This window comes from Rhizobium leguminosarum, assembly GCF_019798305.1.
Taxonomy (GTDB): domain Bacteria; phylum Pseudomonadota; class Alphaproteobacteria; order Rhizobiales; family Rhizobiaceae; genus Rhizobium; species Rhizobium leguminosarum_U.
On sequence record NZ_JAAXDD010000008.1, the window covers coordinates 224,235 to 310,331 of the forward strand.

Consider the following 86,097-nt stretch of genomic DNA (forward strand, 5'->3'; position numbering starts at 1 on the left):
CCAGGAGCCCGGCACCGACGCCGAGATCCTCGATTTCTGCACCAGCACCTACGACGTCAGCTTCCCGATCTTCTCGAAGATCTCGGTCAAGGGCGAGGCTCAGCATCCGCTTTACCGGCAACTGACCAAGTCGGGCGTGAAGACGACCGGCGACGGCCCGATGCGCGAGCGTCTGAAATCCCATGGGCTGACAGGTGGCGATGAGGACGACATCCTCTGGAACTTCGAAAAATTCCTGATCGGCCGCGACGGCAAAGTCGCCGCCCGCTTCGCGCCGGATGTGACGGCAGATGATTCGCGGCTGATTTCCGCTGTGGATAAAGAACTGGCGAAGGCATGAAAGGGCAGACGATAGGCGTCCTCCAAACGTCGAGGGATGCCCATCACCCCAATCACACGGTCACATCTGCGTGAGAGAAAATGAGAAGGCGCATCGGGCGCCGCTCATAAATGAAACGCGGTTTTGGAAAAATGAAAACGTATATTTGTCGCCACTTTGACCGCTGTCTCTGAAAGACGCGGGGAATCGGCTGATTGTGCTTAAGACGCCGCGCTGGCTGGCTTTGCTGATTTCCAGGCTGCAGGCTGAATTGTCGGCATCGACCGAAAAATTAATCGGCAGATCTGACGGCATTCTCAGGAGATAGGTCCTGGCTTCGCGGGCCGGGGTTTCTCCCGAGGTCTTGATCGTCTGGTCCCCGGCAGACAGGAAAACCTCTTGGGCCGGCTCTTTGGCAATACACGGGGGCGCAGCCACGCTGGCGATAAGCAGCGCAGAGATTTTTATAGCGATTTTCATGAAGTGTCTCCTGACGAAACACCTTGCGCAGATCGTGACCGGATTAGCGAACTAATTCGGAAGCCCAATCTGATCAACAAGCTCCAGGAAACTTCAGAAATGGTGGGCGATGACGGACTCGAACCGCCGACATCCTCGGTGTAAACGAGGCGCTCTACCAACTGAGCTAATCGCCCATCGCAAACGAAACCGGATCGGCCTGCCGCGTTGGTGGCCGTGATCTATGCGGATCGCGGCAAAACCGCAAGAGTGTTTGTGAAGATTTTTGATTTTTTTGGTGGTGGTCCCGTGTCTTGCAATGACCCTTAGGCTGGGCTGCGCTGTTGAAAAGTGAGGGGAGGGCGGCGAGCATCCCCGTTTCGAAGGCGTTGCGTCTGCGGCTGAGCATCGCTGCGGAAGACGGAAGTGCCGGCTTTTGTTCGTCTGGCGCCCAACCTGCCGAAACAATTCACCGACTGTCATTGTTTTGTCTGCAAACCTCCTTGACACTAAAAGGCGAACCCCGTAGTTAGCCGCTCATCGAAACGGGCAGCCGTTTTGGAGAGGGTGCGAAGGCATCCGGACTGCTTGAAATGAATTGCGGGTGTAGCTCAGTTGGTTAGAGTGCCGGCCTGTCACGCCGGAGGTCGCGGGTTCGAGCCCCGTCACTCGCGCCATTTCAAGTCTTGTAAAACGCAAATGCGATTTGTCGTTTGTCCGGTTCTCTTCATCCTCGCGGCCGCAAAATGGCCGATCAATGCGCGGGTGTAGCTCAGTCGGTTAGAGTGCCGGCCTGTCACGCCGGAGGTCGCGGGTTCGAGCCCCGTCACTCGCGCCATTTCTTCCGAAAGCCATGCAGTTTCCAGTGGTCAGCCATGCGCGCTGAAGCGGCTTGCACGGATTTGTCGCGACATCGTTGCACCTGCTTGATAATGTCCGCGCGACACGCGTCGAATTGCCTCTGTAAAAGTCTTGCGCCGGGGCGTCGGCTGCGCTAACCACGGCTTGTTGCAACGCACATTCGCTTGCCGGGCATTTGCCCAAATGCGCCGCCTGGCGTCACCGGCAAGCAGGGATGAACATGATGACTGAACTGCTCAGTTCTTATATTCCGATCGCTATCTTCATTGCTATTGCGCTCGTCATCGGCCTGGCGCTGCTCATCGCGCCGTTCGCCGTGGCTTTCAAAGCGCCCGATTCGGAAAAGCTCTCGGCTTACGAATGCGGCTTCAACGCTTTCGACGACGCCCGCATGAAGTTCGACATCCGTTTCTACCTCGTGTCGATCCTCTTCATCATCTTCGACCTCGAAGTCGCCTTCCTCTTCCCCTGGGCCGTGTCTTTCGGCGCCATCGGCTGGTTCGGCTTCTGGTCCATGATGGTCTTCCTCCTCGTGCTGACCATCGGCTTTATCTATGAATGGAAGAAGGGAGCCCTGGAATGGGAGTAGCCCCTGTGAGCAATCAGCCGCTTGTGGCAGAGCAGCCGAAGGGGATCATCGATCCCTCGACCGGCAAGCCGATCGGCAGCAACGACCCATTTTTTGGCGAGATCACCAACGAGCTTGCCGATAAAGGTTTCCTCGTTACCTCGACCGACGAACTGATCAACTGGGCCCGCACCGGCTCGCTGATGTGGATGACCTTTGGTCTTGCCTGCTGCGCCGTCGAAATGATGCAGCTGTCGATGCCGCGTTATGACGTCGAGCGCTTCGGTTTTGCGCCGCGCGCCTCGCCGCGCCAGTCCGACGTGATGATCGTCGCCGGCACGCTGACCAACAAGATGGCGCCGGCGCTGCGCAAGGTCTACGACCAGATGCCCGAGCCGCGTTATGTCATCTCGATGGGCTCCTGCGCCAATGGCGGTGGCTATTATCACTATTCCTATTCGGTGGTGCGCGGCTGCGACCGCATCGTGCCGATCGACATCTACGTGCCGGGCTGTCCCCCCACCGCAGAGGCGCTGCTTTATGGCGTGCTTCTGCTGCAGAAGAAGATCCGGCGTACCGGCACGATCGAACGCTAAGGGTTAAGGACAAGGCATATGAGTGAAGCCCTGACTGAGCTTGCGTCTTACCTTGGCGAAGCGCGCGGTAATCTGATCGCCGCATCGCAGATGAAGTATGGCGAACTGACGGTGACGACGACGGGTGAGAACCTGATCGCGCTGCTGACCTTCCTGCGCGACGACGCCAAATGCGGTTTCGTCAACCTGATCGATATTTGCGGGGTCGACTGGCCGCAGCGCGAGCTGCGTTTCGACGTCGTCTATCACCTGCTGTCGCCGAAGAAGAACCTGCGCATCCGCGTCAAGGCCGCGACCGACGAGGATACGCCGGTTCCGTCGGCCTGCCCCGTCTATCCGGGCGCCGACTGGTTCGAGCGCGAGACCTGGGACATGTATGGTGTGCTCTTCACCGGCCATCCGGACCTGCGTCGCATCCTGACCGACTACGGCTTCGAAGGCCATCCGCTGCGCAAGGACTTCCCGACCACCGGTTTTGTCGAAGTGCGTTACGACGACGCGGCAAAGCGAGTCGTCTACGAGCCGGTCGAGCTGAAGCAGGAATTCCGCAACTTCGACTTTATGTCGCCCTGGGAAGGCACGGAGTATGTGCTGCCCGGCGATGAGAAGGCGAAGCAGTAGGATCTAAAAACTACACTATTGCCTATTGCCCACTGGCTAATGCCTGCAATAGCGGAGCGCTTGCAAATGACCGAACATAACGTCCGCAACTTCAACATCAACTTCGGACCGCAGCATCCGGCGGCGCACGGCGTTCTTCGTCTTGTCCTGGAGCTTGACGGCGAAATTGTGGAGCGTGTCGATCCGCATATCGGCCTTTTGCATCGCGGCACCGAGAAGCTGATCGAGACCAAGACTTATCTTCAGGCCGTGCCCTATTTTGATCGGCTCGATTACGTCGCGCCGATGAACCAGGAACATGCCTATGCGATGGCTGTCGAAAAGCTGCTCGGCATCGAGATCCCGATTCGCGGCCAGCTGATCCGCGTTCTCTATTCGGAAATCGGCCGCATCCTCTCGCACCTTCTGAACGTCACGACGCAGGCCATGGACGTCGGCGCGCTGACACCGCCGCTTTGGGGCTTCGAAGAGCGCGAAAAGCTGATGGTGTTCTACGAGCGCGCCAGCGGCTCACGCATGCACGCTGCCTATTTTCGTCCGGGCGGAGTCCACCAGGATCTGCCCGAACAGCTCGTGCAGGACATCGGTAACTGGTGCGACCCGTTCCTGAAGGCGCTCGACGACATCGACAACCTGTTGACCGGCAACCGCATCTTCAAGCAGCGCAACGTCGATATCGGCGTCGTCTCGCTGGAGGAATGCTGGGCCTGGGGCTTCTCCGGCGTCATGGTGCGTGGTTCGGGTGCGGCCTGGGATCTGCGTCGCGCCCAGCCTTATGAATGTTATTCCGATCTCGAATTCGACATCCCGATCGGCAAGAATGGCGACAACTACGACCGTTATCTGATCCGCATGATCGAGATGCGCGAATCGGTCCGAATCATGAAGCAGTGCGTCAACCGCCTGCTCTCGGATGCCAGGACCGGTCCCTTCTCGTCGATCGACGGCAAGGTCGTACCGCCGAAGCGCGGCGAGATGAAGCGCTCGATGGAAGCGCTGATCCACCACTTCAAGCTCTATACCGAAGGCTACCATGTGCCGGCCGGCGAGGTTTATGCCGCCGTCGAGGCGCCGAAAGGTGAGTTCGGCGTCTATCTCGTCTCCGACGGCACCAACAAGCCCTATCGCTGCAAGATCCGCGCGCCGGGTTACGCCCATTTGCAGGCGATGGACTTCATGTGCCGCGGTCACCAGCTTGCCGACGTCGCGGCCGTGCTCGGCTCGCTCGACATCGTCTTCGGCGAGGTGGACCGCTAATGCAGCTTCTGCCGCTGGCCGTCGCAATTCTTCTTTCGGCATCCGGGGTTTCGGCTCAGGACTCCGATAGTCTCGGCACGCCGCTGGGCCGTAAGGAAGAGACGCCGCCGGCGCAGCAATCGTCCATGGGCGAGCTCTTGTCCAAGGGCTATCAGATCAAGGCTGCCATTCCGAACGGCAGCAAATTCGTAGTGTTTATGCAAAAAGACCAGTCGGCCTATGCCTGCGAAATGCAGTCTTTGACCGCTTCGCGGTGTGGAACCCTAAACTGACAAGGCGTGAGGAAGAATGTCCGTTCGTCGATTAGCCGAAGATCAATTCCAGCCTGCCGCATTCGCCTTCAGCGATGACAATGCGGTCTGGGCGGACAAGACGATCCAGAAATACCCCGCTGGCCGCCAGCAATCTGCGGTCATTCCGCTGTTGATGCGGGCGCAGGAGCAGGACGGCTGGGTCACGCGCGCGGCGATTGAAAAGATCGCTGACATGCTCGACATGGCCTATATAAGAGTGCTCGAGGTCGCGACCTTCTATACGCAGTTCCAGTTGCATCCTGTGGGCACCCGCGCCCACGTCCAGGTCTGCGGCACGACGCCCTGCATGCTGCGCGGCTCCGAAGCGCTGATGTCGGTCTGCAAGAGCAAGATCCATGCCCATGCCTTCGAGCGCAATGCCGAAGGCACGTTGTCCTGGGAAGAGGTCGAATGTCTCGGGGCCTGCGTCAACGCCCCGATGGTGATGATCGGCAAGGACACCTATGAGGATCTGACGCCCGAGCGTCTCGAAGAGATCATCGACGTCTTTGCCGCCGGCAATGGCGCCAGCATCAAGCCCGGCACCCAGATCGATCGGGTGTTTTCGGCGCCTGAAGGCGGCCTGACCTCGCTGACGACCGAAGACGCGAAGGCACGGACGCGCGCCAAGAAGGCCGACGCCGAGACCGTGTCGGCTCCGGTCGACCGCGCTCCGGTGCCGCCTTCCGAAGCGGCCCGCCTGAAGAGCACCGATGCCGAGACCAATGCTGCCCTGAAGACGCCGGCAACGGCGCCGAAGGCGGCTGCGAAAAACGCAAAGGCAGCCGAGCAGCAGCCGGTTTCCGGCACTGCGGCTGCCGAACCGGCGCCAAAAGCTGCCGTCAAGGCTGAAGCCGCCCCGGCGGCCAAGCCTGCCCTGACCGACAAGAATCGGCCGGCCGGCATCGAAAAACCCGCCGCACCGGATGATTTGAAGATGATCTCGGGTGTCGGCCCGAAGATCGAGGCGACGTTGAACGAAATCGGCATCTTCACATTCGCGCAGGTCGCAGGCTGGAAGAAGGCCGAACGCGAATGGGTCGACGGCTATCTGAATTTCCGCGGCCGCATCGAGCGCGATGACTGGGTCAAGCAGGCCAAGGCGCTCGCCAAGGGCGGGGAAGCGGAATATATCAGGGTCTTCGGCAAGAAGCCGCGGTAAGAGGTGAAGCATGTTACAAGATAAAGACCGCATCTTTACCAACATCTACGGCCTCAAGGACAAATCCCTGAAGGGCGCGATGAGCCGCGGCCACTGGGACGGCACCAAGCAGATCCTCGAAAAGGGCCGCGACTGGATCATCAACGAGATGAAGGCGTCTGGTCTTCGTGGTCGTGGCGGCGCGGGTTTCCCCACGGGCCTCAAATGGTCCTTCATGCCGAAGGAAAGCGACGGTCGTCCGCACTACCTCGTCGTCAATGCCGACGAGTCCGAGCCCGGCACCTGCAAAGACCGCGATATCATGCGCCACGATCCGCATACGCTGATCGAAGGCTGCGTCGTCGCCAGCTTCGCGATGGGCGCCAATGCGGCCTATATCTATGTGCGCGGCGAATATATCCGCGAGCGTGAAGCGCTGCAGGCGGCGATCGACGAATGCTATGATTACGGCCTGCTCGGCAAGAACAACAAGCTCGGCTGGGACATGGAAATTTTCGTCCATCACGGCGCCGGCGCCTATATCTGCGGCGAAGAAACCGCGCTGCTCGAAAGCCTCGAAGGCAAGAAGGGTCAGCCACGTCTGAAGCCGCCGTTCCCGGCCAATATGGGTCTCTACGGCTGCCCGACGACGGTCAACAATGTCGAATCGATCGCTGTCGCGCCGACGATCCTGCGCCGCGGCGCCGGTTGGTTCTCGGCCATCGGCCGTCCGAACAATGTCGGCACCAAGCTGTTCATGCTCTCCGGCCACGTCAACAAGCCGTGCACGGTCGAAGAGGAAATGGGCATCACCTTCCGCGAACTGGTCGACCGCCATGCCGGCGGCATTCGCGGCGGCTGGGACAACCTGCTTGCGGTCATTCCGGGCGGCGCATCCTGCCCGATCGTTCCGGCCAAGGACATCATCGATTGCCCGATGGATTTCGACGGCCTGCGCGGCGTCGGTTCTTCCTTCGGCACGGCCGCCGCGATCGTCATGGACAAGTCCACCGACGTCATCAAGGCGATCGCCCGTATCTCCGCCTTCTTCAAGCATGAGAGCTGCGGCCAGTGCACGCCCTGCCGCGAAGGCACGGGCTGGATGTGGCGCGTGATGGAGCGCATGGCCAAGGGCAATGCCCAGAAGCGCGAAATCGACATGCTGTTCCAGGTGACGAAGCAGATCGAAGGCCACACCATTTGCGCGCTCGGCGATGCCGCCGCATGGCCGGTGCAGGGTCTGATCCGTAACTTCCGTCCCGAGATCGAAAAGCGTATCGACCAGTATACGGCAAGCGCGCTTGATCACGGTGCGGTTCTGGAGGCGGCTGAATAATCATGGCGGACAACGCATCCAAGGGCGAGAAGAAGGAAGAAGTCGCCGATTTCGCGGCCGGTTTCGGCCGTCTAGCCGCCGAGATGCTGGAAAATGCACGGGCGATGCCGGTGCATCCGCTGATGGCGCAGCCCGCGGCAGCCTTTGCCGCCGCAACGGCGATCGGATTCGGTTTTTCGACCCAGATGGCCGGCGCTTTCTTCGGTGCCTGGCACAGCGCCCTGGAAACCACCGGCAAGGTCGCGGCCGCCCTCGATGACACGCCGCCGGACGAGCCGATGGCCGATGTCGATATCCGGCCGGAGAATATTCGCTCGGAGGTCAAGGCTTTCACCAAGCCGCCGGCCGAGAAGAAGGCAAAGCCGAGACTGACAGTTGTCAAGTCGATCAGCGCGCCGATATCCGTCAGCCAGCCAAAGCCGGCCGTGAAGGTAAAACCGGTTGCGCGGGGGAAGGCCGACGATCTCAAGCTGATTGCCGGCATCGGCCCGAAGCTAGAGCAGGTGCTGAACGCCAAGGGCATTCGCAGCTTCGCCGAGATTGCCGCCTGGACCGACGAGGAAATCGCCCGGCTCGACGCTGAACTCGGCTTCAACGGCCGCATCGGCCGTGACGACTGGACCGGTCAGGCGAAAGTTCTGACAGGGCGGGGCCGCAGGAAGAAATGAACTGTCCGGCCGCATCGAGCGGCCGGAAAAGATGGGCAGATCGGCGGACGGGCGGGGCCCCAAGATGCCGGTGCGGGTTCCGGATCTGGAACGCGCGACAGAGAATTTGAGCGACATCAGCTGCCCGCAGGACGGAAGGTCCGGCTTGGCAATGAGAGTGCTGCAAAAATAGGTTTGTTTGCCGTCATCAGGCAAACGGGAAACAGGACTGAGCGACGATGGCAAAACTGAAGATTGACGGCAACGAGATCGAAGTTCCGGATCATTACACGCTATTGCAGGCGTGCGAGGATGCCGGCGCCGAAGTTCCGCGCTTCTGCTTCCATGAGCGCCTGTCGGTTGCCGGCAACTGCCGCATGTGCCTTGTCGAGGTGAAGGGCGGCCCGCCGAAGCCACAGGCTTCCTGCGCCATGAGCGTGCGCGATATCCGCGGCGGCCCGAACGGCGAACTGCCCGAGGTCTTCACCAACACCCCGATGGTCAAGAAGGCCCGCGAAGGCGTGATGGAATTCCTGCTGATCAACCATCCGCTCGATTGCCCGATCTGCGACCAGGGCGGCGAATGCGACTTGCAGGACCAAGCGATGGCCTTCGGCATCGACACCTCGCGCTATCAGGAAGACAAGCGCGCCGTCGAGGACAAGTATATCGGTCCGCTCGTCAAGACGGTGATGAACCGCTGCATCCACTGCACGCGCTGCGTCCGCTTCACCACCGAGGTCGCCGGCATTTCCGAACTCGGCCTGATCGGCCGCGGCGAGGATGCAGAGATCACCACCTATCTCGAGCAGGCGATGACCTCCGAGCTGCAGGGCAACGTCGTCGATCTTTGCCCGGTCGGCGCGCTCACCTCGAAGCCCTTCGCCTTCACCGCGCGTCCGTGGGAATTGAACAAGACCGAATCGATCGACGTCATGGATGCCGTCGGTTCGGCGATCCGAGTTGATACCCGCGGCCGTGAAGTCATGCGCATCCTGCCGCGCGTCAACGAGGCGATCAACGAGGAGTGGATCTCCGACAAGAGCCGCTTCATCTGGGACGGCCTGAAGACCCAGCGCCTCGACCGGCCCTATGTTCGCCGCGACGGCCGCCTGCAGCCCGCCACCTGGGCCGAAGCCTTCGGCGCCATCAAGGCCGCCGTCGGCGCCACGTCGGGCGACAAGATCGGCGCGATATCAGGCGACCTCGCTTCCGTCGAGGAAATGTATGCGCTTTCCGAACTGGTGAAGTCGCTGGGGTCGGTCAATCTCGACTGTCGCCAGGATGGGGCGGCACTCGATCCGTCGCTCGGCCGTGCAAGCTACCTCTTCAACCCGACCATATCCGGCATCGACCAGGCTGATGCGCTGTTGATCATCGGCGCCAATCCGCGCTTCGAGGCGGCCATCCTCAACGCCCGCATCCGCAAGCGCTGGCGCCGCGGCAAGTTCCCGATCGGCGTGATCGGCGAGCGTGCTGAACTGCGTTACAGCTATGATTATCTCGGCGGCGGTCCCGACACGCTGAAGGATCTGGTCGACGGCACCCACGCCTTCGCGGACGTGCTGAAGAATGCCGCCAAGCCGATGATCATCATCGGCCAGGGCGCATTGTCGCGCACCGACGGCGCCGGCGTTCTCGCCAGTGCTGCAAAGCTCGCCGGTTCTGTCGGCGCGGTCGTCGAAGGCTGGAACGGCTTTGCCGTCCTCCATACCGCTGCCGCGCGTGTCGGCGGCCTCGATCTCGGCTTCGTACCGGGCGCCAAGGGTGTCAATGCCGCCGAGATGTTGACGGCGATGGACGTGCTCTTCCTGCTCGGTGCAGACGAACTCGACTTCACCGCCAAGAAGGCCAAGCTCACCGTCTATGTCGGCTCGCATGGCGATAATGGCGCGCATCATGCCGACGTCATCCTGCCGGCGGCAGCCTATACCGAAAAGTCCGGCACCTGGGTCAACACCGAAGGCCGCGTCCAGATGGGCAATCGCGCAGGCTTTGCGCCGGGTGATGCACGCGAGGACTGGGCGATCATCCGTGCCCTTTCCGATGTGCTCGGCAAGAAGCTTCCCTTCGATTCGCTCAGCGAATTGCGTGTCCGGCTCTATGCCGCTTTCCCGCATTTCGCCGCCATCGACGAGATCGCCGAAACCAATAGCGCTCAAATTGCCGCAGTTGCGAAAAAAGCCGGCAAGATGAACAAATCCGGGTTTGCGTCGCCGGTGAAAGACTTCTATTTGACGAACCCGATAGCGCGTGCCTCGGCTGTCATGGCGGAGTGCTCGGCATTGGCCCGCAACAACTTCAAAGTCGCGGCAGAGTAAGGGCAGGGGACTATGGATTCTTTCTTTTCGACCTATGTCTTGCCGGCGATCATCATGGTCGGCCAGTCGCTGCTGCTGCTCGTCTGCCTGCTCGTCTTCATCGCCTATGTGCTGCTCGCCGACCGTAAGATCTGGGCAGCCGTGCAGTTGCGCCGTGGCCCGAACGTCGTCGGTCCCTTCGGCCTGTTCCAGTCCTTCGCCGATCTTTTGAAGTTCGTCTTCAAAGAGCCGATCATTCCGGCCGGCGCCAACAAGGCGGTGTTCCTGCTTGCCCCACTGGTGACGGTGCTTCTGGCGCTGTCCACCTGGGCGGTTGTGCCGCTGGCCGACGGATGGGTGATCGCCAACATCAATGTCGGCATCCTCTATATTTTCGCGATCTCCTCGCTCGAGGTTTACGGCATCATCATGGGCGGCTGGGCTTCGAACTCGAAGTATCCGTTCCTCGGCGCGCTGCGCTCGGCCGCACAGATGGTGTCCTATGAAGTCTCGATCGGCTTCGTCATCGTCACCGTGCTTCTCTGTGTGGGTTCGCTGAACCTGACCGATATCGTCAATGCGCAGCATACCGGCCTCGGCACCATGCTCGGCCTGCCGGCGTCGTTCCTCGACTGGCACTGGCTGTCGCTCTTCCCGATGTTCATCATCTTCTTCATTTCGGCGCTCGCCGAAACGAACCGCCCGCCCTTCGACCTTCCGGAAGCCGAATCGGAACTCGTCGCCGGCTTCATGGTCGAATACGGCTCCTCGCCATATATGATGTTCATGCTCGGCGAATATGCGGCCGTCTGCCTGATGTGCGCGCTGACGACGATCCTCTTCCTCGGCGGCTGGCTGCCCCCGGTCGATATTTGGATCCTCAACTGGGTCCCAGGCATCATCTGGTTCACGCTGAAGGCCTGCTTGGTGTTCTTCATGTTCGCGATGGTCAAGGCCTTCGTTCCGCGCTACCGCTACGACCAGCTCATGCGCCTCGGCTGGAAGGTCTTCCTGCCGCTGTCGCTCGCCATGGTCGTCATCGTTGCATTCGTGCTGAAACTGATGGGTTGGGCATGATGGTGCCCGCTCTCGTTTTCGGCAAAATTGGAGGTTGAAGATGGCAAGCTTGTCCGGCTCCATCAGCTCGCTGTTTCTCAAGGAATTCGTCGGCGCGTTCTTTCTGTCGATGCGCTATTTCTTCCGCCAGAAGGCGACGATCAACTATCCCTTCGAAAAGGGTCCGGTCTCCCCGCGCTTCCGCGGCGAGCATGCGCTGCGCCGTTATCCGAACGGCGAGGAACGCTGCATCGCCTGCAAGCTTTGCGAGGCGATCTGTCCTGCCCAGGCGATCACCATCGAAGCGGGTCCGCGCCGCAATGACGGCACGCGCCGCACGGTCCGTTACGACATCGACATGGTGAAGTGCATCTATTGCGGCTTCTGCCAGGAAGCCTGCCCGGTCGATGCGATCGTCGAAGGCCCGAATTTCGAATTTGCGACGGAAACCCGCGAAGAGCTCTATTTCGACAAGGCGCGGCTTCTGGACAACGGAGACCGGTGGGAGCGCGAAATCGCCCGCAACATCGCGATCGACTCGCCGTACCGCTGATTGAGATTTTGAAATGCCGCGATGGAGCTTAAGCGCTGCTGTCGTGGTCAATATGCACAGAAGCTTTGCCGGTTAGCGCCAGGGAAAGCTCCATCGGGCAGGGAAACTCCCGGCTGCCCGGGGGAAGATGAAAAAGGCACCAACATGGGTCTGCAGGCTCTATTTTTCTATCTTTTCGCCTTTGTCGCGGTGGCGTCGGCGTTCATGGTCATCTGGGCGAAGAACCCGGTTCACTCGGTTCTGTTCCTGATCCTAGTGTTCTTCAATGCGGCTGGCCTCTTCCTGCTGCTTGGTGCCGAATTCCTGGCGATGATCCTGCTTGTCGTCTATGTCGGCGCCGTCGCCGTCCTCTTCCTCTTCGTGGTGATGATGCTCGATATCGACTTCACCGAACTGAGGGCCGGCGTTCTGGAATATGCGCCGATCGGCGGGCTGATCGGGGTGATCCTGGCGGCCGAACTGATCGTCGTCATCGGCGGCAGCGTCATCTCGCCTGAGATCGCCAAATCAGTCGCCATGCCGATCCCGGCGCTGACGGATCGCACCAATACCGCCGCTCTCGGCGACGTGCTCTACACCAACTACGTCTATTTCTTCCAGATCGCCGGTCTGGTGCTCCTGGTCGCGATGATCGGCGCGATCGTGCTGACGTTGAGACACCGCACCAACATCAAGCGGCAGAATATTCCCAGGCAGGTTGCCCGCACGCCCGCCACCGCCGTCGAGGTGGTTTCGGTCAAGCCCGGGCAGGGCGTCTAAAGGCAGGTCAAGGAACAAAGAACATGGTCATCGGACTTTCCCACTACCTGACGGTCAGCGCCATCCTCTTCACGCTTGGCGTCTTCGGCATCTTCCTGAACCGGAAGAACGTCATCGTCATCTTGATGTCGATCGAACTTATCCTGCTTGCCGTCAACATCAACATGGTCGCCTTCTCCCATTTCCTGAACGACATCGTCGGCCAGGTCTTCGCGCTGTTCATCCTGACGGTCGCGGCTGCCGAAGCGGCGATCGGTCTTGCAATTCTCGTTGTCTTCTACCGCAACCGCGGCTCGATCGCGGTCGAAGACGTCAATATGATGAAGGGCTGAGTGGCTCATGTTCCTCTATAAGGCTATCGTCTTTCTTCCCTTGATCGGTGCGATCGTCGCCGGCCTTTTCGGCCGAGCGATCGGCGCCAAGGCTTCGGAATATGTCACCAGCGGCCTGATGATCGTCGCCGCCATCCTGTCCTGGGTCGTCTTCTTCACCGTCGGCATGGGCCATGCCGAAGGCGGTCCGATCAAGGTCGAGGTGCTGCGCTGGATCCAGTCCGGAGGCATCGACGTTTCCTGGTCGCTGCGCGTGGATACGCTGACCTCAGTCATGCTGATCGTCGTCAACACGGTCTCGACGCTGGTGCACGTCTATTCGATCGGCTACATGCATACCGATCCGCATCGCCCGCGCTTCTTCGCCTATCTCTCGCTCTTCACCTTCGCCATGCTGATGCTGGTGACCGCTGACAACCTTGCCCAGATGTTCTTCGGCTGGGAAGGTGTCGGTCTCGCCTCCTATCTGCTGATCGGCTTCTGGTTCAAGAAGCCCTCGGCGACGGCCGCGGCGATGAAGGCCTTCATCGTCAACCGCGTCGGCGACTTCGGCTTCGTCCTCGGCATTGCCGGCGTCTTCGTGCTGTTCGGCTCGATCAACCTCGACACGATCTTCGCCAATGCCTCGAACTTCGCGCCGCAAGAAGGCGGCGGCGAAGCGGGCGAGGTGATCCTCAATCTCTTCGGCATGCAGCTCGACAAGGCGCATGCACTGACCGGCATCTGCCTGCTGCTGTTCATGGGCGCGATGGGCAAGTCGGCGCAGTTTCTGCTGCACACCTGGCTGCCGGACGCCATGGAAGGCCCGACTCCGGTCTCGGCCCTCATCCATGCCGCCACCATGGTCACCGCCGGCGTCTTTCTCGTCGCCCGCATGTCGCCGCTTTTCGAACTGTCGCCGGATGCGCTGGTTGTCGTTACCGTGATCGGCGCGATCACCGCCTTCTTCGCAGCAACCGTCGGCCTCGTGCAGAACGATATCAAGCGCGTCATCGCCTATTCCACCTGTTCGCAGCTCGGCTACATGTTCGTGGCGCTTGGGGTAGGGGCCTATGGCGCGGCGATCTTCCATCTCTTCACGCACGCCTTCTTCAAGGCGCTGCTCTTCCTCTGCGCCGGCTCGGTCATCCATGCCGTCGATGGCGAGCAGGACATGCGCTACATGGGCGGCCTGCGGCCGCATATTAAGTGGACGTTTCGTATGATGATTGTCGGCACGCTGGCAATCACCGGCGTCGGCATTCCCTTCACGCCGTTCGGTCTTGCCGGCTTCTTCTCCAAGGACGTGATCATCGAGGCGACCTATGCTTCGCATTCGCCGGTCTCCGGCTTTGCCTTCACTCTCCTGGTTATCGCGGCTCTGTTCACCAGCTTCTATTCCTGGCGCCTGATCTTCATGACCTTCTTCGGCAAGCCGCGAGCTTCGCACGAGGTGATGCACCACGTCCACGAGTCGCCGCAGGTCATGCTGGTGCCACTTTATCTCCTCGCGCTTGGTGCAGTTTTCGCCGGCTACTTCTTCGAAGGCCGGTTCTACGGCGAGGAATATGCCGAGTTCTGGAAGGGTGCGCTCTTTACCGGCGCCGAGAACGAACTCGTCGAAGAGTTCCACCATGTGCCGGCGCTCGTGGCTTTGAGCCCCTTCATCGCCATGGTTCTCGGCTTCGTCACTGCCTGGTACATGTATATCCGCTCGCCGCAGACGCCGCGCATCCTCGCGCAGCAGCACCGCGTGCTCTACCAGTTCCTATTGAACAAGTGGTACTTCGACGAACTCTACGACTTCCTCTTCGTCCGCTCCGCCAAGGCGCTCGGTCGCTTCCTGTGGAAGAAGGGGGATGTCGGCGTCATCGACACCTACGGCCCGAACGGCGTCGCCGCTCGTGTCGTCGCCGTCACCGATCGCGTGGTCCGCCTGCAGACCGGTTACCTCTATCACTACGCCTTCGCCATGCTGATCGGCATTGCGGCGCTCGTTACCTGGATGATGCTCGGGAGTTCCTTCTGATGACCGATTGGCCTATTCTTTCAACGGTCACCTTCCTGCCGCTCGTCGGCGTGGTGCTCCTGCTATTGATGAACGGCGAGAGCGAAACCGGCCGGAAGAACGTGCTGTGGATCTCGCTGATCACCACCGTCTTCACCTTCGTCGTTTCGCTCTTCATCTGGACCGGCTTCGACAATGCCAATCCGGGCTTCCAAATGCTCGAAAAGCATGACTGGCTCGGCACCGGCATCGGCTACCACGTCGGCGTCGACGGCATCTCGATGCTGTTCGTCATCCTGTCGACCTTCCTCATGCCCTTCTGTGTGCTGGCGAGCTGGCTCTCGATCGAGAAGCGCCTGAAGGAATACATGATTGCCTTCCTCATCCTCGAAACGATGATGATCGGCGTCTTCGTCTCGCTCGATATCGTGCTGTTCTACGTCTTCTTCGAGGCGGGCCTCATTCCGATGTTCCTGATCATCGGCGTCTGGGGCGGCAAGGACCGCGTCTATGCGAGCTACAAGTTCTTCCTCTATACGCTGCTCGGCTCGGTGCTGATGCTGCTCGCCATCATGGCGATGTACTGGCAGGCCGGCACGACGGATATCACCGCGCTGCTCGCCTACAAGTTCCCGCCAGCGCTTCAGACCTGGTTATGGCTTGCCTTCTTCGCCTCCTTCGCGGTCAAGATGCCGATGTGGCCGGTCCATACCTGGCTTCCCGATGCCCACGTTCAGGCGCCGACGGCAGGCTCGGTGATCCTGGCCGGCGTGCTGCTGAAGCTCGGCGGCTACGGTCTCATCCGCTTCTCGCTCGGCATGTTCCCGGTGGCGTCCGATTATTTCGCGCCGCTCGTCTTCGCCATGTCTGTCATCGCCATCATCTACACCTCCCTGGTGGCGATGATGCAGGACGATATCAAGAAGCTGATCGCCTATTCCTCCGTGGCCCACATGGGCTATGTGACCATGGGCATCTTTGCCGCCAACATGCAGGGCGTTCAGGGTTCGATCTTCCAGATGCTCTCGCACGGCATCGTCTCCGGCGCGCTCTTCCTCTGCGTCGGCGTCGTCTATGACCGTACCCATACCCGCGAGATCAACGCCTATGGCGGCCTCGTCAACAATATGCCGAAATATGCCGTGGCGATGATGGTCTTCACCATGGCCAATGTCGGGCTTCCCGGCACGTCGGGCTTCATCGGCGAATTCCTGACGCTGATCGGTGTCTTCCGCGTCAACACCTGGGTAGCGCTCTTTGCCGCCACCGGCGTCATCCTCTCGGCCGCCTACGCGCTCTGGCTTTATCGCCGGGTGATCTTCGGCGCGCTGGAGAAGGAAAAGCTGAAGGCGCTGCTCGATCTTTCCAGACGCGAACAGCTGATCCTCTACCCGCTGGTTGCGCTGACCATCTTCTTCGGCATTTATCCGGCTCCGGTCTTCGATGCGACGGCCGCCTCGGTGGATCTGCTGGTCAACAATTACACGGCCGCCGTGCACGCAGCGCAGAATGTTGCGCTGTCTATGAAATGATGACGGGACTTATTGGACATGACCGCTGAAACAATTCTCCTCAGTCTGCATCTTTCCGCGCCGGAGCTCATCCTCGCGGTCGGCGCCCTTGTCCTGTTGATGGTCGGCGTCTTCTCAGGCGAGCGGTCGGGCCTTGTCGTCACCGGCTTGGCCATCGTCCTGCTCCTGGCCTCCGGCCTGTGGCTGCTCTTCGTGCCCGCAGAAGGGCTTGCCTATGGCGGGGTCTACATGGCCGACGGCTTCTCGCGCTTCATGAAGCTGGTGGCGTTGATCGGTTCGCTGGTCGCCATGTTCATGTCGATCGGCCACGCCCGTGAAAATCAGCTCGACAAGTTCGAGTTCCCGGTTCTCCTGGTGCTTGCGACCCTCGGCATCCTGCTGATGATCTCGGCCAACGACCTGATCTCGCTCTATCTCGCGCTGGAACTGCAGTCGCTGGCGCTCTACGTCGTCGCCGCAATCAACCGCGACAGTCTGAAGTCGACCGAAGCCGGCCTGAAATATTTCGTCCTCGGCGCGCTTTCCTCCGGCATGCTGCTCTACGGCATGTCGCTGGTCTATGGTTTCACCGGCCACACCCATTTCTCCGAGATCGCCCAGGCGCTGTCCGTCGAAGGCGCGCGTTCGCTCGGCCTGATCTTCGGCCTGGTCTTCATCCTTGCCGGCATCGCCTTCAAGATCTCTGCCGTTCCCTTCCACATGTGGACGCCGGATGTTTATGAAGGCGCGCCGACGCCGGTCACCGCCTTCCTTGCCGCAGCCCCCAAGGTCGCCGCCATGGCGATGATGACCCGCATCGTCATTACCGCCTTCCAGCCGGTTCTGGCGGACTGGCAGCAGGTCGTCGTCTTCATCTCGATCGCCTCGATGCTGCTCGGCTCGTTTGCCGCGATCGGCCAGAAGAACATCAAGCGGCTGATGGCCTATTCCTCGATCGGCCACATGGGTTATGCGCTGGTCGGCCTTGCCGCCGGTAACCAGACCGGCGTCACCGGCGTCATGCTTTACATGGTCATCTATATGGTCATGACGCTCGGCAGCTTTGCGATCATCATGTCGATGCGCCGCAAGGACGGCACCGTCGTCGAAAATGTCGACGATCTCGCCGGCCTCTCCACAACGAACCCGTTTATGGCCGTGGTGTTGACGGCGCTGATGTTCTCGCTTGCCGGCATCCCGCCGCTCGCCGGCTTCTTCGCGAAGTACTTCGTCTTCGTTGCCGCCATCGAAGCCAAGCTCTATGCGCTCGCCATCATCGGCGTTCTCGCCTCGGTCGTCGGCGCCTACTATTATCTGCGTGTCATCAAGCTGATGTGGTTCGATGAAGCCACAGGCGAATTCGCCCGTGTCTCCGGAGCGCTGCGTCTGGTCTTCGGTCTCTCCGGTCTCTTCGTCACCGCCTATGTCCTCATCGGCGGCCCTATCGGCGGTGCGGCAGAGCTTGCCGCTGCGACGCTCTTTTGATGGCTTCCGACGGGCGGCGCCGGATATCGCTCGGCGATTTCAGGCACGAGGCTCTGTCGGAAACATCGTCTACCAACAGCGAATGCCTCGCCCGGGCTCGGGCGGGCGATGGCGGCAATCTCTGGGTGACCGCCGAAAAGCAGACAGGTGGCCGCGGCCGCCGCGGCAGGCTCTGGGTTTCCGAGCGCGGCAATCTCTACGCTTCTCTTCTTCTGATCGACCCGGCGCCGATGGAGCGCCTTGGATCCCTGCCGCTGGCGATCGCCGTTGCCGTGCACCAGGCGATCCGCAGGGTGCTGCCACTGGGCGCCGAGCCGCTCGAGGTCAAATGGCCGAACGATATTCTCATCGGTCGAAAGAAGACCTGCGGTATTCTCGTCGAAGGCGAGGGGCTGCCGGACGGACGTTACGCGCTGATCGTCGGCATTGGCATCAATATCTCTGTGATGCCGAACAATCCGCTCTACCCCGTCACCTGCCTGCGCCAGCAGGGAAGTGCAGCTTCGCCGGAGGAACTCTTCGCGCATCTCTTCGCCGCCACGGCGGAAGTGCTTGAAATATGGGACCAGGGCCGCGGCATCGCCGAGATCACGGCGCTCTGGCGCGCCATCGCCTGCGGCATCGGCGAAAAGATTACGGTGAATTTGCCGGACCGATCGATTTCCGGACAATTCGCCGGAATTGATGATAATGGCTTGTTGATGCTCGATACCGGCACTGGCAGGATAATGCCCATTGCTGCCGGTGATGTGTTTTTTGGATAGCGGAAAAAACGAAAATTATGGCGAAACAGGACGAACTGGTATTCCTGCCTCTGGGCGGTGTCGGTGAAATCGGCATGAATCTCGCTCTCTACGGCTACGGACCGCCCGAGCATCGCCAGTGGATCATGGTCGATTGTGGCGTCACTTTTCCCGGGCCCGATCTGCCGGGTGTCGACCTCGTGCTGCCCGATATCCGCTTCCTCGCCAGCGAACGAAAGAACCTCAAGGCGATCATCATCACCCATGCGCATGAAGACCATTATGGTGCGCTCGCCGACCTTTGGCCCGGCCTCAACGTGCCAGTTTATGCCTCTGGTTTTACATCAGGTCTGCTCGAAGCTAAGCGCAATTTCGAGAAGGCTAAGATCGGCGAAGTGCCGGTGACGCCGTTCAACGCCGGCGATACGATCAATGTCGGCCCCTTCAGCATCGAAGGCGTCGCCGTCAACCATTCGATCCCCGAGCCGATGTCGTTGATGATCCGCACGCCGGTCGGCAATGTCATCCATACCGGTGACTGGAAGATCGACCACGAGCCTTCGCTTGGACCCCTGACCGACGAGACACGTTTCCGCCAGCTCGGCGACGAGGGCGTTCTGGCGCTGATGTGCGATTCCACCAATGCGCTGCGCGACGGTGTCTCGCCCTCCGAAAAGGATGTGTCCGAAAGCCTGCGCAAGATCATCGAGGATGCCGAGGGCAGGGTGGCGATCACCACCTTCTCGTCGAATGTCGGGCGTATCCGCACCGTAGCCGAGGCGGCCGAGGCGGCAGGCCGCGAAGTGCTGCTGCTCGGCAGTTCGCTGAAGCGCGTCGTCGACGTCGCCCAGGATGTCGGCCTGATGGAAGGTTTGAAGCCCTTCATCTCCGAGGAGGAATACGGCTATATCCCGCGCGACAAGGTCGTAGTCATCCTGACCGGCAGCCAGGGCGAGGCGCGGGCAGCTCTTGCCAAGCTCTCCCGCGACGAGATGCGCAATGTGGCCTTTGCGGCGGGCGATATCGTCGTCTTTTCCTCCCGCGCCATTCCCGGCAACGAGAAGGCGATCCAGGACATCAAGAACGGCCTCGTCGAGCAAGGCGTTCACATCATCACGGATACCGAGGCGCTGGTCCACGTTTCCGGCCATCCGCGCCGCAACGAGCTGCAGCGGATGTATGAGTGGACGCGGCCGAAGATCGTCGTGCCGGTGCATGGCGAGGCGATACATCTGACGGCCCACAAGGAACTTGCCGAGCAATCCGGCATCGCGCTGGTGCCGCGGGTGCGCAACGGCGACATCCTGCGGCTGGCGCCCGGTCCCGTCGAGGTGATCGGCGAGGCGCCGCATGGCCGCATCTACAAGGACGGCACGCTGATCGGTGATTTCGACGAGATGGGTATCGGCGAGCGCAAGAAGCTCTCCTATGTCGGCCATGTCGCTGTTAACGTCGTGCTCGATGCCCGCTATGACATCGTCGGCGAACCCGACCTCATTTCGATCGGCCTGCCGACCTACGATGACGAGGGCGAGGATATGGAGGATACGCTCTTCGACGCGGCGGTCAGCGCCATCGAGAGCATTCCACGCGCCCGCCGCAAGGATATCGACATGCTGCAGGAGGCCGTGCGCCGGGCCATCCGCTCGGCCGCGAACAACACCTGGGGCAAGAAACCCCTTGTCACCGCCTTCGTCACCAAGGTCTGACCATGCTCGGCCGGGTCAACCATATCGCCATCGCCGTGCCCGATCTGGCCGCGGCGACGGCGGCCTATCGCGATACGCTGGGTGCTGCCGTATCGCAGCCGCAGACCCTGCCGGAGCATGGCGTCATCGTTGTTTTCGTCGAATTGCCGAACACCAAGGTCGAGTTGCTGCAGCCGCTCGGGGCTACCTCGCCGATCGCAGCCTTCCTCGAAAAGAACCCGTCCGGCGGCATGCACCATATCTGCTACGAGGTGGACGATATCCTTCTCGCCCGTGATCGACTGGTCGCGGCGGGCGCAAGGGTGCTCGGCGACGGCCAGCCGAAGACCGGTGCCCATGGCAAGCTGGTCCTCTTTCTGCACCCCAGGGATTTCTTCGGCACGCTGATCGAACTCGAACAGGCCTGAGCCCTGCTGCGGCAGAGTGACCTGAAGACGGCTAAACCTTTCGTCCGCTTTGAGTTGGTCGCCATTCCGTCGTATAAGGACGCGATATTACAGCGCCGCGTGTCTTTTAAGACGCGCAAAGGACGCTGTAACAATTTAAATTGCCGCATTCCTTAAATCGATTCCGATTTAAGGAATGCGGCAGCGCGACACCAACGGAACCATAATGCTCCAGATCTTTCTTCAGGGATTTGCCGTCTACTTCATCATCTGGTGGATGACGCTTTTCGCCGTCCTGCCGATCGGCCTGCGCACCCAGGCGGACGACAATGATGTCGTGCTCGGCACCGTTCCGAGCGCGCCCGCCCGGTTTCGCGCCGCTTTCGTGTTTTCGCTGACGACGCTGATTTCGGCCCTGGTCTACGGCCTCTGGTATGTCTGCGACACTTATTTCGGCTGGGGCTTCGACGCGCTGCCGCAACTCGGCCCCAGCTTCTATTGAGTGCGGCTTTTGCTCAAACTTTGAGCAGATGTAAGCCTATCGAAGGCGAGTTTCGTCATACCAGCGTCATGCTGTTGCGGCAAAGAGCTCGCGTAACGGAATGAGGGCTATTCCCTTACGGAAGTCGGCCGGATTTTTGGATGGGATGGAGGCGGAAAAGCCAAAAAAAAACAAGGCTAAAAGCCTTGTTTTAAGTATCGCGTGATCTGTAACCGTTGCCGGGGCTGCGACGAGCGCGCCTAAGATCTGATCCTCCCAAGACTTGACCGCGAATTCGGCAAGAATTTAACTTCCTGCCTGTTTTGTGAGCTAAAACTAGCTCAAACATTGGGCTTTGTCATCAGCTTTTTTTGCATTTTTGCTACACTCTAGCAAAATTTTTCTGTTGACAAGATTTCCGTTCAAGTCCTTATAAACACGCGCTTTTTTATGCCCTTTCATTTTGCGGGTGCGAACATGCGCTTCCGAGAGGTTGCCGGCATCCGTTGCGGGTTTCTTTCCTGCCGCGAAGCGGCTATGAACGCTCCCGACATTAACAATGGTCTTTCGATTCCGCCCGCTGCGGGATCACAACTGCTCCGGAATCCGCCATGCGTCTGTCCCGCTATTTCATGCCCATCCTCAAGGAAAACCCCAAGGAGGCGGAAATCGTCTCGCACCGGCTGATGCTGCGCGCCGGCATGATCCGTCAGCAGTCGCAGGGAATCTATTCCTGGCTGCCGCTCGGCAAGCGCGTGCTCGACAAGGTGAATGCCATTATCCGCGACGAGCAGAACCGCGCCGGCGCCATCGAGCTGTCGATGCCGACCCTGCAATCGGCCGAACTCTGGCAGGAAAGCGGTCGCTACGACGCCTACGGCAAGGAGATGCTGCGCATCAAGGACCGCCAGGATCGGCCGATGCTCTATGGTCCCACCAATGAGGAGATGGTGACGGATATTTTCCGCTCTTCCGTCAAGTCCTACAAGGACCTGCCGCTCAATCTCTATCATATCCAGCTGAAGTTCCGTGATGAGATCCGTCCGCGCTTCGGCACCATGCGCTCGCGCGAATTCATGATGAAGGATGCCTATTCCTTCGATCTGACGCGCGAGGCGGCGGAGCATTCCTATAACAAGATGTTCGCCGCCTATCTCAGAACCTTCGACCGGCTCGGCCTGCGCGCCATTCCGATGCGCGCCGACACCGGCCCGATCGGCGGCGAGCTCAGCCATGAGTTCATCATCCTCGCCGATACCGGCGAATCCGAAGTCTTCTGTCACAAGGATTTCGTCGACTTCGATATTCCTGGCGAACACACCGATTTCGACAGTGTTGAGGGGCTGCAGGCGATCTTCGACAAATGGACCTCGCTCTATGCGGCGACCTCGGAAATGCACGACGAGGCGGCCTTCAACGCCGTTCCCGAAGGTGACCGCCTGTCGGCGCGCGGTATCGAGGTCGGCCACATCTTCTATTTCGGCACGAGATATTCCGAGCCGATGGGCGCGAAAGTGCAGGGACCTGACGGCAAGGAACACTTCGTTCATATGGGTTCCTACGGCATCGGCCCGACACGCCTTGTTCCCGCCATCATCGAAGCATCGCATGATGATAACGGAATCATCTGGCCGGCATCGGTCGCGCCCTTCGATATCGTTGTGATCAACATGAAGGCGGGCGATCAGGCCTGCGACGATACCTGCGAGCTGATCTATGCCGCGCTGAGCAAGGCCGGCAAAGATGTGCTCTACGACGATACCGACGACCGGGCCGGCACGAAATTCGCGACCGCCGACCTGATCGGTGTACCCGTCCAGATCATCGCCGGCCCGCGCGCGGTCGCCAACGGCGAAGTTGAAGTGAAGGACCGCAAGACCGGCGCCCGCGAAACGATGACCATCGAAGCGGCGATCAACCGGTTCGTGGCTTAAGGAAACGGAGGCGAAATGGCAGAGGCAGCAGTGGACCGGAGTTCAAAATCCGGCTTGGGTCCGGCTGGCAAGCCATTTTCCACCTTCGAACGCCTCGTGGCGTGGCGTTATCTGCGCGCCCGCCGCAAGGAGGCCTTCATCTCGGTCATCGCCGGCTTCTCCTTCGTCGGCATCATGCTGGGCGTTGCGACACTGATCATCGTCATGGCTGTGATGAACGGCTTCCGCACCGAACTCGTCTCGCGTATCCTCGGCATCAACGGCCACATGATCGTCCAGCCGGTCGACGGCCCCTTCACCGATTATCCCGCTCTCAGCGGCAAGCTCGCCGCCGTACCCGGCGTCAAGATGGCGCTGCCCCTGGTGGAAGGCCAAGTGCTTGCCTCCGCCCAGGCCGGCGGCAGCACCGGTGCCCTGGTGCGCGGCGCCCGCGCCGAGGACCTGACCAAGCTCAAGACGATCTCCGACAACATCAAATCCGGCGATATGGTGGGCTATGCCTCCGGCGATGGCGTGCTGATCGGCACCCGCATGGCCGACCAACTCGGTCTGCGTGTCGGCGACCTCATTACCCTGACGTCGCCAGATGGTGACATTACGCCAATGGGCGTCAGCCCGCGCATCAAGTCCTACAAGATTTCCGGCCTCTTCGAGATCGGCATGTCGGAATATGATTCCTCGATCATCTTCATGCCGCTTGAGGAAGCGCAGCTCTACTTCAATGCCGAGGGGCTGGTGCAGTCGATTGAGCTCTTCGTCGACCACCCCGACGATATCGACAATCTGCGGCCTAAGGTGGAGGAAGCGGCAGGCCGCCAGATCGCCGTCACCGACTGGCGCCAGCGCAACCAGACCTTCTTCTCGGCGCTGCAGGTCGAGCGCAACGTCATGTTCATGATCCTGACGCTGATCGTGCTCGTCGCGGCGCTGAACATCATCTCCGGCCTCATCATGCTGGTGAAGGACAAGGGCAGCGATATCGCCATCCTGCGCACCATGGGCGCCAGCGCCGGCGCGATCATGCGCATCTTCTTCATGACCGGGGCTGCGATCGGCATCGTCGGCACCATTGCCGGCGTGCTGCTCGGCGTTCTCGTCTGCGTCAACATCGAATCCGTCCGCCAGTTCTTCTCCTGGCTTTCAGGCACCGTGCTCTTCAATCCGCAGGTCTATTTCCTCAGCCAGCTGCCGGCTGAGATGGATCTCAGCGAAACGATTTCGATCGTCGTCATGGCGCTGACGCTCTCCTTCATCGCGACCATCTTCCCGGCCTGGCGTGCCTCCAGGCTCGATCCGGTGCAGGCCCTGCGCTACGAATAAGGAATGCCGCCTTCATGAAACGCAACGTCGTTCTCCAGCTTACCGGCGTCGAGCGCCATTACGGGCAGGGCGGTACGCTGCTCTCGATCCTGAAGGGCGCGGATTTTTCGATATCGAAGGGGGAGATTGTCGCTCTCGTCGCCCCTTCCGGCACCGGCAAGTCGACACTGCTGCATATCGCCGGCCTGCTGGAGCATCCGGACGGCGGTGAGGTCAACATCAACGGCCATGCCTGTGACGGCCTGAGCGACGAGAAACGCACCGCCATCCGCCGCGGCGAAATCGGCTTCGTCTATCAGTTCCACCATTTGCTGCCGGAATTCTCGGCGCTCGAAAATATCATGATGCCGCAGCTGATCGCCGGGCTTTCCTGGAAGGAAGCCGGAGAGCGGGCCGGCCAGCTTCTCGATTATATGCGCATCGGCCATCGTGGCTCGCATCGCCCCGGCGAGCTTTCCGGCGGCGAGCAGCAGCGCGTTGCGATTGCCCGCGCCGTCGCCAATGCGCCGACCCTGCTTCTTGCCGACGAGCCGACCGGCAATCTCGACCCTGAGACGGCAAGCTATGTCTTCGACGCGCTGGAAGCGCTGGTGCGCCAGTCCGGCCTTGCCGCTCTCATCGCCACCCATAATCACGAGCTCGCCCGCCGCATGGATCGGCGCGTGACGATCTCCGACGGCAAGATCGTCGATTTCTGACGCATGTCGCCCAAAAGTGTGCAGCGGGTTTGGGATAAAGCGCATCGCGTGAATCCAGACTGATACGATGCGCTTTAAGGCAGCGATCAGGGGATGACCAGCCCGCCGCGGTAGTCGAGCACATAGGCCTTCTGGCCATCGACCATGATGCATTCACTGCCGCTGAACCGCTCGCAGCTGCCTTCGCTGCGGTCGATATAGCGGCCGAACGGATGGTCGAATTCCATTCCGCCAAGAAACCGCCCCTCTCGATACATCGCCGAAAGTGCTGTCTTGATCACCGTCCCGGCTGCTGCGCCGTCGATGAGATCAGGCGCAATGACGCAGCCAAAATAATTCATCGCCCAGACGGGCTCGTCGGCAAGCCACACCACTTCCTGTCCGGCGAAATCGGTCCCGCCGAAATAGCTGTCGAGATAGCGCCACTCGCCGCGTTCGTAACCGATATCGTGGGAGCTCGGTCGGCAGGGCGCGCGCGCCACGCCGCCGCCGACATAGGTCGCAGCCTTCGCCTCCACGACGAATTCGTTCAGCATCGCAATATCCAACATGTCATTCTCCCCTCAGCCCGATGCTGGCAAATATGCTGCGATGTGTAAAGAACAAAAACGGAACATTGACCCGAAATAAACGGGTCGCCTCGAGGAGGCTGATCGTCTAGGCGCGATGACCGATCTGTGGCAGGCCAGAAGGCAAAGCTGCTGCCCATCTCATCGACTGCTGGCTCCCAGCGATTCGCAGGTGGGCATCCCGGCATTCTTCAAACACAAGAAAGAAGGAAAAGATTCCTGTTGACAACAGAACATACATAGAACAAATTGAAAACATAACGAGTAAAGGAGAGCCCGATGACTGACATGATCCGTGATATCGCAGCATTCACCTCCATCGCAATGTTCGTTGCCAGCTTCTCGCTCATCGTCATGGCGTTCTAAAGTTTTCAGGGGATCGCATGGCAATCATGCGGTCCGGATGCGGGACTTCTTCTGGACATCATCGCCCTCTATGCCCGACAATGCGTCCGATTCATTCGGGTGATTGGGAAGGCATGTCATGGCGGATACGGCAAAGGGTTCTACGGGTGAGGCGACCGGCACGCCGGGTTTCATCCACCTGAGGGTCCATTCCGCCTATTCGCTTCTCGAGGGCGCGCTGCCGCTGAAGAAGATCCTCTACAAGGCGACCGGTGACAGCCAGCCGGCGATTGCGATTACCGACACCAACAATCTGTTCGTCGCCCTCGAATTCTCCCAGAAGGCGATGGAGGAAGGCCTGCAGCCGATCATCGGCTGCCAGGTCTCGATCGACATGGAAGACGGGCTGGAAACCGAAAAGCGCGGCGGTCAGCAGGCCCTGGTCAAGCTGCCGGCGATCGTTCTTCTCGCTGCGACGGATGCCGGTTACGAACGGCTGGTCGATCTCGTCAGCCGGGCTTATCTCGGCGGCGAGAGCAACCAGGCCGTTCATATCAGCACCTCCTGGTTGGAGGAGGCAGGCACGGGAGGGCTGATCGCATTGAGCGGCGCCCTGACCGGGCCGGTCGACGTGGCGATCAAGGAAGGCCATCCCGCCCAGGCGGAAGCCCGGCTGCTCACGCTGAAGCGTCTCTTCGGCGACCGGCTCTATGTCGAGATGCAGCGGCACGGCACCTACGACAAGCGGCACGAGCAGAAAATTATCGGGCTCGCCTATGCCCACGACCTGCCGCTGGTTGCGACCAACGAGGCCTTCTTCCCGACACGCGACGATTACGACGCCCATGATGCGCTGATGGCGGTCGCACACAACGCCATCGTCTCCGACGACAGCCGCTTTCGCCTGACGCCGGATCACTATTTGAAGAGCCGGGCCGAGATGGCCAAGCTCTTCGCCGACCTGCCGGAAGCGCTGGAAAATACGATCGAGATCGCCAGGCGCTGCTCCTTCGTGCTGAAGACGCGAAAGCCGATCCTGCCGCGCTTCACCGGTGCGACCGACGATGCCGAGGAGGCCGAACGCGCCGAGGCGAGCGAGCTGCGCCGCCAGGCGGTCGAAGGGCTGGACGTGCGGCTTTCGACGCTCGGAATGTCGCCGGGCTACGAGGAAAAGGATTATCGTGAACGGCTGGATTTCGAGCTCAGCGTCATCGAGCGCATGCGTTTTCCCGGCTACTTCCTGATCGTTGCCGACTTTATCAAATGGGCCAAGCAGCATGACATTCCGGTCGGTCCCGGCCGTGGTTCGGGCGCCGGCTCGCTGGTCGCCTATGCCTTGACGATCACCGACGTCGATCCCTTGCGTTTTTCGCTGCTCTTCGAGCGCTTCCTCAATCCGGAACGCGTCTCGATGCCGGACTTCGACATCGACTTCTGCCAGGACCGCCGCGAAGAGGTGATCCGCTACGTCCAGGCCAAATATGGCCGCGAGCAGGTGGCGCAGATCATCACCTTCGGTTCGCTGCAGGCACGCGCCGCCCTTCGCGACGTCGGCCGCGTGCTTGAGATGCCCTACGGCCAGGTCGACAAGATCTGCAAACTCGTGCCGAACAACCCGGCCAATCCGACGCCGCTCTCCAAAGCGATCGAGGAGGAGCCGAAGCTGCAGGAGGAGGCGGCGAAGGAACCTGTTGTCGCGCGCCTGCTCGACATCGCCCAGAAGATCGAGGGGCTTTACCGCCACGCCTCGACCCATGCCGCTGGCATCGTCATCGGCGACCGGCCGCTTTCCAAGCTGGTGCCGATGTATCGCGATCCGCGCTCCGATATGCCGGTTACTCAGTTCAACATGAAATGGGTCGAGCAGGCGGGCTTGGTCAAATTCGACTTCCTCGGCCTGAAGACACTGACAGTGCTGAAGGTCGCGGTCGATTTCGTCGCCAAGCTCGGCGTCAAGGTCGATCTCGCGGCCATTCCTCTCGACGACAAGAAGACCTACGAGATGCTGTCGCGCGGCGAGACGGTCGGCGTGTTCCAGGTGGAAAGTGCCGGCATGCGCAAGGCGCTGATCGGCATGAAGCCGGACTGCATCGAGGACATCATCGCGCTGGTGGCGCTCTATCGTCCAGGCCCGATGGAGAACATCCCGACCTACAACGCCCGCAAGCACGGCGACGAAGAGCTGGAATCGATCCATCCGATGATCGACCACCTGCTCAAGGAAACGCAAGGCGTCATCGTTTATCAGGAACAGGTGATGCAGATCGCCCAGGTGCTGTCCGGCTATTCGCTGGGCGAAGCCGACCTTCTGCGTCGCGCCATGGGTAAGAAGATCAAGGCCGAGATGGACCAGCAGCGCGAACGCTTCGTCGTCGGCGCTGTCAAGAATGGCGTATCGAAGCCGCAGGCCGACAATATCTTCGAGCTGCTGGCGAAGTTCGCCAATTACGGCTTCAACAAGTCGCATGCCGCCGCCTATGCCATCGTCTCCTACCAGACGGCCTACATGAAAGCGCATTATCCGGTCGAATTCCTCGCCGCTTCGATGACGCTCGACATGTCCAACACGGAAAAGGTCAATGATTTCCGTCAGGATGCCAAGCGCCTCGGGATCGAGGTGATCGCACCCTCGGTACAGAGCTCTTTCCGCCATTTCGAGACCGGCAACAACCGCATCTATTACGCACTCGCCGCCCTCAAGGGCGTCGGCGAATCCGCCGTCGACCATATCGTCGAGGTGCGCGGCGACAAGCCCTTTGCCAGCATCGAGGATTTCTGCCTGCGCATCGATCCGCGTCAGGTCAATCGTCGCGTGCTCGAAAGCCTGATCTATGCCGGCGCCTTCGATTGTTTCGACATGGACCGCGCCCAGCTAGCAGCCGGCCTCGACCGCATTCTCGGTTATGCCCAGCGCGCCCAGGAGAACAAGCTGAGCGGCCAGTCGGACATTTTCGGCAGTACGTTGACGTCGGGGCCTGAGAAGATCTCCCTGCCGCCGTTCTCGCCCTGGCTTCCCTCCGAGCGGCTGCTCAAGGAGTTCCAGGTGCTGGGCTTCTATCTGACGGCCCACCCGCTCGATTCCTACAACAATATCCTGCAGAAGATGCGGGTGCAGACCTTTGCCGAGTTTTCCGCCGCCATCAAGCAGGGCGCGGCCAATGCGCGCCTTGCCGGTACCGTGATCTCGAAGCAGGAGCGCAAGACTCGCACCGGCAACAAGATGGGCATCATCGTCTTCTCCGATTCTTCGGGCCAGTTCGAAGCGGTGCTGTTTTCGGAAATGCTCAACCAGTATCGCGACGTGTTGGAGTCAGGAAAATCCTTCGTGCTGACCGCGACGGGCGAGGAGCGGCCGGAGGGCATCGGTCTGCGCATCCAGACGATCCAGTCGCTGGAGGAAAAGTCGCTGCAGATGCAGAAGGCGCTACGCGTCTATGTCCGCGATTCCGGACCGCTGAGAATGGTTGCCGGCCATTTGAACGCCAAGGGCGACGGCCTCGTCTCCTTCATCGTCATCAAGGAGGAGGGCAAACGCGAGGTGGAAGTGGCGCTGCCGGAGAAATACCGCATCACGCCGGAGATCGCCGCCGCCCTTCGCGCCGCCCCCGGCGTCGTCGACGTCGAGCTTGTATGATCACCCCCGCGTGATCGTGATGAAATCCGTGCCTTCGCCGGTCTCTCGGCCGAGGCCGGTATCGGAGATCGTCAGCGTCGAGCCGGGCGCGATGAGGGCGTCGATCTTGCGGCGGGTCTCGTCGGGGATGCTAATTCTGCTGAGCGAACGAGTGATCGGCTTGCCTGTAATGATCGAGCTTTCCTGATTGGTAATGCCGAGCCGCTTCATCGTCTCGCGGGAGAGATTGTTCTCGAGCGTGATGCCGAGCCAGTCGGCCGTGCCGGCCTTTTCATCGACTGCATGCAGCGTGAAGAAATGTGTGCCGAGCGCCAGTCCCGGATCGGCGATCGTCACCGGCGCTTCGAAAATCGGCTTGAAGGCCTGCCGCACCATGATGACGCCGTTCGGCGGCTCGCCCTTGCCAGCCGCGGCATAGACTTCTCTGAGAAGCGTGTCGGAGACCACGCTCCTGTCGGCGGCAAATTCCGCCGGCCGCAGCGTCTTGAAGGTCTTGATCGCCTGCACGGTCGACGGACCGAGCAAGCCATCCGGATTGCCGGCGGAAAAACCGAGCTGGTTGAGCAGGGTCTGGATGTCGATCACCGTCTCGCGCAGCGTCCGGCGCGTAATCAGCATGCTGATCGGCTCGGACGGCGGCTCGGGTTCGGGCATTGCAATCGGCTGCGCTGCCGGCATGGGCATCGCAGCGGTATCGTTCATCGCCACCTGCAGCGGCTTCTCGGGGCTGTCGGGCATGGAGGGCCGCAGTTCGACATCCGAAAGCAGCGGCATCGCCGCCGGTGCATCCGGATGGAAAAGGGTCGGATGATCGATCGGCTGCGGCACCAGTTCACCGTCGCTGATAATGACGGGGACACCGCGGTCGGTCATCCCATAGAGCATTTTTGCGAAGGCGCTGGGCATGCGCACGCAGCCATGCGAGGCCGGATACCGCGGCACCGAATTGGATTCGTGCAGCGCGATGCCGGACCAGGTCAGCCTTTGCATGAACGGCATCGGCGCCGCCGAATAGAGATTGGATTCGTGGTATTTCTGCTTTTCCAGCACCGAGAAGATGCCGCTCGGCGTCGTGTGGCCGTCCTTGCCGGTCGAGACCTTCGAGGTCGCGACGACCTCGGTGCCGTCATAGACCGCAAGCGACTGCTTGTCCTTCGAGACGATGATCTGCAGCGTGCGCGCATCCGCGGCAAGAGCGGGGTGCACGAGTGCGGTGGCCGACAGCAAGCCGAGGCCGAAGACGAGACGCGAGAACATGAGACCCAACCATACGCAATACTTGCCCGGCACATTATGAGACGAAGTTTAAGGAAGATTTTATAGGCCGCCTGGCTGGCTGGCCTCACGCGTTAGAGCGCCGCGCGTCTTTTCAGACGCGCTAAGGACGCTCTATCACTTTGAATCTGCGCATAATCCTTTCCGAAAATCGATTCCGATTTTCGGGGTTATGCGCTACTGATCGCGCTTGCCGCTGCCGAAGGTGTAGCCGGTCTCGACCGTTTTCTTGCCGAACTTGTCACGCAGCTTGTCCATCGCCGCTTCGGCTGCCGCCCGCCGGCCCGATTGCCGGTCGATGAGATCGGGCGGATCGGCGCGGGCGGCATCGCCGAGATCGGTGACGCCGATGCCGATCAGGCGGAACTTCGTACCGTCTGTCTCTTTTTCGAGAAGCTCGAGCCCGGTGCGGAAGATCTTGTCGGCAAGCTGAGTCGGGTCTTCAAGCTTGCGGTTGCGGGTGCGCGATTTGAAATCGGCGCTCTTCATCTTCAGAACCACGGTCTGGCCGGCAATGCCGCTTTTCTTCAGCCGCCAGGAGACCTTTTCGGAGAGATTGCGCAGGATCGGCACCAGATCGTCATAACACGAGATGTCATCGAAGAAGGTGGTCTCGGACGACACGCTCTTGGCGGCATCGTTGAGATGCACTTCGCGGTCATCGAGGCCACGCGACAGCCGGGCGAGCCGCTGGCCGATACTGCCGTAGCGGCGCATCAGGTCGTTTTCCTCCATCTGCTGCAATTGGCTGATGGTGCGGATGCCGTCCGCCTCCAGCGTCGCCGCAAAGGCCTTGCCGACGCCCCAGATCGTGGTGACGGGACGCGGCGCCAGGAACTCGACCGCTTCCTCGCGGCCGATGACCGAAAAGCCGCGCGGCTTCTGCAGGTCGGAGGCGACCTTGGCGAGAAATTTGCAATAGGAAAGCCCGACCGAAACGCTGATGCCGATCTCCCTTTCGATGCGACGGGCGAATTTGGCCAGCGTACGCGCCGGCGGATCGTGATGCAGCCTCTCCGTGCCGCCGAGCTCCAGGAAGGCCTCGTCGATCGATAGCGGCTGCACCAGCGGCGTCAGGTCTTGCATCATGGCGCGCACCTGCCGCCCGACCCGGACATATTTCTCCATGTCGGGGCGGATGACGATCGCCTGAGGGCATGCCTCCAGCGCCTTGAACATCGGCATGGCCGAACGTACGCCGTGGATACGGGCGATATAGCAGGCGGTGGAAACCACACCGCGTTTGCCGCCGCCGATGATAACGGGCTTGTCGGCAAGATCAGGATTGTCGCGTTTTTCCACCGCTGCGTAGAAGGCGTCGCAATCGATATGCGCAAGCGTCAAGGCATAGAGTTCGCGATGGCGCACGAGGCGGGGACTGCCGCAGGAAACGCACCGGCGCGCCTCGCCCTTCTGCTCGGCAAGGCAGTCGCGACAGAAGCCGGGTGTCTTGTCAGGCGCGGGCGTCATGATGAGAACAAAGATTGAACGGTCGGACATTACGCCTTAAGCTTCCGAGTCTCAAGAGAAGGTGGGAGCTTTGCCTTTGGATAACGATCTTCGTTTCGAGCCGGTAACGCCAGGACGCTGGAACGACTTCGAAATGGTGTTCGGGCCGCAGGGTGCCTTCTATAACTGCTGGTGCGTCGCATTGCGCCTGCCGCATGCGATAAGGACTGAGATGGCGGCCGATGAACGCAAGGCGCATATGCGGGAGCGGATCGAGGCGGGTCCGCCGCCTGGCATCCTCGGTTATGCCGACGGCGTGCCGGTCGCCTGGGTGCAGGTCGGACCGCGCCACGACGTGCCGCAGTTCAATTCGCCGCGCACCGTCTCGCGGCCGCTAAAGGAGGGCGATGCGCATGATCCATCCATCTGGGCCGTCAGTTGCTTCTTCCTGCTGCCCAAACTGCGTGGCAAGGGAATGAGCCACCGTCTGCTCGCCGGCGCGATCGACCATGCGCGGCGCCAGGGAGCGCGGCTACTCGAAGCCTGCCCGATCGATCATGTCAAGCAGTCGAAATCCGTGACGCTCTGCATCGGCTCGACGGCAATCTTCGATGCCGCCGGCTTCGAGACGGTGGCACGGCGCAAGGACGGCCGTCCGCTCATGCGGCTGGAACTGCGTGCGTGACAATGCCGGAAACAAAATGCGCCTCGATGAGCTCGGCCGCATGCGTCCAGTCGCTGGCGCGGGTGATGTCGGCGGAGGCGGCCGGCGCAAAACGATGGACGGGCGAGTTCGGCATCAGGTGAATCAGCAGGCAATCGGCGACATGATCCCTGACGGAATGCAGATTGCGCGCCATATCATCGATGAAGACGACGGGAAGGGAGCGGCTGGCATGCAATGCGTGAACGATCGGCCCCTTGGGTTGTTCGGTGGCAAGCAGCGGAAAGAGCAGGCCCATCCTGTCGAGCAGGCGACGGCGCTGGTCCTGGAACCGCGGCTGCATGGCTGTCAGGAAAAGGATATCGGCCTCTTCCGAAAGCCGGTCGAGCGTTTCGACGACGCGGTCGAGCGGCGTCTGCCACAGCTCTTGGGCCTCGAAGAATTCCTCGATCAGCCGGCTGACCTCTGGATCCGCGATCTCCAGGCCGTCGACTTGCGAGACGATATTGCCGTGCAGCCGGAACGATCGCGGCAGAAACGCATGCCCCTGGCTCTGAAGGAAAAGCTGGAAGGGACCGATGAACTGCAGCACGACGTCGTCGACGTCACAGACGATCAACGGCCGTTCGCCGAGGCGGATATGCGAGATGTCGAATTCTCCGGAGGCCACGGTCAGTATTCTCCGGAATCGAGGCCCGGTGAAGAGAAATGCTGCCAGGCCGCCGTCACCGTCTCCGGGCTGATGCCGCTCGCGGCGCAGAAGGCCATCGCCGTCGGTTCATGGTTCATCAGGAAATCCATCATGCCGGCGAGGAATCCCGGATCGTTGACGGCGTTGCGCACCTGGCCGGGTGCCACACCGGTCAGGGCGAGAAAGCGGCCGAACATGTCGGGATCGCCGGCAAGCCAGCCGAGCACGGCGATCGCCGTCTCGTGCGGGTCGGCAGCCTGTTGTTTCGAAGTCTTGAAGTTGCTTTGCATTTCGCGGGGTAAGTTACCTTTTCTTCAACCAAATACCGGTAGCGTGCGCTATCGGTTTCACGCAGCTTTTGTCCGCATGTGCCTTTCTCATGGAACGAACCGCTGCGCGAACGGACGTAGGGACAGCTTGTCATGCCCAAACAGGTGATGATTGTAGAAGATAACGAGCTCAACATGAAGCTCTTTCGCGACCTCATCGAGGCGTCCGGCTATACGACGATCCAGACCAGAAACGGTATGGAGGCGCTCGATCTGGCGCGCAAGCATCGCCCCGACCTTATCCTGATGGATATTCAGCTTCCCGAGGTCTCCGGCCTCGAAGTCACCAAATGGCTGAAGGAAGACGACGAGTTGCACGTGATTCCCGTCATCGCCGTTACGGCTTTCGCGATGAAGGGCGACGAGGAGCGGATCCGCCAGGGCGGCTGCGAGGCCTATGTTTCCAAGCCGATCTCGGTTCCGAAATTCATCGAGACGATCAAGACCTATCTGGGCGATGCCTGACGCATCGGAAAGACGCTTATGACTGCGCGAATACTGGTGGTTGACGATATTCCGGCCAACGTGAAGCTGCTCGAAGCGCGGCTGCTTGCGGAGTACTTCGACGTGATGACCGCAGCGGACGGCTACACGGCACTGGCGATCTGCGAGCGCAACCAGGTCGATCTCATCCTGCTCGACATCATGATGCCCGGCATAGACGGTTTTGAGGTCTGCGAACGGCTGAAGGCCAGCCAAAAGACCGCCCATATTCCGGTCGTCATGGTCACCGCGCTCGACCAGCCGACCGATCGCGTACGCGGCCTGAAGGCCGGCGCCGACGATTTTCTCACCAAGCCAGTCAACGATCTGCAACTGATCTCCCGGGTGAAGAGCCTGCTGCGGCTGAAGACGTTGAGCGATGAGCTGCGCATCCGCGCCGACACCGCTCATACGATGGGTATCGACGACCTGACGCGGGCAGGCGAGGGCCGCGCCGACGAGACCGCTCAGGTCCTGCTCGTCGACGGCCGCGCCAATTCGCAGGAACGCATCGTGAAGGCGCTGAAGCCCGTCGCAGACGTGCTTGCTCTCTCCGATCCACAGGCCGCCCTCTTCGAAGCGGCCGAAAGCGCGTTCGACCTCGTTATCGTCAACGCCAACTTCGACGATTACGATCCGCTTCGCCTCTGCTCACAGCTGCGCTCGCTGGAGCGCACACGCTTCCTGCCGATCCTGATCATCACAGAGCAGGGCGCTGACGACATGGTCGTGCGCGCGCTCGATCTCGGCGTCAACGACTACATCATCCGCCCGGTCGATCCCAACGAACTGGTTGCCCGCAGCCTGACGCAGATCCGCCGCAAGCGCTACAACGACCGGCTGCGCGCCAGCGTCAAGCAGACGATCGAGCTTGCCGTGACCGATCCGCTGACCGGCCTTTATAACCGGCGCTACCTCGACAATCACCTGAACGTGCTCTTCAACCGTTCGATGGCGCGTGGCCGGCCGCTTTCGGTGTTGATCACCGATATCGACCGCTTCAAGCATGTGAACGACACCTACGGCCATGACGGCGGCGACGAGGTGTTGCGGGAATTTTCAAATCGCGTCCGTTCGACCATCCGCGGTGCCGATCTCGCCTGCCGCTACGGTGGCGAGGAATTCGTCGTCGTGATGCCCGACACCTCGCCGGAAATTGCCGCCGCCATCGCCGAGCGCCTGCGCGCGGCGATCGAAAGCGCTCCCTTCATGCTGAAACACTCCGGGGAAGCGCTGAATGTCACTGCTTCCTTCGGCATCGCCTCGCGCATCGCGTCGGTGCTGACCCCGGGCCAGTTGATGAAACAGGCGGATCTGGCCCTTTACGAGGCCAAGAATACCGGTCGCAACCGTGTGGTCGCCGCAGCCGCGTGACGAATCACTTGCCGCCATATGTGCCATTTGCGAGTTTTCCACCGCGGTAAGCGAATTGTTACCGATTTTTAATCTTCGCCTCGGCAGTGCGGGGCGAAAAATTTGCAATTCAATAGCCCAAAAATGGACTCGCCGCGTTGCTGCGGATATGTTGCGACGCGATAGTCCTGCGAGCATCAGGCCGTAGCTCAAAGTGAAATGGAGACTATAAAAAATGCCTGCCGCCGAGAGTGTCAAATAGATTGCGGCGACGTCACCTCACGTAAGGGGAGGGGAGACGTAAGTTGTTAAGCTATATTGTCGAATTTCTTCGAAGGGTCAGGCGCTACGCTTCGAGTTCAAGCAGAGCCGATAAATCTTTGTATGTCCCAAATCTGGACTTTTAACCATAGAATCAAGGTAAGAAAATTCATCATTAAGAATTTGTTGATTTTCTTTCATTTTTGCGCAAATTATCGGCTCATAAGAGAAGCGCTCCCGTTGAGGAGTTGTCGATACCCCATGATGCTCAGGTCCGCCGCATCTCCTGGGTCGTGGGGTCGGTCGGCTAGTAGGCAAGTTATAGCGGTTCCTCGTGCCGTTTTGCATGCTGGCCGACCCCCTTTCAAGAAAACGCCGCCACTTCCCGAAGATGGAAGGGCGGCGTTTTGTCTGTTTGCGCTATCATTTTTCAAAGACCGCAAACCGGCAATAAAAAACGCGCACCGAAGGCGCGCGCTTTTTTGAAATCCGTCAGACCAAGTGATTACTTGATCTTGGTTTCCTTGAACTCGACATGCTTCTTTGCAACCGGGTCGTACTTCGTCTTCGTCATCTTGTCCGTCATCGTACGGCTGTTCTTCGTCGTGACGTAGAAGAAACCGGTGTCGGCTGTCGACAGCAGCTTGATCTTGATTGTTGTAGCCTTGGCCATGGTCGTCCTGCCTTTAAGAAAATGAAAGCCGTGGAAGCCGGAGGGCTCCACGGCAAATTCTGGCGCGAAACTACGAATCCCGCCCGAAAAGTCAAGCCCGTTTTCGAATGAACATCAGTCTGATGCCGGAAAGTAGGGCGTAGAGACCGAAGAAAGCGGCAATCGCCCAGGCAAAACCGTTATTTCCAGCGACATCGATCGCCGCGCCGATCGCTTGCGGCCCGGCCACGGTTCCCATCGCATAACAGAAAACGAAGGCAGCATTGGCCGCTGCAAGATCGGAGCCCGTCAGCCGCGAGCCGAGATGGCTGAGGCCGACCGTATAGAGGCCTGAGACGCAGCCGCCCCAGAAAAGCAGGAGTCCGGCCATTAGCAGCCAGTTGTTGAGCAGTAGCGGCAACATCATCGAGCCGATGAAGCCCATCAGCGCCATGCCGGCCAGAAGCGGCCGCTTGTCGGCGATGCGGTCGGAAAGCAGACCGAGCGGGATCTGAAAGATGACGTTGCCGACGCCCATCATGGTGAGCAGAAGTGCCGCCTGCGATTCGGTGAAATGGGCGCGCACGGCAAAGATCGGGAAGAGCGATAGTCCGCCCGCTTCGACCGCGCCGAAGATGAACACCGCCGCCGTCGCCGTCGGCACCAGGAAGACGTAGCGCATGAAGTGCAGCTCCGGTTTTTCCTCGAGCACCGGGCTTTCGTCGCGGGCGATGAAGATCGGGATGGCCGCCAGCAGGATGGCGGCGGCGCCGATCAGGAAGGGAAAGATGCCGTCGCTGCCGAGGATGGAAAAGAGCAATGGTCCGGCCGCGAAGCCAAGGGAAAGCACCGTCGCATAGATGCCGAGCACGAAACCGCGTTTGGAAGGCGGCGAAGCGGCGTTGATCCAGAATTCGGAGAGGATGAATAGCGTCGTCGTCGCGCCATGGAAGGCGAAACGCAGCGGAAACCACATCCAGAAATCCTCGGCGTAATAGAAACCGAGCGCGCTCAGCGCCGAAATCAGCACGGCCCAGAGCATTGTCGGTGCAACGCCATATTTATGGGCAAGACGGGTGGTGATCGGTGCGGCGGCCATCGCCGCGACGCCGGCCATCGCGGTGTTGAGCCCGATCAGGGTGGAGGAGATGCCGCGTTTTTCGAGGATGATGCTGAGGAGGGGCAGACCGAGGCCGATTGCTATGCCAACGGCTGATATGGACGAGATGGCTGCCACCAGAGAAGGCCAATGGATTTCTTCGACATCGCCCGGTGTGCCGTTTCTCGGCTGAGACATTTATGCATCCTTAGAAATCTGTGCGAGCGAATCGGCCGGTCACCTCGCATAGAAAGACACAGGCGTGCCAAATCCAGGTGACGGACAGCGTTTCGCAGTATTTCCGATGTGAGTGACCACCTGCGGAATGTAAAGCCTGTTCAGACAAGAAAAGCTTACCATGTCAAGTCGTTGAGGATCGTCGGCTACCGCGGCGGATCGGTGGAGGGCTGGCACTACACGTTAAATATGTCTGGAAGGTGAAGGCGCTCAATCAGGCCGTTCTGGAATGTCATAATCGTCCGGACCGTCACTCTCGCCACCGAAGCCGTGCATGCGCAGCGCCCATTGCAGACCGATGACCCCGCCCTTGATCGGCTGAATCGAGGCAAGCGCTGTTATGACGGTGATCGGCGCCCAGATGGCAAGATGGACCCAGACCGGCAGCACGAAGGTCATGTCGGTCAGCATATAGCCGCCGACCACGACGTGTCCGAGGACGAGGATGACGATATATGGCGGCAGGTCATCCGCGCGCTGGTGATGCATCGCCTCGCCGCAGGCCGCGCAATGATCGACCGGCTTCAGGAAGGCGCGAAAGAGTTTGCCGCTGCCGCAGGCCGGGCAACGGTTCATCAGCCCGCGCATGATTGAGCGCCCAAGCGGACGCTCGACCTCGGGTGTGTCCCCGTAGCGGAGGGCCGGATCGGTCGGTGTGCTCATCGCATGTTCCTCTTTCAGACCGAAAGCATCGGATTCGTTTTGTGAACCAGATCCAACACCGACGATCTCGTTGTTGCAGCGTGTTTGCCGAAAACCAGCGCCCGCTTTCGGCGCGATGCTCTAAAGCGCGTCGCGATCTTTAAGATTCGCTCCTCGCGCTTTAGGTCCTTGTTTTTACGCATGTCGTTATCGCAAAACCGCTACACACTTTTGCGCGACATGCATTAGTGGCGTCCGCGTGGCGGCCTTGTTCCAGGCTTCTTGCGGATCTGGCCCCTGTCGCGGCGACCTGCCTTGTGGAAGGAGCGGACCGCCGCCGGCATTTCGCGGCCCTCGCTGACCATTTCGAAGCGCAGCGCGCCGGCAAGCGGGATCGCTTCGGCAAGTTTCACGGTGACGCTGTCGCCCAGGCGATAGCCGAGCCCTGTTCGTTCACCCGAGAGCGCTTGATGTGCCTCGTCGTAAATGAAGTAATCGGTGCCGAGCGTAGATATAGGGACGAAACCGTCGGCACCATAGTCCGGCAGGGCGACAAAAAGTCCCGATTTTGTCACGCCCGAGACCCGCCCGGCAAATTCCTCGCCGACCCGGCCGCTGAGGTGATGGGCGATCAGCCGGTCGACCGTCTCGCGCTCGGCTGCCATGGCTCGGCGCTCGAAGGTCGAGATTTCGGCGGCGATATCGTCGAGCGCCGCCTCTTCGTCGGGCGTGATGCCGCCTTCGCCGAAGCCGAGCGAGCCGACGAGCGCGCGATGCACGATGAGATCGGCATAACGGCGGATCGGCGAGGTGAAGTGGGCATATTTCATCAGGTTGAGGCCGAAATGGCCGATATTCTCCGGACCGTAGATCGCCTGGCTCTGCGAACGCAGCACCATCTCGCTCACCATAGTCTGATGCGGCGTGCCATCCGCCTTCGCCAGGATACCGTTGAAGTTGTTGGCGCGCATGTTGCCGCCCTTGGCAAGCGAGATTCCCAGCGTGGCCAGGAACTCCCGCAGAATCTCCTGCTTGGCAAGCGTCGGGCCGTCATGAATGCGGTAGATCAGCGGCTGGCGTTTCTTTTCCAGCGTCTCGGCGGCGCAGACGTTCGCCTGGATCATCATCTCTTCGATCAGCTTATGCGCATCGAGCCGTGGCGGCACGACGACCCGGTCGACCGTGCCGTCGGACTTCAGCAGGATCTTGCGCTCCGGCATATCGAGTTCCAGCGGCTGGCGCCGGTCGCGTCCGCGCTTCATCACCTCATAGGCATGCCAGAGCGGCTTCAGGATCGGCTCGAGCATCGGGCCGGTCTGATCGTCCGGGTTTCCGTCGATCGCCGCCTGCGCCTGCTGGTAGGAGAGCTTGGCGGCGCTCTTCATCATGATGCGATGAAAGATGTGGCCGATCTTGCGGCCTTCCCCGGAAAAGCTCATGCGCACGGCGAGCGCCGGGCGGTCGACGCCTTCTTTCAGCGAGCAGAGATCGTTGGAGATGCGCTCGGGCAGCATCGGCACGACACGATCGGGGAAATAGACGGAGTTGCCGCGCTTCAGCGCCTCGCGGTCGAGCGGCGAATTGGGGCGGACGTACCAGGAGACGTCGGCAATCGCGACGGTGACGATGACGCCGCCGGGATTGTCGGGCGAGGGATCGAGTTCGGCATAGACGGCGTCGTCATGGTCCTTGGCATCGGCCGGGTCGATGGTGATCAGCGGCACGTCGCGCCAATCCTCGCGATGCGACATGCTGGCCGGTTTGGCGGCTTCCGCCTCGGCGACGACAGCCGGCGGGAAGACATGCGGGATGCCGTGCGCATGGATGGCGATCATCGAGATCGCCTTTTCCGAACCGAGGGAACCGACGACGGAAAGCACCTTGGCACGCGGCAGGCCGAAACGGCCGAGACGGGCGATTTCGACTTCGACCAGATCGCCGTCCGTGGCGCCGCCGGTGAACTCGGGATCGATCACCATCTCCTCGCCGCGCCGTTCGATCGGCAGCAGCCGGCCGCCGCCACCCGGCGCAGTGCGGAAGACGCCCATCGAGGCGCCGCGGCGCCTGTCGATCACCTTGATGATCCGAGCCGTATAGGCCGGCCCGCCGCGATCGACAGCCGGGAAGATTTTTGCCAGGATGCGGTCGCCGAGCCCGGCGACCGGCGCCTTGCCCTTACCCTGGCGGCCTGCCGGCGATTGCTGGCGGATGGCGACGGCGGGTGCCACGCCCTGATCCTCCGGCCATTCCGCCGGCCGACCGATCAGATCGCCGTCCTTGTCGCGTGTGGTGATATCGAGAACGGTGACAGGCGGCAGTGCACCGGGCCGGATCAGCGACTTGCGGTTCTTCTGCAGCATGCCTTCCTGCTCGAGCTCCTGCAGCATCTGCTTGAGCTCGACACGGCTGTCGCCTTTCAGGCCGAAAGCCCTGGCGAGTTCACGCTTGGACGCTTTCTGCGGATGATCGGCGATGAAGCGCAGGATCACCTCGCGCGACGGCAGCGTGCCATGGACGATGTTCAGCGGCTCGACGGCGGGAGCATCCTTGCCGGCGCGGCCGGTCTTGCCCGGGCGCTTGCCCGCAGGGTTCATTCTCTCGCGCGGTATCCTGCTCACGTCAGCCCTTTTTCGATTTCGCGGGCGCTTTCGCCTTCGTTGTCTTCGGCTTGGCAGCCGTCTTGGTGCTCTTGGCTTCGGCGGCCGCCGCCTTCGGCTTGGCTTTCGCCTTGGCCGCCTTGCCCGCAGGCGCCTTGCCGGCCTTTTCGGCGATCAGCGCAAGCGCCTCTTCGACGGTGATCGCCTGGGGATCCTTGCCCTTCGGCAGTGTCGCATTGACCTTGCCCCAATTGACATAGGGGCCGTACTTGCCGTCGCGAACGGTGATGGCGCCGCCATCAGGATGATCGCCGAGCGTCTTCAGCGCCGCCGGCGTGCCGCGCGCGCCCCGGCCCGGCGCCTGTTTTGCTTTTTCGGCGATGACAGTTACAGCACGGTTGAGCCCGACCGAGAACACATCCTCGATGGTTTCCAGATTGGCATAGGAGCCGTCATGCAGGAGGAACGGCCCATAACGGCCGATGCCGGACGAGATCATCTTGCCCGATTCGGGATGTTTGCCGATATCGCGCGGCAGCGAGATCAGCGCCATCGCCTTTTCATAATCGATGTCCTCGGGCTTCCAGCCCTTCGGCAGCGAAGCGCGTTTGGCTTCCTTGCCGTCGCCGCGCTGGATATAGGGGCCGAAGCGGCCGGAACGCAGCGTCAGTTCCTCGCCGGTCGTTGGATCGGTGCCGAGGTTCTTCGGCTCGTTGAGGGCAGCACCGTCCGCTTCTCCGCCGTTTTCGGAGGAGAGTTGGCGGGTGTAATTGCAGTCCGGATAGTTCGAGCAGCCGACGAAGGCGCCGTATTTGCCGAGCTTCAGCGACAGGTTGCCGGTGCCGCAGACCTGGCAGATGCGCGGATCGCTGCCGTCCTCCCGTTTCGGGAAGACGAGCGGTGCCAGCGCCTCGTTCAGAGAATCGAGCACGTTGGTGACGCGCAGTTCCTTGGTGTCCTCGATCTGGGCGAAGAAATCCTTCCAGAAATCGCGCAGCACCTGCTTCCAGTTCAGCTCGCCGGCGGAAATCCGGTCGAGCTTCTCTTCGAGATCGGCGGTGAAGTCGTATTCGACATATTTGGTGAAGAAGCTCTCGAGGAATGCCGTCACCAGCCGGCCCTTGGCCTGCGGGATCAGCTTGCGTTTGTCGATCGTTACATAGTCGCGGTCGCGCAGCGTCGCCAGCGTCGCGGCATAGGTGGAGGGGCGGCCGATGCCGAGCTCTTCCATCTTCTTGATCAGCGAAGCTTCCGAATAGCGCGGCGGCGGTTCGGTGAAATGCTGCGTCGAATTGATCTTCTGCTTGGCGAGCGCCTCGCGCGCATTGATTTCCGGCAGGCGGCCATCCTCGTCGCCGTCATCGCTCTGCTCGCCATCTTCCTTCTGGTCGGTATAGGCGGCGATGAAGCCGTCGAAGCGGATCACGGAACCGACGGCGCGAAGCCCGGCCTTCTCGCCCTTGTTGTCGGCGGTGATTTCAGCCGTCGTGCGCTCGATCTCGGCCGATGCCATCTGGCTGGCGATGCCGCGCTTCCAGATCAGCTCGTAGAGCCGGATCTGGTCGGCATCGAGGAATTTGCGCACACGGTCGGGCGAACGATAGAAATCGGTCGGACGGATCGCCTCGTGCGCCTCCTGGGCGTTCTTCGCCTTGGTCGAGTAGAGGCGCGGCTTGTCAGGCATATAGCGTTCGCCGAACTGGTCGACGATGGCGCTACGCGCCGCGTCGATCGCCTCGGGCGCCATCTGCACGCCGTCGGTTCGCATATAGGTGATGAGACCGACCGTCTCGCCGCCGATATCGACGCCCTCATAGAGCCGCTGCGCGATCTGCATGGTGCGCGAGGCGGAGTAGCCGAGATTGGAGGAGGCGGCCTGCTGCAGCGTCGAGGTCGTAAACGGCGGTCCCGGGTTGCGCTTGACCGGTTTCGCCTCGACCGTATCGACGACATAGGTCGCACCTTCGAGCAAGGCTTTGAGCCGGCCGGCATCTTCGCCGTTGCCGATCGCGCGCGGCTGCAGCCGTTTGCCGTTCGCCGAAACCAGTCGTGCCTCGAACTCGTCGCCGCGCGGCGTCTTCAGAAGCGCAGAGATGTTCCAGTATTCTTCGGAAATGAAGCGCTCGATCTCGGATTCACGGTCGCAGACGAGGCGAAGTGCCACCGACTGAACGCGGCCGGCCGAACGTGCGCCGGGCAGCTTGCGCCACAGCACCGGCGAAAGATTGAAGCCGACGAGATAGTCGAGCGCGCGGCGCGCGAGATAGGCGTCGACCAGCGGCACGTCAATGTCGCGCGGATCGGCCATTGCGTCGAGCACCGCCTTCTTGGTGATCGCATTGAAGACGACGCGCTTGACCGGTTTGCCATTCAGCACCCGCTTCTTGTTCAGCATGTCGAGAACGTGCCAGGAAATCGCTTCGCCTTCGCGATCCGGGTCGGTCGCGAGAAACAGGCCATCGGCGGACTTCACAGCGTCGGCAATGTCCTTCATCCGCTTGGCGGAGGCGCTATCGACCTCCCAAAGCATTTCGAAATCCTGATCAGGAAGAACTGAGCCGTCCTTGGCAGGCAGATCGCGCACATGGCCGAAGGAGGCGAGCACTTTGTATCCCGGACCCAGATACTTATTGATCGTCTTGGCCTTGGCAGGCGATTCCACCACTACAACATTCATGATGATTCTCTAAAAAGGAAACGACGCCAGCGTTGAAGCCAGCGCGACACACACCGCAACATGGATATCGGCCCTCCGACATGGACAGGGAAATCGCCGCGGTCAAGGGGTTTGCTACAATTTTACCTCTTGTGTCTTCTGCAGCCGAAGGGAGAGTATCGGTATAATACAACTTTAGATATGCTATAGAAGGTTTTCGACTCAGAGTTCGGCAATTCGCAAAGCCGCCGCCCGACGTCGTGCCCAGGTTCAATCGGAAAGCGAGACGAGGCCGCCCTGATGCCGGTGCAGCCTGCCGGCTATATCAAGCTCCAGAAGGGTGAGATAGACCGCGGATGCCGATAGCCCGGTATGGCGGATGACGTCGTCTATCTCGACCGGCGTCGGCCCGAGCGCATCGATGATGTGGTTTCGATCGGAATCGCCGGGTGGCACCGACATTGCCTTGCGGTCAGGTGCCGGTTCCTCCGCCATCGATGATGGAAACAGGTCGAATTGCGCAAGCGGCGCCAGGGACTCGATGACATCGGCGGGTGCGGTGACGATCGAAGCACCGTCCTTCAGCAGGCCGTTGGTGCCATGGCAGCGCGGATCGAGCGGTGAGCCGGGCACGGCAAACACCAGGCGGCCGAACTCGCCGGCAAGCCGCGCCGTGATCAGCGAGCCCGAACGCGCTGCCGCTTCAATGACGACGAGGCCGAGCCCGATGCCGGCGATCAGCCGGTTGCGGCGTGGGAAGTCGCGGGCACGGGGCTCCCAGCCGAAGGGCATCTCGCTCACCGCCAAGCCATTGCCGCCGGTTATCTCTTCGAGCAGGCCGATATTCTCCGGCGGGTAGGGCTGGTCAAGGCCGCCGGCGAGTGCTGCGATCGTGCCCGTGTCGAGGCTTGCCCGGTGGGCGGCTGTGTCGATGCCGCGTGCCAGGCCGGAGACGACGGTGTAACCCGCCCGGCCGCAGTCACGCGCCACCATCGCTGCGAATTTCGTGCCTGCGATCGAGGCGTTGCGCGAGCCGACGATGCCGACGGCCGGTCGTTTGACAGCGGCAAGCGCGCCCTTGACGGCCAGAAGCGGCGGCGCGCCGTCGATCTGCTTCAGCGCTTGCGGATAGTCTGGCTCACCGATGCCGACGAAACGGGCGCCGAAGCGATGCGCCGCCTCCAATTCCCGATGCGCCTCGGCCTCGCTGGCGATGCGGATTGCCCGCGTGGCGCCGCCGCGCGCCGAAAGCTCCGGCAGTGCGGCAAGTGCTGCCGCGGCCGAACCGAAGTGATTGATGAGGTCGCGAAAGGTGGCAGGGCCGATATTGTCGGAACGGATGAGACGCAGCCAGGCAATTCTCTGCCGTTCGGTCAGCACGACGCCTTTTGGTCCGGCGCTCAGCGCATCCATTATCCCTTTGCCCCGATCTTGCTTTCCGTCCCGCCCATCAGCCGCGAAATATTCGCCTTGTGCTTCCAGTAGGAGATGAGGGTCATGATCGCCATGACAGCAGCAACCTTTTCGTTGCCCAATATCCACAGCGCAACCGGAGTGACAAGCATGGCAACCAGCGCCGACAGTGAGGAGTAGCGGGTGGTGAAGGCGACCGCCAGCCAGACGGCGGCGAAGAGCACGACCATGATCGGCGCGACGCCGAGCAGGGTACCGATATAGGTGGCGACACCTTTGCCGCCCTTGAAGCCGATCCACACAGGGAAGAGATGGCCGATAAAGGCGAAGAAGCCGGCGATGATCGCGGCCTCCTCACCGAGGAAATAGCCGACGACCCAGGCCGCGGCCGACGCCTTCAGCGCATCGAGCAGCAGCGTCGCCGCGGCGAGCGTTCGGTTTCCAGTTCTCAGCACATTGGTCGCGCCGATATTGCCGGAGCCGATGCTGCGCACGTCACCGAGGCCGGCGGCGCGCGTGAGGATCAGGCCGAACGGGATCGAGCCGAAGAGATAACCGATAACGGCGGCGGCAAACGCGATCGGCAGGGTGATCTGCCATGACATGAGATTGGATAACATATGCCCCCTCAGCCTCTCCGTGGCCTATCCTCGAGTCAGCCTTCTCCCGCTGGGGGATGGACGGCGATCGTGTCGGTTCTAAATTGCGTGGACAAGCTTTCCCGAGACGTATGTCGCGACCGCCCGCCCACTGAAGCGCGCATCCTCGAACGGCGTATTCTTCGAGCGGGAGAGAAGCATGTCTTTGGCGACAAGCCAAGGCTCATCGAGATCGATCAGCGCGATATCGGCCGCAGCGCCCGGCTTCAGCGTGCCGGCATTCAGGCCGAAAATCTGAGCGGGGCGGGTCGACATGGCGTCGATCAGGCGCATCAGGCTCACCTGGCCGCCATGATGAAGCCTGAGCGCTGCCGCCAGCATGGTTTCGAGGCCGATCGCGCCGTCCTCCGCCTCGCCGAAGGGGAGGCGCTTCGTATCGACGTCCTGCGGGTCGTGCGAGGAGACGATGATATCGATCGCGCCGCTCGCAACGGCATCGGCCATCGCCACCCGGTCGTCTTCCGGGCGCAGCGGCGGATAGAGCTTGAAGAAGGTGCGGTATTCGCCGATGTCGTTTTCGTTGAGCGCCAGATTGTTGATCGAGATGCCGCAGGTCACCTTGGCGCCGCGGCTGCGCGCGCGCTCGATCGCCTCGACCGATTCCGGCACCGAGATCATCGCGGCGTGATAACGGCCGCGCGTCAGCTGCGCGATCCTCAGATCGCGTTCGAGCGGGATGAGCTCGGCTTCCCTCGGAATGCCGGAAAGCCCGAGCCAGCTGGCAAAAAGCCCCTCATGCATGACGCCTTTGGCGCCGAGATATTTGTCGCGCGTTTCGCAGCACACAACGGCGCCGAATTCGCGCGCATAGGTCATGATCCGGCGCAGCACCTGTGTGTCATGGACGCTTGAATGGGCATCGGTGAAGGCAACGGCGCCCGCCTGCATTAACAGGCCGATCTCGGTCATCTCCTCGCCGGCAAGGCCCTTGGTGATCGCGGCTGCCGGATAGACGTTGACGGCGGCCGTATCCCGCGCCGTCTTCTTGACGAATTCGACGAGCGCGATGTCGTCAATGATGGGATCTGTGTCCGGCATCATGATGATCGAGGTGACGCCACCGGCTGCCGCCGCCCGGCTCACCGAGGCGATCGTCTCGCGGTGTTCGCCGCCGGGTTCGCCGACATGGACGCGCGCATCGACGAGGCCGGGTGTCGCGACAAGGCCCGTGCAGTCGCGGATGACAGCTCCATCAGGCGCGCCCTGGTTCTGCGCCGTGCCGCCGGCGGCGAGAATCACGCCGTTTTCGGCAATGATCGTCCCGACCTCGTCGAGATTGCGCGACGGATCGATGATGCGGACGTTCTTGAGGACGATCGGGTTGCTCATGCCATCATTCCATCGCTGCGAGGGCCCTGGTTCTGCGAGACGAGCAGCGTCTCCATGACGGCCATGCGCACCGCGACCCCCATTTCCACCTGTTCGGCGATGACGCTCTGCGGCCCGTCCGCCACTTCCGAAGCGATCTCGACGCCGCGATTCATCGGGCCGGGATGCATGACCAGCGCATCCTCCTTCGCCGCCTTCAGCGTTTCGGCGTCGAGCCCGTAGAAGTGAAAGTATTCGCGCACCGAAGGCACGAAGGCGCCGGACATGCGCTCGCGCTGCAGCCGCAGCATCATCACCACGTCGGCGTCCTTCAGCCCTTCCTGCATCGAATGGAAGACCTCGACGCCCATCTCGGCGATGCCGGCCGGCAGGAGGGTCGCAGGCGCGACGACACGGACGCGGGCGCCCATCGCATTGAGCAGCAGGATATTGGAGCGCGCCACCCGCGAATGCAGCACGTCGCCGCAGATCGCCACGATGATACGCGAAAGCTTGCCCTTGGCGCGGCGGATCGTCAGCGCGTCGAGCAGTGCCTGGGTCGGATGTTCGTGCTGCCCGTCGCCGGCATTGACGACCGAGCAGGAGACCTTCTGGGCGAGAAGGGCGGCGGCACCGGCGCTCGAATGGCGGATCACCAGCACGTCGGGGCGCATCGCATTCAGCGTCATCGCCGTGTCGATCAGCGTTTCGCCTTTCTTCACCGAGGAATTGCCAACCGACATGTTCATGACGTCGGCGCCGAGCCGCTTGCCGGCAAGCTCGAAGGAAGCCTGCGTGCGGGTCGACGCCTCGAAGAAGAGGTTGATCTGCGTCAGCCCGCGCAGCGTCGACGTCTTCTTCTCTCTCTGGCGGCTGATCTTGACGGCCTCGTCCGCCTTGTCGAGAAGATAGGTGATATCTTGCTCGGTGAGGCCCTTGATGCCGATGAGGTGGCGGTGGGGGAAAAAGACCATGACCCTGCCTCTTGCTGTCTCTGGCGGGTCTATAAAGAGTGCTGCCCGCCGGGGCAAGCATGTGCTGTGGGCAAAGGCTTATGTCCCCATGCATTTTCGCCCGAATTCCGATAGAGCAGAATGAACCGAATCATAACTTCCGGTTTCCCTTTGCCGGGTTCTTACACTAGAAGCGAATTATGACCTCCGCCAACCGGACTGACGACAAACTCGCAGAACTCAACCAGCCGAGCCTGTGGTCCGGCATCAATGCCTATCGATCCGATCCGTTGATCGTCGATCTGACGGCGGCCCTGCCGCGCGGCATCCGCGAAGACCTGGAAAACATGGGCCGCTACGTCACCTCGCCAGAGGCGCAGGAGATGGCGCGCATGGCAAACCAGGGCACGCCGCAGCTGCGCACTCATGGTCCACGCGGTGAGCGCCTCGACGTCGTCGAATTCCATCCTGCCTGGCATGCGCTGATGCGGCGCTCCATGTCGGTCGGCCTGCATTCCTCCGTGTGGGATCCCCAGGCCGATACCGAGGCCAAGGACGAGGCCCACAAGGTTCGCGCCGCGCGGTTTTATCTGACGTCGCAGCTGGAATCCGGCCATCTCTGCCCACTGACGATGACGAGCGCTTCCGTTGCGGCGCTCTCGGCTTCGCCCGCGGTCCAGAAGGACTGGGCGCCCAAAATTCTCTCGCGCAAATATGATTCGTCGAACAAGCCCGCCATGCAAAAATCCGCCGTGACCATCGGCATGGGCATGACGGAAAAGCAGGGCGGCACGGATGTGCGCGCCAACAGGAGCGCTGCCGAAAAAGTCAGCGAGGGCATCTACCGGTTGTCTGGGCACAAGTGGTTCATGTCCGCGCCGATGAGCGATGCCTTCATCATGCTGGCGCAGACGAAGGAGGGTATGGGCTGCTTTCTCGTGCCTCGCCTTCTGGAGGATGGTTCCGCCAACGGGCTGCAGTTCCAGCGGCTGAAGGACAAGGTCGGCAATCGCTCCAACGCCTCTTCCGAGGTCGAGTTTACAGACACGTTCGGTTTCTTGCTCGGTGGTCCGGATGCCGGCATCCGCACCATCCTCGACATGGTGACACTGACCCGGCTCGACTGCGCGCTGGCCTCGTCAGGCATGATGCGCGCCTCGCTCGCCGAAGCCGTGCACCATACACGCGGCCGCAGCGTCTTCGGCAAGATGCTCGTCAACCAGCCGATCATGACGCGCGTGCTCGCCGACATGGCGCTCGATGTCGCCGCCGCGACGGCACTCTCTTTCCGTCTAGCCGACGCCTTCGACAAGGCGCGCGGCAACGCCGAGGACGCGGCCTATGCCCGTGTCATGACGCCGGTCGCCAAATACTGGTGCTGCAAGATCGCGCCCGCGCTGATCTACGAGGCGATGGAATGCATCGGCGGCAATGGCTACATCGAAGAGCGCCCGATCGCCCGCCATTACCGCGAGGCTCCGGTCAATGCCATCTGGGAAGGCTCCGGCAACGTCATGGCGCTCGACGTGCTGCGCGTGCTCAACCGCGGCAAGGATCTGTTCGAAACGGTCTTCGCCGGCCTTGCCCGCGATCTCGGCCCTGCCGGCAAGAAGACGATCGACGTGCTGCGCGCCGCAATCGCGCTTTGCGAACAGGATGAGGGCGCCGCGCGCCTGCTCGTCGAGCAGTTGGCGCTCGCCGCCGGTGCAGCCGAACTGTACCGGCTGGGGGCAGGGCGCATTGCCGATGCCTTCATCGAGACGCGTCTTGCCGGCGGCTGGCGCTCAACATACGGCATGCTCGATTCCCGCTTCGACGCCAGCTACATCGTCGACCTGCTTTATCCGCCTGCTGCCTGATCGTCAGCGGGGCAGGCGATCCCGAGCACCGAGACGCTGAACTGTCGACGACGATCACTTTGTATCTTCAGACCGGTCGTGACGCCTCTCGTTGAAGTCGCCTTCCCAGCCTATCCGCGCGCGATCGCATTTTTCCGCCGGTATTTCTCGACAAGATTTCGCAATGCCTGCTCGAACAGTGTCTCTTTTCGTCGCCAATCCCGCGGCGGTCATTGCCGCGTCGAGCAAGACGTCATCGATATCGATATTCGTCCGCATGATCGCGCCCAATTTGTGATCATCATAAGAGATACACATTCACCTCACGACGGTTCAAGTTCGGCGACGATCTCCATCGGCATAAACAAAAATCCGGCCGCGTCGCCACGGCCGGATTTCAGTGTTTACGTCCGAAAATCAGCGTTCAGAAGAAGCCACGGCGCTGCCACCAGCCGGCCTTCTTCGGCTTGCCGTCATCGCCTTCGCCATTCTCGACGCGGGTGGATTTCACCGTCGGCTCGGAGGAGGAGATGTTGGATTCACGGTTAGCGCGAACCGGCTTTCCCTCTTCCTGGACAGACGGTGCGAGATCAGCGGAGGCTTCCACCAATTCCGGTTCGGCCTCGACCGCAGGTACCGTCTCTGCAATCGGTTCCTCGACCGGCGATGCGGCCGGTTTGCGGCGGCCGCGACTGCGGGCGGGCTTCACCTCTTCGGCTATGACAGGTGCGCTCTCGACGGCCGCCATCGCAGCCTGGCCTTCATCGGCCTGTTCAGCAATCGCCTCGACCGCCACGGCTTCGCTCGGAGCGCCGTCGTTCGAAACGTCGTCGCCTTCGTCCTCGTCGCCGCCATTGTCTTCACCGGCTTCGCCGGCTGTCAGTTCGGAGCCATCCTCGGCGCGATTGCGACGGCCGCCACGCTTGCCGCGACGGCGCCGCTTGCGGCGCTGCGATTCCTCGCTTTCAGCGCGTGTCTCAGGCGTAGCTTCGGTGTTTTCATCACCTTCGCTGCCCTCGTCGTCACCGTCCTCATCCTCGTCGCCGGCTTCGCCTGCTGCCGATGCCGGCTGCTCGGCAGTGCCGTTGCGGCCACGGCGGCGCCTGCGGCGCTTGCGTTTGCGGTTGCCGTCACTTTCGCCTTCCGAGCGTGCTGCGACCGGCCGTTCGGCAACGGCCGGCTTTTCCTCGAGTTCCTCGTCTTCCTCCTCATCCACTTCGATGACGATGTCGTCGTCCTCGTCCTCGGGAATGGCTGCGAAGTTGAAGAGCGTTTCGATCTTGACCGGGTTTTCCACCGGATCGCCGCGATCGATCGCGAAATGCTGTGCGCCGACCGAACCGTCTGCATCGATGACGATAGCGACGCCGAAACGGCTTTCGTAATCGATGATCGTCTGGCGCTTGTGGTTGAGCAGGTAGAGCGCGATATCAGGCGTAGTGCGCACGGTGATGTTGTGGGTGGTGTTCTTGAGCAGATATTCCTCGATACCGCGCAGGACATGCAGCGCGACGGAGGACTGCGAGCGCACATGGCCGGTGCCGCCGCAATGCGAGCAGACCTGCGTGGTCGATTCGAGAACCGACGCGCGGATACGCTGTCGCGACATTTCGAGCAGGCCGAAATGCGAGATCCGGCCGACCTGGATTCGGGCGCGGTCGTTCTTCAGGCATTCCTTCAGCTTCTTCTCGACGGCGCGGTTATTGCGCTTCTCTTCCATGTCGATGAAGTCGATGACGATCAGGCCGGCAAGGTCGCGAAGGCGAAGCTGGCGGGCGACTTCGTCTGCAGCCTCGAGATTCGTCTGCAGCGCGGTGTCTTCAATCGAATGTTCGCGGGTCGAGCGGCCGGAGTTGACGTCGATCGAGACCAGCGCTTCGGTCTGGTTCATGATCAGGTAGCCGCCGGACTTCAGCGTTACCTGCGGCTGCAACATGCGGTCGAGCTGAGCCTCGATGCCGGAACGCGAAAAGATCGGATGGATGTCGCGGTAGGGCTGAACCACCTTGGCATGGCTCGGCATCAGCATCTTCATGAAGTCTTTCGCTTCACGATAGCCTTCTTCTCCGGAAACGATGACTTCGCCGATATCCTTGTTGTAGAGGTCGCGGATCGAGCGCTTGATCAGTGAGCCTTCCTCATAGACGAGGCAGGGTGCCGTGGATGCCAGCGTCAGCGTGCGCACGTTCTCCCACAGGCGCATCAGATATTCGAAGTCACGCTTGACCTCGACCTTGGTGCGATTGGCACCGGCGGTGCGAAGGATGACGCCCATGCCCTGCGGCACCTCGAGCAGGCGCGCGATATCCTTCAGGCGCTTGCGGTCGGCAGGATTGGTGATCTTGCGGGAAATGCCGCCGCCGCGCGCCGTGTTCGGCATCAGGACGGAATAGCGGCCGGCGAGCGAGAGATAGGTGGTAAGGGCTGCACCCTTGTTGCCGCGCTCTTCCTTGGCGACCTGCACGAGCAGGATCTGGCGGCGCTTGATGACTTCCTGGATGCGGTACTGCTTGCGCGGCTTGCGCTGCACGCGGTCCGGCACTTCTTCCATCGCGTCTTCGGCGCCGACGGATTCGATGATTTCCTCTTCGCCGTGATCGTCATCATCGTCGTCATCATCGTGGCGACGCTTGCTGGTATCGACGTCTTCGGAGATCGAGTCGGTTTCCACCATCGCGGCCATCGCGCCGCCGGTCGAGCCGTCATCCTCATTGTCGACGGTTGAAGCGCCTTCGGCTTCAACGTCTGTGGGAACGGCGTCCTCGGTCGCGGTCGTTTCGGCGGCCGGTTCTACGACCTTCTTGCGGCTGCGGCGCGGCCTTGCCTTCTTGGCCGGCGCTTCCTCGGCCGCCGCGGGCGACGCCGCGGTCTCTACCGCTGCCGTCTCTTCCGTTACGGCAGCCGTTTCCGGCGCCTCTGCCGGAATGATGCCGACATCCGGCTGATCCTGCTTGGAAAGATCGACCATCGGCGCGGTTTCGACATGCTCGACGTCTTCGTCGCGGCGATGCTCTTCGGCTTCAGCCCGAAGCAGCGCCTGACGGTCGGCAAGCGGTATCTGATAATAGTCGGGATGGATTTCGGCGAAGGCCAGGAAGCCGTGCCGGTTGCCGCCGTAATCGACAAAGGCGGCTTGCAGCGAGGGCTCGACCCTCGTTACCTTTGCAAGATAGATATTGCCGCGGATCTGCTTCTTGTGCTGGGACTCGAAGTCAAATTCTTCTATGCGGTTCCCGCGAACGACAACGACGCGCGTCTCTTCCTCGTGAGACGCATCGATAAGCATTTTGTCTGCCATGTAAGCTGTGCTCCTCGGCGTGGCCGCGAGAGCGCATTCCCGACTGCTGTTGAGACAGAAAGAATGCGGTCCGCCGTGGCCGCGCCGGATAATGAAAGTCGCGCCTGATGCGAGGGGGAGGGCAGCAGCCAGACCGCAGCCGGAACCATTTCGGTCCGGGGCCTGTACACTTCAGATAAAACCTGCTGCGAAACCATCAACAACCAAGCGTGATCGACAAATACGAAGACCCGTTCGGGTCCGATGAGTTTGCTCCCTGAGAGCGTGGTGGCTGATCCACCAATGAATTCCGGCAATAAGCCGGAAAATCAGGATCCAGTTCTAGGATTAAGCACATGAGACGGCGGACGATGACCGGTGTGGCGCCAGGTCCTGATCTGGCTGGCAGCCTTTGCGGCGACTCTATCCCGTCAACACTTTACCCTGAAATTCGTTGTATGTTTTCCGTGTCACAATAGCAAGGGAAAAGCCAAATGTGCCATAATATTGATGGATTTCGCAACGCATAGAAGCTGGGGATAAAGTGATCGCGATTCGGCAGGCTGCAGCGGGTGTTTCGTCACAGCGACGTTCACTGCTGCTGCGTCGGGTCCATCGCAATACAAATAGGGTGTGGCGGTTTATTGTTTAAGAGGGTTCGGATCGCGGCGAAATCCGCAGCGCGGCGATCGACAATCGCAAGGCGGGTTCTGGCGGCGCTTTTGGCCGCCAGTCTCCTACCGGTCGCTGCGAGCTCCGTCGAGGCCAGGGATCCGCTGCTTGCCTATGGGGCGCGAATCGTCGGCGACGATGCAAGGACCCGCATCGTCATCGATTTCGATCGCGAGCCGCGTTTTTCGGTCCACTATATCGCCAATCCGGAACGCATCGTCGTCGACCTGCCGGCGACCGCCTTCGGTTTTCCGGCGAAGGATCTTGCCGCCCGCGGTCTGTTCAAGGATATCCGCTACGGCAAGATGGACGAAGAGAGCGCCCGCATCGTGCTGACGACGGCAGGGCCGGTGAAGCTGGCGCTTGCCAAGGTGCAGGCCGATGAGACGGGCAACGGCCATCGCCTCGTGCTCGACGCGGAGATGATCGACAAGAAGGCCTTTGCCCAACTGGTAAAGACGCAATCCTGGAGCGATCGGACTGAGGCGGCGCAGACGACGAGCGCCATTCCGGCACCGGAAAGAGCCGCCCCCGGCGATTTTGTCATCGCCGTCGACGCCGGTCATGGCGGCATCGATACCGGTGCGATCGGCGTCGATACCAAGACCGAGGAAAAGCAGGTGACGCTTGCTTTCGCCAGGGCTTTGACCGACCGGCTGAACAAGGAACCGGGCATCAAGGCTTTCCTGACGCGTGAGGATGACGAGTTCCTGTCGCTTTCGCAGCGTGTGCTGATAGCCCGCCAGAACCATGCCGGCCTCTTCATTTCGTTGCATGCCGACACGCTGAAGCAGAAGGATATCCGCGGCGCCACCGTCTACACGATCTCCGACAAGGCGTCCGACAAGCTCGCCGCCGATCTTGCCGACCGTGAAAACCTCTCCGATCAGATCGCCGGCAAGGAGACGGTTGCCGAGCCGCCCGAGGTCGCCGACATCCTGCTCGATCTGACACGGCGCGAGACACAAGCTTTCTCGATCTCACTGGCCGAGAGTGTGCTGAATTCCTTTAAGGATCAGGTCGGCACGATCAACAATCCGCACCGTCATGCCGGCTTTCGCGTGCTGCAGGCCCCCGACGTGCCCTCGATCCTTCTCGAGATCGGGTTCCTCTCGAATGCCGAAGACGAGAAACTGCTGCTCGACGAGGCCTGGCGCGGCAAGATCGCCGGTCTCCTGACCGATGCAGTGAAACGATACCGTGCCGCCGTCATGGCGAACGGCGGCTGATGCATGCTGCCCGAAATCCGTAGCGGTTGCAGCTCGACGACATGCATAAAGACAAACGCTTGAAGTCGGTCGCTTGAATCAAGGTCTGACCAAGATGCCTCAGATTCGCTGCGGCGGCGGGCGTTGCTTTGAAGTGACAGTTCTAATGAAACGCGGCAGCAGCGGTGAATGCGGCGCAGACAGCCCTATTTTGCTCACATTCGCGCCGTTACTCCGGCTTATGTTTTGCAGTCTGAGGCGCGGAATCGGCTTGTGGCGGTAACGCTCATAGAGTAAGTCGCGCAACGTGCAAATTGCCTTGATCTGTGCAATCGTTGCGTCTGCGCCGATTGAAGATCGAAGAGACCGGTAGCTGAAATATGGTTAGACTTTTTGGATATTTCTTCGGAATGGCCTGCGTCCTGTTTTTGGTCGCAGCGGCGGGTATTGCCATCTATCTTGCCAATGTCGCGAAGGATCTCCCGGACTATGCCGTTCTGAACAGCTACGCACCGCCGGTGACGACCCGCGTCCACGCCGGAAACGGCGCTTTGATGGCCGAATACGCCAAGGAAAAGCGTCTCTTCCTGCCGATCCAGGCCATTCCCGACCGCGTGAAGGCCGCTTTTCTGTCGGCCGAAGACAAGAATTTCTACAATCATCCGGGCGTTGATCTCACCGGCCTCGGCCGTGCAATCCTCGTCAACCTGCAGAATTTCGGTTCCGGCCGCCGCCCGGTCGGTGCTTCCACAATCACCCAGCAGGTGGCCAAAAACTTCCTTTTGAGTTCTGACCAGACGATCGACCGCAAGATCAAGGAAGCAATCCTCTCCTTTCGCATCGAGCAGGCCTACAGCAAGGACAAGATCCTCGAACTCTACCTGAACGAGATTTTCTTCGGTCTGAATTCCTACGGCATCGCCGGCGCGGCACTCACCTATTTCAACAAATCTGTCACCGAACTGACCGTCGCCGAAGCCGCCTATCTGGCATCGCTGCCGAAGGGGCCTGCCAATTATCATCCTTTCCGCCATCCGGAAGCTGCGCTCGATCGTCGCAACTGGGTGATCGACCGGATGGTCGAGAACGGCTATGTCAGCCAGCCTGACGGCGAGGAAGCTAAGAAACAGCCGCTCGGCGTCACCGCCCGCACCACCGGCCCCTCGCTCTTTGCTTCGGATTATTTCGCCGAAGCCGTGCGCCGCCAGTTGATCGACCAGTACGGGGAAAAAGTCCTCTATGAGGGCGGCCTTTCGGTACGCACGTCGCTCGATCCGCAGATGCAGCTCGTTGCCCGCAAGGCGCTGCAGGACGGCCTGGTCACCTATGACGAGCGCCGCGGTTTCCACGGCCCGATCAAGCAGATCGATGCAAGCGGCGATTGGGGCAAGGCGCTTGCCGATATTCCGGCATTGTCCGATGTGCCGGAATGGCGGCTCGCCGTCGTGCTCGCCGTCTCCGATTCGACCGTCGACATCGGCCTGCAACCGGCCAAAGATGGAAGCGGCAAGGTTGCTGCCGACCGTCAGCGCGGCACGATCGACGCCAAGAACATGCAATGGGCCTTCCGTTCGGCAGATAGCGCCCGCAAGTCCACGAAATCGCCGGTCGGCGCCGTAGATCCCGGTGACGTCGTCTATGTCGAGAAGCTCGGCGACGACGCGTCGACCTCCTATCGTCTGCGTCAACCGCCGAAGGTGCAGGGTGGTCTCGTCGCCATGGACCCGAAGACCGGCCGCGTGCTCGCCATGGTCGGAGGCTTCTCCTACGGCCAGTCCGAATTCAACCGCGCCACTCAGGCGATGCGCCAGCCGGGCTCCTCCTTCAAGCCGTTCGTCTATGCGGCCGCGATGGACAATGGGTATACGCCGGCCTCGGTCATCATGGACGCTCCGATCGAGATCGTCTCGGGCGGCCAGGTCTGGAGACCGGAGAACTACGGCGGCGAAGTCAGCGGCCCGTCGACGCTGCGCTCGGGCATCGAGCATTCGCGCAACCTGATGACGGTGCGCCTCGCCAACGATCTCGGCATGAACATCGTCGCCGAATATGCCGAGCGCTTCGGCATTTACGATCACATGCTGCCGGTTCTCTCCATGTCGCTCGGCGCCGGCGACACGACCGTGCTGCGGATGGTCTCGGCCTATTCGGTTATTGCCAATGGCGGCAAGCAGATCAAGCCGACGTTGATCGACCGCATCCAGGACCGCTACGGCAAGACCATCTTCAGGCATGAGGAGCGTCTGTGCGAAGGCTGCAATGCCGGCGACTGGCAGAACCAGGAAGAGCCGAATATCGTCGACAACCGCGAAACCGTGCTCGACCCGATGACCGCCTACCAGATCACCTCGATGATGCAGGGCGTCATCCAGCGCGGCACGGCTGCCGGCAAGGTCGATCTCGGCGGCCGCGACGTCGCCGGAAAGACCGGCACGACCAATGACGAGAAGGATGCCTGGTTCGTCGGCTTCACGCCGGATCTGGTCGCCGGCCTCTATATGGGCTTCGATACGCCGGCCCCGCTCGGCCGCGGCGGCACCGGCGGCGTACTCTCGGCGCCGATCTTCAACGAATTCATGCAGACCGCCGTCAAGGACATGCCGGAATCGAAGTTCGTCATTCCATCAGGCATGAATCTGATCTCGATCGACCGTAAGACCGGCATGGCGGCCGTCGACGGCGATCCGAACACCATCATCGAGGCTTTCAAGCCCGGCACCGGCCCGGCCGATAGCTTCTCCGTCATCGGCATGGACAGCACCATGGCGCCGGAAGAGATCCTGAAGACCTCGCCGCAGGCGAACCAGGCCGTCCAGACCGGCACGCCCGGCCTCTTCTGATCGAGGCCCGAATTTTTGAACGCCCGCCGCGGCCCTTTACATCCGCGGCGGGCGTCTCTATGTCACCAGCACTTGAGAAGACCGAGATAGAGAAGCAGGATAATGCGAGCGGAAATCGAAAACGTGGTCGATGAAACCAAGCAGGCTATCACCCTGCTGAGGAGGCATCTTTGACTGGGATCAGGCGATAAGACGGCTGGATTGGTTGAACAACAAGGCAGAGGATCCGAACCTCTGGAACGACGCTTCCGAAGCGCAGAAGCTGATGCGCGAGCGCCAGCAGCTGGATGACGGCATCAGCGGCGTGAAGCTGCTCGAGCAGCAGCTGAACGACAACATCGAGCTGATCGAGCTTGGCGAGGAAGAGGGCGACGAGAGCGTCGTCAAGGAAGCCGAGGATACGTTGAAGGCCTTGAAGGCCGAGGCCGCGCGCCGCCAGGTGGAAGCCATGCTCTCCGGCGAAGCCGATGGCAACGACACCTATCTCGAAGTCCATTCCGGCGCCGGTGGCACCGAAAGCCAGGACTGGGCGAACATGCTTCTGCGCATGTACACCCGCTGGGCCGAACGCCAGCGTTTCAAGGTAGAGCTTCTCGAAGTCCATGACGGCGAAGAGGCGGGCATCAAGTCTGCGACCCTGCTCGTCAAGGGCCACAATGCCTATGGTTGGTTGAAGACGGAATCGGGCGTGCACCGACTGGTGCGCATCTCGCCTTACGACAGCAATGCGCGTCGTCATACGTCCTTTTCGTCGATCTGGGTCTACCCTGTTGTCGACGACTCGATCCAGATCGAGATCAACGAAGGCGACTGCCGCATCGACACCTACCGTTCCTCAGGCGCCGGTGGCCAGCACGTCAACACCACCGACTCGGCCGTGCGCATCACGCATATTCCGACGGGCATCGTCGTGCAGTGCCAGCAGGAGCGCTCGCAGCACAAGAACCGCGCCAAGGCTTGGGACATGCTGCGCGCCCGCATGTACGAAGCGGAACTGAAGAAGCGTGAGGATGCCGCCAGCGCCGAAGCCGCTTCCAAGACCGAGATCGGCTGGGGCCACCAGATCCGCTCCTATGTGTTGCAGCCCTATCAGATGGTCAAAGACTTGCGCACCGGCGTTGCCAGCAGCGCGCCGGATGATGTGCTCGACGGCGACCTGAACGAGTTCATGGAAGCAGCACTCGCTCACCGCATCAGCGGCGCCGCCGACGCGGTTGTCGAGGATGTCGACTGATCGGATTGACGATGGATTGAGACAACAAAAGCTCCGGAGACGGGGTTTTTGTTTTGCTCAAGCCATCGCGGCTTTATCGACGTTTTGAAACAGCGCTGCCGAAAGATCGGCAATCTCTTCATGAACGGCTGCGCGTTCGATGCCCGGGGGATCGGTAAAGAGTTCTGCCGCAAAGGCGAGGCCGGGCGCTGTGCCCTCTGGCACGAAGACATAATGTCCGAGGCCGCCGCCGAAGATTTTAAGAACGCTGCGCCGGAGCCGCGCATGCAGCCACGACGAACATTCATCGGCCGGAGCGGCCCTGTCGGCATCACCGACCAGGATAAGGGCGGGCGCATCGACAGCTTGCAGGCTTTCCTCGCTGAAGCCGAGAACGGACCGGCCCGGCGCGCAGATGAGTGCGGCCTTGATTCTGTCATCTCGGTAGTACTTCGACATCCGGGACCACGAATCGCGAAATACGTCGCTGGTGCGCAGCAATGCCGGGATATGATTGGCAAGGTCGGGAAACTCCCGTGGTCCGCGCGCGGCACCCGGCTTCAGCCTCGACGGTTCGAACTGCGAGAACTGTGCGACAGCCCCAAGCAGCAGCATCACGCTATAGGCTCCGGCCGAAAATCCGGCTGCGAAGACACTGATCGTTTCGATATGGCCTGAGAGATCGCTGAGCCAGTCGTCGCAATGGTCGAGCATGTAGCTTAGATCCGGCGCCCGCTCCCAAAGGCAGGCGAAGCCTTCGGCGCGATAGGGCTCGATGCCGGTATTGCCGTGATGGCTGACGCCGAGCGCTGCAAATCCGCGATCGACCAGACGTCGCGCCAGCCACTCCAGTCCGGCCGCGGATCCGCCGGTGCCATGCGACAACAGCACGAGCGGATAGGGCACGGCCCCCCGCCGGATCGGGGCATTGCGGGCGACAGCCGCTTTCTGGAACCAGCTTCTTTCAGGCAGGTCGCTTTCCTGCGCGTCATCGGCGGCGGGGTACCAGAGGGACCAGTTGATGGGTCTGGGGCCGGCGGCGTCCCAATTCGACCTTCTCTTGTCGTAGAGGACGCCGTCGCGAAAGCCCAGTTTCATCTTTTGGATGCCCCGCTGAACAAGTCCCAGCCGTTCAATTCGTCGCCTTCTCGACGGTGATGTCGCCGAATTCGTCGATCAACACGGTCCAGCCATCCGGCTCCGCGGCAGGGTCGGTCTTCAGATAGACCGTGGCGAAGAGCCCCGGTTCCTTGATGATGCCATTCGAATTCTCGGGGCGGATATCGGTCACGTAAGGCTTCAGGTCGCTGAACTCCTGCAGCTCGATGGTCGAGGCGATCGCCGGTCCGGTCTCGGTCTGGGCAATCTGTTGCAGATAGACCTTCGAAGTCCTGTCAGGCTGGCGCACGGCAAAGAGCTTGTAGTAGCCGTGGCGCTGCGCGGCCTTTCCTTCGTGGTCGGAAACACTCTCGGCGCCCGTCGGCGCGCGCTCAATCGCCGGTGCGTTGCCGTCATCTTCCCAGTAGCCGGTGCTGGTCGCGAAAATCACCGATGCCGGCAGGATGGCATCCTGGAGGGGCGCGGCCTCAGCTGCAATGCTCCATCCCGCAAGCAGGAGGCTCGTCATTAATACCCGTCGCATTGCCATCGTCTCAATCCTTGAACTGCTCGGCGAGGATACGGTCGGACCAGGAGCGGTCGGGATCAGAAAGGATGCGTGCCGTCATATGTTCCGACTGGGCGATGCGGACATGCAGCACCGATTTGACCTCGGTATTGTCGGCCACCGCGTTCACCGGCCGCTTCACCGGCTCGAGGACGTCGATATCGACGGTCACCTTATTTGGAAGCAGTGCGCCCCTCCAGCGCCGTGGCCTGAAAGCGCTGACCGGCGTCATGGCGAGCAGTGGCGCCTCGAGCGGCAGGATCGGGCCATGGGCGGAAAGATTATAGGCCGTCGATCCGGCAGGGGTCGCCACCATCAACCCATCGCAGATCAGTTCCTCCAGGCGAATACGCCCGTCTACCGTGACCCTCAGATTCGCCGCCTGATAGGATTGGCGGAAAAGATAGACCTCGTTGATGGCGAGCGCCGTCGAGTTGGTCCCGTCGGCATTGGCCGTCGTCATTTGCAATGGCCGGAAGACGTTTTCGACGGCGGCGCAGATGCGCTCCTGAAGTCGTTCGCTACGATAGTCGTTCATCAGGAAGCCGACCGAGCCGCGGTTCATGCCGTAGACCAGCTTGCCGGAGTTCATGGTGTTGTGCAGCGTCTGCAGCATGAAACCGTCGCCGCCGAGCGCGACAATGACGTCGGCTTCGTCAGCCGCTATGTCACCATAGATGCCAATCAACTCCTCGCGCGCGGCAAGTGCCTCCGTCGTTGGTGAGGCGAGAAAGGAAAGCGTCTGAAATGAACGGCCCATGCAATGCCCTTTATGATGCTGCCCTAGCTAAAGGATAAAGGCCTTGTGCGACAAGGACGTTTTCTATCGCGAAGCGTTTTGAGGTGCAGCAGACCTTTCCGCGCGGCCGCGGATTTTCCCTTTACAGAATCACAGAATCTGCTAGTTGGGCAATTATTGCCCTTGTAGCTCAGTTGGTAGAGCACCTGATTTGTAATCAGGGGGTCCCGGGTTCGAACCCTGGCGGGGGCACCATTCTTTTCTGCGCGGTACGGCCTGCCAACTCATAGCCTGGGTTCGACGCTGTTTCGCTCAATCTCGCACCGGCAGATCTTTTCAGATAGCACGTATCGCTTGATGAACCGCGCGTGAAGAGCTGCTTCAGCGCCAATTCAGCCGCGCCCGCATATCTTCGCCTCATCATCAATGAGGAAACAGCCATGAAGCTCGCTCATCTCTTTCTCGCCGCAACCATTTCCGTCGGTGCGGCTTTCGTATCCGTCGCACCGGCCACCGCCATGCCGGCCGAGCGGCCTGCGGTGACGGCGCAGGGCGATATCGTTCAGATCCGTGATGGCTGGCGACATGATCGCGACGGTGATGATCGTGACTATCGTGACGACCGTGGCTGGCGCGATGAGCGCGATTGGCGCCGCTCCGACTGGCGCGATGATCGCCGTCACTGGCGGCGGTGGCGTGCCGAGCGTTGGCAGGAGCGCCGCGAGTGGCGCGATCGCGATCGCGGCATGCCGTTCTGGCTCTACCGCAGCTGACGATAAAGGCCCGGGTCCTCCGGGCCTTTTAGTCATTGAGTGATGGGTCGTTGACGCTCGTCTCGATCCTGTCGCCATTGCCGGCCTGTCCGGCGCGAGAGGGCGACATCATCGCGATGCCGAGCACGGAGGCGATCATGAAGCGACGACGGCGATCATTATGCGCATAAGCGTTCAATCCTCGTTCGATTCCGGAATTAACGCATGATCGCCGTCCGCATTCCTGCCAGTAATTATTGTACCTGCCCCGGCGTCGCGGGTCCGGGCGCCGTCGGTGACAGGGGATCGGGCTGATGGATGGGGTGCGACGTGTCCACCCAGATGATGCTGATGATAATCACGACGAAGACCGCGATGAAGAGGATACCGAAAATCAGTGGTCGAATGGCCATGATAGGGATCGTTCCTTCTTGCTTCTGGGCCGGTTGCGGCAACCGATCATTGCCCGATCATAGTGCCCCGGGGCGTCATTCCAAGGCAAAAGTGGATTTTTCTGGCATCGGAGCCGACTGACTGTGGGTTAGCGGCGAACGAGTGAAAGCGGCTTGCCGCCTTCCTCCTTCGATTTGTCGAAATTGCCGTCAGCGCGCATGTCGAAGCCAAGCGACGAACCGTCAAGGCTCATCAGCGTCAGCCCGAAACCCTCGATATGCCAGACGGCGAGCTTCAGTCTGGCGACGTTGGCAGCGCAGTCCCCCGAAAGGGACAGCGGCGCGTTGCCCTCCGCATCGACACGGTCGTTGAGTGTCACGCCGCAAAGCCCTTCGCCGTTCGGTCTTTGCATCGTCCATATCCCGGCAAGGCTGGCGACGCTCGGCAGGTGATCGACGCCGTCAGGTGCGGCGATCAGCAATAGCGGCGCACCATCCTCCGTCTTCATCGGCGAACCTTCGTTCTCGACGAAGTGTGCGAGCACCTTGCGCGTCGCATCGATCAGGATGACGCTGCCATTGCCGTCGAAATTCCAGTAATAGGCTTCGGCAAGTGCCGGCAGCGGCTTGATGCAGGAGGCCTGGCCGGAGACCGAATAGCCGCCGATCGCTTCGCCGGTTTCCAGCGTCAACCGGCATCCGGTCGCACCGTCTTCCGGGGCAACGAGATAGGTTCCGGTCTGCGCTTTGAGAATATCGGGGTCGATACCCTGTCCATACGCCATTCCACAGACAAGCAGCACCGCTGCCGGAGCCACCAGTCTCGGGAGGAAACGGACCATGACAATTACCCTTTTTGCGCAGCCAGCCTATACCTTCAAGTGGAGCCGCGCCGCATAAAGCGCGATCGCCGCCGCATTCGAGACGTTGAGTGATTTGATCGCGCCCGGCATGTCGAGACGGGCAAGTGCGTTGACGGTTTCCCGCGTCTTCTGCCGAAGCCCCTTGCCCTCGGAGCCGAGCACCAGCGCCACTTTCTCGCCGGAGAAGGTGCCTTCGAGCGGCGCCGGCCCTTCCGAATCGAGGCCGATGGTGGAGAAACCGAGCTTGTGCAATTCGCCGAGCGCATCGGCGAGATTGGTAACCTGTATATAAGGTATCAGTTCCAGCGCGCCCGAGGCGGACTTGGCGAGCACGCCCGATTCGGTCGGGCTGTGTCGCTGCGTGGTAATGACCGCACCCGCATTGAAGGCGACGGCCGAGCGCATGATCGCGCCGACATTGTGCGGATCAGTCACTTGATCGAGGACGAGCAGGAGAGGGCTGTCCTTCAGCGCTTCGAGTCGGCGTACCGGAAGCGGCCGTGTTTCCAGCATCACACCCTGATGGATCGCCTCCGGGCCGAGCACCTTGTCGATCTCCTGCGGCGAGACGATCTCGAAGGGAATGCCGAGCGCCTCGACGTCGACTTCGAGGCGCGCGAGCGCATTCTGCGTCACGAACAGCTTGATCTTCTTGCGTTCTGGATTGTCGAGGGCCGCGCGCACCGTATGCAGGCCATAGAGATGCACCTGGTTGGGCGCAAGCGCCGGCGGCTTCCAGTCTTCGCCGCCGCGCTTTCGCTTCTGCGGCTGAGGCGTCGGAATCTCGCCGCGTTCGCGCTTGGCGTCACGGTGGGCGCGCCGCAGAGTGGCGTAATGCGTATCCTTGGCGGATGGGTCTGTCGCGGTCTTGCCGCCGGATTTGTTGTCTTTGCTCATGCAGCTTTATAGCCATGGCGCTCGCTGCCGCATAGGCTTTCTTTCATATGCCGGCTTTCGGTGACGAATGAAATTTTTCGTGTTTTTTCCGTTGTCATCGTGTTGACAGACTGAAATGCTCCGGTCATATACGCGGCGCAGATGACGGGCGGCAACGCTTCGAAGTCTGACGAACTTGGTCTTGCGATCCGGACGAAAAACTGGAGAGATGCCCGAGTGGTTAAAGGGGACGGACTGTAAATCCGTTGGCTCAGCCTACGTTGGTTCAAATCCAACTCTCTCCACCATTCGTCATCGGATCGGACCACCCCGCGGGTATAGCTCAATGGTAGAGCAGCAGCCTTCCAAGCTGAATACGCGGGTTCGATTCCCGCTACCCGCTCCAGTTTCCGTTAAGCCACTTCATACGACCGCTGCCGCGGTGGTCCCGAGATGTCTCCGGCGATGGCGGAGACGCTGACGATGACGGCTATCGACTGCTGGGGAAGGGCGCTCGACGCCGAACGTCTATGGCGCGCCTCCGGCGGTCAATGCGATTTTCTTTAAGATTTCAGCGATTTTCGAGGGGGCTTTGGCGAATCGCCTTGCAGGCGGCGAATTGTCTCCCATATGCGCTTTCAGGCCAAGAATGGCGTCTGCAATTAAGTCTTGCGCAATGTCGCCGAAAGCCTTAAACGGCGGCACTAAACCGGTTCGCCGGGGCCACCATTTTCGTTCACAGGAAGCATTCAAATGGGAAAGAGTAAGTTTGAGCGCAACAAGCCGCACGTCAACATTGGCACGATTGGCCACGTTGACCACGGCAAGACGTCTCTGACGGCAGCGATCACGAAGTACTTCGGTGAGTACAAGGCGTACGACCAGATCGACGCGGCTCCGGAAGAAAAGGCCCGCGGCATCACGATCTCGACGGCCCACGTCGAGTATGAGACGCCGGCCCGCCACTATGCGCACGTCGACTGCCCCGGCCACGCCGACTATGTCAAGAACATGATCACCGGTGCTGCCCAGATGGACGGCGCGATCCTGGTGTGCTCGGCCGCTGACGGCCCGATGCCGCAGACGCGCGAACACATCCTGCTGGCCCGCCAGGTCGGCGTTCCGGCGATCGTGGTGTTCCTGAACAAGGTCGACCAGGTTGACGATGCCGAGCTCCTCGAACTGGTCGAGCTCGAAGTTCGCGAACTGCTGTCGTCCTACGACTTCCCGGGCGACGAAATCCCGATCGTCAAGGGTTCGGCACTGGCTGCTCTCGAAGATTCCGACAAGAAGATCGGCGAAGACGCGATCCGCGAACTGATGGCTGCGGTCGACGCCTACATCCCGACGCCTGAGCGTCCGATCAACCTGCCGTTCCTGCTGCCGATCGAAGACGTGTTCTCGATCTCGGGCCGCGGCACGGTTGTGACCGGCCGCGTCGAGCGTGGCATCGTCAAGGTTGGCGAAGAAGTCGAGATCGTCGGCATTCGCCCGACGACGAAGACGACGGTGACCGGCGTTGAAATGTTCCGCAAGCTGCTCGATCAGGGCCAGGCTGGCGACAACATCGGCGCGCTGATCCGCGGCGTCACCCGTGACGGCGTCGAGCGTGGGCAGATTCTGTGCAAGCCGGGTTCGGTCAAGCCGCACAAGAAGTTCATGGCAGAAGCCTACATCCTGACGAAGGAAGAGGGTGGCCGTCATACGCCGTTCTTCACCAATTACCGTCCGCAGTTCTACTTCCGCACGACCGACGTGACCGGCATTGTGACGCTGCCGGAAGGCACCGAGATGGTGATGCCGGGCGACAACGTCACGGTATCGGTCGAGCTGATCGTTCCGATCGCGATGGAAGAAAAGCTGCGCTTCGCCATCCGCGAAGGCGGCCGCACCGTCGGCGCCGGTATCGTCGCGAGCATCGTTGAGTAACTTTCGAGTTATCCGCAATTATGAAGACCCCGCCGGAAACGGCGGGGTTTTTCATTTTCATGGCTTCCTGTAGGCTTAACAGGTGTTGTAAAAATATCGTTAAATTGGCCTGTCACAGTATTTTGTTCATCTCACGTTCAGAAACCGGTTTGTGATTGGGCCATTGTAGTCCAGACTCCTGCTTGCAAAGAGGAGAGCCAGGATGATTCCCAAGGCCACATTCGCTGCGACGATATTCGCGATGTATGTTTTCACGATGTTTTTCATCGCTGCAATTCCGCAAGAAGTTGTTCAGTCTGCCGGAGTGCAGATTGGTGAGGTAAGTGTCGTCAAGTGACGACCTTTGCTGATCATCGCAGGGTTCTGCGATGATCGGAGATGATCGGCCAGGTGCTCCCGGATAGGATGCTCCTGGCGACGCGAGGGTGAACCCTTGCATGACGCTCGCTTGCTCTTCGCGCGGAAGCGTCTATCTATGCCTCCGATTTCATGACGCGGAGGATATTCCATGAAGAGACGTATTCTGTTCACGGGCGGTTCGGGCAAGGCAGGTCGCCATGCTGTGCCATGGCTCGTCAATGCCGGTTATGAGGTTCACAACCTCGATCTCGTGCCGCTGGATAGCCCCGGCGTCACCAATCTCATCGCCGACATTACCGATAGCGGTCAGGTCTTCAACGCGCTTTCGATGCATCGCGATTTTCCCGATCTCGACGCGGGCAGGGGCGTGCAGCCCTTCGATGCCGTCGTGCATTTCGCCGCCATCCCGCGCATTCTGATCAAGCCCGATAACGAAACCTTCCGCATCAACACGATGGGCACCTATAATGTCATCGAGGCGGCGGTGAAGCTCGGCATCCGGAAGATCATCGTCGCATCGAGCGAGACGACCTACGGCGTCTGCTTCGCCGAAGGCCATCGCGATTTCCACCAGTTCCCGCTAGAGGAGGACTACGACGTCAATCCGATGGATTCTTACGGCCTTTCGAAGGTGGTCAACGAAAAGACGGCGCGCGCCTTTGCCGAACGTTCGGGCTTCGACATCTATGCGCTGCGCATCGGCAACGTCATCGAGCCTGACGAATACGAGAAGTTCCCGACCTATTTCGCCCACCCCGAGATGCGCAAGCGTATCGCCTGGAGCTATATCGATGCCCGCGACCTCGGGCAGATCTGCCATCTTTGCGTCGAGAAGGACAGTCTCGGCTACCAGGTGTTCAACGCTGCCAACAATACGGTCTCGGCCAATACGCCATCGAAGGAGCTCGCAAAGCGATTCTTCCCGAACGTGCCCTTCACCCGCGAGATCGGCGAGTATGAAGGCCTGCTCTCCAACCGCAAGATCCGCGAGGTGCTGGGCTTTAAGGAAGAGCACGATTGGCGGAAATATGTGAAGGTCTGAACCGACCTTGGTCGCCAATTGAAAAGCCGATCGTTCGCATATCAGGAGAATGGCTTTGAAAATCGAAAATCGTACTTGCCAATCCCGTGTCGTCGTCTTAAAGGGAGCGCCATGCTTTTCGGCAGCGATTTGCGGGCCTTGGCTCAGGCGCTGAATGATCGGTATGAAGGGGTATAGCTCAGTTGGTAGAGCGGCGGTCTCCAAAACCGCAGGTCGTAGGTTCGAGCCCTACTGCCCCTGCCATTTTCCTGGATGCGGGATAGCGCGCGCACATGCACGCGGCGTTTCCGGCGGGGATGATTGGTGGTAAGTAATTTCGTTAAACTTCGGTTTCCCTCTTGTGTATTCGGAAATCGGTGTTTATTTAGGGTTCAACAGACACGCGGTGCGTGGGGCTGATACTTTCAGCTTTACGTGCCGTAATTGCGTGGGCAGTCGATGGCATCCAAATCCAATCCGTTTGCGTTTCTGCAGCAGGTTCGCTCCGAGACGTCGAAAGTTACATGGCCGTCGCGCCGCGAGACCATGATCTCGACGGTCATGGTGCTGGTGATGGTGGTTTTCGCCGCGCTGTTTTTCTTTGCCGCTGACCAGCTGATCGGCTGGGCTCTGAGCTTCGTGCTGAATACCGGCAACTGATACGGGTGGAGATGAAAATGGCGGCACGTTGGTACATCGTCCACGCATATTCAAATTTTGAAAAGAAGGTGGCTGAAGACATCGAGAACAAGGCTCGCCAGAAGGGGCTTGAGCACCTGTTCGAGAAGATCCTCGTGCCGACCGAAAAGGTGGTGGAAGTGCGTCGCGGCCGCAAGGTCGATTCCGAGCGCAAGTTTTTCCCGGGCTATGTCATGGTTCGTGCCAATCTGACCGACGAAGCCTACCACTTGATCAAGAATACGCCGAAGGTCACAGGTTTCCTCGGCTCCGACAATAAGCCCGTTCCGATTCCGGATTATGAAGCCGAGCGCATTCTCGGTCAGGTCCAGGAAGGTGTCGAGCGGCCGAAGGCCTCCATTACCTTCGAGATCGGCGAGCAGGTCCGCGTTTCCGACGGCCCGTTCGCTTCGTTCAACGGCACGGTTCAGGATGTGGACGAAGAGCGTTCGCGCCTGAAGGTGGAAGTGTCGATCTTCGGCCGAGCAACGCCGGTCGAGTTGGAATACGCTCAGGTCGAGAAGGTCTGATTGCAGAAATTGGAGGCTGGCCCTTGTGGCCTGTTTCCTGCGGACCTTGTCCGCACCCGCGTGGAAGGTGAGGGGTCTTAGCCGGACCCCAAGGATCCGCACCACGCAACCGCAGCCGCCGGAGAGATCCGGCATCACGGGCCGGGCGACCGGCCGTTCATGAAAGGCAGAGAGATATGGCTAAGAAAGTTGCAGGCCAGCTCAAGCTTCAGGTCAAGGCAGGATCGGCAAACCCGTCCCCGCCGATTGGTCCGGCGCTTGGTCAGCGTGGCATTAACATCATGGAATTCTGCAAGGCGTTCAATGCCGCCACGCAGGAAATGGAAAAGGGCATGCCGATTCCGGTCGTCATCACCTATTACCAGGACAAGTCCTTCACCTTCGCGATGAAGCAGCCGCCGGTCAGCTACTGGCTGAAGAAGGAAGCGAAGATCACGTCCGGTTCCAAGACGCCCGGCAAGGGCGCCAAGGCCGGCTCCCTCACCAAGGCTCAGATCAAGTCGATCGCAGAAGCCAAGATGAAGGATCTGAACGCAGCGGATATCGAAGGTGCAATGGCGATGATCGAGGGCTCTGCCCGCGCCATGGGCCTGGAAGTGGTGGGTTAAGATCATGGCTGGTAAGCGCACGCAGAAGATCAACGAAGGTGTTGATCCCACCAAGCTCTACGCTCTGACCCTGGCCATCGGCATGGTCAAGGAACGGGCTGTCGCCAAGTTCGACGAAACCATCGAAGTCTCGATGAACCTCGGCGTCGACCCGCGCCATGCGGACCAGATGGTCCGCGGCGTCGTCAACCTGCCGAATGGCACGGGCCGTACGGTTCGTGTTGCCGTCTTCGCTCGTGGCGCCAAGGCTGACGAAGCCAAGGCCGCCGGTGCCGATATCGTCGGTGCCGAAGAGCTCGTCGAAATCGTCCAGGGCGGCAAGATCGAATTCGATCGCTGCATTGCCACCCCCGACATGATGCCGCTCGTCGGCCGTCTCGGTAAGGTTCTCGGCCCCCGCGGCATGATGCCGAACCCGAAGGTCGGCACCGTTACGATGGATGTCGCTGGAGCTGTCAAGGCTTCCAAGGGTGGCGCTGTCGAGTTCCGCGTCGAGAAGGCTGGCATCGTTCATGCCGGTATCGGCAAGGCCTCTTTCGAAGCCAAGGCTCTGGAAGAAAACATTCGCGCCTTTGCTGACGCCGTCATCAAGGCGAAGCCGGCTGGCGCCAAGGGTAACTACGTCAAGCGTGTGGCGATTTCCTCGACCATGGGCCCGGGCGTCAAGATCGAGCCCGGCTCGGTCACCGGAGCGCCGACCGCATAAGTTTATGCCGGCTTTAAGTCCGGCGACTGAATTTCCGGCCTCGCAAGGGGCCGGAATATTCCGGAGAAATCCGGAATCCTGTCCGAGATTGCAGGTGGTTTTCCCTTAATCACTTAGCCTGCATGAGACGGGTAAGACCCGAATTGCATGAAGTTCGCTTCTAGGAACTCGGTTCGAGCCTTGGATGCCTTGTGCCTCTTTAGCCTTGATTGGCGCGAGAGCGCGGGGGGACAGGATCCTCAAGCGTCGCTTGGGATCTCGCATGATCCCAGGAGGCAAAAGGCAACCGGCGGGCCCATTTTCGGTCCCGCCAACTGGAGATAGGCAGTGGAAAGAGCGGAAAAACGCGAATTCGTCACGGAACTGAACGAAGTCTTCAAGGCTTCGGGCTCAGTTGTCGTGGCCCACTATGCTGGTGCCACAGTCGCGCAGATGAACGATTTTCGTTCGAAGATGCGCGCAGCTGGCGGCACCGTCAAAGTCGCGAAGAACCGCCTGGCCAAGATTGCCCTTCAGGGTACGGAAGCGGAAGGGATGTCCAATCTCTTCAAGGGTCAGACGCTGATTGCATACAGCACCGATCCGATCACCGCTCCGAAGGTCGTCATGGATTTCGCCAAGACCAATGACAAGATCATTGTTCTGGGCGGCGCCATGGGAACAACCACGCTCAACGTCGATGCAGTCAAGTCGCTTGCGACCCTGCCTTCGCTCGATGAGTTGCGTGCGAAGCTGCTGGGCATGATCCAGACACCGGCTACCCGCATCGCTGGGGTTGTTGCAGCACCGGCAAGCCAGCTTGCCCGCGTGTTTGCGGCCTACGCCAAGAAGGACGAAGCCGCGTAAGGCGGTTTTTCGCTGTTTATAATCAACCGGTTCGAACCGAACAAAAGGAACTAGTAAAATGGCTGATCTCGCAAAGATCGTTGACGACCTCTCCTCGCTGACCGTTCTGGAAGCTGCAGAACTGTCGAAGCTTCTCGAAGAAAAGTGGGGCGTTTCCGCTGCTGCACCGGTAGCTGTTGCTGCCGTTGGTGGCGGTGCTGCTGCTGCTGTCGTTGAAGAAGAAAAGACCGAATTCGACGTCATCCTCGTCGAAGCTGGTGCCAACAAGATCAACGTCATCAAGGAAGTCCGCGCCATCACTGGTCTCGGCCTCAAGGAAGCCAAGGATCTCGTTGAAGCCGCTCCGAAGGCTGTCAAGGAAGGCGTCAACAAGGCTGAAGCTGCTGACATCAAGAAGAAGCTTGAAGACGCTGGCGCCAAGGCCGACGTCAAGTAATCTTGAACTGCTTTTGGGAGGCAGTATCTCTACTGCCTCCCATTTGCCGTTTTTCTGAACGAATTACCCAAAAGCCGCGTCGAAACGGCTTTTGGGTAATGGGTTCTTCAAAAGGATGGTCTCGCACCGAGGGCAGCACAGCAATCCGAGCTGAGCGTTTTCTGGGGTCGGACGAGATTGAACTACTCATTGATTGACGGGATCGACTGGCCATCGGTTCCCGTCCGTTGCAGGCCCGGGTGCAAGATTTTGAAGGAGCGACGATGGCTCAGACCCTTTCGTTCAACGGTCGCAGGCGCGTACGCAAGTTTTTTGGTAAGATCCCCGAAGTCGCAGAAATGCCGAACCTCATCGAGGTTCAGAAGGCGTCCTACGACCAGTTTCTGATGGTTGAAGAGCCGAAGGGCGGACGGCCCGATGAGGGTCTTCAGGCCGTCTTCAAGTCGGTTTTCCCGATCACCGATTTCTCCGGCGCATCGATGCTGGAATTCGTGTCCTACGAGTTCGAACCGCCGAAGTTCGACGTTGACGAATGCCGTCAGCGCGACCTGACCTATGCTGCGCCGCTGAAGGTGACGCTGCGCCTCATCGTGTTCGATATCGACGAGGATACCGGCGCGAAGTCGATCAAGGACATCAAGGAACAGTCCGTCTACATGGGCGACATGCCGCTCATGACCAACAACGGCACGTTCATCGTCAACGGCACCGAGCGCGTCATCGTCTCGCAGATGCACCGTTCGCCGGGCGTCTTCTTCGACCACGACAAGGGCAAGAGCCATTCGTCCGGCAAGCTGCTCTTTGCTGCGCGCGTCATCCCCTATCGCGGTTCCTGGCTCGATATCGAATTCGACGCCAAGGACATCGTCTACGCCCGTATCGACCGCCGCCGCAAGATCCCTGTGACGTCGCTGCTGATGGCGCTCGGCATGGACGGCGAGGAAATCCTCGACACCTTCTACACGAAGTCGCTCTACAAGCGCGACGGCGAAGGCTGGCGCATTCCCTTCAAGCCGGAAACGCTGAAGGGTGCCAAGGCGATCACCGAGATGGTCGACGCCGATACCGGCGAAGTCGTCGTGGAAGCCGGCAAGAAGCTGACCCCGCGCTTGCTGCGCACGCTGTCCGACAAGGGTCTTAAGGCCCTCAAGGCCGCCGACGACGATCTTTACGGCAACTACCTTGCCGGCGACATCGTCAACTACTCGACGGGTGAGATCTACCTCGAGGCCGGCGACGAAATCGACGAGAAGACGCTTGGCATCATCCTGGCGAACGGCTTTGACGAGATCCCGGTTCTCGGCATCGACCACATCAATGTCGGCGCCTATATCCGCAACACCCTGACAGCCGACAAGAACGAGAACCGTCAGGACGCTCTGTTCGACATCTACCGGGTCATGCGTCCGGGTGAACCGCCGACCATGGAATCGGCTGAAGCCATGTTCAACTCGCTGTTCTTCGATGCGGAGCGTTACGACCTCTCCGCCGTCGGCCGCGTCAAGATGAATATGCGCCTCGACCTGACCGTCGAAGACACCGTCCGCATCCTGCGCAAGGACGACATCCTGGCCGTGGTCAGGATGCTGGTCGAACTGCGCGACGGCAAGGGCGAGATCGACGACATCGACAACCTCGGCAACCGCCGCGTCCGTTCGGTCGGCGAGCTGATGGAAAATCAGTACCGTCTCGGCCTGCTGCGTATGGAGCGCGCGATCAAGGAACGTATGTCCTCGATCGAGATCGACACGGTCATGCCGCAGGATCTGATCAACGCCAAGCCGGCCGCCGCTGCCGTGCGCGAATTCTTCGGTTCCTCGCAGCTCTCGCAGTTCATGGACCAGGTCAACCCGCTCTCGGAAATCACCCACAAGCGCCGTCTTTCGGCTCTTGGCCCGGGCGGTCTGACCCGTGAGCGCGCCGGCTTCGAAGTCCGCGACGTGCATCCGACCCACTATGGCCGCATTTGCCCGATCGAAACGCCGGAAGGCCCGAACATCGGTCTGATCAACTCGCTTGCGACCTTTGCCCGCGTCAACAAGTACGGCTTCATCGAAAGCCCGTACCGCCGAATCGTCGACGGCAAGGTGACGAGCGACGTGCTCTACCTCTCCGCCATGGAAGAGGCGAAGTACTACGTCGCCCAGGCCAACGCCGAGATGAACGCTGACGGTTCCTTCGTCGACGAATTCGTCGTCTGCCGTCATGCCGGTGAAGTCATGCTCGCCCCGCGCGACAGCATGAACTTGATGGACGTCTCGCCGAAGCAGGTCGTTTCGGTCGCTGCCGCGCTCATCCCGTTCCTGGAAAACGACGACGCCAACCGCGCGCTCATGGGCTCGAACATGCAGCGTCAGGCAGTGCCGCTGCTGCGTGCCGAAGCTCCGTTCGTCGGTACCGGCATGGAGCCGGTCGTCGCCCGTGACTCGGGTGCTGCCATCGGCGCCCGCCGCGGCGGCGTGGTCGACCAGGTCGACGCGACGCGTATCGTTATTCGCGCCACGGAAGACCTCGAAGCCGGCAAGTCCGGCGTCGATATCTACCGTCTGCAGAAGTTCCAGCGTTCGAACCAGAACACCTGCGTGAACCAGCGCCCGCTGGTCACCGTTGGTGACGAGGTCAACCGCGGCGACATCCTCGCCGACGGCCCGTCGACCGATCTCGGCGACCTGGCGCTCGGCCGCAACGCGCTCGTCGCGTTCATGCCCTGGAACGGCTACAACTACGAAGACTCGATCCTGCTCTCCGAGCGTATCGTTGCCGACGACGTGTTCACCTCCATCCACATCGAGGAATTCGAAGTGATGGCGCGCGACACCAAGCTTGGTCCTGAGGAAATCACCCGCGATATTCCGAACGTGTCGGAAGAAGCGCTGAAGAACCTCGACGAAGCCGGTATCGTCTATATCGGCGCCGAAGTTCAGCCGGGCGATATCCTCGTCGGCAAGATCACGCCGAAGGGCGAAAGCCCGATGACGCCGGAAGAAAAGCTTCTGCGCGCCATCTTCGGCGAAAAGGCCTCTGACGTGCGCGACACTTCCATGCGCATGCCGCCCGGCACCTACGGCACCATCGTCGAAGTTCGCGTCTTCAACCGCCACGGCGTTGAAAAGGACGAGCGCGCGATGGCGATCGAGCGCGAAGAGATCGAGCGTCTGGCAAAGGACCGTGACGACGAGCAGGCGATTCTCGACCGTAACGTCTATGGCCGTCTGATCGAGATGCTGCGCGGCCAGGCTTCCATCGCCGGCCCGAAGGGCTTCAAGAAGGGCAGCGAGCTTTCGAACGCCGTCGTCTCCGAATATCCCCGCTCGCAGTGGTGGATGTTTGCAGTCGAAGACGAAAAGGTCCAGAGCGAGCTCGAAGCGCTCCGTGGTCAGTACGACGAATCCAAGTCGCGCCTTGAACAGCGATTCATGGACAAGGTCGAAAAGGTCCAGCGCGGCGATGAAATGCCCCCTGGCGTCATGAAGATGGTCAAGGTCTTCGTCGCCGTAAAGCGCAAGATCCAGCCGGGCGACAAGATGGCCGGCCGTCACGGGAACAAGGGCGTCGTCTCGCGCATTGTGCCGGTGGAGGACATGCCGTTCCTCGAAGACGGCACGCATGTTGACGTCGTTCTGAACCCGCTCGGCGTGCCTTCGCGTATGAACGTCGGCCAGATCCTGGAAACCCATCTGGGTTGGGCTTGCGCCGGCATGGGTCGCCAGATCGGCGAACTGATCGACGCATATAAGGCCAATGGCAACATCGAGCCGCTGCGCAAGACCATCGGCGATGTCGTCGGAGACGGCCCCAAGGCCGAACAGGTCCACGAGTTCGACGACGATTCGGTTCTGCGTCTCGCCGACCAGTGGAAGCGCGGCGTTTCGATTGCGACGCCTGTTTTCGACGGCGCGAATGAAGCCGACGTCAACGACATGCTGCGTCTGGCAGGTCTTAAGGATAGCGGTCAGTCGACGCTCTATGACGGCCGCACCGGTGAGCAGTTCGACCGTCAGGTGACGGTGGGCTACATCTACATGCTGAAGCTCAACCACCTGGTCGACGACAAGATCCATGCTCGTTCGATCGGTCCTTACTCGCTCGTGACCCAGCAGCCGCTGGGCGGCAAGGCGCAGTTCGGCGGCCAGCGCTTCGGCGAAATGGAAGTCTGGGCGCTCGAAGCATACGGCGCAGCCTACACGCTGCAGGAAATGCTGACGGTGAAGTCGGATGACGTCGCCGGCCGCACCAAGGTCTACGAAGCCATCGTCCGCGGAGACGACACGTTCGAAGCCGGTATTCCGGAAAGCTTCAACGTTCTCGTCAAGGAAATGCGTTCGCTGGGCCTGAGCGTCGAGCTCGAGAACACCAAGCTTGACGAGGCGCAGGCAGCTCAGCTGCCCGACGCGGCCGAGTAAGCACTTGATAGGGCGTGCGCTGCCAATGCGGCGCACGCCGGTCCCGCCGGGCGCCGTATCCGTGTCGGCCCGGAAGGGAAGTTTCGCCGCATCCAGCGGTTATTCTCGTTTAAGCGAGGGAGGCGGCTCCCGGGAATTTGCCGCCGACCATCGCATTTTGAGGGCGCTTTAGCCCATGAAGGAGACAGGCATGAACCAAGAGGTCATGAATCTTTTCAATCCGCAGGTGCCTGCACAGAATTTCGATTCCATTCGGATTTCGATCGCGTCTCCGGAGAAGATCCTCTCCTGGTCTTACGGTGAGATCAAGAAGCCGGAAACCATCAACTACCGTACGTTCAAGCCGGAACGCGACGGTCTGTTCTGCGCGCGCATCTTCGGGCCGATCAAGGACTACGAATGCCTGTGCGGCAAGTACAAGCGTATGAAGTACAAGGGCATCATCTGCGAAAAGTGCGGCGTCGAAGTCACGCTGTCGCGGGTTCGCCGTGAGCGCATGGGCCATATCGAGCTCGCCGCTCCCGTTGCCCACATCTGGTTCCTGAAGTCGCTGCCGAGCCGCATTTCGACGCTGCTCGACATGACGCTGAAGGATGTCGAGCGCGTCCTCTACTTCGAAAACTACATCGTCACCGAGCCGGGCCTGACCGCCTTGAAGGAGCACCAGCTCCTCTCGGAAGAAGAGTACATGCTCGCTGTCGACGAATACGGCGAAGACCAGTTCACCGCGATGATCGGCGCTGAGGCGATCTACGAGATGCTGGCCTCGATGAACCTCGAAAAGATCGCTGGCGACCTGCGCGCAGAGCTCGCCGACACCACGTCGGATCTCAAGCAGAAGAAGCTGATGAAGCGCCTGAAGATCGTCGAGAACTTCATGGAGTCGGGCAACCGTCCGGAATGGATGATCATGAAGGTCGTTCCGGTCATCCCGCCGGATCTGCGCCCGCTGGTTCCGCTCGACGGCGGCCGTTTCGCGACGTCGGATCTGAACGATCTCTACCGTCGTGTCATCAACCGTAACAACCGTCTGAAGCGCCTGATCGAGCTTCGTGCGCCTGGCATCATCATCCGCAACGAAAAGCGCATGCTGCAGGAATCCGTTGACGCGCTGTTCGACAACGGCCGTCGCGGCCGTGTCATTACCGGCGCCAACAAGCGTCCGCTGAAGTCGCTCTCCGACATGCTGAAGGGCAAGCAGGGCCGCTTCCGTCAGAACCTGCTCGGCAAGCGCGTCGACTATTCCGGCCGTTCGGTTATCGTCACCGGTCCGGAACTGAAGCTGCATCAGTGCGGCCTGCCGAAGAAGATGGCGCTCGAGCTCTTCAAGCCGTTCATCTATGCCCGCCTCGACGCCAAGGGTTACTCCTCGACCGTCAAGCAGGCCAAGAAGCTGGTCGAAAAGGAAAAGCCCGAAGTCTGGGATATCCTCGACGAGGTCATCCGCGAGCATCCGGTTCTCTTGAACCGCGCACCGACGCTGCACCGCCTGGGCATCCAGGCCTTCGAACCTATCCTGGTCGAAGGCAAGGCGATCCAGCTGCATCCGCTCGTCTGCACTGCCTTCAACGCCGACTTCGACGGCGACCAGATGGCCGTTCACGTGCCGCTGTCGCTCGAAGCTCAGCTCGAAGCCCGCGTGCTGATGATGTCGACCAACAACATCCTGCATCCGGCCAACGGCGCGCCGATCATCGTTCCCTCGCAGGACATGGTTCTCGGCCTCTACTATCTGTCGATTCTCAACCAGAACGAGCCGGGCGAAGGCATGGCCTTCTCCGATCTCGGCGAGCTGCATCACGCCCTCGAAAGCAAGGTCGTGACGCTGCACACCAAGATCCGCGGCCGCTTCAAGTCGATCGACGAGGATGGCAAGCCTTACTCGAAGATCTATGAGACGACGCCTGGCCGTCTGCTCATCGGTGAACTGTTGCCGAAGAACGGCAAGGTGCCCTTCGATATCTGCAACCAGGAAATGACCAAAAAGAACATCTCGAAGATGATCGACACGGTCTACCGCCACTGCGGCCAGAAGGACACGGTCATTTTCTGCGACCGCATCATGCAGCTCGGCTTTTCCCATGCCTGCCGCGCCGGCATCTCGTTCGGCAAGGACGACATGGTCATTCCGGATGCCAAGGCCAAGATCGTTGCCGACACCGAAAACCTGGTGAAGGAATACGAGCAGCAGTACAATGACGGCCTGATCACCCAGGGCGAAAAGTACAACAAGGTCGTCGACGCCTGGGGCAAGGCGACCGAAAAGGTCGCCGAAGAGATGATGGCTCGCATCAAGGCGGTCGAATTCGATGAGAAGACCGGTCGCCAGAAGCCGATGAACTCGATCTACATGATGAGCCACTCCGGTGCTCGCGGTTCTCCGAACCAGATGCGTCAGCTGGGCGGCATGCGTGGCCTCATGGCCAAGCCGTCGGGCGAAATCATCGAGACCCCGATCATCTCGAACTTCAAGGAAGGCCTGACCGTCAACGAGTACTTCAACTCGACGCACGGTGCCCGTAAGGGTCTGGCAGACACCGCCCTGAAGACCGCCAACTCCGGCTACCTGACCCGCCGTCTCGTCGACGTCGCGCAGGATTGCATCGTCACGCACGTCGATTGCGGAACGCAGACGGGCCTCACCATGACCGCCATCGTCGATGCCGGCCAGGTGGTTGCCTCGATCGGCGCCCGTATCCTCGGCCGCACGGCGCTCGACGACATCGATCATCCGGTCACGGGTGAGCGCATCGTCGATGCCGGCAGGATGATCCTCGAGCCCGACGTCGTCGAAATCGAGAAGGCCGGCATCCAGTCGATCCGCATCCGCTCGGCACTGACCTGCGAAATCCAGACGGGCGTCTGCTCGGTCTGCTACGGCCGCGACCTCGCGCGCGGTACGCCGGTCAATATGGGCGAGGCCGTCGGCGTCATCGCTGCTCAGTCGATCGGCGAGCCGGGCACCCAGCTCACCATGCGTACCTTCCACCTTGGCGGTACGGCAACCGTGGTCGACCAGTCGTTCCTCGAAGCCTCGTACGAAGGTACGGTGCAGATCAAGAACCGCAACATCCTGCGCAACTCCGATGGCAACCTCGTTGCCATGGGCCGCAACATGACCGTCCAGATCCTGGACGAACGTGGTGTCGAGCGGTCGTCGCAGCGTGTGGCCTACGGTTCGAAGCTGCATGTCGACGAAGGCGACAAGGTCAAGCGCGGCCAGCGCCTGGCAGAGTGGGACCCCTACACCCGTCCGATGATGACGGAAGTGGCTGGTACCGTTCAGTTTGAAGATCTGGTCGACGGTCTCTCCGTTCTAGAAGCGACCGACGAATCGACCGGCATCACCAAGCGTCAGGTTATCGACTGGCGTTCGACCCCGCGCGGCTCGGACCTCAAGCCGGCGATCGTCATCAAGGATGCCAGCGGCAATATCGCGAAGCTGTCTCGTGGTGGTGACGCCCGCTTCTTCCTCTCGGTCGATGCGATTCTGTCGGTCGAGCCGGGCACGAAGGTCTCCCAGGGTGACGTTCTCGCCCGTTCGCCACTCGAAAGCGCCAAGACCAAGGACATCACCGGCGGTCTGCCGCGTGTTGCCGAGCTGTTCGAAGCCCGCCGTCCGAAGGACCATGCCATCATCGCAGAGATCGATGGTACGATCCGCCTCGGCCGCGACTACAAGAACAAGCGTCGCGTCATCATCGAGCCGGCGGAAGATGGTGTCGAGCCTGTCGAATACCTGATCCCGAAGGGCAAACCCTTCCACCTTCAGGAAGGTGACTATATCGAAAAGGGTGACTACATCCTCGACGGTAACCCGGCTCCGCACGACATCCTGGCGATCAAGGGCGTGGAGGCTCTGGCCTCCTACCTCGTCAACGAGATCCAGGAAGTCTACCGCCTGCAGGGCGTCGTCATCAACGACAAGCACATCGAGGTGATTGTCCGTCAGATGCTGCAGAAGGTGGAGATCACCGATGCGGGCGACTCGACCTATATCGTCGGCGACAATGTCGACCGGATCGAGCTCGAAGACGTCAACGATCACCTGATCGAGCAGGGCAAGAAGCCAGCCTATGGCGATCCGGTTCTTCTCGGCATCACCAAGGCGTCGCTGCAGACACCGTCCTTCATCTCGGCCGCGTCCTTCCAGGAAACGACCAAGGTGCTGACGGAAGCTGCAATCGCCGGCAAGACAGACGGTCTGCAGGGTCTGAAGGAAAACGTCATCGTCGGCCGCCTCATCCCGGCCGGTACCGGCGGCACCATGACCCAGATCCGCCGCATCGCCACGTCGCGCGACGAGATGATCCTCGAAGAGCGCCGCAAGGGCACGGGTGCTGCCGTTGCCACGCCGATGCTGCAGGACATGGCTGAAAAAGCTCCGGCTGCGGAATAATCCGCGGCTGAAGTCGACGAATTGAAAAACCGCTCGGAGCGATCCGGGCGGTTTTTTATTTTTAGTTTGCACTGATTGGGCGGGGAGGGAGGCTGCTTTCGCTTATACTGCCTTGACAGCGTCAGCGGCGGCTCCGTTCAGTTGAACCGGATGATCGCGACTTCGCCTTCGACCGCTCCCTGGTAGGCAGAGGCGTGCGGCTCTTCGGCCGGGATCTCGGTCAGCATGCCGATCTGGTCGAGATCGGCCTCGATGAAGCCTTCCTCGGCTAGGGCGTTCAATGCCTCGCGTACGGCAGTGTCGTCGTCAGGCGCCTTCAGCATGATGTGCAGGTCGATACCTTCGCTGGCGTCGGACTCGTAGCCCTTGCCGATGATGATGAAGATCATCGGGCCGTCGAAATTATTGTCGTTATCTGGTGTCGTTATCATCGCCTGTCCTTCGGCTCTTTGACGATTCGGTCGCTCGAATCCCGCTGTGAGGGCCGAACGCCGCAATTGCTGATTCCTTAACTGCTTTTGCTGCAATGCCCAAGTTTTTATCTTCGAGCACAGCCGTGAATTCGTCTAGAAGGATGAAACAGGGCGTTCGGCCGGCATATCAAGGCGATACGGCGAGTTTATTTCTTAACCGGCCTTGACGAGACGGGTGGAAACCAGTAGTACCCCGGCCATCAGATCCCATGTGAGGCTTGGCTGTTCGGGGCGACTCGCCCTGAAGTTCACCTCAAACAAGGTTCTAAACGCACGTTGAAGTCATGATGCTGCACGCACGACGCATATTTCATGCGTCCTCTGCTCCTTGTGGTCCATCTGCGGAAGCGGATCGGGCCATATTTTGCGCATTGACGGAAAGCGTACGTCACTGCCGGAGACGGCGCGAGTTCAAGCCCGCAAGGGTACTGAGATAAAACGTAAGGGATGGTTGAATGCCTACCGTAAACCAGCTGATCCGCAAGCCTCGCCAGGCGAACGTAAAGCGTAACAAGGTTCCCGCACTCCAGGAGAACCCGCAGAAGCGCGGCGTTTGCACGCGCGTCTACACGACGACGCCGAAGAAGCCGAACTCGGCTCTGCGTAAGGTCGCAAAGATCCGCCTGACCAACGGCTTCGAAGTCATTGGTTACATCCCCGGCGAAGGTCACAACCTTCAGGAACACTCCGTCGTCATGATCCGTGGCGGCCGCGTCAAGGACCTTCCGGGTGTCCGTTATCATATCATCCGCGGCGTTCTCGATACCCAGGGTGTCAAGAACCGCAAGCAGCGCCGCTCCAAGTATGGCGCGAAGCGTCCGAAGTAATTCGGCTTTTTGAATAATCCGGCGCTGCGCGAGGTCCTCCGCGTCATGAAGCGCCTTAACGGTTGAAGAGACAAAATATGTCCAGACGTCATAAAGCAGAAAAGCGCGAGATCAATCCGGACCCGAAGTTCGGCGATCTCGTCGTCACCAAGTTCATGAATGCCATCATGCTCGACGGCAAGAAGTCCGTTGCTGAAAACATCGTCTACGGTGCGTTCGACGTTGTCCAGGGCAAGGCCAAGCAGGAGCCGCTCACGGTTTTCCATTCTGCGCTTGAGAACATTGCCCCGCACGTTGAAGTTCGCTCGCGTCGTGTCGGTGGTGCGACCTATCAGGTCCCCGTCGATGTTCGTCCGGAGCGCCGCCAGGCTCTTGCTATTCGCTGGCTGATCGCTGCTGCCCGCAAGCGCAATGAAACGACTATGGTTGACCGCCTTTCCGGCGAACTGCTCGATGCGTCCAACAACCGCGGCTCCGCCGTCAAGAAGCGCGAAGACACGCACAAGATGGCTGATGCCAACCGCGCGTTCTCGCACTATCGCTGGTAATTCCGAACGGTATCGAAAGGCAGTCCACCATGGCTCGCGAATATAAGATCGAAGACTACCGCAATTTCGGTATCATGGCGCATATCGACGCCGGCAAGACCACGACCACCGAGCGTATTCTTTATTACACCGGCAAGTCGCACAAGATCGGCGAAGTCCACGACGGCGCAGCAACCATGGACTGGATGGAGCAGGAGCAGGAGCGTGGCATCACCATCACCTCTGCCGCCACCACGACCTACTGGAAGGGCCGTGACGGCAAAATGCGCCGCTTCAACATCATCGACACTCCCGGCCACGTCGACTTCACCATTGAAGTCGAGCGTTCGCTGCGCGTTCTCGACGGCGCCATCGCGCTGCTCGACGCCAACGCCGGTGTTGAGCCGCAGACGGAAACCGTCTGGCGTCAGGCCGAGAAGTACAATGTCCCGCGGATGATCTTCTGCAACAAGATGGACAAGACCGGTGCGGACTTCTACCGCTCCGTCGAGATGATCAAGACCCGTCTCGGTGCAACGGCTGTCGTTATGCAACTGCCGATCGGTGCTGAGACCGAATTCAAGGGCGTGATCGACCTGGTCGAGATGAACGCACTCATCTGGCGCGACGAGTCGCTCGGCGCCCAGTGGGATGTCGTCGAGATTCCCGAGGACATGAAGGCCAAGGCTGAAGAATATCGCGAGAAGCTGATCGAGACGGTCGTCGACATCGACGAAGCCGCCACCGAAGCTTACCTCGAAGGCATTCTGCCCGATAACGATCAGATCCGTGCGCTGGTTCGCCGCGGCACGATCGACGTCAAGTTCCACCCGATGTTCTGCGGCACCGCCTTCAAGAACAAGGGCGTGCAGCCGCTGCTCGACGCCGTCGTCGACTACCTGCCGTCTCCGATGGACATCCCGGCCATCAAGGGCATCGATTTCAAAACGGAAGCCGAAATCGAGCGTCATGCCGATGACAGCGAGCCGCTTTCCATGCTCGCCTTCAAGATCATGAACGACCCCTTCGTTGGTTCGCTGACCTTCGCCCGCATCTACTCCGGCAAGCTCGAAAAGGGCACGTCGGTCATCAACACGGTCAAGGACAAACGCGAGCGCGTCGGCCGTATGCTGCAGATGCACTCCAACTCGCGTGAAGACATCGAAGAAGCCTTCGCAGGCGACATCGTCGCTCTCGCCGGTCTCAAGGAAACCACGACGGGCGACACGCTCTGCGATCCGCTGAAGCCGGTTATCCTCGAGCGCATGGAGTTCCCGGAGCCGGTCATCCAGATCGCCATCGAGCCGAAGACCAAGGGCGACCAGGAAAAGATGGGCCTCGCGCTCAACCGCCTGGCTGCTGAAGATCCGTCCTTCCGCGTCAAGACCGACCAGGAATCAGGCCAGACCATCATCGCCGGCATGGGCGAACTGCATCTCGACATCATCGTCGACCGCATGCGTCGTGAATTCAAGGTCGAAGCAACTGTCGGCGCGCCGCAGGTTGCCTACCGCGAAACCATCACCCGGACGCATGAGGAAGACTACACGCACAAGAAGCAGTCCGGTGGTACCGGCCAGTTCGCGCGCGTCAAGATCGTCTTCGAACCGAACCCGGACGGCGACGAATTCAAGTTCGAATCGAAGATCGTCGGCGGTTCCGTTCCGAAGGAATACATCCCCGGCGTCCAGAAGGGCATCGAAAGCGTTCTGTCTTCGGGTCCGCTCGCAGGCTTCCCGATGCTCGGCGTCAAGGCGACCCTCATCGACGGCGCCTTCCACGACGTCGACTCCTCGGTTCTCGCCTTCGAAATCGCATCGCGTGCCTGCTTCCGTGAAGCAGCCAGGAAGGCCGGCGCACAGCTGCTCGAGCCGATGATGAAGGTCGAAGTCGTCACCCCGGAAGATTACGTCGGCGACGTTATTGGCGACCTGAACTCCCGTCGCGGTCAGATCCAGGGCCAGGAAAGCCGCGGTATCGCGGTCGTCATCAACGCGAACGTCCCGCTCGCGAACATGTTCAAGTACGTCGACAACCTGCGCTCCATGTCCCAGGGCCGCGCCCAGTACACGATGACCTTCGATCACTATTCGCCGGTCCCGTCGAACGTCGCAACTGAAATCCAGGCAAAGTATTCCGGTCAAAAGTGACCGGAATACCAATTGACCGATAACAAGAATTAGATCCCTTCGGGGACTAGCAAAACGGAGACCCCAAAATGGGAAAGAGTAAGTTTGAGCGCAACAAGCCGCACGTCAACATTGGCACGATTGGCCACGTTGACCACGGCAAGACGTCTCTGACGGCAGCGATCACGAAGTACTTCGGTGAGTACAAGGCGTACGACCAGATCGACGCGGCTCCGGAAGAAAAGGCCCGTGGCATCACGATCTCGACGGCGCACGTCGAGTATGAGACGCCGGCGCGCCACTATGCGCATGTCGACTGCCCCGGCCACGCCGACTACGTCAAGAACATGATCACCGGTGCTGCCCAGATGGACGGCGCGATCCTGGTGTGCTCGGCCGCTGACGGCCCGATGCCGCAGACGCGCGAACACATCCTGCTGGCCCGCCAGGTCGGCGTTCCGGCGATCGTGGTGTTCCTGAACAAGGTCGACCAGGTTGACGACGCCGAGCTTCTCGAACTGGTCGAGCTCGAAGTTCGCGAACTGCTGTCGTCCTACGACTTCCCGGGCGACGAAATCCCGATCGTCAAGGGTTCGGCACTGGCTGCTCTCGAAGATTCCGACAAGAAGATCGGCGAAGACGCGATCCGCGAGCTGATGGCTGCGGTCGACGCCTACATCCCGACGCCTGAGCGTCCGATCAACCTGCCGTTCCTGCTGCCGATCGAAGACGTGTTCTCGATCTCCGGCCGCGGCACGGTTGTGACCGGCCGCGTCGAGCGTGGCATCGTCAAGGTTGGCGAAGAAGTCGAGATCGTCGGCATTCGCCCGACGACGAAGACGACGGTGACCGGCGTTGAAATGTTCCGCAAGCTGCTCGATCAGGGCCAGGCTGGCGACAACATCGGCGCGCTGATCCGCGGCGTCACCCGTGACGGCGTCGAGCGTGGGCAGATTCTGTGCAAGCCGGGTTCGGTCAAGCCGCACAAGAAGTTCATGGCAGAAGCCTACATCCTGACGAAGGAAGAGGGTGGCCGTCATACGCCGTTCTTCACCAATTACCGTCCGCAGTTCTACTTCCGCACGACCGACGTGACCGGCATTGTGACGCTGCCGGAAGGCACCGAGATGGTGATGCCGGGCGACAACGTCACGGTATCGGTCGAGCTGATCGTTCCGATCGCGATGGAAGAAAAGCTGCGCTTCGCCATCCGCGAAGGCGGCCGCACCGTCGGCGCCGGTATCGTCGCGAGCATCGTTGAGTAACTA

The 86,097-nt window shown here is 60.8% G+C and carries 73 protein-coding genes and 7 tRNA genes (1 of these 80 cut by a window edge); 54 read left to right on the top strand and 26 right to left on the bottom strand.

All coding sequences use genetic code 11. The features are described from left to right. Window positions 1-340 carry the 3' portion of a glutathione peroxidase gene (locus HFO99_RS16360; protein ID WP_222307778.1) on the top strand. Its footprint begins 209 nt before the window's first position, so only the last 340 of its 549 coding nucleotides appear in the window; its start codon lies beyond the left edge, outside the window; its stop codon occupies window positions 338-340. A 60-nt stretch (window positions 341-400) separates the two neighbouring features. On the opposite strand, the gene HFO99_RS16365 is transcribed toward HFO99_RS16360, so the two are convergent. Then, complete coding sequence (locus HFO99_RS16365; protein WP_164577714.1) at window positions 401-799, bottom strand: hypothetical protein; 399 nt, start codon at window positions 797-799, stop codon at window positions 401-403. A 100-nt stretch (window positions 800-899) separates the two neighbouring features. Beyond that, a tRNA-Val gene (locus HFO99_RS16370) sits at window positions 900-975 on the bottom strand. 403 nt (window positions 976-1,378) lie between these two features. On the opposite strand from HFO99_RS16370, the gene HFO99_RS16375 reads away from it, so the two are divergent. From HFO99_RS16375 to HFO99_RS16495, 25 genes are all read left to right on the top strand, one after another. Beyond that, a tRNA-Asp gene (locus HFO99_RS16375) sits at window positions 1,379-1,455 on the top strand. An 84-nt stretch (window positions 1,456-1,539) separates the two neighbouring features. Continuing rightward, window positions 1,540-1,616: transfer RNA gene (locus tag HFO99_RS16380), tRNA-Asp, on the top strand. A 246-nt stretch (window positions 1,617-1,862) separates the two neighbouring features. Beyond that, window positions 1,863-2,228 (top strand): NADH-quinone oxidoreductase subunit A, encoded by a 366-nt coding sequence (locus HFO99_RS16385; protein ID WP_010055493.1) that lies wholly within the window; start codon window positions 1,863-1,865, stop codon window positions 2,226-2,228. Beyond that, window positions 2,219-2,803, top strand: coding sequence for a NuoB/complex I 20 kDa subunit family protein (locus HFO99_RS16390; protein WP_222333024.1), 585 nt, complete (start codon window positions 2,219-2,221; stop codon window positions 2,801-2,803). The genes HFO99_RS16385 and HFO99_RS16390 overlap by 10 nt, the downstream gene beginning before the upstream one ends. A gap of 18 nt (window positions 2,804-2,821) precedes the next feature. Further along, on the top strand, window positions 2,822-3,424 hold the full coding sequence (locus HFO99_RS16395; RefSeq protein WP_222252138.1) for an NADH-quinone oxidoreductase subunit C: 603 nt from the start codon (window positions 2,822-2,824) through the stop codon (window positions 3,422-3,424). Between the two features lie 66 nt (window positions 3,425-3,490). Then, entirely contained in the window at window positions 3,491-4,681 is a 1,191-nt protein-coding gene (locus HFO99_RS16400; protein ID WP_222252139.1) for an NADH-quinone oxidoreductase subunit D, read from the top strand. Further along, a complete protein-coding gene (locus HFO99_RS16405; protein ID WP_222333025.1) occupies window positions 4,681-4,953 on the top strand; it encodes a hypothetical protein in 273 nt (90 codons plus the stop codon). The genes HFO99_RS16400 and HFO99_RS16405 overlap by 1 nt, the downstream gene beginning before the upstream one ends. Before the next feature lie 16 nt (window positions 4,954-4,969). Continuing rightward, window positions 4,970-6,136 carry an NADH-quinone oxidoreductase subunit E gene (locus HFO99_RS16410; protein WP_222333026.1) on the top strand — a complete coding sequence of 389 codons (1,167 nt, stop codon included), beginning with the start codon at window positions 4,970-4,972 and terminating at the stop codon, window positions 6,134-6,136. A gap of 10 nt (window positions 6,137-6,146) precedes the next feature. Continuing rightward, complete coding sequence (gene nuoF / locus HFO99_RS16415; protein WP_017959939.1) at window positions 6,147-7,451, top strand: NADH-quinone oxidoreductase subunit NuoF; 1,305 nt, start codon at window positions 6,147-6,149, stop codon at window positions 7,449-7,451. A gap of 2 nt (window positions 7,452-7,453) precedes the next feature. Then, the gene (locus HFO99_RS16420) at window positions 7,454-8,119 is read left to right on the top strand and encodes a 5' DNA nuclease (protein WP_222333027.1); all 666 of its coding nucleotides are present in this window, start codon (window positions 7,454-7,456) and stop codon (window positions 8,117-8,119) included. Window positions 8,120-8,337: 218 nt separating this feature from the next. Further along, the gene (gene nuoG, locus HFO99_RS16425) at window positions 8,338-10,419 is read left to right on the top strand and encodes an NADH-quinone oxidoreductase subunit NuoG (RefSeq protein ID WP_222333028.1); all 2,082 of its coding nucleotides are present in this window, start codon (window positions 8,338-8,340) and stop codon (window positions 10,417-10,419) included. Window positions 10,420-10,431: 12 nt separating this feature from the next. Then, window positions 10,432-11,475 carry an NADH-quinone oxidoreductase subunit NuoH gene (nuoH, locus tag HFO99_RS16430; protein WP_222362288.1) on the top strand — a complete coding sequence of 348 codons (1,044 nt, stop codon included), beginning with the start codon at window positions 10,432-10,434 and terminating at the stop codon, window positions 11,473-11,475. A gap of 40 nt (window positions 11,476-11,515) precedes the next feature. Next, window positions 11,516-12,007, top strand: a complete 492-nt coding sequence (gene nuoI, locus HFO99_RS16435; protein WP_003547385.1) for an NADH-quinone oxidoreductase subunit NuoI — start codon at window positions 11,516-11,518, stop codon at window positions 12,005-12,007. Window positions 12,008-12,151: 144 nt separating this feature from the next. After that, window positions 12,152-12,766 (top strand): NADH-quinone oxidoreductase subunit J, encoded by a 615-nt coding sequence (locus HFO99_RS16440; protein WP_222333029.1) that lies wholly within the window; start codon window positions 12,152-12,154, stop codon window positions 12,764-12,766. A gap of 23 nt (window positions 12,767-12,789) precedes the next feature. Beyond that, window positions 12,790-13,098 carry an NADH-quinone oxidoreductase subunit NuoK gene (gene nuoK, locus HFO99_RS16445; protein WP_027685143.1) on the top strand — a complete coding sequence of 103 codons (309 nt, stop codon included), beginning with the start codon at window positions 12,790-12,792 and terminating at the stop codon, window positions 13,096-13,098. A gap of 7 nt (window positions 13,099-13,105) precedes the next feature. Then, the gene (gene nuoL / locus HFO99_RS16450; RefSeq protein WP_222362290.1) at window positions 13,106-15,106 is read left to right on the top strand and encodes an NADH-quinone oxidoreductase subunit L; all 2,001 of its coding nucleotides are present in this window, start codon (window positions 13,106-13,108) and stop codon (window positions 15,104-15,106) included. Continuing rightward, the gene (locus tag HFO99_RS16455) at window positions 15,106-16,617 is read left to right on the top strand and encodes an NADH-quinone oxidoreductase subunit M (protein WP_222333031.1); all 1,512 of its coding nucleotides are present in this window, start codon (window positions 15,106-15,108) and stop codon (window positions 16,615-16,617) included. Before nuoL ends, HFO99_RS16455 begins: the two co-directional genes overlap by 1 nt. Before the next feature lie 18 nt (window positions 16,618-16,635). Then, window positions 16,636-18,081, top strand: coding sequence for an NADH-quinone oxidoreductase subunit NuoN (gene nuoN, locus HFO99_RS16460; RefSeq protein ID WP_075224177.1), 1,446 nt, complete (start codon window positions 16,636-16,638; stop codon window positions 18,079-18,081). After that, a complete protein-coding gene (locus HFO99_RS16465) occupies window positions 18,081-18,845 on the top strand; it encodes a biotin--[acetyl-CoA-carboxylase] ligase (RefSeq protein WP_222362291.1) in 765 nt (254 codons plus the stop codon). The genes nuoN and HFO99_RS16465 overlap by 1 nt, the downstream gene beginning before the upstream one ends. A gap of 17 nt (window positions 18,846-18,862) precedes the next feature. Beyond that, window positions 18,863-20,533 carry a ribonuclease J gene (locus HFO99_RS16470; RefSeq protein ID WP_222362293.1) on the top strand — a complete coding sequence of 557 codons (1,671 nt, stop codon included), beginning with the start codon at window positions 18,863-18,865 and terminating at the stop codon, window positions 20,531-20,533. A gap of 2 nt (window positions 20,534-20,535) precedes the next feature. Next, window positions 20,536-20,940, top strand: a complete 405-nt coding sequence (gene mce / locus HFO99_RS16475; RefSeq protein ID WP_222362295.1) for a methylmalonyl-CoA epimerase — start codon at window positions 20,536-20,538, stop codon at window positions 20,938-20,940. Window positions 20,941-21,145: 205 nt separating this feature from the next. Further along, window positions 21,146-21,421 (top strand): DUF1467 family protein, encoded by a 276-nt coding sequence (locus HFO99_RS16480; protein WP_168282658.1) that lies wholly within the window; start codon window positions 21,146-21,148, stop codon window positions 21,419-21,421. 590 nt (window positions 21,422-22,011) lie between these two features. Continuing rightward, complete coding sequence (proS, locus tag HFO99_RS16485; RefSeq protein WP_064245918.1) at window positions 22,012-23,334, top strand: proline--tRNA ligase; 1,323 nt, start codon at window positions 22,012-22,014, stop codon at window positions 23,332-23,334. A gap of 15 nt (window positions 23,335-23,349) precedes the next feature. Further along, window positions 23,350-24,654 carry a lipoprotein-releasing ABC transporter permease subunit gene (locus HFO99_RS16490; RefSeq protein WP_222362297.1) on the top strand — a complete coding sequence of 435 codons (1,305 nt, stop codon included), beginning with the start codon at window positions 23,350-23,352 and terminating at the stop codon, window positions 24,652-24,654. 14 nt (window positions 24,655-24,668) lie between these two features. Then, complete coding sequence (locus HFO99_RS16495; protein WP_222333038.1) at window positions 24,669-25,352, top strand: ABC transporter ATP-binding protein; 684 nt, start codon at window positions 24,669-24,671, stop codon at window positions 25,350-25,352. A gap of 86 nt (window positions 25,353-25,438) precedes the next feature. Here HFO99_RS16495 and HFO99_RS16500 read toward each other — a convergent pair whose 3' ends face one another. Then, entirely contained in the window at window positions 25,439-25,903 is a 465-nt protein-coding gene (locus HFO99_RS16500) for a DUF5680 domain-containing protein (protein ID WP_222362299.1), read from the bottom strand. A gap of 502 nt (window positions 25,904-26,405) precedes the next feature. Between HFO99_RS16500 and dnaE the strand changes: the two genes are divergently transcribed. After that, a complete protein-coding gene (dnaE, locus tag HFO99_RS16505) occupies window positions 26,406-29,900 on the top strand; it encodes a DNA polymerase III subunit alpha (protein WP_222362301.1) in 3,495 nt (1,164 codons plus the stop codon). Here the strand turns inward: dnaE and HFO99_RS16510 are convergent, their stop codons facing one another. Next, window positions 29,901-31,157 carry a L,D-transpeptidase family protein gene (locus tag HFO99_RS16510; protein ID WP_222362302.1) on the bottom strand — a complete coding sequence of 419 codons (1,257 nt, stop codon included), beginning with the start codon at window positions 31,155-31,157 and terminating at the stop codon, window positions 29,901-29,903. 195 nt (window positions 31,158-31,352) lie between these two features. Continuing rightward, complete coding sequence (locus HFO99_RS16515; protein ID WP_222362358.1) at window positions 31,353-32,645, bottom strand: DNA polymerase IV; 1,293 nt, start codon at window positions 32,643-32,645, stop codon at window positions 31,353-31,355. Between the two features lie 76 nt (window positions 32,646-32,721). Here HFO99_RS16515 and HFO99_RS16520 point away from each other — a divergent pair, with 76 nt between their 5' ends. Beyond that, window positions 32,722-33,309 carry a GNAT family N-acetyltransferase gene (locus HFO99_RS16520; RefSeq protein ID WP_222333042.1) on the top strand — a complete coding sequence of 196 codons (588 nt, stop codon included), beginning with the start codon at window positions 32,722-32,724 and terminating at the stop codon, window positions 33,307-33,309. On the opposite strand, the gene HFO99_RS16525 is transcribed toward HFO99_RS16520, so the two are convergent. Together HFO99_RS16525 and HFO99_RS16530 are read right to left on the bottom strand one after the other, a co-directional pair. Continuing rightward, on the bottom strand, window positions 33,284-33,958 hold the full coding sequence (locus HFO99_RS16525) for a hypothetical protein (protein ID WP_222362304.1): 675 nt from the start codon (window positions 33,956-33,958) through the stop codon (window positions 33,284-33,286). The two genes, HFO99_RS16520 and HFO99_RS16525, sit on opposite strands and share 26 nt — an antisense overlap. A 2-nt stretch (window positions 33,959-33,960) precedes the next feature. Further along, a complete protein-coding gene (locus HFO99_RS16530) occupies window positions 33,961-34,269 on the bottom strand; it encodes a DUF3572 domain-containing protein (protein ID WP_017963875.1) in 309 nt (102 codons plus the stop codon). Between the two features lie 132 nt (window positions 34,270-34,401). On the opposite strand from HFO99_RS16530, the gene HFO99_RS16535 reads away from it, so the two are divergent. Next, a complete protein-coding gene (locus tag HFO99_RS16535) occupies window positions 34,402-34,773 on the top strand; it encodes a response regulator (RefSeq protein ID WP_003547430.1) in 372 nt (123 codons plus the stop codon). Window positions 34,774-34,791: 18 nt separating this feature from the next. Then, window positions 34,792-36,165 (top strand): PleD family two-component system response regulator, encoded by a 1,374-nt coding sequence (locus HFO99_RS16540; RefSeq protein ID WP_222362305.1) that lies wholly within the window; start codon window positions 34,792-34,794, stop codon window positions 36,163-36,165. Between the two features lie 745 nt (window positions 36,166-36,910). Here the strand turns inward: HFO99_RS16540 and rpmG are convergent. The 9 genes from rpmG to HFO99_RS16585 all read right to left on the bottom strand — a co-directional run bounded on the left by rpmG (window position 36,911) and on the right by HFO99_RS16585 (window position 48,642). Next, window positions 36,911-37,078: a 50S ribosomal protein L33 gene (gene rpmG, locus HFO99_RS16545; RefSeq protein WP_003547442.1), complete on the bottom strand. Its 168-nt coding sequence runs from the start codon at window positions 37,076-37,078 to the stop codon at window positions 36,911-36,913. Between the two features lie 91 nt (window positions 37,079-37,169). Next, complete coding sequence (locus HFO99_RS16550; RefSeq protein ID WP_222252162.1) at window positions 37,170-38,354, bottom strand: MFS transporter; 1,185 nt, start codon at window positions 38,352-38,354, stop codon at window positions 37,170-37,172. Window positions 38,355-38,603: 249 nt separating this feature from the next. Next, the gene (locus HFO99_RS16555) at window positions 38,604-39,056 is read right to left on the bottom strand and encodes a DUF983 domain-containing protein (protein ID WP_222362306.1); all 453 of its coding nucleotides are present in this window, start codon (window positions 39,054-39,056) and stop codon (window positions 38,604-38,606) included. Between the two features lie 224 nt (window positions 39,057-39,280). Continuing rightward, on the bottom strand, window positions 39,281-41,653 hold the full coding sequence (rnr, locus tag HFO99_RS16560) for a ribonuclease R (RefSeq protein ID WP_222362307.1): 2,373 nt from the start codon (window positions 41,651-41,653) through the stop codon (window positions 39,281-39,283). 1 nt (window position 41,654) lies between these two features. After that, complete coding sequence (topA, locus tag HFO99_RS16565; RefSeq protein ID WP_222362309.1) at window positions 41,655-44,309, bottom strand: type I DNA topoisomerase; 2,655 nt, start codon at window positions 44,307-44,309, stop codon at window positions 41,655-41,657. A gap of 249 nt (window positions 44,310-44,558) precedes the next feature. After that, complete coding sequence (gene dprA, locus HFO99_RS16570; protein ID WP_222362311.1) at window positions 44,559-45,701, bottom strand: DNA-processing protein DprA; 1,143 nt, start codon at window positions 45,699-45,701, stop codon at window positions 44,559-44,561. Further along, window positions 45,701-46,321: a glycerol-3-phosphate 1-O-acyltransferase PlsY gene (plsY, locus tag HFO99_RS16575; RefSeq protein ID WP_222362313.1), complete on the bottom strand. Its 621-nt coding sequence runs from the start codon at window positions 46,319-46,321 to the stop codon at window positions 45,701-45,703. The genes dprA and plsY overlap by 1 nt, the downstream gene beginning before the upstream one ends. A 78-nt stretch (window positions 46,322-46,399) precedes the next feature. Continuing rightward, entirely contained in the window at window positions 46,400-47,689 is a 1,290-nt protein-coding gene (locus HFO99_RS16580) for a dihydroorotase (RefSeq protein WP_222362315.1), read from the bottom strand. After that, complete coding sequence (locus tag HFO99_RS16585) at window positions 47,686-48,642, bottom strand: aspartate carbamoyltransferase catalytic subunit (protein WP_029872821.1); 957 nt, start codon at window positions 48,640-48,642, stop codon at window positions 47,686-47,688. Before HFO99_RS16585 ends, HFO99_RS16580 begins: the two co-directional genes overlap by 4 nt. A gap of 179 nt (window positions 48,643-48,821) precedes the next feature. On the opposite strand from HFO99_RS16585, the gene HFO99_RS16590 reads away from it, so the two are divergent. After that, a complete protein-coding gene (locus tag HFO99_RS16590) occupies window positions 48,822-50,480 on the top strand; it encodes an acyl-CoA dehydrogenase family protein (RefSeq protein WP_017993634.1) in 1,659 nt (552 codons plus the stop codon). Between the two features lie 54 nt (window positions 50,481-50,534). On the opposite strand, the gene HFO99_RS16595 is transcribed toward HFO99_RS16590, so the two are convergent. Then, entirely contained in the window at window positions 50,535-50,777 is a 243-nt protein-coding gene (locus tag HFO99_RS16595; protein ID WP_315860483.1) for a type II toxin-antitoxin system VapB family antitoxin, read from the bottom strand. Window positions 50,778-50,883: 106 nt separating this feature from the next. Continuing rightward, on the bottom strand, window positions 50,884-53,757 hold the full coding sequence (locus HFO99_RS16600) for an Rne/Rng family ribonuclease (protein ID WP_222362317.1): 2,874 nt from the start codon (window positions 53,755-53,757) through the stop codon (window positions 50,884-50,886). A gap of 623 nt (window positions 53,758-54,380) precedes the next feature. On the opposite strand from HFO99_RS16600, the gene HFO99_RS16605 reads away from it, so the two are divergent. The 3 genes from HFO99_RS16605 to prfB all read left to right on the top strand — a co-directional run bounded on the left by HFO99_RS16605 (window position 54,381) and on the right by prfB (window position 59,690). Beyond that, the gene (locus HFO99_RS16605; protein ID WP_222362319.1) at window positions 54,381-55,637 is read left to right on the top strand and encodes an N-acetylmuramoyl-L-alanine amidase; all 1,257 of its coding nucleotides are present in this window, start codon (window positions 54,381-54,383) and stop codon (window positions 55,635-55,637) included. Window positions 55,638-55,996: 359 nt separating this feature from the next. Continuing rightward, window positions 55,997-58,456, top strand: coding sequence for a penicillin-binding protein 1A (locus HFO99_RS16610; RefSeq protein ID WP_222333053.1), 2,460 nt, complete (start codon window positions 55,997-55,999; stop codon window positions 58,454-58,456). A gap of 102 nt (window positions 58,457-58,558) precedes the next feature. After that, a protein-coding gene (prfB, locus tag HFO99_RS16615) for a peptide chain release factor 2 (protein ID WP_222333054.1) occupies window positions 58,559-59,690 on the top strand; the annotation gives its coding sequence in 2 pieces (ribosomal slippage) (window positions 58,559-58,627 and window positions 58,629-59,690; 1,131 coding nt in all). Between the two features lie 57 nt (window positions 59,691-59,747). Here the strand turns inward: prfB and HFO99_RS16620 are convergent. Genes HFO99_RS16620 through HFO99_RS16630 form a run of 3 tightly spaced genes read right to left on the bottom strand, consistent with a single transcriptional unit; the run spans window position 59,748 to window position 62,095 of the window. Further along, complete coding sequence (locus HFO99_RS16620) at window positions 59,748-60,767, bottom strand: alpha/beta hydrolase family protein (protein WP_222362321.1); 1,020 nt, start codon at window positions 60,765-60,767, stop codon at window positions 59,748-59,750. A gap of 34 nt (window positions 60,768-60,801) precedes the next feature. After that, entirely contained in the window at window positions 60,802-61,317 is a 516-nt protein-coding gene (locus tag HFO99_RS16625; protein ID WP_222333056.1) for a hypothetical protein, read from the bottom strand. Between the two features lie 4 nt (window positions 61,318-61,321). Beyond that, a complete protein-coding gene (locus HFO99_RS16630; protein WP_222362323.1) occupies window positions 61,322-62,095 on the bottom strand; it encodes an NAD kinase in 774 nt (257 codons plus the stop codon). Between the two features lie 158 nt (window positions 62,096-62,253). On the opposite strand from HFO99_RS16630, the gene HFO99_RS16635 reads away from it, so the two are divergent. Both HFO99_RS16635 and HFO99_RS16640 read left to right on the top strand, forming a co-directional pair. Continuing rightward, window positions 62,254-62,329 (top strand) — tRNA-Thr (locus tag HFO99_RS16635). A 113-nt stretch (window positions 62,330-62,442) separates the two neighbouring features. Continuing rightward, on the top strand, window positions 62,443-62,847 hold the full coding sequence (locus HFO99_RS16640) for a hypothetical protein (RefSeq protein ID WP_222333057.1): 405 nt from the start codon (window positions 62,443-62,445) through the stop codon (window positions 62,845-62,847). A 28-nt stretch (window positions 62,848-62,875) separates the two neighbouring features. Here the strand turns inward: HFO99_RS16640 and HFO99_RS16645 are convergent, their stop codons facing one another. The 4 genes from HFO99_RS16645 to rlmB all read right to left on the bottom strand — a co-directional run bounded on the left by HFO99_RS16645 (window position 62,876) and on the right by rlmB (window position 64,978). Continuing rightward, window positions 62,876-63,025 carry a hypothetical protein gene (locus tag HFO99_RS16645; protein WP_222362360.1) on the bottom strand — a complete coding sequence of 50 codons (150 nt, stop codon included), beginning with the start codon at window positions 63,023-63,025 and terminating at the stop codon, window positions 62,876-62,878. Between the two features lie 55 nt (window positions 63,026-63,080). Continuing rightward, on the bottom strand, window positions 63,081-63,239 hold the full coding sequence (locus tag HFO99_RS16650; RefSeq protein ID WP_003558513.1) for a hypothetical protein: 159 nt from the start codon (window positions 63,237-63,239) through the stop codon (window positions 63,081-63,083). A gap of 128 nt (window positions 63,240-63,367) precedes the next feature. After that, window positions 63,368-64,060: an AprI/Inh family metalloprotease inhibitor gene (locus tag HFO99_RS16655; RefSeq protein ID WP_222362325.1), complete on the bottom strand. Its 693-nt coding sequence runs from the start codon at window positions 64,058-64,060 to the stop codon at window positions 63,368-63,370. A 27-nt stretch (window positions 64,061-64,087) separates the two neighbouring features. After that, window positions 64,088-64,978 carry a 23S rRNA (guanosine(2251)-2'-O)-methyltransferase RlmB gene (rlmB, locus tag HFO99_RS16660; RefSeq protein WP_222362327.1) on the bottom strand — a complete coding sequence of 297 codons (891 nt, stop codon included), beginning with the start codon at window positions 64,976-64,978 and terminating at the stop codon, window positions 64,088-64,090. Window positions 64,979-65,180: 202 nt separating this feature from the next. Between rlmB and HFO99_RS16665 the strand changes: the two genes are divergently transcribed. The 14 genes from HFO99_RS16665 (at window position 65,181) to rpoC (ending at window position 80,873) form a co-directional block, all read left to right on the top strand. Continuing rightward, window positions 65,181-65,265, top strand: a tRNA-Tyr gene (locus HFO99_RS16665). Between the two features lie 24 nt (window positions 65,266-65,289). Continuing rightward, window positions 65,290-65,363 (top strand) — tRNA-Gly (locus HFO99_RS16670). A 347-nt stretch (window positions 65,364-65,710) separates the two neighbouring features. Further along, entirely contained in the window at window positions 65,711-66,886 is a 1,176-nt protein-coding gene (gene tuf / locus HFO99_RS16675; protein ID WP_017963897.1) for an elongation factor Tu, read from the top strand. Window positions 66,887-67,088: 202 nt separating this feature from the next. Further along, window positions 67,089-67,223 carry a hypothetical protein gene (locus tag HFO99_RS33440; protein ID WP_018068027.1) on the top strand — a complete coding sequence of 45 codons (135 nt, stop codon included), beginning with the start codon at window positions 67,089-67,091 and terminating at the stop codon, window positions 67,221-67,223. A gap of 171 nt (window positions 67,224-67,394) precedes the next feature. Continuing rightward, window positions 67,395-68,288 (top strand): NAD-dependent epimerase/dehydratase family protein, encoded by an 894-nt coding sequence (locus HFO99_RS16680; protein WP_222333059.1) that lies wholly within the window; start codon window positions 67,395-67,397, stop codon window positions 68,286-68,288. A 167-nt stretch (window positions 68,289-68,455) separates the two neighbouring features. Further along, window positions 68,456-68,531: transfer RNA gene (locus tag HFO99_RS16685), tRNA-Trp, on the top strand. Window positions 68,532-68,726: 195 nt separating this feature from the next. Further along, window positions 68,727-68,927 (top strand): preprotein translocase subunit SecE, encoded by a 201-nt coding sequence (secE, locus tag HFO99_RS16690; protein ID WP_003547514.1) that lies wholly within the window; start codon window positions 68,727-68,729, stop codon window positions 68,925-68,927. Window positions 68,928-68,944: 17 nt separating this feature from the next. Continuing rightward, window positions 68,945-69,475 (top strand): transcription termination/antitermination protein NusG, encoded by a 531-nt coding sequence (nusG, locus tag HFO99_RS16695; protein WP_003547516.1) that lies wholly within the window; start codon window positions 68,945-68,947, stop codon window positions 69,473-69,475. 176 nt (window positions 69,476-69,651) lie between these two features. Continuing rightward, complete coding sequence (gene rplK / locus HFO99_RS16700; RefSeq protein ID WP_003547518.1) at window positions 69,652-70,083, top strand: 50S ribosomal protein L11; 432 nt, start codon at window positions 69,652-69,654, stop codon at window positions 70,081-70,083. A gap of 4 nt (window positions 70,084-70,087) precedes the next feature. After that, window positions 70,088-70,789: a 50S ribosomal protein L1 gene (gene rplA, locus HFO99_RS16705; protein WP_018068029.1), complete on the top strand. Its 702-nt coding sequence runs from the start codon at window positions 70,088-70,090 to the stop codon at window positions 70,787-70,789. A 327-nt stretch (window positions 70,790-71,116) separates the two neighbouring features. Beyond that, entirely contained in the window at window positions 71,117-71,635 is a 519-nt protein-coding gene (gene rplJ, locus HFO99_RS16710; RefSeq protein ID WP_168293383.1) for a 50S ribosomal protein L10, read from the top strand. A gap of 58 nt (window positions 71,636-71,693) precedes the next feature. Beyond that, window positions 71,694-72,071 carry a 50S ribosomal protein L7/L12 gene (gene rplL, locus HFO99_RS16715; RefSeq protein WP_018486177.1) on the top strand — a complete coding sequence of 126 codons (378 nt, stop codon included), beginning with the start codon at window positions 71,694-71,696 and terminating at the stop codon, window positions 72,069-72,071. A 263-nt stretch (window positions 72,072-72,334) separates the two neighbouring features. Continuing rightward, the gene (gene rpoB / locus HFO99_RS16720; protein ID WP_028744174.1) at window positions 72,335-76,474 is read left to right on the top strand and encodes a DNA-directed RNA polymerase subunit beta; all 4,140 of its coding nucleotides are present in this window, start codon (window positions 72,335-72,337) and stop codon (window positions 76,472-76,474) included. A gap of 190 nt (window positions 76,475-76,664) precedes the next feature. Beyond that, window positions 76,665-80,873: a DNA-directed RNA polymerase subunit beta' gene (gene rpoC, locus HFO99_RS16725; RefSeq protein ID WP_018068031.1), complete on the top strand. Its 4,209-nt coding sequence runs from the start codon at window positions 76,665-76,667 to the stop codon at window positions 80,871-80,873. Between the two features lie 137 nt (window positions 80,874-81,010). Here rpoC and HFO99_RS16730 read toward each other — a convergent pair whose 3' ends face one another. Continuing rightward, window positions 81,011-81,304 (bottom strand): hypothetical protein, encoded by a 294-nt coding sequence (locus HFO99_RS16730; RefSeq protein WP_011651421.1) that lies wholly within the window; start codon window positions 81,302-81,304, stop codon window positions 81,011-81,013. 497 nt (window positions 81,305-81,801) lie between these two features. On the opposite strand from HFO99_RS16730, the gene rpsL reads away from it, so the two are divergent. The 4 genes from rpsL (at window position 81,802) to tuf (HFO99_RS16750) (ending at window position 86,094) form a co-directional block, all read left to right on the top strand. Further along, window positions 81,802-82,173 carry a 30S ribosomal protein S12 gene (gene rpsL / locus HFO99_RS16735; RefSeq protein ID WP_003547537.1) on the top strand — a complete coding sequence of 124 codons (372 nt, stop codon included), beginning with the start codon at window positions 81,802-81,804 and terminating at the stop codon, window positions 82,171-82,173. Between the two features lie 77 nt (window positions 82,174-82,250). Beyond that, on the top strand, window positions 82,251-82,721 hold the full coding sequence (rpsG, locus tag HFO99_RS16740; protein WP_011651422.1) for a 30S ribosomal protein S7: 471 nt from the start codon (window positions 82,251-82,253) through the stop codon (window positions 82,719-82,721). A 29-nt stretch (window positions 82,722-82,750) separates the two neighbouring features. Continuing rightward, window positions 82,751-84,850 carry an elongation factor G gene (gene fusA, locus HFO99_RS16745; protein WP_027685041.1) on the top strand — a complete coding sequence of 700 codons (2,100 nt, stop codon included), beginning with the start codon at window positions 82,751-82,753 and terminating at the stop codon, window positions 84,848-84,850. A 68-nt stretch (window positions 84,851-84,918) separates the two neighbouring features. Next, entirely contained in the window at window positions 84,919-86,094 is a 1,176-nt protein-coding gene (tuf, locus tag HFO99_RS16750) for an elongation factor Tu (RefSeq protein WP_017963897.1), read from the top strand. Window positions 86,095-86,097 lie beyond the last annotated feature (3 nt).

Coding starts and splice junctions, on each gene's coding strand:
- HFO99_RS16365 (WP_164577714.1), bottom strand. CDS start 799: ATGAAAATCGCTATAAAAATCTCTGCGCTGCTTATCGCCAGCGTGGCT.
- HFO99_RS16385 (WP_010055493.1), top strand. CDS start 1,863: ATGACTGAACTGCTCAGTTCTTATATTCCGATCGCTATCTTCATTGCT.
- HFO99_RS16390 (WP_222333024.1), top strand. CDS start 2,219: ATGGGAGTAGCCCCTGTGAGCAATCAGCCGCTTGTGGCAGAGCAGCCG.
- HFO99_RS16395 (WP_222252138.1), top strand. CDS start 2,822: ATGAGTGAAGCCCTGACTGAGCTTGCGTCTTACCTTGGCGAAGCGCGC.
- HFO99_RS16400 (WP_222252139.1), top strand. CDS start 3,491: ATGACCGAACATAACGTCCGCAACTTCAACATCAACTTCGGACCGCAG.
- HFO99_RS16405 (WP_222333025.1), top strand. CDS start 4,681: ATGCAGCTTCTGCCGCTGGCCGTCGCAATTCTTCTTTCGGCATCCGGG.
- HFO99_RS16410 (WP_222333026.1), top strand. CDS start 4,970: ATGTCCGTTCGTCGATTAGCCGAAGATCAATTCCAGCCTGCCGCATTC.
- nuoF (WP_017959939.1), top strand. CDS start 6,147: ATGTTACAAGATAAAGACCGCATCTTTACCAACATCTACGGCCTCAAG.
- HFO99_RS16420 (WP_222333027.1), top strand. CDS start 7,454: ATGGCGGACAACGCATCCAAGGGCGAGAAGAAGGAAGAAGTCGCCGAT.
- nuoG (WP_222333028.1), top strand. CDS start 8,338: ATGGCAAAACTGAAGATTGACGGCAACGAGATCGAAGTTCCGGATCAT.
- nuoH (WP_222362288.1), top strand. CDS start 10,432: ATGGATTCTTTCTTTTCGACCTATGTCTTGCCGGCGATCATCATGGTC.
- nuoI (WP_003547385.1), top strand. CDS start 11,516: ATGGCAAGCTTGTCCGGCTCCATCAGCTCGCTGTTTCTCAAGGAATTC.
- HFO99_RS16440 (WP_222333029.1), top strand. CDS start 12,152: ATGGGTCTGCAGGCTCTATTTTTCTATCTTTTCGCCTTTGTCGCGGTG.
- nuoK (WP_027685143.1), top strand. CDS start 12,790: ATGGTCATCGGACTTTCCCACTACCTGACGGTCAGCGCCATCCTCTTC.
- nuoL (WP_222362290.1), top strand. CDS start 13,106: ATGTTCCTCTATAAGGCTATCGTCTTTCTTCCCTTGATCGGTGCGATC.
- HFO99_RS16455 (WP_222333031.1), top strand. CDS start 15,106: ATGACCGATTGGCCTATTCTTTCAACGGTCACCTTCCTGCCGCTCGTC.
- nuoN (WP_075224177.1), top strand. CDS start 16,636: ATGACCGCTGAAACAATTCTCCTCAGTCTGCATCTTTCCGCGCCGGAG.
- HFO99_RS16465 (WP_222362291.1), top strand. CDS start 18,081: ATGGCTTCCGACGGGCGGCGCCGGATATCGCTCGGCGATTTCAGGCAC.
- HFO99_RS16470 (WP_222362293.1), top strand. CDS start 18,863: ATGGCGAAACAGGACGAACTGGTATTCCTGCCTCTGGGCGGTGTCGGT.
- mce (WP_222362295.1), top strand. CDS start 20,536: ATGCTCGGCCGGGTCAACCATATCGCCATCGCCGTGCCCGATCTGGCC.
- HFO99_RS16480 (WP_168282658.1), top strand. CDS start 21,146: ATGCTCCAGATCTTTCTTCAGGGATTTGCCGTCTACTTCATCATCTGG.
- proS (WP_064245918.1), top strand. CDS start 22,012: ATGCGTCTGTCCCGCTATTTCATGCCCATCCTCAAGGAAAACCCCAAG.
- HFO99_RS16490 (WP_222362297.1), top strand. CDS start 23,350: ATGGCAGAGGCAGCAGTGGACCGGAGTTCAAAATCCGGCTTGGGTCCG.
- HFO99_RS16495 (WP_222333038.1), top strand. CDS start 24,669: ATGAAACGCAACGTCGTTCTCCAGCTTACCGGCGTCGAGCGCCATTAC.
- HFO99_RS16500 (WP_222362299.1), bottom strand. CDS start 25,903: ATGTTGGATATTGCGATGCTGAACGAATTCGTCGTGGAGGCGAAGGCT.
- dnaE (WP_222362301.1), top strand. CDS start 26,406: ATGGCGGATACGGCAAAGGGTTCTACGGGTGAGGCGACCGGCACGCCG.
- HFO99_RS16510 (WP_222362302.1), bottom strand. CDS start 31,157: ATGTTCTCGCGTCTCGTCTTCGGCCTCGGCTTGCTGTCGGCCACCGCA.
- HFO99_RS16515 (WP_222362358.1), bottom strand. CDS start 32,645: ATGACGCCCGCGCCTGACAAGACACCCGGCTTCTGTCGCGACTGCCTT.
- HFO99_RS16530 (WP_017963875.1), bottom strand. CDS start 34,269: ATGCAAAGCAACTTCAAGACTTCGAAACAACAGGCTGCCGACCCGCAC.
- HFO99_RS16535 (WP_003547430.1), top strand. CDS start 34,402: ATGCCCAAACAGGTGATGATTGTAGAAGATAACGAGCTCAACATGAAG.
- HFO99_RS16540 (WP_222362305.1), top strand. CDS start 34,792: ATGACTGCGCGAATACTGGTGGTTGACGATATTCCGGCCAACGTGAAG.
- rpmG (WP_003547442.1), bottom strand. CDS start 37,078: ATGGCCAAGGCTACAACAATCAAGATCAAGCTGCTGTCGACAGCCGAC.
- HFO99_RS16550 (WP_222252162.1), bottom strand. CDS start 38,354: ATGTCTCAGCCGAGAAACGGCACACCGGGCGATGTCGAAGAAATCCAT.
- HFO99_RS16555 (WP_222362306.1), bottom strand. CDS start 39,056: ATGAGCACACCGACCGATCCGGCCCTCCGCTACGGGGACACACCCGAG.
- topA (WP_222362309.1), bottom strand. CDS start 44,309: ATGAATGTTGTAGTGGTGGAATCGCCTGCCAAGGCCAAGACGATCAAT.
- dprA (WP_222362311.1), bottom strand. CDS start 45,701: ATGGATGCGCTGAGCGCCGGACCAAAAGGCGTCGTGCTGACCGAACGG.
- plsY (WP_222362313.1), bottom strand. CDS start 46,321: ATGTTATCCAATCTCATGTCATGGCAGATCACCCTGCCGATCGCGTTT.
- HFO99_RS16580 (WP_222362315.1), bottom strand. CDS start 47,689: ATGAGCAACCCGATCGTCCTCAAGAACGTCCGCATCATCGATCCGTCG.
- HFO99_RS16585 (WP_029872821.1), bottom strand. CDS start 48,642: ATGGTCTTTTTCCCCCACCGCCACCTCATCGGCATCAAGGGCCTCACC.
- HFO99_RS16590 (WP_017993634.1), top strand. CDS start 48,822: ATGACCTCCGCCAACCGGACTGACGACAAACTCGCAGAACTCAACCAG.
- HFO99_RS16595 (WP_315860483.1), bottom strand. CDS start 50,777: ATGTGTATCTCTTATGATGATCACAAATTGGGCGCGATCATGCGGACG.
- HFO99_RS16600 (WP_222362317.1), bottom strand. CDS start 53,757: ATGGCAGACAAAATGCTTATCGATGCGTCTCACGAGGAAGAGACGCGC.
- HFO99_RS16610 (WP_222333053.1), top strand. CDS start 55,997: ATGGTTAGACTTTTTGGATATTTCTTCGGAATGGCCTGCGTCCTGTTT.
- HFO99_RS16620 (WP_222362321.1), bottom strand. CDS start 60,767: ATGAAACTGGGCTTTCGCGACGGCGTCCTCTACGACAAGAGAAGGTCG.
- HFO99_RS16625 (WP_222333056.1), bottom strand. CDS start 61,317: ATGGCAATGCGACGGGTATTAATGACGAGCCTCCTGCTTGCGGGATGG.
- HFO99_RS16630 (WP_222362323.1), bottom strand. CDS start 62,095: ATGGGCCGTTCATTTCAGACGCTTTCCTTTCTCGCCTCACCAACGACG.
- HFO99_RS16650 (WP_003558513.1), bottom strand. CDS start 63,239: ATGGCCATTCGACCACTGATTTTCGGTATCCTCTTCATCGCGGTCTTC.
- HFO99_RS16655 (WP_222362325.1), bottom strand. CDS start 64,060: ATGGTCCGTTTCCTCCCGAGACTGGTGGCTCCGGCAGCGGTGCTGCTT.
- rlmB (WP_222362327.1), bottom strand. CDS start 64,978: ATGAGCAAAGACAACAAATCCGGCGGCAAGACCGCGACAGACCCATCC.
- tuf (WP_017963897.1), top strand. CDS start 65,711: ATGGGAAAGAGTAAGTTTGAGCGCAACAAGCCGCACGTCAACATTGGC.
- HFO99_RS33440 (WP_018068027.1), top strand. CDS start 67,089: ATGATTCCCAAGGCCACATTCGCTGCGACGATATTCGCGATGTATGTT.
- HFO99_RS16680 (WP_222333059.1), top strand. CDS start 67,395: ATGAAGAGACGTATTCTGTTCACGGGCGGTTCGGGCAAGGCAGGTCGC.
- secE (WP_003547514.1), top strand. CDS start 68,727: ATGGCATCCAAATCCAATCCGTTTGCGTTTCTGCAGCAGGTTCGCTCC.
- nusG (WP_003547516.1), top strand. CDS start 68,945: ATGGCGGCACGTTGGTACATCGTCCACGCATATTCAAATTTTGAAAAG.
- rplK (WP_003547518.1), top strand. CDS start 69,652: ATGGCTAAGAAAGTTGCAGGCCAGCTCAAGCTTCAGGTCAAGGCAGGA.
- rplA (WP_018068029.1), top strand. CDS start 70,088: ATGGCTGGTAAGCGCACGCAGAAGATCAACGAAGGTGTTGATCCCACC.
- rplL (WP_018486177.1), top strand. CDS start 71,694: ATGGCTGATCTCGCAAAGATCGTTGACGACCTCTCCTCGCTGACCGTT.
- rpoB (WP_028744174.1), top strand. CDS start 72,335: ATGGCTCAGACCCTTTCGTTCAACGGTCGCAGGCGCGTACGCAAGTTT.
- rpoC (WP_018068031.1), top strand. CDS start 76,665: ATGAACCAAGAGGTCATGAATCTTTTCAATCCGCAGGTGCCTGCACAG.
- HFO99_RS16730 (WP_011651421.1), bottom strand. CDS start 81,304: ATGATAACGACACCAGATAACGACAATAATTTCGACGGCCCGATGATC.
- rpsL (WP_003547537.1), top strand. CDS start 81,802: ATGCCTACCGTAAACCAGCTGATCCGCAAGCCTCGCCAGGCGAACGTA.
- rpsG (WP_011651422.1), top strand. CDS start 82,251: ATGTCCAGACGTCATAAAGCAGAAAAGCGCGAGATCAATCCGGACCCG.
- fusA (WP_027685041.1), top strand. CDS start 82,751: ATGGCTCGCGAATATAAGATCGAAGACTACCGCAATTTCGGTATCATG.
- tuf (WP_017963897.1), top strand. CDS start 84,919: ATGGGAAAGAGTAAGTTTGAGCGCAACAAGCCGCACGTCAACATTGGC.